Source organism: Megamonas funiformis (genome assembly GCF_010669225.1).
GTDB classification, from domain to species: domain Bacteria; phylum Bacillota; class Negativicutes; order Selenomonadales; family Selenomonadaceae; genus Megamonas; species Megamonas funiformis.
This window is the reverse complement of the sequence record NZ_CP048627.1, coordinates 1,499,458-1,614,800: the sequence shown is the minus strand read 5'-3', so window position 1 is coordinate 1,614,800 and position 115,343 is coordinate 1,499,458. Positions and strand designations below refer to the sequence as shown.

The 115,343-nt window shown below is 28.3% G+C and carries 124 protein-coding genes, 3 pseudogenes and 1 CRISPR repeat array (2 of these 128 only partly in view); of the genes and pseudogenes, 51 read left to right on the top strand and 76 right to left on the bottom strand.

Annotated elements, in window-relative coordinates; translation table 11 throughout:
* From GXM21_RS08205 to GXM21_RS08155, 11 genes are all read left to right on the top strand, one after another.
* On the top strand, positions 1-191 hold the 3' end of the coding sequence (locus GXM21_RS08205; RefSeq protein WP_008537466.1) for a TonB-dependent receptor plug domain-containing protein. It extends 1,831 nt beyond the left edge of the window; 191 of the gene's 2,022 nt are visible here — the last part of the coding sequence; its start codon lies off the left edge, out of view; it ends in the stop codon at positions 189-191.
* A 92-nt stretch (positions 192-283) separates the two neighbouring features.
* Entirely contained in the window at positions 284-1,168 is an 885-nt protein-coding gene (locus GXM21_RS08200; protein ID WP_008537467.1) for a ChaN family lipoprotein, read from the top strand.
* A 713-nt stretch (positions 1,169-1,881) separates the two neighbouring features.
* Positions 1,882-2,298: a hypothetical protein gene (locus tag GXM21_RS08195; RefSeq protein ID WP_008537469.1), complete on the top strand. Its 417-nt coding sequence runs from the start codon at positions 1,882-1,884 to the stop codon at positions 2,296-2,298.
* 363 nt (positions 2,299-2,661) lie between these two features.
* Complete coding sequence (locus GXM21_RS13250) at positions 2,662-2,730, top strand: hypothetical protein (protein WP_071987386.1); 69 nt, start codon at positions 2,662-2,664, stop codon at positions 2,728-2,730.
* Positions 2,699-3,034: a single-stranded DNA-binding protein gene (locus GXM21_RS08185; RefSeq protein WP_008537471.1), complete on the top strand. Its 336-nt coding sequence runs from the start codon at positions 2,699-2,701 to the stop codon at positions 3,032-3,034. The genes GXM21_RS13250 and GXM21_RS08185 overlap by 32 nt, the downstream gene beginning before the upstream one ends.
* A gap of 43 nt (positions 3,035-3,077) precedes the next feature.
* The gene (locus GXM21_RS08180; RefSeq protein ID WP_008537472.1) at positions 3,078-4,700 is read left to right on the top strand and encodes a PcfJ domain-containing protein; all 1,623 of its coding nucleotides are present in this window, start codon (positions 3,078-3,080) and stop codon (positions 4,698-4,700) included.
* A gap of 298 nt (positions 4,701-4,998) precedes the next feature.
* Positions 4,999-5,523 (top strand): antirestriction protein ArdA, encoded by a 525-nt coding sequence (locus GXM21_RS08175; protein ID WP_008537473.1) that lies wholly within the window; start codon positions 4,999-5,001, stop codon positions 5,521-5,523.
* A gap of 62 nt (positions 5,524-5,585) precedes the next feature.
* Positions 5,586-5,747, top strand: a complete 162-nt coding sequence (locus GXM21_RS08170) for a hypothetical protein (RefSeq protein WP_008537474.1) — start codon at positions 5,586-5,588, stop codon at positions 5,745-5,747.
* Between the two features lie 114 nt (positions 5,748-5,861).
* Positions 5,862-6,734, top strand: coding sequence for an Rpn family recombination-promoting nuclease/putative transposase (locus GXM21_RS08165; RefSeq protein WP_008537475.1), 873 nt, complete (start codon positions 5,862-5,864; stop codon positions 6,732-6,734).
* A gap of 304 nt (positions 6,735-7,038) precedes the next feature.
* Positions 7,039-7,452, top strand: coding sequence for a single-stranded DNA-binding protein (locus tag GXM21_RS08160; protein ID WP_008537476.1), 414 nt, complete (start codon positions 7,039-7,041; stop codon positions 7,450-7,452).
* Positions 7,453-7,517: 65 nt separating this feature from the next.
* Entirely contained in the window at positions 7,518-7,730 is a 213-nt protein-coding gene (locus tag GXM21_RS08155) for a hypothetical protein (protein ID WP_008537477.1), read from the top strand.
* Positions 7,731-7,772: 42 nt separating this feature from the next.
* On the opposite strand, the gene GXM21_RS08150 is transcribed toward GXM21_RS08155, so the two are convergent.
* The 5 genes from GXM21_RS08150 to GXM21_RS08130 are packed head-to-tail and all read right to left on the bottom strand — an operon-like array spanning position 7,773 to position 11,593.
* Positions 7,773-7,979 carry a hypothetical protein gene (locus GXM21_RS08150; protein WP_008537478.1) on the bottom strand — a complete coding sequence of 69 codons (207 nt, stop codon included), beginning with the start codon at positions 7,977-7,979 and terminating at the stop codon, positions 7,773-7,775.
* 23 nt (positions 7,980-8,002) lie between these two features.
* Complete coding sequence (locus GXM21_RS08145) at positions 8,003-8,752, bottom strand: PRC-barrel domain-containing protein (RefSeq protein WP_008537479.1); 750 nt, start codon at positions 8,750-8,752, stop codon at positions 8,003-8,005.
* Positions 8,749-10,890, bottom strand: a complete 2,142-nt coding sequence (locus GXM21_RS08140) for a DNA topoisomerase 3 (protein ID WP_008537480.1) — start codon at positions 10,888-10,890, stop codon at positions 8,749-8,751. The genes GXM21_RS08145 and GXM21_RS08140 overlap by 4 nt, the downstream gene beginning before the upstream one ends.
* A complete protein-coding gene (locus tag GXM21_RS08135; RefSeq protein WP_008537481.1) occupies positions 10,887-11,294 on the bottom strand; it encodes a hypothetical protein in 408 nt (135 codons plus the stop codon). Before GXM21_RS08135 ends, GXM21_RS08140 begins: the two co-directional genes overlap by 4 nt.
* The gene (locus GXM21_RS08130; RefSeq protein ID WP_008537482.1) at positions 11,288-11,593 is read right to left on the bottom strand and encodes a hypothetical protein; all 306 of its coding nucleotides are present in this window, start codon (positions 11,591-11,593) and stop codon (positions 11,288-11,290) included. The genes GXM21_RS08135 and GXM21_RS08130 overlap by 7 nt, the downstream gene beginning before the upstream one ends.
* A gap of 234 nt (positions 11,594-11,827) precedes the next feature.
* On the opposite strand from GXM21_RS08130, the gene GXM21_RS08125 reads away from it, so the two are divergent.
* From GXM21_RS08125 to GXM21_RS13245, 3 genes are all read left to right on the top strand, one after another.
* Entirely contained in the window at positions 11,828-14,116 is a 2,289-nt protein-coding gene (locus GXM21_RS08125; protein ID WP_008537483.1) for a MobA/MobL family protein, read from the top strand.
* Positions 14,117-14,152: 36 nt separating this feature from the next.
* Entirely contained in the window at positions 14,153-14,860 is a 708-nt protein-coding gene (locus GXM21_RS08120; protein WP_008537485.1) for a hypothetical protein, read from the top strand.
* Between the two features lie 76 nt (positions 14,861-14,936).
* Positions 14,937-15,044 (top strand): helix-turn-helix domain-containing protein, encoded by a 108-nt coding sequence (locus GXM21_RS13245; protein ID WP_421648074.1) that lies wholly within the window; start codon positions 14,937-14,939, stop codon positions 15,042-15,044.
* A 160-nt stretch (positions 15,045-15,204) separates the two neighbouring features.
* Here GXM21_RS13245 and GXM21_RS08110 read toward each other — a convergent pair whose 3' ends face one another.
* The 10 genes from GXM21_RS08110 to GXM21_RS08070 form a co-directional block, all read right to left on the bottom strand.
* On the bottom strand, positions 15,205-16,830 hold the full coding sequence (locus GXM21_RS08110; protein ID WP_008537487.1) for an Eco57I restriction-modification methylase domain-containing protein: 1,626 nt from the start codon (positions 16,828-16,830) through the stop codon (positions 15,205-15,207).
* A 13-nt stretch (positions 16,831-16,843) separates the two neighbouring features.
* The gene (locus tag GXM21_RS08105) at positions 16,844-19,849 is read right to left on the bottom strand and encodes an Eco57I restriction-modification methylase domain-containing protein (protein ID WP_008537488.1); all 3,006 of its coding nucleotides are present in this window, start codon (positions 19,847-19,849) and stop codon (positions 16,844-16,846) included.
* Positions 19,839-20,024 (bottom strand): helix-turn-helix domain-containing protein, encoded by a 186-nt coding sequence (locus GXM21_RS08100; protein ID WP_008537489.1) that lies wholly within the window; start codon positions 20,022-20,024, stop codon positions 19,839-19,841. The genes GXM21_RS08105 and GXM21_RS08100 overlap by 11 nt, the downstream gene beginning before the upstream one ends.
* 419 nt (positions 20,025-20,443) lie before the next feature.
* Positions 20,444-21,448: a type IV pilus twitching motility protein PilT gene (locus tag GXM21_RS08095; protein ID WP_008537490.1), complete on the bottom strand. Its 1,005-nt coding sequence runs from the start codon at positions 21,446-21,448 to the stop codon at positions 20,444-20,446.
* A gap of 11 nt (positions 21,449-21,459) precedes the next feature.
* Positions 21,460-23,226, bottom strand: coding sequence for a hypothetical protein (locus GXM21_RS08090; RefSeq protein ID WP_008537491.1), 1,767 nt, complete (start codon positions 23,224-23,226; stop codon positions 21,460-21,462).
* 32 nt (positions 23,227-23,258) lie between these two features.
* Positions 23,259-23,783: an ArdC-like ssDNA-binding domain-containing protein gene (locus GXM21_RS08085; RefSeq protein ID WP_008537492.1), complete on the bottom strand. Its 525-nt coding sequence runs from the start codon at positions 23,781-23,783 to the stop codon at positions 23,259-23,261.
* A 2-nt stretch (positions 23,784-23,785) separates the two neighbouring features.
* Positions 23,786-23,920, bottom strand: coding sequence for a hypothetical protein (locus tag GXM21_RS13140; RefSeq protein WP_008537493.1), 135 nt, complete (start codon positions 23,918-23,920; stop codon positions 23,786-23,788).
* Positions 23,921-23,929: 9 nt separating this feature from the next.
* A complete protein-coding gene (locus GXM21_RS08080) occupies positions 23,930-25,057 on the bottom strand; it encodes an ArdC-like ssDNA-binding domain-containing protein (protein WP_008537494.1) in 1,128 nt (375 codons plus the stop codon).
* Between the two features lie 13 nt (positions 25,058-25,070).
* Positions 25,071-25,922, bottom strand: coding sequence for a hypothetical protein (locus GXM21_RS08075; protein ID WP_008537495.1), 852 nt, complete (start codon positions 25,920-25,922; stop codon positions 25,071-25,073).
* 18 nt (positions 25,923-25,940) lie between these two features.
* Entirely contained in the window at positions 25,941-27,743 is a 1,803-nt protein-coding gene (locus GXM21_RS08070; protein ID WP_008537496.1) for a peptidoglycan DD-metalloendopeptidase family protein, read from the bottom strand.
* A 290-nt stretch (positions 27,744-28,033) separates the two neighbouring features.
* Here GXM21_RS08070 and GXM21_RS08065 point away from each other — a divergent pair, with 290 nt between their 5' ends.
* The 4 genes from GXM21_RS08065 (at position 28,034) to GXM21_RS08050 (ending at position 30,980) form a co-directional block, all read left to right on the top strand.
* Positions 28,034-29,530: a hypothetical protein gene (locus GXM21_RS08065; protein WP_008537498.1), complete on the top strand. Its 1,497-nt coding sequence runs from the start codon at positions 28,034-28,036 to the stop codon at positions 29,528-29,530.
* 197 nt (positions 29,531-29,727) lie between these two features.
* Positions 29,728-29,928 carry a DpnD/PcfM family protein gene (locus tag GXM21_RS08060; RefSeq protein WP_008537499.1) on the top strand — a complete coding sequence of 67 codons (201 nt, stop codon included), beginning with the start codon at positions 29,728-29,730 and terminating at the stop codon, positions 29,926-29,928.
* 49 nt (positions 29,929-29,977) lie between these two features.
* Positions 29,978-30,715: a Fic family protein gene (locus tag GXM21_RS13135; protein ID WP_008537500.1), complete on the top strand. Its 738-nt coding sequence runs from the start codon at positions 29,978-29,980 to the stop codon at positions 30,713-30,715.
* Between the two features lie 10 nt (positions 30,716-30,725).
* Positions 30,726-30,980 (top strand): hypothetical protein, encoded by a 255-nt coding sequence (locus tag GXM21_RS08050; RefSeq protein WP_008537502.1) that lies wholly within the window; start codon positions 30,726-30,728, stop codon positions 30,978-30,980.
* 1,219 nt (positions 30,981-32,199) lie between these two features.
* On the opposite strand, the gene GXM21_RS08045 is transcribed toward GXM21_RS08050, so the two are convergent.
* The 17 genes from GXM21_RS08045 to GXM21_RS07965 form a co-directional block, all read right to left on the bottom strand.
* Positions 32,200-32,592 (bottom strand): hypothetical protein, encoded by a 393-nt coding sequence (locus GXM21_RS08045; RefSeq protein WP_008537504.1) that lies wholly within the window; start codon positions 32,590-32,592, stop codon positions 32,200-32,202.
* 59 nt (positions 32,593-32,651) lie between these two features.
* Positions 32,652-34,466 carry a TrbL/VirB6 family protein gene (locus tag GXM21_RS08040; RefSeq protein WP_008537505.1) on the bottom strand — a complete coding sequence of 605 codons (1,815 nt, stop codon included), beginning with the start codon at positions 34,464-34,466 and terminating at the stop codon, positions 32,652-32,654.
* Positions 34,463-35,275 (bottom strand): TrbJ/VirB5 family protein, encoded by an 813-nt coding sequence (locus GXM21_RS08035; protein ID WP_008537506.1) that lies wholly within the window; start codon positions 35,273-35,275, stop codon positions 34,463-34,465. Before GXM21_RS08035 ends, GXM21_RS08040 begins: the two co-directional genes overlap by 4 nt.
* A complete protein-coding gene (locus tag GXM21_RS08030; RefSeq protein ID WP_008537507.1) occupies positions 35,272-35,736 on the bottom strand; it encodes a hypothetical protein in 465 nt (154 codons plus the stop codon). Before GXM21_RS08030 ends, GXM21_RS08035 begins: the two co-directional genes overlap by 4 nt.
* Before the next feature lie 13 nt (positions 35,737-35,749).
* Entirely contained in the window at positions 35,750-36,277 is a 528-nt protein-coding gene (locus tag GXM21_RS08025; RefSeq protein ID WP_008537508.1) for a lytic transglycosylase domain-containing protein, read from the bottom strand.
* Positions 36,278-38,740, bottom strand: coding sequence for a hypothetical protein (locus GXM21_RS08020; RefSeq protein ID WP_008537509.1), 2,463 nt, complete (start codon positions 38,738-38,740; stop codon positions 36,278-36,280).
* On the bottom strand, positions 38,727-41,171 hold the full coding sequence (locus GXM21_RS08015) for a TraG/VirB4 family ATPase (protein WP_008537510.1): 2,445 nt from the start codon (positions 41,169-41,171) through the stop codon (positions 38,727-38,729). The genes GXM21_RS08020 and GXM21_RS08015 overlap by 14 nt, the downstream gene beginning before the upstream one ends.
* 11 nt (positions 41,172-41,182) lie before the next feature.
* Positions 41,183-42,109: a VirB4 family type IV secretion/conjugal transfer ATPase gene (locus tag GXM21_RS08010; protein WP_008537511.1), complete on the bottom strand. Its 927-nt coding sequence runs from the start codon at positions 42,107-42,109 to the stop codon at positions 41,183-41,185.
* Positions 42,110-42,116: 7 nt separating this feature from the next.
* Positions 42,117-42,362, bottom strand: coding sequence for a VirB3 family type IV secretion system protein (locus tag GXM21_RS08005; protein ID WP_008537512.1), 246 nt, complete (start codon positions 42,360-42,362; stop codon positions 42,117-42,119).
* On the bottom strand, positions 42,362-42,709 hold the full coding sequence (locus GXM21_RS08000) for a TrbC/VirB2 family protein (RefSeq protein WP_008537513.1): 348 nt from the start codon (positions 42,707-42,709) through the stop codon (positions 42,362-42,364). Before GXM21_RS08000 ends, GXM21_RS08005 begins: the two co-directional genes overlap by 1 nt.
* A 13-nt stretch (positions 42,710-42,722) precedes the next feature.
* A complete protein-coding gene (gene trbB, locus GXM21_RS07995) occupies positions 42,723-43,655 on the bottom strand; it encodes a P-type conjugative transfer ATPase TrbB (protein WP_008537514.1) in 933 nt (310 codons plus the stop codon).
* On the bottom strand, positions 43,655-46,654 hold the full coding sequence (locus GXM21_RS07990; protein WP_008537516.1) for a type IV secretory system conjugative DNA transfer family protein: 3,000 nt from the start codon (positions 46,652-46,654) through the stop codon (positions 43,655-43,657). Before GXM21_RS07990 ends, trbB begins: the two co-directional genes overlap by 1 nt.
* 12 nt (positions 46,655-46,666) lie before the next feature.
* Entirely contained in the window at positions 46,667-47,968 is a 1,302-nt protein-coding gene (locus tag GXM21_RS07985; protein ID WP_008537517.1) for a TraB/TrbI/VirB10 family type IV secretion system protein, read from the bottom strand.
* A 1-nt stretch (position 47,969) separates the two neighbouring features.
* The gene (locus GXM21_RS07980) at positions 47,970-49,073 is read right to left on the bottom strand and encodes a TrbG/VirB9 family P-type conjugative transfer protein (protein ID WP_008537518.1); all 1,104 of its coding nucleotides are present in this window, start codon (positions 49,071-49,073) and stop codon (positions 47,970-47,972) included.
* An 11-nt stretch (positions 49,074-49,084) separates the two neighbouring features.
* Positions 49,085-49,810: a VirB8 family type IV secretion system protein gene (locus GXM21_RS07975; RefSeq protein WP_008537519.1), complete on the bottom strand. Its 726-nt coding sequence runs from the start codon at positions 49,808-49,810 to the stop codon at positions 49,085-49,087.
* A 225-nt stretch (positions 49,811-50,035) separates the two neighbouring features.
* Positions 50,036-50,647 (bottom strand): hypothetical protein, encoded by a 612-nt coding sequence (locus tag GXM21_RS07970; protein WP_008537521.1) that lies wholly within the window; start codon positions 50,645-50,647, stop codon positions 50,036-50,038.
* A gap of 3 nt (positions 50,648-50,650) precedes the next feature.
* A complete protein-coding gene (locus tag GXM21_RS07965; RefSeq protein WP_008537522.1) occupies positions 50,651-51,085 on the bottom strand; it encodes a hypothetical protein in 435 nt (144 codons plus the stop codon).
* Positions 51,086-51,579: 494 nt separating this feature from the next.
* Here GXM21_RS07965 and GXM21_RS07960 point away from each other — a divergent pair, with 494 nt between their 5' ends.
* The 14 genes and pseudogenes from GXM21_RS07960 (at position 51,580) to GXM21_RS07900 (ending at position 57,773) form a co-directional block, all read left to right on the top strand.
* Positions 51,580-51,819 carry a hypothetical protein gene (locus GXM21_RS07960; RefSeq protein ID WP_008537523.1) on the top strand — a complete coding sequence of 80 codons (240 nt, stop codon included), beginning with the start codon at positions 51,580-51,582 and terminating at the stop codon, positions 51,817-51,819.
* A 55-nt stretch (positions 51,820-51,874) separates the two neighbouring features.
* Complete coding sequence (locus GXM21_RS07955) at positions 51,875-52,306, top strand: hypothetical protein (RefSeq protein ID WP_008537524.1); 432 nt, start codon at positions 51,875-51,877, stop codon at positions 52,304-52,306.
* Between the two features lie 167 nt (positions 52,307-52,473).
* On the top strand, positions 52,474-52,680 hold the full coding sequence (locus GXM21_RS07950) for a hypothetical protein (RefSeq protein WP_008537525.1): 207 nt from the start codon (positions 52,474-52,476) through the stop codon (positions 52,678-52,680).
* A 104-nt stretch (positions 52,681-52,784) separates the two neighbouring features.
* A complete protein-coding gene (locus GXM21_RS07945) occupies positions 52,785-53,771 on the top strand; it encodes a tyrosine-type recombinase/integrase (protein WP_008537526.1) in 987 nt (328 codons plus the stop codon).
* A 119-nt stretch (positions 53,772-53,890) separates the two neighbouring features.
* Positions 53,891-54,142 carry a hypothetical protein gene (locus tag GXM21_RS07940; protein ID WP_008537527.1) on the top strand — a complete coding sequence of 84 codons (252 nt, stop codon included), beginning with the start codon at positions 53,891-53,893 and terminating at the stop codon, positions 54,140-54,142.
* Positions 54,143-54,501: 359 nt separating this feature from the next.
* Entirely contained in the window at positions 54,502-54,936 is a 435-nt protein-coding gene (locus GXM21_RS07935) for a phage tail protein (RefSeq protein WP_008537528.1), read from the top strand.
* A gap of 32 nt (positions 54,937-54,968) precedes the next feature.
* Positions 54,969-55,418 carry a phage baseplate protein gene (locus GXM21_RS07930; protein WP_154645543.1) on the top strand — a complete coding sequence of 150 codons (450 nt, stop codon included), beginning with the start codon at positions 54,969-54,971 and terminating at the stop codon, positions 55,416-55,418.
* 241 nt (positions 55,419-55,659) lie between these two features.
* Positions 55,660-55,749, top strand: a pseudogene (locus GXM21_RS13240) (hypothetical protein); the annotation flags it as partial.
* 142 nt (positions 55,750-55,891) lie between these two features.
* Positions 55,892-56,038: a hypothetical protein gene (locus GXM21_RS13050; protein WP_249068205.1), complete on the top strand. Its 147-nt coding sequence runs from the start codon at positions 55,892-55,894 to the stop codon at positions 56,036-56,038.
* Positions 56,039-56,099: 61 nt separating this feature from the next.
* Positions 56,100-56,531: a phage tail protein gene (locus GXM21_RS07920; protein ID WP_163604703.1), complete on the top strand. Its 432-nt coding sequence runs from the start codon at positions 56,100-56,102 to the stop codon at positions 56,529-56,531.
* Positions 56,528-56,878: a hypothetical protein gene (locus GXM21_RS07915; protein WP_008537532.1), complete on the top strand. Its 351-nt coding sequence runs from the start codon at positions 56,528-56,530 to the stop codon at positions 56,876-56,878. Before GXM21_RS07920 ends, GXM21_RS07915 begins: the two co-directional genes overlap by 4 nt.
* A 63-nt stretch (positions 56,879-56,941) precedes the next feature.
* On the top strand, positions 56,942-57,196 hold the full coding sequence (locus tag GXM21_RS07910) for a gp53-like domain-containing protein (protein ID WP_008537533.1): 255 nt from the start codon (positions 56,942-56,944) through the stop codon (positions 57,194-57,196).
* Positions 57,175-57,480, top strand: coding sequence for a gp53-like domain-containing protein (locus GXM21_RS07905; RefSeq protein ID WP_008537534.1), 306 nt, complete (start codon positions 57,175-57,177; stop codon positions 57,478-57,480). The genes GXM21_RS07910 and GXM21_RS07905 overlap by 22 nt, the downstream gene beginning before the upstream one ends.
* Positions 57,459-57,773 (top strand): hypothetical protein, encoded by a 315-nt coding sequence (locus tag GXM21_RS07900; RefSeq protein ID WP_039881307.1) that lies wholly within the window; start codon positions 57,459-57,461, stop codon positions 57,771-57,773. The genes GXM21_RS07905 and GXM21_RS07900 overlap by 22 nt, the downstream gene beginning before the upstream one ends.
* A gap of 28 nt (positions 57,774-57,801) precedes the next feature.
* Here GXM21_RS07900 and GXM21_RS07895 read toward each other — a convergent pair whose 3' ends face one another.
* The 14 genes from GXM21_RS07895 to lepB all read right to left on the bottom strand — a co-directional run bounded on the left by GXM21_RS07895 (position 57,802) and on the right by lepB (position 69,444).
* A complete protein-coding gene (locus GXM21_RS07895) occupies positions 57,802-58,647 on the bottom strand; it encodes a hypothetical protein (protein ID WP_008537536.1) in 846 nt (281 codons plus the stop codon).
* A 62-nt stretch (positions 58,648-58,709) separates the two neighbouring features.
* A complete protein-coding gene (locus GXM21_RS07890; RefSeq protein WP_008537537.1) occupies positions 58,710-59,147 on the bottom strand; it encodes a type II secretion system protein in 438 nt (145 codons plus the stop codon).
* 33 nt (positions 59,148-59,180) lie between these two features.
* Complete coding sequence (locus GXM21_RS07885) at positions 59,181-59,609, bottom strand: type II secretion system protein GspG (RefSeq protein ID WP_008537538.1); 429 nt, start codon at positions 59,607-59,609, stop codon at positions 59,181-59,183.
* Positions 59,610-59,613: 4 nt separating this feature from the next.
* Complete coding sequence (locus GXM21_RS07880) at positions 59,614-60,738, bottom strand: type II secretion system F family protein (RefSeq protein WP_008537539.1); 1,125 nt, start codon at positions 60,736-60,738, stop codon at positions 59,614-59,616.
* Between the two features lie 8 nt (positions 60,739-60,746).
* Positions 60,747-62,390: a GspE/PulE family protein gene (locus GXM21_RS07875; protein ID WP_008537540.1), complete on the bottom strand. Its 1,644-nt coding sequence runs from the start codon at positions 62,388-62,390 to the stop codon at positions 60,747-60,749.
* Entirely contained in the window at positions 62,390-63,913 is a 1,524-nt protein-coding gene (locus tag GXM21_RS07870; protein ID WP_008537541.1) for a type II secretion system protein GspD, read from the bottom strand. Before GXM21_RS07870 ends, GXM21_RS07875 begins: the two co-directional genes overlap by 1 nt.
* 14 nt (positions 63,914-63,927) lie before the next feature.
* Positions 63,928-64,581, bottom strand: coding sequence for a hypothetical protein (locus GXM21_RS07865; RefSeq protein ID WP_008537543.1), 654 nt, complete (start codon positions 64,579-64,581; stop codon positions 63,928-63,930).
* 9 nt (positions 64,582-64,590) lie between these two features.
* A complete protein-coding gene (locus GXM21_RS07860) occupies positions 64,591-65,145 on the bottom strand; it encodes a hypothetical protein (RefSeq protein WP_008537544.1) in 555 nt (184 codons plus the stop codon).
* Positions 65,146-66,612, bottom strand: a complete 1,467-nt coding sequence (locus GXM21_RS07855) for a hypothetical protein (protein WP_008537545.1) — start codon at positions 66,610-66,612, stop codon at positions 65,146-65,148. It abuts the gene before it with no gap.
* 10 nt (positions 66,613-66,622) lie between these two features.
* Positions 66,623-66,922, bottom strand: a complete 300-nt coding sequence (locus GXM21_RS07850; RefSeq protein WP_008537546.1) for an STAS domain-containing protein — start codon at positions 66,920-66,922, stop codon at positions 66,623-66,625.
* Between the two features lie 9 nt (positions 66,923-66,931).
* A complete protein-coding gene (locus GXM21_RS07845) occupies positions 66,932-67,987 on the bottom strand; it encodes a SpoIIE family protein phosphatase (RefSeq protein WP_008537547.1) in 1,056 nt (351 codons plus the stop codon).
* A 5-nt stretch (positions 67,988-67,992) separates the two neighbouring features.
* Entirely contained in the window at positions 67,993-68,481 is a 489-nt protein-coding gene (locus tag GXM21_RS07840) for an ATP-binding protein (protein WP_008537548.1), read from the bottom strand.
* A 7-nt stretch (positions 68,482-68,488) separates the two neighbouring features.
* The gene (locus GXM21_RS07835) at positions 68,489-68,920 is read right to left on the bottom strand and encodes a hypothetical protein (RefSeq protein WP_008537549.1); all 432 of its coding nucleotides are present in this window, start codon (positions 68,918-68,920) and stop codon (positions 68,489-68,491) included.
* Between the two features lie 5 nt (positions 68,921-68,925).
* Positions 68,926-69,444, bottom strand: coding sequence for a signal peptidase I (gene lepB, locus GXM21_RS07830; RefSeq protein WP_008537550.1), 519 nt, complete (start codon positions 69,442-69,444; stop codon positions 68,926-68,928).
* Positions 69,445-69,916: 472 nt separating this feature from the next.
* Between lepB and GXM21_RS07825 the strand changes: the two genes are divergently transcribed.
* Positions 69,917-70,138: a hypothetical protein gene (locus tag GXM21_RS07825; protein ID WP_008537551.1), complete on the top strand. Its 222-nt coding sequence runs from the start codon at positions 69,917-69,919 to the stop codon at positions 70,136-70,138.
* 516 nt (positions 70,139-70,654) lie between these two features.
* Here GXM21_RS07825 and GXM21_RS07820 read toward each other — a convergent pair.
* The 15 genes and pseudogenes from GXM21_RS07820 to GXM21_RS07750 all read right to left on the bottom strand — a co-directional run bounded on the left by GXM21_RS07820 (position 70,655) and on the right by GXM21_RS07750 (position 79,532).
* Complete coding sequence (locus GXM21_RS07820) at positions 70,655-71,380, bottom strand: RNA polymerase sigma factor sigma-70 region 4 domain-containing protein (protein WP_008537554.1); 726 nt, start codon at positions 71,378-71,380, stop codon at positions 70,655-70,657.
* Positions 71,381-71,387: 7 nt separating this feature from the next.
* Positions 71,388-71,687 (bottom strand): hypothetical protein, encoded by a 300-nt coding sequence (locus GXM21_RS07815; protein WP_008537555.1) that lies wholly within the window; start codon positions 71,685-71,687, stop codon positions 71,388-71,390.
* A gap of 12 nt (positions 71,688-71,699) precedes the next feature.
* The gene (locus GXM21_RS07810) at positions 71,700-71,891 is read right to left on the bottom strand and encodes a helix-turn-helix domain-containing protein (protein ID WP_008537556.1); all 192 of its coding nucleotides are present in this window, start codon (positions 71,889-71,891) and stop codon (positions 71,700-71,702) included.
* Entirely contained in the window at positions 71,888-72,184 is a 297-nt protein-coding gene (locus tag GXM21_RS07805) for a hypothetical protein (protein ID WP_008537557.1), read from the bottom strand. The genes GXM21_RS07810 and GXM21_RS07805 overlap by 4 nt, the downstream gene beginning before the upstream one ends.
* A gap of 187 nt (positions 72,185-72,371) precedes the next feature.
* Entirely contained in the window at positions 72,372-73,481 is a 1,110-nt protein-coding gene (locus GXM21_RS07800; RefSeq protein WP_008537559.1) for a ParB/RepB/Spo0J family partition protein, read from the bottom strand.
* Between the two features lie 63 nt (positions 73,482-73,544).
* On the bottom strand, positions 73,545-74,345 hold the full coding sequence (locus GXM21_RS07795) for a ParA family protein (RefSeq protein ID WP_008537560.1): 801 nt from the start codon (positions 74,343-74,345) through the stop codon (positions 73,545-73,547).
* 93 nt (positions 74,346-74,438) lie between these two features.
* A complete protein-coding gene (locus GXM21_RS07790) occupies positions 74,439-74,645 on the bottom strand; it encodes a hypothetical protein (RefSeq protein ID WP_008537561.1) in 207 nt (68 codons plus the stop codon).
* Between the two features lie 39 nt (positions 74,646-74,684).
* The gene (locus tag GXM21_RS07785) at positions 74,685-74,993 is read right to left on the bottom strand and encodes a hypothetical protein (RefSeq protein WP_008537563.1); all 309 of its coding nucleotides are present in this window, start codon (positions 74,991-74,993) and stop codon (positions 74,685-74,687) included.
* A gap of 20 nt (positions 74,994-75,013) precedes the next feature.
* Positions 75,014-75,417 (bottom strand): annotated as a pseudogene (locus tag GXM21_RS07780) (single-stranded DNA-binding protein).
* Complete coding sequence (locus GXM21_RS07775) at positions 75,414-75,827, bottom strand: hypothetical protein (protein ID WP_163604702.1); 414 nt, start codon at positions 75,825-75,827, stop codon at positions 75,414-75,416. Before GXM21_RS07775 ends, GXM21_RS07780 begins: the two are co-directional and overlap by 4 nt.
* 219 nt (positions 75,828-76,046) lie before the next feature.
* A complete protein-coding gene (locus GXM21_RS07770; protein WP_008537568.1) occupies positions 76,047-76,247 on the bottom strand; it encodes a hypothetical protein in 201 nt (66 codons plus the stop codon).
* A gap of 17 nt (positions 76,248-76,264) precedes the next feature.
* Positions 76,265-77,584 (bottom strand): replicative DNA helicase, encoded by a 1,320-nt coding sequence (gene dnaB, locus GXM21_RS07765; RefSeq protein WP_039881368.1) that lies wholly within the window; start codon positions 77,582-77,584, stop codon positions 76,265-76,267.
* A 63-nt stretch (positions 77,585-77,647) separates the two neighbouring features.
* Positions 77,648-78,160, bottom strand: a complete 513-nt coding sequence (locus GXM21_RS07760; protein ID WP_008537570.1) for a hypothetical protein — start codon at positions 78,158-78,160, stop codon at positions 77,648-77,650.
* A 66-nt stretch (positions 78,161-78,226) separates the two neighbouring features.
* Positions 78,227-78,967 carry a hypothetical protein gene (locus tag GXM21_RS07755; protein ID WP_008537571.1) on the bottom strand — a complete coding sequence of 247 codons (741 nt, stop codon included), beginning with the start codon at positions 78,965-78,967 and terminating at the stop codon, positions 78,227-78,229.
* Positions 78,968-79,175: 208 nt separating this feature from the next.
* Entirely contained in the window at positions 79,176-79,532 is a 357-nt protein-coding gene (locus tag GXM21_RS07750; RefSeq protein WP_008537572.1) for a helix-turn-helix domain-containing protein, read from the bottom strand.
* Between the two features lie 172 nt (positions 79,533-79,704).
* On the opposite strand from GXM21_RS07750, the gene GXM21_RS07745 reads away from it, so the two are divergent.
* From GXM21_RS07745 to GXM21_RS07735, 3 genes are all read left to right on the top strand, one after another.
* Positions 79,705-80,082 (top strand): helix-turn-helix domain-containing protein, encoded by a 378-nt coding sequence (locus tag GXM21_RS07745; RefSeq protein ID WP_008537573.1) that lies wholly within the window; start codon positions 79,705-79,707, stop codon positions 80,080-80,082.
* A 73-nt stretch (positions 80,083-80,155) separates the two neighbouring features.
* Positions 80,156-81,334 carry an exodeoxyribonuclease VII large subunit gene (locus GXM21_RS07740; RefSeq protein WP_008537574.1) on the top strand — a complete coding sequence of 393 codons (1,179 nt, stop codon included), beginning with the start codon at positions 80,156-80,158 and terminating at the stop codon, positions 81,332-81,334.
* Positions 81,335-81,728: 394 nt separating this feature from the next.
* On the top strand, positions 81,729-82,748 hold the full coding sequence (locus tag GXM21_RS07735) for a tyrosine-type recombinase/integrase (RefSeq protein ID WP_008537576.1): 1,020 nt from the start codon (positions 81,729-81,731) through the stop codon (positions 82,746-82,748).
* Between the two features lie 126 nt (positions 82,749-82,874).
* Positions 82,875-83,433: a CRISPR direct-repeat array (repeat unit 30 nt; unit sequence ATTCAAATACAACTCTTGTTAAAGTTAAAT).
* Positions 83,434-83,666: 233 nt separating this feature from the next.
* On the opposite strand, the gene sufU is transcribed toward GXM21_RS07735, so the two are convergent.
* Genes sufU through sufC form a run of 5 tightly spaced genes read right to left on the bottom strand, consistent with a single transcriptional unit; the run spans position 83,667 to position 88,597 of the window.
* A complete protein-coding gene (gene sufU / locus GXM21_RS07730; protein WP_008537577.1) occupies positions 83,667-84,104 on the bottom strand; it encodes a Fe-S cluster assembly sulfur transfer protein SufU in 438 nt (145 codons plus the stop codon).
* Positions 84,097-85,320, bottom strand: coding sequence for a cysteine desulfurase (locus GXM21_RS07725; protein WP_008537578.1), 1,224 nt, complete (start codon positions 85,318-85,320; stop codon positions 84,097-84,099). Before GXM21_RS07725 ends, sufU begins: the two co-directional genes overlap by 8 nt.
* On the bottom strand, positions 85,310-86,398 hold the full coding sequence (locus GXM21_RS07720) for a SufB/SufD family protein (protein WP_008537579.1): 1,089 nt from the start codon (positions 86,396-86,398) through the stop codon (positions 85,310-85,312). The genes GXM21_RS07725 and GXM21_RS07720 overlap by 11 nt, the downstream gene beginning before the upstream one ends.
* Positions 86,399-86,412: 14 nt before the next feature.
* A complete protein-coding gene (gene sufB / locus GXM21_RS07715; RefSeq protein WP_008537580.1) occupies positions 86,413-87,843 on the bottom strand; it encodes a Fe-S cluster assembly protein SufB in 1,431 nt (476 codons plus the stop codon).
* A gap of 4 nt (positions 87,844-87,847) precedes the next feature.
* Positions 87,848-88,597 (bottom strand): Fe-S cluster assembly ATPase SufC, encoded by a 750-nt coding sequence (gene sufC / locus GXM21_RS07710; protein WP_008537581.1) that lies wholly within the window; start codon positions 88,595-88,597, stop codon positions 87,848-87,850.
* A gap of 345 nt (positions 88,598-88,942) precedes the next feature.
* Between sufC and GXM21_RS07705 the strand changes: the two genes are divergently transcribed.
* Both GXM21_RS07705 and GXM21_RS07700 read left to right on the top strand, forming a co-directional pair.
* Complete coding sequence (locus GXM21_RS07705) at positions 88,943-89,836, top strand: fumarylacetoacetate hydrolase family protein (protein ID WP_008537582.1); 894 nt, start codon at positions 88,943-88,945, stop codon at positions 89,834-89,836.
* Between the two features lie 221 nt (positions 89,837-90,057).
* Positions 90,058-91,257, top strand: coding sequence for an MFS transporter (locus GXM21_RS07700; RefSeq protein ID WP_008537583.1), 1,200 nt, complete (start codon positions 90,058-90,060; stop codon positions 91,255-91,257).
* A 51-nt stretch (positions 91,258-91,308) separates the two neighbouring features.
* Here GXM21_RS07700 and GXM21_RS07695 read toward each other — a convergent pair whose 3' ends face one another.
* From GXM21_RS07695 to GXM21_RS07685, 3 genes are all read right to left on the bottom strand, one after another.
* Positions 91,309-92,193, bottom strand: a complete 885-nt coding sequence (locus GXM21_RS07695; protein ID WP_008537584.1) for a penicillin-binding transpeptidase domain-containing protein — start codon at positions 92,191-92,193, stop codon at positions 91,309-91,311.
* Between the two features lie 99 nt (positions 92,194-92,292).
* A complete protein-coding gene (locus GXM21_RS07690) occupies positions 92,293-94,923 on the bottom strand; it encodes a heavy metal translocating P-type ATPase (protein ID WP_249068202.1) in 2,631 nt (876 codons plus the stop codon).
* Between the two features lie 98 nt (positions 94,924-95,021).
* Complete coding sequence (locus tag GXM21_RS07685; RefSeq protein ID WP_008537587.1) at positions 95,022-95,822, bottom strand: MBL fold metallo-hydrolase; 801 nt, start codon at positions 95,820-95,822, stop codon at positions 95,022-95,024.
* Between the two features lie 128 nt (positions 95,823-95,950).
* Between GXM21_RS07685 and GXM21_RS07680 the strand changes: the two genes are divergently transcribed.
* The 10 genes from GXM21_RS07680 (at position 95,951) to GXM21_RS07635 (ending at position 103,405) form a co-directional block, all read left to right on the top strand.
* Positions 95,951-96,262, top strand: a complete 312-nt coding sequence (locus tag GXM21_RS07680; protein ID WP_008537588.1) for a winged helix-turn-helix transcriptional regulator — start codon at positions 95,951-95,953, stop codon at positions 96,260-96,262.
* 42 nt (positions 96,263-96,304) lie between these two features.
* A complete protein-coding gene (locus GXM21_RS07675) occupies positions 96,305-97,066 on the top strand; it encodes an EFR1 family ferrodoxin (RefSeq protein WP_008537589.1) in 762 nt (253 codons plus the stop codon).
* A 9-nt stretch (positions 97,067-97,075) separates the two neighbouring features.
* Positions 97,076-97,507 (top strand): rhodanese-like domain-containing protein, encoded by a 432-nt coding sequence (locus GXM21_RS07670; RefSeq protein WP_008537590.1) that lies wholly within the window; start codon positions 97,076-97,078, stop codon positions 97,505-97,507.
* Between the two features lie 36 nt (positions 97,508-97,543).
* Positions 97,544-97,975, top strand: a complete 432-nt coding sequence (locus tag GXM21_RS07665) for a thiamine pyrophosphate-dependent enzyme (protein ID WP_008537591.1) — start codon at positions 97,544-97,546, stop codon at positions 97,973-97,975.
* A 129-nt stretch (positions 97,976-98,104) separates the two neighbouring features.
* The gene (locus GXM21_RS07660) at positions 98,105-98,641 is read left to right on the top strand and encodes a flavodoxin family protein (RefSeq protein WP_008537592.1); all 537 of its coding nucleotides are present in this window, start codon (positions 98,105-98,107) and stop codon (positions 98,639-98,641) included.
* A gap of 22 nt (positions 98,642-98,663) precedes the next feature.
* A complete protein-coding gene (locus GXM21_RS07655; protein ID WP_008537593.1) occupies positions 98,664-99,956 on the top strand; it encodes a purple acid phosphatase family protein in 1,293 nt (430 codons plus the stop codon).
* A gap of 79 nt (positions 99,957-100,035) precedes the next feature.
* Positions 100,036-100,374 (top strand): hypothetical protein, encoded by a 339-nt coding sequence (locus GXM21_RS07650; RefSeq protein ID WP_008537594.1) that lies wholly within the window; start codon positions 100,036-100,038, stop codon positions 100,372-100,374.
* A gap of 173 nt (positions 100,375-100,547) precedes the next feature.
* Entirely contained in the window at positions 100,548-101,420 is an 873-nt protein-coding gene (locus GXM21_RS07645) for a ribokinase (protein ID WP_008537595.1), read from the top strand.
* Between the two features lie 58 nt (positions 101,421-101,478).
* Complete coding sequence (locus GXM21_RS07640) at positions 101,479-102,504, top strand: LacI family DNA-binding transcriptional regulator (protein ID WP_008537596.1); 1,026 nt, start codon at positions 101,479-101,481, stop codon at positions 102,502-102,504.
* Positions 102,505-102,676: 172 nt separating this feature from the next.
* Complete coding sequence (locus GXM21_RS07635; protein ID WP_008537597.1) at positions 102,677-103,405, top strand: Bax inhibitor-1/YccA family protein; 729 nt, start codon at positions 102,677-102,679, stop codon at positions 103,403-103,405.
* A gap of 93 nt (positions 103,406-103,498) precedes the next feature.
* Here the strand turns inward: GXM21_RS07635 and GXM21_RS13040 are convergent, their stop codons facing one another.
* Complete coding sequence (locus GXM21_RS13040; protein ID WP_244263866.1) at positions 103,499-103,747, bottom strand: hypothetical protein; 249 nt, start codon at positions 103,745-103,747, stop codon at positions 103,499-103,501.
* 161 nt (positions 103,748-103,908) lie between these two features.
* Positions 103,909-104,001 (bottom strand): annotated as a pseudogene (locus tag GXM21_RS13235) (helix-turn-helix domain-containing protein); the annotation flags it as partial.
* A 1,126-nt stretch (positions 104,002-105,127) separates the two neighbouring features.
* Between GXM21_RS13235 and GXM21_RS07625 the strand changes: the two are divergent.
* Positions 105,128-106,003, top strand: a complete 876-nt coding sequence (locus GXM21_RS07625; protein ID WP_163604700.1) for an IS982 family transposase — start codon at positions 105,128-105,130, stop codon at positions 106,001-106,003.
* Positions 106,004-106,076: 73 nt separating this feature from the next.
* On the opposite strand, the gene mutL is transcribed toward GXM21_RS07625, so the two are convergent.
* The 3 genes from mutL to miaB are packed head-to-tail and all read right to left on the bottom strand — an operon-like array spanning position 106,077 to position 112,098.
* Complete coding sequence (mutL, locus tag GXM21_RS07620; RefSeq protein ID WP_008537600.1) at positions 106,077-108,020, bottom strand: DNA mismatch repair endonuclease MutL; 1,944 nt, start codon at positions 108,018-108,020, stop codon at positions 106,077-106,079.
* Positions 108,021-108,024: 4 nt separating this feature from the next.
* Entirely contained in the window at positions 108,025-110,763 is a 2,739-nt protein-coding gene (gene mutS / locus GXM21_RS07615) for a DNA mismatch repair protein MutS (protein ID WP_008537601.1), read from the bottom strand.
* A gap of 3 nt (positions 110,764-110,766) precedes the next feature.
* On the bottom strand, positions 110,767-112,098 hold the full coding sequence (miaB, locus tag GXM21_RS07610) for a tRNA (N6-isopentenyl adenosine(37)-C2)-methylthiotransferase MiaB (protein WP_208854420.1): 1,332 nt from the start codon (positions 112,096-112,098) through the stop codon (positions 110,767-110,769).
* Positions 112,099-112,534: 436 nt separating this feature from the next.
* Here miaB and GXM21_RS07605 point away from each other — a divergent pair, with 436 nt between their 5' ends.
* A complete protein-coding gene (locus GXM21_RS07605) occupies positions 112,535-112,789 on the top strand; it encodes a branched-chain amino acid transport system II carrier protein (RefSeq protein ID WP_075555423.1) in 255 nt (84 codons plus the stop codon).
* Between the two features lie 9 nt (positions 112,790-112,798).
* On the opposite strand, the gene GXM21_RS07600 is transcribed toward GXM21_RS07605, so the two are convergent.
* Positions 112,799-113,914: an RNA-guided endonuclease InsQ/TnpB family protein gene (locus tag GXM21_RS07600; RefSeq protein ID WP_249068200.1), complete on the bottom strand. Its 1,116-nt coding sequence runs from the start codon at positions 113,912-113,914 to the stop codon at positions 112,799-112,801.
* 19 nt (positions 113,915-113,933) lie between these two features.
* Positions 113,934-114,329 carry an IS200/IS605 family transposase gene (gene tnpA, locus GXM21_RS07595; protein ID WP_163604696.1) on the bottom strand — a complete coding sequence of 132 codons (396 nt, stop codon included), beginning with the start codon at positions 114,327-114,329 and terminating at the stop codon, positions 113,934-113,936.
* Between the two features lie 424 nt (positions 114,330-114,753).
* Here tnpA and GXM21_RS07590 point away from each other — a divergent pair, with 424 nt between their 5' ends.
* Positions 114,754-115,343, top strand: the 5' end (the start) of a protein-coding gene (locus GXM21_RS07590) for a nicotinate phosphoribosyltransferase (RefSeq protein ID WP_008537604.1). It continues 868 nt past the right edge of the window; the window shows 590 of its 1,458 coding nt (coding positions 1-590); its start codon is at positions 114,754-114,756; the stop codon falls past the right edge of the window.

Below are 115,343 nucleotides of genomic sequence, written 5' to 3'. Positions count from 1 at the left end.
AACAATGGACTAATAAATACCATTATGATGATAATGATTATAATTTTAATACAACTAATTTTGTACTCAATAAAAAATTTGGTGAAGGAAATAGAGTTTATGCAGGTGTAGATAATATTTTTGATAAAAAAATTAGTGATATTGGTTTAGATGGTATGATTTGGCGTTTGGGTGCAGAATGGACTTTCTAAGATAATAAGATAAATTAAATAAAGTAGCAGGGTAAAATCTTGCTACTTTGTTTTAATTAATAAATAAATTTTTACTAAAAGGAGATGGTGTTTTGAAAAAGTTTTGGCAGATAATTGCTTGTAGTGGGCTAGTATTGACTAGTTGTTTGGGAGGTATGGCTCAAGCACAAAATGGAAAATCTGACGTAGAGTATTATTATCAAGGGGAAAAATTTGATTTAGATAAAGCGGTGAGCATTTCTCAAAATTATGATGTAGTATTTTTTGATGAATATCACGACCAAAAATCTATTCATGAAGCAGAATTATCATTTTTCCAAGAGATGTATAAACAAAATAAAGATATGATATTATCTATGGAAATGTTTGAAAGAGATGTTCAGCCTGTAATGGATAAATATTTGAATGATGAAATAACAGAAACAGAATTTATAAATAATTCTCGTCCATGGGAAAATTACCAAACAGATTATAAACCATTAGTAGAATTTGCTAAAGAAAAAGATATGTATGTTTTAGCATCGAATATTCCACGAAGAATAGCTAATCAATATACAAAAGTAGGTGATTTAGCTTTAATTGAAGATAAAGATAAAATTTATTTGCCGAAAAAACATTTAGTAGAATATGAAAGATATTATGATAAATTCAAAAATTATATGTCTATGGGTGATGGTCAAGGTCATATGATGATGACACCAGAAAGAATAGAAGCTTTCTATAAAGCTCAATGCTTAAAAGACGATACCATGGCGGAAAGTATTGTTGAATTTTTAAAGGAACATAAAGATACAAAAGTCCTCCATGTACAAGGAAGTTTTCATGGTGATGAACATTTAGGCGTAGTAGAAAAGGTAAATAAATTAAATCCTAGCTTAGAGACTGTAGTTATAACACCTATTGAGGCTAAAGACTATGAGAAAATGAAGCATAATTATAGTGAAGATACTATAATTATGACTTTTGTGAGAAAATAATATTCGTATATTTATTTATAAAAGTGCCTGTTTTATGCAGGTACTTTTTTATTGTTGCCATTTTGCTGCCGTTTTTATTTGATTTTTAGGATGTAGTTTATCATAAATATTTATTTGCACAATAACAAGCTTTGTATTGCAAAATCTATGTAATATATTATACTAAGTATAGACGAAGTCAAACTCATGATGACGCACAAAAGCCTTAGGAAGGGTCAGTTCCTAAGGCTTTTTTCATTGTTATACTAATGCTAGAGAGTTAATTTAAATACAACTCTTGTTAAAGTTAAATCCAGAAAAAACCCTCATTTTTAATGTTGTATTCTATTCAAATACAACTCTTGTTAAAGTTAAATTAGTATAAAAGGTATTTAAATTTCCCAAATTCCATGGATTCAAATACAACTCTTGGTAAATATATATCTTGATAAATAAGGCTATAATGATAGTTTTGTTTACTACCAGTTAGTTACTCATCAGTTTTTATAGAATATACTATATTTGTAAAATACTTATTAAATGAAAATAATATTTTAAAAATAGAACAATGATATATAGAATATATTGCTTTTCTTTCGCTTAATTATAACAATTACAAAAGCTATTACAAGGATAAACGTTGCAGCGTAAAGCTGTCCTTGTAATAGCTTTTTTCATTGTTATAAAAACGTGCGAAAAGCGACAAAAAAAGTCGCTTAGAAAGGAAGATAAATATGAAACAAGTAAATATTTTATTGAAATCTAATGGAGAATTAAAACGTATAATTACTGATAAGAAAATGTCTGTAAATGAATATACTGATATTTTAAACTGTGATTATATAGACATAAAAGGATTAAAACTAGATGAGTTAAATTTAAATATAAGTCTAGTATTTGATGATGAATTTTTATTTACAGATAAAGCTATCAATAAAAAAGCTTCAGTATTATTTGGATATAAACAGCATGAAGAAGTTTTATGTGGAGATGTATTAGTTCAAAAAGACATAGAAACACCAGAGGGAATAATTGCAGTAGGTTTTAATGAAGAAGAAGCAACAGTAATAGAAGCATATATAGAAAATTTAAAATATGAACATATTAAATTTATAAAACAAGAACCTTGTGCAAAATTTATACCATTTTAATATTAGATGTAGATATAGAAGGTATAACCTTCTATATCTACAAAAGGAGAAATAAAATAATGTTAGATATAAATACCATAGATAGTGATATTTCTAAAATTGATGTAATGCAATTACAACGAATGATTTCTATGGAAAATAAAATATTTGAAGATATGTATAGGTTAATACTTTATGATAATAGTCAACCTAATGCAGAAAATAATAATGTTGTAAAAGCATATTTGCAATCACAGATAAAAGCATTAAATCATATAGAAAAATTGATAAATAAGTATCAATCAGTTTTAGATGAATTGAATAAACCGACTAAGATAGTAGAAAAAGATAATACTAAATCTAATTGTACAAAAGAAAATAAAGATGAATTTTCATTATTTGAAGAAGTGGAGGAAAAACAATGAAAATATATGGCGTAGGACGAGTTGCTAAAGATTTTGAAATAGATTATAGCCCCAAAGGGATATGTATTTTGAAATTTCCTTTTGCTGAAAATATATTTGATAGAAAAACTAAAGAAAAGAAAGCTCAATACTATAATGTAGTAGTGTTTGGTAGGCTTGCTGAAATAATGGGAGATTTAGGTATACAAAAAGGCGATAAAATGCAGATTGAAGGGAATATCAATATCAGTGAATACACAGATAAAGAAGGTAAGAAAAAATATTATACACAAATTATCCTAAATAGTTTTGAATTGTGTTCTACAAAAAACAAACAGATTGATAAAAAATAAATGAGAGGAGTTATCTCCTCTCACTAAAAAGGTGGTATCGTATATGAAAATTATTGCAGAAACTAAAATAGGTTCAAGAGAAAAGTATTATAATTATCATAATAATGGAGTAGCTGGTATTTTTATTAATAAAGATAGTGCTGTATGTAGATATTGTAGTAGTGTATTTCAGTTTAATTCTATGTGCCATTATGAAGCTATAGAAGAAATATCTTGTCCTATATGCGGTAGACATTATAAAAAGAGTGAAATAATGTTTAGTGGTGCATATGATAGTTATTTGCCTTATGTTACAGTTTTTAAAATTTTAGAGATGAAAACTAAGATTAAATTGAAAATCTGTTATACAGCAATACAAATAAAAGATATTCAAAGCTATCCTAATGTCTATTATATAAAAGAAGTTTTTACATTTGATATAAAAAATAGTGATGTAATCTGGGAAAAGTCCAAAGATAATAAACTAATTGAGAAAAGAGAAATAGGATATATTACAGATTATGAACAGTTAAGAGAACATTCAGCGTTATGGTTCTTTCATATAAGACATAATATAAAATCTGGTTTAAGTTTAAATAGTCTTTTAAAGATACTAAGAGATACAATTCAGAAAAAAGAAAATATAATCCATAATTATACTAAAAAATCATTGTATGTTGATAATGTGGATTTAAAGCATAAACTCTTTGCTAATGTATTAAATTTAGCCCACAAGGTAAGATTTTGGGATAGTGAGAATATTATCTACAATCGTAATTTTTTACGTAATAAGAGTTTGCTTTTAGATAACTTTGTAGATGTTAATTTTGAAAAAAGTATCTATATACTAATGGTAACAAAGAATATATCTTACCATAGAGCTTGTTTTGAATATTTATCTTTGCCATATACAAAAACTGTTTTAAAGAATTTTTCCTATGATAATATATTTTTACTTAAATTGATATATAAAATTAAAAATATCAATATTGCAAATTTCTTATTTAGCTATTATAAAAGCTGGTTAAACTCATTGACTTACATGGATTTTATGTATAATTTTTCGTCTTTACCTAGAAAAATCGAAGCTATTTGTGATTTTTATAATCTATTTGTATTGAAAATTTATCCTCAATTACACCCCACAAAATTATTAGAAAATAAACAAGAATTAATTGATATAATGAATTTATGGTACAGTGCTAATAATAAGATAAAGAAAAACTTTATCAGACATAAAATTCCCTTTAGTAAGGCTCATGATTGGCTTTCTATAGAGGTTGCTAAACAAGCCGAACAAGAAATAAGATTTCATATATCAAAAAACATTATCAATAGGTTTAATATTTATATGATGAATACTAAATTTCAATGTAGTTGTATAAATAAGTATAGTAAGCTTAAATATATAGCTAAACAGATGAAAAATTGTTCGGCTGGCTACAAAGATAGAATAAATAATAGGCTTCAATTAGTGGTTATATCTGATAATAGTGGAAAGCCTAAAGTGTTGTTAGAAATTAATCAAGATAGCATTGTACAAGCTAAATTATATAGAAATGTTCCTGTGTTTAGGGATAATTTATTAAATGATTTAGTTATAGAATTTGCTCAAATAGCAAAGTTAAAAGTAGCAACAGATGACGTGTATATGAAACAAGATACAAAATTAAAGTGTATCGCCTAGATTATATCAGCAGATTATAACTTAGTTTATAGTCTGCTGTTTTTTTTATGTACATCAAGCGATAAAAAATTGCCATATGATAAAAAATAATCCTGCGGATTAAATTTAAAACAATGATAAAATAACTTTTTGTCGCTTTTCTGCTTGCACTATAATGGCATTCATTCCAAAAAGGCAAGGGTGAAATGTATAGCTTCGCTACCCTTGCTTTTTTCCCTTCTGCCATTATTTAAAGACGTGCGAAAAGCGAAAAAAATAGTTGCAAGGGAAAATACATAAATAAAGCGAGGTTTTTATCATGAAAGATTTCTATGTAAAAGTATATTTAACAAATTTAGGTAAATATGTTGAAGGTTATTTAGTTGGTAAGTGGGTAGATGTTACATCTGATACAGATTGGATTGAAGAACTTAGTAATATAGGTGTAAAAGATAATAGCGATTATGAAGAATATTTTATAACAGATGTAGATACTAATATTAATATAGAAATAGGGGAATATACATCTATTAATACATTGAAAAAAATTGCTGAACAGATTGAAGAACTTATCGATATTATAGATGTTGATACTTTCAATGCAATACTTGATTGTAACTCTGATTTTGATGAAGCTTATGAAATAGCTATTGACGGTAATTATACTTATTATGATGATGTTGATGATGAATATGATTTAGGTAATACTTTGGTTGATGAAGGATTTTTAGGTCATATAGACGATAATTTAAAGATGTATTTAGACTATGAAAAGATTGGTAGAGATTATATGATAAATGTAAATGGTTCTTTTAGTAGTAACGGTTTTGTTGCTTTATATTAATAAAATAAATAAGTCGTGCTAAATTAATCTTTAGCACGACTATATAAAAAGAGGTGTAGTAAATGATAAATACAAAAAAATTAATAAATGAACTAAATAATATAAAAATAGATTTAAAGATTTTAGAATTGATAGAAGAACAATATAAATATCAGCAAATGCAATTCCAAAAGAAAACTATAATTAAAAAGTTGCAACGATTACAGCAAAGTTTAGTCCAATGATAAAATTAGATATGATAAGCATTTAGCTTATCATATCTATAAACAATAAATAATGATATAATAAATAGAGTATGTACTTTAAAATATCTTTTAGTGCATGAAAGGAATAATATTATGAACAAAATCAAAAATTTTAGCCGTTTAAATGATTATTTTTTCAAAAATTTAATGGGAAGAGATGAGCGTAAAGGATTAGCATTAGATTTTCTAAATTCTATTGTTGAACTTGAAGATAACAAATATTTTGTTGATTTGAAGTTTTTAAATACAGAAAAAACACCAGATAAAATTGATGGTAAATTGTCAAGATTAGATATTCAAGCTCAAACTGATGACGGCACTTTTTGGGATATAGAAGTACAGGTCAGCAGAGAGGATTATATGCCTGAACGTTCATTATTTTATCTTTCTCGAATTTATGGCAATCAACTTAATTCTGGCGAAAAATACCCAGTATTAAAAAGAACCATTGGTATTAATTTATTAAATTTCAATTTAGATCAACTTAGAACCTTATCTTCATGGCACAATTATTGTTGTTTTTGTGTGCCTAATACTAATGTGGTAGTTACTCGCCATTTAGAAATGCACTTTTTAGAATTGCCTAAAATAAAAATCAGTGATATTAAAAGGTTAAAAAAAGCCGAACAATGGGGAGCGTATTTTTCTGGTAAATACACGGATAAAGATATGGAGGTGTTAGCGATGAACAACCCTGTAATAAAACAAGCTTTAGATTATGAAGCATATTTCAATAGCAATGATGAACTACGTAAAGAATATTTAGCACGTGAGGAAGCTATTCTTGATGAAAGAATACGACATGGTTATTCTCATCAACAAGGTATAGTTAAAGGTATAGAAAAAAATAAAATAGAAACAGCTACGAATGCACTAAAAGAAGGACTTAGTCCTGAACTTATAGCCAAAATTACTAATTTGAGTATTGAAGAAGTAAACCGATTACGTCAACAACTAAATAAATAATGAGATGAAATAATACTAGCAGATTATAACTTAGTTTATAGTCTGCTATTTTTTTATGTACATCAAGCGATAAAAAATTGCCATATGATAGAAAATAATCCTGCGGATTAAATTTAAAACAATGATAAAATAACTTTTTGTCGCTTTTCTGCTTGCACTATAATGGCATTCATTCCAAAAAGGCAAGGGTGAAATGTATAGCTTCGCTACCCTTGCTTTTTTCCTTTCTGTCATTATCTAAAGACGTGCGAAAAGCGAAAAAAAATAGTCGCAAGGGAAATATAAACAAAGTGAGGTTTTTATCATGAACAAAGTAATATTAGCTGGAAGACTTACCAAGGATATTGAAATGAGATACACTCAAACAGGAAAAGCAATAGCACGTTTTATTTTGTCTGTAAATCGTAGAGTTAGCAAAGATAAGGAAAAACAACAAGCAGATTTTATTCCGATTATTGTATGGAATAAATTAGCTGAAATATGTAGTAAATACTTAACAAAAGGAAGTCAAATATTAGTCGAAGGACATTTACAAATTAGAGATTATGTGGCTCAAGATGGCAAAAAACATTATATTGCAGAAGTCATTGCTCAAAAACTTGAATTTATGGGGTCGAAAGTTACAGCAGGAAATGAACAACTTCAAAATCAAGAACAAAATATAAGTCAAGAGGAAATCACTCAAGATACTGCAACAGATGAAGAAATACCTTTTTAATTAGTAACTGAAATAAAAAAGCCGTGCTAGTTAGTTCTAGCACGACTTTATAAGGAGTGTAAAAAATGTGCATGATTTTGTATATAAAAGGCAATAATCAAGAGAAAGTATATAGCTTTAAACTTGATAAAAGAAATGTAAATAGTTATTTTCACAAGGCATTGAAATTTTTATATCAAAATAATGGAATTGTTTTTGTGAAATATAAAAAACAACATACTATAAAACTTGTTTGTTTAGCTGAAGGTTATACCATTAGTATTACTGGAAGTGATTGAAATACGGGAGTTATGAGAATAGGTAGCTGCATCTACTGATTCTTATAGTTCCTCATCTTCATCTAAAAGACCATGGTCTTTTAAATCTTGAATATAAGCGTCTTGTTCTTCTTTAGTCAAAGAATTAAACCATTCATCAAATTTTTCAGCATCTTCTATTTCTTCATTAGACATAATAGCTCCACCAGAGCCATCTTCAAAAATAACATATTCATTATCTTGATATACTACTTGTTTACTTTTAGTCATTGATTATCACCTCTTAAACATAGTTACATATTAACAAATTTTCCTAAAGCATTAATTTTATTTACAGCAATTATATCATCAATCATTTGTTTTGTTAATACTGTATCTACAGGATATGTTTTATTGTTTATAGTAAGTGGTTCTTTTAAAGTTTTACCTAGAAACATTTTATAGGTCAAATTCAAATTTTTGTCATTAATATTTTTTTCATTTTTAGTATTTTGCTTTGTGCTTTGAATTACTGTAGCTTTTTGTATAGGTTCATCTTGTTTAGTTATGACATTATCTATTTTTTTAGTAGATATTACTTCGGTGTTATCAGTATTTTTCATGATTGTATAATCTTTAGCAAAAATATTGATATCTTTAACATTAACGGTTTTCTCGTAAATTATTTTGCAGTTTAAGATATTGCCTTGTTCATCAATAGTATATTCTGTTACTGTTCCGCATTTTTTACTACCACTAAGGCAAATTGTGTTTAAAATATTAATTCTATCTTGCAAGATTTTTTCAAGGTCTAGGTTGAAATCTTTGTACGAGATAATATCTTTTGATGACATAACTAAGATATTATCTTCATTGATTGAGGATATTTTTTCAAAAGGAATTACACGTAAGGCTTTATAAAAAAGTTTATCTTTAGTTATACCAAGAGCGATTACTTTTTTGTTTTCTCCATCAATGATAATATCACTAACTGTACCAAGTTCAATGCCTTCTGTGATACTTATTACTGGTTTTAATAATTGTTTGCTTTCATATGTAGTCATTTGAACAACTTCTTTCTTTTTGTATTTGTAGAGTTATTAGGCAATCCATTTTTATCAGACATAATATTTTTACATTTTGGGTAATTATCACAACCCCAAAAGATTTTATTATCCTTACTGATATTCTTTTTCATATATCCTTTTCTACATTTATTACAATGAATTAATACAGGTTTATCATCTTTATCTGAAAAAATTCCCTTTTTGCATTTACTATCTTCAGCAGTAGAAAAGTTTTTACATATCCAATATTTAAGATTGGTCTTTTTAGAAATAACTGGTCGCAATATACTATGACAATATGGACATTTTGGCATATCTATATCAAGTTTTAAAGTTTTAGTTTGCTTGATAGCTTCGTTAATGATTTTTATTTGCCCACCTAAAAATTTTTGTACATCACCCGTACCTTCAGCAATTTTACTAAGTTCATTTTCCCATATAGCCGTTATGTCTGGCGTTTTTAGAAAATGTGGTAATATTTTATAAATACTTTCTCCGTATTTAGTAGGAATAAGATTTTGTTTATCTTTTGCTATAAAATTCTTGTCTAGTAACTTTTCAATGATTGACGCTCTAGTAGCTTCAGTACCAATGCCAGATACATTTTTTAATATTGCTTTCACTTCAGGGGCTTTGACAAATTTATCAATTTTTTTCATAGCTTCAAGAAGTGTAGCTGGTGTAAATCTTTTTGGTGGTTTAGTTATTCCTTCAGTAATATTTGAATTAATAAATATTACTTTATCATCTTTATGACATATAGGAAGAATATTTTCTTCATCATTATGGTTTGCTTTATATAATTTTTTCCAGCCTAAATCTAAAATAGTTTTACCTGTAGCAGTAAAGATATAATCGTTACAATTAATTTTGATATCAGTTTTGTTGTAGATATGAGCAGGATAAAATTGAGCAATATAACAAGTGGATATTAGTTTATAAATATTTTTTTCTGTTTCAGATAAATTGTTTATATCACATTGTTTAGCTGTTGGAATAATTGCATGATGAGCTGTTATCTTTTTATCATTCCATGCTTTACTTTTTAGTTTAGGATTAGCTTCTTGTATTAATGTTTTAAAATTATCATCAATATTAGAAAGTGTATTTAAAATTTCTGTAGCATTATCAAATTGATTTTCAGGAAGATAACTACAGTCTGAACGTGGATAAGTAGTTAGTTTCTTTTCATAAAGTGATTGCACAGTATCCAGTACTAATTTGGGTTCATAATTATATTTCTTACCTGCTACAAGTTGTAATTCAGATAAAGAATAAGGTAAAAGTGGGTATTCTGTTTTCTTCTCTACAGTATAATCTGAAATAATAGCTAAAGGATTTTTCTTGAGCTTATTTTCAATATCTTCGATTAAGGTTTTATCAATTACATAATCATTTTCTTTTATTTCGTCAGGAACTTTCAACTTAGTTTGTATCTCATCTTTATTACTTTTAAATATAGCAGTCAGTGAATAATACTTAGTAGCATTAAATTGTCTGATTTCATTTTCTCTTTGAACTACCAATGAAAAAGTCGGTGTCATAACTCTACCAATATTAATGCTAGTGGTTAAGCCATTATCTTTGCCTATTAGTGTATAAGCTCTAGTTAAGTTAATCCCAATTAACCAATCTGCTCGTGTTCTAGCTTCCGCAGAGATATATAAATTATCAAATACACTATCATCTTTTAGATTATCTAGTGCATATAAAATAGATTTTTCATCAAGAGCGTTTAATAAAATTCGCTTAACAGGTTTTGTATTATTAAGATGAATTAAAGTTTCACGAATTAAGAGTTCACCTTCACGGTCTGGGTCGCCAGCGTGAATTATTTCATCGGTATTTTCTATTAATTTTTTAATAACATTAAACTGTTTGACACAATCATCTTTTATTTTGCGTTGCCAGTTTTGCGGAATTATGGGCAAGGTATCAAATGACCATTTTTCATATTGAGGATCAAGTTCACTTGCAGATTTTAATTCTAATATATGTCCAAACTGCCAAGTGACTACATCATTTCCAACACTTATAAAGCCATCAGAACGTTCTAGTGATTTATTATTTTTATTAGATAAAACTTTGGCAATTTCCATCCCCATAGAAGGTTTTTCAGCTATGAATAATCTCATAAATCTTCCTCACTTTTATCAACATTTATCGTCATGTTATCTATTGATTTGTCATCTAAGAGCAGTTCGGTATTTTCTCTATCGGGAGATACTTCATTTTCTTCTTTTAGTAAAATATCTTTCTGCTCGATTATAGTTTGAGCAACTTTATTGGCATTTAATTTTTTTATGTCAACTTTATTATTCTTTAAATTTAAAGCAAATTCCTGAGCTTCTAAAGTGAATATTTCTTCTTCGGTTTTACAAATTTCTTTGTCGACTTCTTGAAGTTTATTTCTTTTTTCTATCAGAAATTTTTGCATTCTATTAATAGACTTTATAATATCATTTTTTTTAGTATTTAATCCTATTAATCTAAATTCGCATCGTTTTTTTCTGCCTTCAAAATCAAGATTTTCTAGCACTTAGTTCGCCTCGCTTTTTGTCTAAAAAATGCTAATTGTTCATCAGTGAGTAAATTTGCTTTTAAAGATATGGCTATACCAGTGATAACATCTTTATCAATGTTTTCTGGAGTACCTACCTCAGAGAAAATTTTAGTTATAAGTTTTAGTCTTTTCTTAATCTCTTTTTGTTGCATACAATCTATTTGATATTGTAAAAACTTCTGGTTTTTCTCATTATCTTTAATTTGTGCAGTTATCTTAGCTAATTGTGTTTGCTGATTAAAGAGCCTTTGTTTAGTATCAACTTCAATATCCATATATTAATAATATGCCTTATGATAGAATACGTAAATACAAACGCAATGAAACGCAATAGAACGCAATGAAACGCAATAACACAAGAATAACAAATAATGGTACAATAAAACTAAGATTTTGAAGAATGTTCACTTTACCATTTATTTCATAAATGGACCTAAAATTTTATTAACAACTAATTTTGCCATTCGCAAGCTCATTGAACTAAAGTTATTAGAAAGGAGGTTTTATTCGTGGCTTTTTATCATTGCTCTATTAAGACACCAAAATCTGGAAAAGGAAAAATTATTCCTGGAAAAAAGCATGCCGATTATATTAATCGTGAAGGCGACTATAAAAATTTTGATAATAAACAAAAAATAGCAGCATCTCATGCAGAATATATTAATCGTCAAAATGATTTTTCTAAAGAAAATTTTATTAAACGACATGGTAGATGTGTATATAAAGCTAATAAACTTCCTAAATGGGCAAATGGCAGTGCTTCTAACTTTTTTGAAGCTTCTGATTTATATGGACGTGCAAATGGTTTATCCTATCGTGAGTTTGAATTGGCGTTGCAAGAAGAACTTACTTTGGAACAAAATATAGAAATTGTAAATACTATACTAAATAACTATGAATATTTTCAAGATAAATATTATACTGTAGCCGTTCATGATAAACAAGCAGCTTTAGATGATGGTAAACAACAAATTCATTGTCATATCATGGTTTCTGACAAAATTATTGATGAAATTGAAAAAAGTAATGAACGACCACCAGAACAATTTTTTAAAACTTATTGTCGTGTGAATACAAATAAAGGTGGAGCCAAAGTAGATAGATATTTTTCTAAAGATAGCTTTGGAAAAAATTTAACTCATTTTAGAAAATATTATTGTGATGTAACTAATGCTATCTTTAGAAAATATGGCATAGATAAGACTATCGACTACAAAAGTTTAAAAATGCAACGTGAAGAAGCTTTACGCAATGGCGATTATGTAAAAGCTGAAATTTTAAATAGACCAGCAGAAAAATATATAGGAACAGTTGCTTCTTATGATAAAAATAATCCTAAGGTAAGAAATCTTTTGCAATGTAGAAGACTTAATTCTATACATGAACAACTTCTTTTAGCAGCTGAAGAAGTGGAAAAACAGATAAAAGATTATACTTTTATAAATCAAATAAACAAGAGTATACTTGATGCTGATAAAGTTATTAATGAAAAAATAAACATTGATCCATTTAACTTCGTCCAATTTTCCAGCATCAAAAATGATATTTTATTTTTAATAGAACAAGTTCATATAAAAAGTAAAGATGTATTAACTTATGATATGGCTAAAGAATTAGCTAAATATGAATTAATGACTAAAGATGAAAAAGCTTTAACTAATAAATTATTTAACTTTAGTCAAAAATCAATGGAGTTACAAAATAAAATAGCTAGTACAGATAATATTGCAGCTAAACAAGAATTAAATATTGAATTAGAAAAAGCTAATAAAGCTATTAGTAATTTAAAAGTTCAACTTCGTCCTGCAAATAAAAAATTTACTCAGCCTTATTGGAAAGCTCAAGTTACTAAAAAAGTTAATCATTTATTAAAAGAAAATGCTCCAGCTAAAGAACAATTAGAACTATTACAAACACAGCTTAATAATAAAACTGTTCAACTTAGAAAATTTATCGTAGCTAATGTTAAAAATTTACCAGAAGCTTATTCTGCTAAAGATGTAAAAGTCATCATAGATAATCTAATTGATAATGTAAAAAATAATATTACAATAAAGCAACAAGAATATAAATCTTTATCAGCAAGAGTTATTTCACCACAACGAGCAAGGGAAATGGCATATAATGTTGCCACTAATCATAAATATAAAGAACTTAAAGAAGCAAAGCGACTTGTTGCTAAAGAAAAAATTAATTTGGAACAAGAAGCCAAACCATTAATCAATCAGTTAGAATATGTTCAAAAATTTGATGATAGTTATTCATTAAACCAAGTTAAACAACAACTTCAACCATATATAACAAAATATCACGAACTAAATGTTAAAGAGCAAGATGTTTTTACTAAGTTTAATGAGCTTGAAGTTTTTATCAATGCTCCAGAACAGCAAGAAAAAATTAATAGTATTATCGAGGGTATTTTAACTAAGAATAGTCCTATAAAATATCAGTGCGATAGCTTAAGAGGTCAAATTTCATCCTTAAAAATAGAGCTTAAAGAATTAAAAAATTTATCCGTTGGTGTTAATAATCAAGTTCGTTTAGATAAAAATACAAACTTCAAATATTCCATTAAATTACAGACAGGGACTACTTCTGTAGCTAATATTTCTGGTGGTAGTATAAGTAGTTCTGATACGATTAAACTGTTAGCTCAAGCATTTAATGGTGTTGAAGGAGCAATTCCTTTAGTTGCTAAAATAGATGAGCAAACTGATGAAGTCTTAGATTATAAACATTTAAATATTGTAGATAAACGAGCCAAAAGAAGTAATGCTATATTAAAAGAATTTTCTTAAGCTTAGTTTATTAATTTTGAAAAGGAGTTTTGTATTATGAATGAAATGGCAGAAATAGGACTATATTTAGCTTTATTTATGACAATAATGGTTATTTTGATAGGTGTTAATTTATATAGATATACTAAAGAACGTAGGTTTAAAAATAAAGCTTCATATATGCTTAGAATGATTGATACTTCATTAGATTATTATGCTAATTGTCATATTGTTGATGGTATTAAAACATATCCTGAAAGTCTTAACGACATACGGGAAGAATTAGTAAAACACAGCTTTAACTTTTATTCAGAGTTTTGTATACAAAAAGATTTTATGTTAGTATATGTTCCTACAAAAATAAATAATAAAATAGCGCAATATACATTAGCTATAATAAACACTAATTGTCAAATTTTCTATAGTAATCGAAGCACTGGTGGTGAAAATGAAATTATAAAATTTATCTCTAAAGAAGATAATAATAATTTGAAAAGATACGATGCTATTTCCAAATATTTTATAAATAGAAGAATCTTTCTGTTTTTTTATATGCTTTTTATAGCTATATTCTTTTTTATGATTTATAGCAATGTATTAATTAGCAATGAAATATATTTGATAGCTTGTTTATTATTAGTTAATCTATTATTAAGTTTTTTTTACTTTGTGTATAAAGACCTTTTTTGTAATGAAATCTTAGCTAATGAAGTAAGTCTATTTATTTCTTTCAATCAAATTAAAACAAAAGCTTCTACTAAGTAATGAATATCAAGAGGTGTTTTTTTTGTTAAAAAATATATTTGCAAAAAATTTAATAGACTTATTAAAATCGAAAAATATGACAAATCAAGATTTAGCAAATTATTTAAATGTTACTCGTCAATCAGTGTCACGATTTACAAAAGGAAATATACTTCCTTCTACTTTTGGTTATAAAAATATATGATGAACATTATTATGAATTTCGTTTAAATGTTGATTTATTAGTTATGGCTGCTAGTAAATTGATATTATTAGAAGAAAAATATATTAATTCTAACCAAGAATTAAGTTTAATAAAAAAGGAAAGCTTTTTATAAGCTTTCCTTTTTTATTAAATATTTTTATTAGCTTCGTCTTAGCCTTCTTTGTTGTAATTTTTTCCAAATATTTCTACATGTACAACAAATATCTTTATCAATATTTAATAACTCCACAAGAATTTTATTATCCACTAAATCTAATACTTTTTCAATATTATCGTTATTTCTGATAAGATTATCGATCTCTTTTAGAAGTTTTTTTCTAAATATAGGATTAATGTATTCAATTTTAGGAAGTAAGATATTACTCATTTCGCCTGGAAGAATTTCAAGAACACCACCGCCGTAACTTCTACCACAAATTTCAGTAAATGCAAAAGAAATACTATTATAATAAGAAAGTAAAACATTTTCTGGCTCTACATCATCATTAAATTTTATTCTGTGCATAGTATCTGTTGACACTGAATCACAAGCATTTAGCACAAATTTTGGATAAAGATTACTTCTTCGTAGAAAAAAAGCATCTGGAATCCAAACAGAAGGAACAATATACCATCTATCACGAATTGAGCATTTATAACCTTTATGCTCATTATTACTTTCACCAGCTAAAATATAATTTTTGTATTCTTGAGGATAGTTCTCATATGGAATGTTAGGAAAATAAACTAAACGAGCAGATTTACCTGTAGTTTTATTTAAATTCCAATCCTCCTTAGTAAAATAAATTCCACGTGTATGAGAACTACGTCCAATTAAAGGTAATGTTGCATTTTTTAGTTTATAATGATTTGTTGTTTCTTCTGTGATAGAAAAATAATTATTATTTCCTGTTGTAATTCCTACATTAATACGTCCATATTCAGAAAATCTGGCAAAACGATTATCTAATTTTAATTGTTGAATTAGTTTTATTTCACGATTATTAATAAAGTATTTTGTCCATTTTTCTTTGACGTGTTGCACTGGTTGAAAATCATTGGCATCTAATTTTAAAGTATCAAATTCATTTAAGTTATCCATTTCAATAATACGGATACCATTTTCAGTATTTCCTTTTTCCCCTATAAAGACAATGATTTCTTGCTCAATATTAGGAAAAACAAGTTGCTTGAATGTGATGAGTGTAATCTTAGATAAATGATTTGTTAAATAAAGGCGAAGATCTTCCGCATAAGCCACTTGTAGAATTTCAGCAGGAATTACAAATGCAATTTTTCCCTTTTTTGATAGTAATTGTACACATGATACCATAAATGCTACCCAAACATTAATTAACTTATTAGATTTCATTCCATGTGAAGTTAATATCTGAGCTTGGCAATCTCTTTGACTTTTCTTTAAGTACTGATAACGAATATAAGGAGGATTTCCTATAATTAAATCATAAGTTTTTTTATTTAAATTCTCTTTATAAAAATCAAAGAAATCTTGATTTAACACTTTTACTTGTGATATATCTTTATATTTTTCAGATACTTTCATGGCTTCTGATGTTTCGATTTCAACTGCTTCGAGTTCATTAATATTATTAAGTAATCCAATATTTTTCAAACTATCTAAAAAAACACCATCTCCACAACTAGGTTCTAATACTGTTTTTATGTTTTTAGATGCAAAAAACTGTACCATAGCATTTGCTAATTTATTTGGTGTATAATATGCACCTCTTATTTTTTGTTTTGAACTGTTCTCTTTAAGTTTCATTAAATTAACCTCACTAAAATTCAAGACGATAAACTCTTTCAATTAAGTCTTGAATTTTTTTTATAAGAATAGTCTTTTCATCTTGTAATATTGTAGTAACATGTTTCGATGGATTATGCTTAAGTTCTGCATTTATACTATAAATTTTACGACTAGCAACAACTACATTATCATGAATTTCTTTTTGTTTTTTATTACTAAAATCTAATTCTACAAATGGTAAAGTTGAGAGTGTAAAAGTGCCTCTTGCTGTGAAACCATTTTCAAAATCACTTCCAATGATTTTTAGGATTTTTTCAGTAATTGGATTTGATAACCATGCTTGGATATATTCTAAAGCATAAGGACTATTCTTCTTTTTAGAAACTGCACAATATCCAGCAGTTCCACCAGAGGCAATCAAAATATCATTAGTATCTAAAATATACATTGGTTCTTTACTCAATATCCCTACAATCAACTTAGGTGTATTAATAAAAGATGTTAACGCTTGTGTTCTTCCATACTGATACCAAGTGTTAGCATTAGCGTGTGGAACATCTCTAACACCCTTATTAGATACACATTTTGGAACCAAGCGGTCGTAACAATCTTCTAAATATGCAAATGTTCCTGGAAAATATGTTTTCATATACTCAATATCAAATAATTGCCCCTGTTGGTCATAAGGAAAAATAATCTGTTTATCAGTTGTTAAAATACTATATGTGTTTAATCCCTTTTCTATTTTTTTTGTAGGCTTAAAATATGGACGTAGGATTTTCCGTTCAATTTGATAGTGTTTTTCATTTCGACAAATTTCAACTGTAACATCATTTTCCTTTATAATTTCATTTGTTGAAAACCAATAGATAGGAACAGGTCGTTCGGCACTGGTTTGAATTCCATTAAAAATTTCAACATATTTTGTAATTGGAACAGAAACCTGATCTAGATGTTGAAGCATTGTTAAAAATTTAAAATCAGTTGTAAGTCTCCAGGGAAGTTTATTTAAAATAGAAAAATCAAATTCTACAGAATTAATCTTTTCACCAAGCCACAATTTATTAACAGAATCTACACATGTATAATAAAAATTTTTTTGTGGAGTTTTAGATAAAAGAAGAATAGAGCTATAGATCGTTTTATCTTCAAATAATTGTATATCACCAAAGTCATCTAGATTTATTAAATATTGACCTTGTGCAATTAAGTCTCGTAACTTTTCTCCTGCTTTAATTTTAAAAAATTTGTTTGGCACAATGTAGCAAATATAACCTGAATATTTTATCTTTCTTATTGCCTGTTCGATAAAAATAAAATATTTATCAAATTGTTGATATGATGTTTTATATTTTTTTTTATAAATTTCAAATTCACTAGTAGGAAGAAGAGCGTGCATTTCCTCTGTACTAACATAAGGAGGATTACCAATTATTACATCAAAACCTTCTCCATTATTAATTTTTCCCCAATTAAATGGAACAAGTTCAAATCTTTGTTTATCTACTCCAGTGATTCCTTTTAATTCTCTTTCACTAACCAAAGCATTTCCAAAAAAAATATTTGTATTCAGATTTGGTAAAATAGGAATAATCTCTTCAACAGAAGGCGTGGTTTCATTTTCAATCAATTTAATAAGAAGCGAAAATTTTGCTACTTCTACTGCATGAATATCAATATCAATGCCATAAATACAAGAACATAAAAGTGCTTTCTTTTCCTTTAAAGGTAATTTATACAAATTAACACCGATTTCCTCTAAATGATTTTGTTGTCCATTATTTAAATACCATTGAATACAATAATTTTGCAAATATGAAAAAGCTTCTTCAAGGAACACTCCTGAACCACAGGCAATATCAGCAATTTTAAGCTTTAATAACTCTTTAGGTGTTTTATTTTCACAAACTTTACTTAATGTTTTTTCAATCATATATTTAACAATTTCTGTAGGAGTTGTTACTACAGAACGATTAAGGCATTCTTTTTTTTGTTTTAAACCGATAGTTTTATTTTCTAATAAAACTAATTGTTCTGTTAAAAATAATTCATAAATTTTACCTAATAAATGAGGCTCAATAATATTAAAAAGATAAGGACTTTGAGGATAATATAATCCTTTAATTATATCTACAATGATATCACAAGAAAGATCAAAAATAATATCTTCTCCTGAAAATATTCCCGAATTATATCTTCGATCAGCATTTTTAAATAATTGTTCTAAGCTTTCTTGTAATTGAGTTTTATCTGTAATAGTTTCTTTTAATTTATGATACAAAGGTAAATTTTTATCCTCACAAATTCTAAGAAAAACAATTTGATTAATAAATTCTTGTACAACATCATTTAAAACTTCTAATGAAGAATATCGCCCACCTTTAGCATATAATTCATTACTCAATGCAATACGCCAACTATTAATTTGTGATAAAAATAATTCATCAACTTGTTTTGTTTGATTACTAGATTTTAGAATGTTTTCCTCTGTATATTGATCAAACATACCAGAATATACAGCATCTTTAGAAATCAAATTATGGATTTCTTCTAATTTATCTACATATTCAGTGTAATGATAAAGACGATACCGTGCAACCGTACAATTATCGTTTTCTTGTGGAAAATAACAAGTATCATATATTGCTAAAAACTCAAAATTAGTTAAAATTGCTATTTTATGTTTTGCATTCCAACCATATTTTCTTGTTTGAATAGCAGGTGTATTAATCTTAGTAATGTCAATTGCAGGTTTTTTAGCTTCAATAAAAAACTTTGCAACACCTCTAAGTGTCATAGTATAATCTGGACGATCTGAACGAGAAGAATAATTTTCAGCTATAACTTCTCTATATTGAGGAGCAACTCCATTTTCATTAGCTACATCCCAACCTAAAATTTTAAGTAAAGGGTCAATAAATTCTATACGACAAGAATGTTCATTATATCCTTTTTGTATATTTTTATAAAAATCTATATTTTTATGAAATTGTTCAACTAATTTTTGAAGTTTAATTTTACTGGTGTTATTTATCATTTAGCTTTACCTTTCGTTTGCTTTTAGTAGGCTTTTCTATATTATTTGGAATAATCCAAATTCTACTTAGTCGAGTAGCTCCAGGAATTCTATTATTTTTACATAATATTTGTATTTGACGTGGAGATACGCCCCATTTTTCAGAAGCTTCTTGTACTGTGATATAACCATTCATTTTCTAATACCTCATTAGATAAAATATAAAAAGTATTTAAATTATATTCGTTTAAACGAAATATGTCAATTTAGAATACAATGTTGTTTTAAGTAAAAAAGGAAAGCTTTATATAAGCTTTCCTTTTTATCATATTTCTTAACGAGTAGATGATTTGGGATGTTTCCAATAAAGTTTTTTACAATGTGGACTACAAAACTTTTTTCGTTTATCTTTTATACTTTTAATTGTTACCAATACACGACATTTTTCACAATGAAATTGTCTTAATATTGGCTCATTATCCTTTAGATTAGAAATTCTTTTTGGCTTATTATAATATATTTTTTTGTAATGTACTTTTCGACAATGGACACAACAATATATTTGATAACTAAAATTTGATTCAAAGATTTTTTGACAAACAGGACAGATTTTTTTCATAACTTAATTTCTTTAGATATAATACCTTGTTCTTTTAGCGTATTAAAATGGTCTTGCATTGTCATCATTCCAGGTGTTGATTTCATAATGTTTATAAGGCTTGTATAATCTTCATTTTTTATACAATTAATAGTAGCGTCATTGCGTAATAGGATTTCTAAACAAAGAACTTTATGCTCTTTAGTGGTAATTAATTTTTGTGCTATTATAGCTTGAAATGTATTAGCCAGTAAATTTTTTAGTTTAAGTTTTTCTTCATAGTTTGTTACTCTATCTAACGCATCAATAATATTGTCTGCATGCAGTGTTGTAATTACTAAATGACCAGATTCTGCGGCAAATAAAGCTACCTTTATATCTTCAAGTGTTCTAAGTTCTCCGATCATAATTACATTGGGATTTTCACGCATACTAGCTTTTATACCTTGAGCAAAACTCGTAATATTTTTACCTAAAAGAATTTGAGAAATAATAGATTTTTTATCTTCAAAAGTATATTCAATAGGATCTTCTATTGTTATTATGTGATAATTATACTTTTGATTAATCGCATCTATAATTGAGGCAATAGTAGTGGATTTTCCAGAACCAGTTGGACCAGATACTATAATCAATCCTGATTTTATATCTGTTAATAATTTAATAGATTCGGGTAGTCCTAAAACATCTAATGAAGGAATTTTATCTGGAAGTAATCTTATAGCTATAGCCATACCTTTAAAAGTTTTATAAAAATGACATCTGCAATTAATATTAATTATATTAATAAAAAAATCTAAATCATTATCTAAATCATCTATAGTGAGTTGTTGAACTTTTTCTAAGAAAGATGTCATTTGAGAATCTTTTATAAAGTTATCCTCTAACATTTCAATTTTTCCTAAATTATTTCTGATATAAGGATACATATTTTCTCGTATAAATAAATCTGATGATTCATGTTGATAAGCTTTTATGATTAATTTAGATATTTTATCTTTGACATCTGTGATACAGTTCATAATAATTTATCCTATCTAGTTAATTTTTGTGTTTGCTTTTTGATTTTCTTTAATTCATTTTGAATGAAGTTTCTTTTCTTAGTAATTGATTTTTTATTTTGTAATTCAGGAAAATTTCTTTTTAGAGCATCTTCAATGATTTTTACTTCTGAAGTATGTTTATTTTTAAGATTTTGACTTAAAAATTCTTGTAGAGATAACTCTATTTTTCCTTGTCCTAAAGTATTCATGACTAAATTTTTAGCTTCTTCATTACTTATTTTTACAGGTGAAAACTTAGTGATTACAGGAATTATTTTATCTTGTTTAAAGCCCTTATTGATTAATTCTTTTATAACTTTGCTTTCACTATCTTTATTCCATAAAATATTGTTGTTCATATTATCTACTATTACTTTTTTGCAGGTTAGGATATATTCTTCAGCAATATTTTTTATAGCGACATCTTCAACTTTCATTTGAGCTAATTTTTCCATATTAGATAATATGTGAGCATTCTTAAGTGTTAGATTTATTTCCTCAGTTGATGGCTTAAGTGGTGAATATTTAACCATAAGAGAGGCTATTTCTTCATCCGTATGACCTTTTTCTAATAATCTACTTGCTATGATTAAATCATTATTGGATTTTTGGTATAATTCTATTTCTGCTCTATTGGATAAAATTCTATTTTGCACCTGTAATTGTCTTAATTTACTGGCTTCTTTTAGATATAAATATTTAGGATCATTACTTAGTTTTGTCATAAATTCAGGGAAATTTCTGATGCGATTAAGACGAATGAATGAATCATAAGTCGTTTGTATTTTAATAAATATGGATTTTTGTATTGCTTCATTGTTGCCTTGATTTTCATTTATAGAATTTTTTATATCGTCTTTGGTGTATAAAGATTCTGTTGCTAAATTTTTAGTTGCTAATTGTTCTTCAATATCTTGTTTTGCTTGCTTAGGATTTAAGATATTTTGTATTTCTTCAGTTTCTAGTTGTAATGGAGAATATTTTTCTACAGCAGAGAATATTTCATCAGATTTAAAGTTTTTTTCTAGTAATGTCTGTATAATATTCTTTTCTAGATTTTTGTTTATAGCATCTTTATATGGAGTATTTTCAATATCGATATGAGCAATCATATCGTGATAGGTTTCAAGATAAGCTTTTTCTACAGGAGTATATGGTTTATCTTCTATTAATACATATTGTATAGCTTCAAGACGATGAGCATATTCTTCAAAAAAAGCTTCATCTTTTTGAGCTTCTTGTTGTTTCTTTATACATATTTGTTGTAGTTTCTCATCTTGCCAATTAGTAGGTGAATTTTCTTTTATAACTTTAAATATGTCTTCCTCATTAAAATCTTTATTTAATAAGGTTTTAGCTATTTTGTAATCTATTTGAGAAAATTCAATGTTTTGTAGATTATTCTTATAAATAGCTATGGCTTTTTGATATAGAGAAAAATAAGCATTTTCAATAGGGTTTAAATCATTGCTATTAGGATTATAATAGATAATTTGTTCTAGTTTTTGGGCAAATTCGGTGGCTTCTGTTTCAGTAAGAGGTTTATTAGTATTTAAGGCAATATTTTGAGGTTTTGGTTGAATATTATTTGTTTCTTGATTAATATTTTGTGGAATGTTTTCTTTGACTTCAGCAGTTTTGACAGCTTTTTGTTTATTATCTTGAGATAAATTTTCACTATAAACATTTTCTGCTAATTCTTCTGCTGGTGGTTCAGAAGCTAATAAACTAGCCCAGTTATTATCTTGTTCATTCATAGTGTTCGCTCCTATAAATTCATTTTTAAATATTATCTAGATAAACTTTTATTTTGGCTTAACTTAGTTATATTTTTTAGTTCTTCTTTTTCTATACCTTCAACCTGAGAAGCATTAAATACTACATAATTTTTTACTATTGGATAATCTAATTTAACATAGGCAGGTACTTTTTTACCTGTTTCTTCATCAATTACATATACTTGTTCTTTTTTCTTAGTATTAGGATTTATTTCCATAATAGGTTTAGCATATTGCCAATATTCTATGTGAATTCCTTTTGCACCCTTTTGTATTTTTGCACCTAATTCTTGGGCTTGTTTAAAGGTAGTCCATCGACTATCTTCAAATCCAAAATGTTTAGCAGCTAGAATTAATCTAATATTATTAATACCATTATAATATTGGTCTTTCCCTTGCAAAGATTTTAAAAGATTTCGAGGTCGTTTACTAATATAACCGCTATCCCAAAAGAATGGTTTACCAGATTGTATATCTTTAATAACTTGTTGTACTAATTCATTTCTTTGTTGTTGAATCTTTTCTGGAAGTGCCATTGTTATTCACCTATTTCTTGTTCGTCATTTAAAATTTCTTCTATTTCTTCTTCAGTAAGTACATCATCATCAGTTGAACCACCATATGTTTTAAATTCTTTAAAACTTTCAGCTATTTTTCTTAATTTTTCATCCATTATTATTACCTACCTTTTTATTGAGTTCGTTTTCAAATTTTTCAAGTGATTATTTATAATTTGTCTCTTCTTTATATCTGGTAAATCTTTTATTTCTTTAAATTTATAAGCTATACATAAATCCTTTAGCTCTTTTTCAGAGAGTTTTCCTTGTTTTACATGATAAGCAATAAATTCTTCCAAGTTTTTAGCTCTGTAAATAGATTGTTGATTTATGTATTTCATTAAACTATAAGCGTCATTTGACATAAATACTAAATAATTAGGAAATTTAGCAATTAATGCTCCTATTTGTTTATTTTCTAAAAGCGTCATGCTAGGTTTATAGGGCAATTTTAATCCTAAGCAAATTTGCATACGACAAAGTTCAATCCTAAATCGATCTTTTATATATCTAATATTTTTAGAATCTACCCCATATCCTTCCATGCCTTTTTGATTAACTCTTCCTGGTTTAGTAGCAGCTTTTACTAAATGACGTAAAAGTTCGCTGTAATATTCTCGTTCGTCGTTAAATCTATCTTTTGTAGGCATATGAATTTCATCTTTTTTTATAGAATAAAAACCTATATTATTATGAGAATCTTCAATGATTTTCATATTCATGTTATAGGCTATATTTTTGATATATTCTATAGCATCAATTTCATTTTCTGGATAAAAGAATTGATGTTTTCCCTGTAACATTTGTTCACTAAATATATTATTTTCGTAAGTGTGCCAATTATTTGTTTTATTTTTATAAAATTTAGTATAAGTTTTATTATTAGGTGATTGTTCTTTTGCATAACCCATATCATATTTAGAGTAGTTTTCTAAAGCTATAGATTTAGAACCTTTTTTGATGTAATAGCCTTTATTTTGAGCGTCTTTATAGGTGATATATCTAAGTGGAATAAATTTATCTTCAGGTTTTTTATAAGACAGTAATTGTGTTAGATTATAACCATAGAATTTTCTACCTGTTCCTAAATCATAAGGTAGTCTAATATCCATGTCTTTTTGTGGATCAAATGGCTGTTGCCAAAAAGCTTTTCCTTCAAACATTTGTTCATAACATCTATAAGCAGTATCACCTCTTAATGTATTCTGTTTATTAGTTTCAAGTTTTTTTATTTTTGTATAAACTTTTTTCATTATTAATACCTTCTTATTTAAAATCAACAAATCCTATAGCTTTAGGTTTTGTATAATTTTCTTTATAGTAATCTGAGGGATTATATGGATCTTCAACTTGCATATTTAATATATTTTGTGTAGTGATTTTTTCTCGTAAAGTACTATCTTCAGTATCTTTTAGCTTAGCTATTTTTAATACTGTTAGCTCATAAACAAGCTGCTGACGATATTTTTCTTCAATATATCTTAAAGTGTCAATTTCTGAATTTTTTTCTTGAGCCTGCATAGTTGTCTCAATACTATTTAAGGATTGGATAGTTTTTAATAGAGCTTGTTTTCTTTCGTCATAACTATTTAAGTCATTTTTAGCATAACTAAGTGTTGTAGCATAAATCTTATTTAGGTAGTTATATTTATCTTTAAGAGAGATATTTTTTTGCTTATAAGGATTACTAGCTATAATGGTTGAACTGTTATATAACATATTATCTATATCTTGCAAATTTATATCTTCAGTGTAATTTATTCTATCTTGTATATCGCTAAATAATACAGGGATATCTTCGTTAGTATCATTAGAGTGTTTTAAATCATTGCTTTTGGTATCAAAAAGTGTAATGTTTTGTAGCATATCTATATATGTTTTTATTGTAGAAATAATATCTTTTTTACTATTAATTACATCATGCACTTTATATCCTTGAGCTGCTAAATCTTTTAGAGCAAAAGGGCTAGGAGCAGAATCTGGAATAGATACACTTGTTGGGGAATAATAATTAGGTGGGTCAAATGGTTCTGTTATACCAGGAATACCTGCAAAAGCAATCGATATACTTAGTGATAATATGGTTAATATTGTTAGTAAAAAACGAATAATTTTCATCTAGCAACTGTCCTTTCTTTAAAATCTAAATCCTGATGAACCAAACGTATTTTTTATAGCTTTAGATACTTTTCCTCCAACAAACGTCATGATTAAGATATAAGCAAATATTTCTAAGGCTTTTATTACATCAAATGTTGGTGCTGGTGCTACTTGTCCTGCTCGACGAAAGACATCATCAGCATAAGCATCACCACTGCCTATGTTGCCTTCTCCACCATGCCATGCTTCAGCTACAGAACGCCATGAACCGTATTTGTTGAAGTATTCAAGCATTTTAAATCTAGCCACGGCATCTTGTCTGTCTGGACTCCATGCAGGTTGCATAGTATCTGTATGTGGTGTCCAGTTATAATCTGGAGGTAAATTTGCTTCTTCTACCCAAGCATTCCAATTTTCAAAGTTTATTTGATATGCTCCGTATCCATAGCCATCATCAGAATATACAAAATAATCATTTGTAGACTCTTTATCTTTAATAGCTGACATAAAGATAGTTATTGCTTCAACATCTGCATTTTCTAGATTTACTGCTCCTCGATTAGAAGTAGTCATCATATCGCCAAAGTTAAATGCTGTTAACTGAACAGAGATTAAGCTGGCAAAAACTATATACCATGCCATATTAAAACCTAAAGAAATTAAACTATTTATGCTATTTCCAGCAAATGACATATGTTTTGTTTGTCTTAATGTGCCGTAAATTAAGTCAAAAATAGCAAAGATAGAAATGATATAAAATTCAATGAAAGCTTTAGCAATCATGATGCCCATTAGGAAAAATAAGATAACAATAGCTATACCTAAGATAAATACAAAGATTATTGCTGCAAGATTTGTATAAATAGCAAAAGCAGAATGAAATGTAGAAATATAATTAAAAAATGGAGCAGTTAGCTGTAGTCCTTTTTGTATTATTTGGGTGGGGTCTGTAACATTTTGTCCAGCAACTGTAGGGTCTACATTAATTATTTTAGAGCCTACAGTTACAAAGAAGTTTTTTATTGTATTAATTACTATATTTCCCCAATTTTGAATTAAGTAATAAAAAAATGTATAAGAAATTAATTTTTTTATTAGAACTTTAATAGCATCATTTAGTACATAATTATCTGAAATACTGATGATACAAAAGGTAAGCGTAATATCTATTAAGACTACAACCATAAATAGATTTAGCATATAAGGTTTTATATTTTGTATTCCTTCAGTAGATGTAGTTGCTATTTTATCTATAATATCTTTTACTGGAAGTGCAATATCTGCTATTTTTGACCAATCGAAATTGAAAAAGTGAGCATCACTACCAATAAATGATTCTTCTACAGGCATAGTACCCTCTAAAAGAGGTAATGGGTCTGTAACAATAGCTCCATTTACATGAAAATCTATATCATTTAGATGTACCTCAAAATGTAAATGTCCTCCTGTACTATCTCCAACTGGAGAGATGATACCTATTACATCACCTTGATATACTTCTTGTCCTTCATGCAGTCCTTGAATTAATCCAACATCTCCATACAAAGTTCCCATATTAAGCTTTGGATGCCATACTACAATAGCATTACCAAAACCATCTGCTGGACCATAATATCTTATAATGCCATCTGCTGCTGATTGAATAGGCGTTCCGTAATCATAACCGATATCTATACCAGCATGAAATCTTGTATTTCCAGTTATAGGGTGTACTCTATCACCAAAAGGTGAAGTGATTATCCCATCAGGTGCTGGATAAATAAATGGAGTTTGAGCAAAGACTACTATGGGTAAAAAAATGATAAATAAACATAAAGATAAGATAATTTTTATTTTCATTGATATGTCCTTTGACTTAGTTGATAATTCTATGGTAGCATGGAAGTGAATTTTAAAAGTATCGACTTTTGAAAAAATGAAAAAATTTTTAAATCCTTATGTATCAAGGGTTTGCGGACTTAAAGTAATTTTGTGTTCGATGAAAATGAGCAAAAAAAGCTGAACTTTTTGTCAGTAAATAAAAAAAACGTGTTCGAATCGAACACGTTAAAAAGTAGTTATATTTGATTTTTTATTTGTGTTTATGAATAATGTGGTCGAATCGAACACATTTAAGTGAGGAATAGATTATGAATAAATATATTTTAATGAATAAAAATATAGCATTAGCTCAAATTATATTATCTGATGATGGTAAAATTTATGATTTATTAGAAATATATAACATAAAAGCTTTTCCTGTAGGTATAATTTGTAATGATATAAAAATGTCTAATAAAGATATACAAAATAACTTAGCAGAGTGGTGGCAAGGTAGGGCAATTCCTGCTAGTAGACAGGGTCTTTTTTCAGTATTACAAGAATTTAATATTGAAAGAAGTTCTATTTTAGCCATGAAATGTTTTGGTCTTAGTTTATCTGACCAATATTGGATAAAACCGATTAATTCTAAGCTAACGTGGGATAAAATCAACTTTTTTAACAATAAGTTTTCTAATGATATTGGAGAAGCCTTTTTTAATCCTAATTTTGTAAAGGAGAGTAATGAAATAGATTTTATAACTCCAGATAATACATCTGATGGTTGGCTTAGAAAAAAATGGATAATCAAAAATGAAAAAAGATGTCTTATTAAAAGTGGTAGTGATCCTTATAGACAAGAACCTTTTAATGAAGTGATTGCATCACTTATAATGAAAAATTTAAATGTATATCCATATGTTAAGTATGATTTTTTTGTAGACGAAGGACAGGGTATCTGTTCTATATGTGATAATTTTATAACAGAAAATACTGAATTAATTTCAGGTTATGCCTTAGCAAAAACGTATATTAGAGATAAAAACACTTCTATTTATAATCATTATTTAGACATAGCAGACAAAAATAATATTTCTAATATTAAGGATTTTTTTGATAGTATGATTGTTTTAGATTATATTATTGCAAACACGGATAGACATCATAATAACTTTGGCTTTATTAGAGATGTTAATACTTTAGAGTATTTAAGCCCAGCACCTATATTTGATAGTGGTACGAGTCTTTGGCATAAATACAGTGTACTTTCAAATAAAATAGGTACTCCTGTAATAGCTCAGCCTTTTTATAATACACATGAAATGCAATTATCTTTAGTAAAAAATTGGGATAGGTTTGATTTTAGTAAATTAAGAAATATAACAGAAGAAATATACGATTTATTAAATAAAAATCCATTAATTGATAAAAAAAGAAATAATATTATTTGTGCTGCTCTTAAAGAAAGGATACAATCTATTAAATTATATCAGGAAAGAATGGTAAATAAATATTCTATACCTTTACAGAGTGATGATACTGATATATTAACAAAATTTAAGCAGTTAAAATTTAATTTACAACCAGTATATTTTTATTATAAGAATAAATTTGTACCTAATAATAAAATAAAATACAATCCTAGTATAGATAAAAAAATATTAAAGCAAGCACTAATAGATGGTTTTTCAAGGGAACAAGTAAAAAAAATTTTAATAAACAGTCCAAATATTAAAAGTGAACAAATGATAGATTTTATGTATCGTTCATTTAGTCATGATAAGGATTTAAAAAATATAATCCTTGAAAGAACTATACATTTATAAAATTATGTTCGAATCGAACAAAAATGATAAAATAATTTTTTATTACTTTTTTTGTTTGCATCATAATGTCATTCATTTCAAAAAGCAAGGGTAAATATAACAACTACGTTGCCCTTGCTTTTTTCATTTCTGACATTATTTAAAATCATGCAAAAAGCAATAAATAAGAATCGTAAGATAAGAAAGGATACTGAAAAATGAAAAAAATATATACTATAACTATTGAGGAAACTGTATCAGACGTATTTTATTTAGAAGCTAATTCTTTAGAAGAAGCTAAAGAATTAGCTATTGCAAATTACAATAACGGTGTTTTTGTACTAGAACCTGGAAATTTAATAGAAACAAATCTACTGGTTGGAAATGATAATGAAAGTAGTGATTGGTTTGAATTATAAAAAATGATATAATTAATACTAAATATTATGAAGAATTGAAGGTAATAATATGGATAATATTTTAAAACGTATAAAACGTATTGATGACAAGAAAAAAGAATTAGATAAATGTAGACCATTAACAGCGGGAGAATTAGAACGATTAGCTGAAAACTTTATAGTAGAATATACGTATAATTCAAATGCTATTGAAGGTAATACTTTAACGCTTAGAGAAACAGCTATGGTTTTACGTGGTTTAACTATAGATAAAAAACCTTTAAAAGACCATATGGAAGCAATAGGACATAGAGATGCTTTTAGATTTGTAAATGATTTAGTAAAGGACAAATTACCATTATCAGAAAGTCTCATTAAGCAAATACATTATTTGGTATTAGCTGATAAAGCTGAAGATAGAGGTATATATCGAAAAGTTCCTGTTATGATTATGGGAGCAAAAACTTTACCTGTACAACCATATTTAATTCAACCTAAAATGGAAAATTTATTAAACGAATATAAAAACAGTACATCACATATTATTACTAAATTAGCATGGTTTCACATTGAATTTGAAAGTATTCATCCTTTTATTGATGGTAATGGTAGAACAGGAAGATTACTTATTAATTTAGAATTGATGAAAGCAGGATATCCACCAATAGATATAAAATTTACTGATAGATTAGCTTATTATAACGCTTTTGATGATTATAATGTTAATAAAGATTTATCTAAAATGGAAAATTTGTTTGCAAAATATTTAGATGAACGATTAGATTTCTATTTAAATATATTAAAATAGGAGAGTATATATGAAATATAGAGTATATAATTATGAAGAATTTAAAAAATTAAACACTGAAATTATTTTAACTGATGACTATGCAGATTATAATTATTATGCTGTATATTTACCTAATAGAAAAAAACCTGCAATATATTTTAAACATCCATATAACGGAAATTATTACCATATTGATGATTGTTTAGAAGTTATGGGAAATGACTTAAACCCATGTCATGATATTTATATTACTAATGTCTTAAATGAACTTAATAAAGAATAAATGAAAAGCACTTGTCATTATTCTAATTGACAAGTGCTTTTTTATAGATAGATTTTTATGATATAATAACAATCGCTGTTAATTCAGCAAAGAAGAGAAAACTTGATGTGTCAGACTCTCCTCATCAGAGGAGGTGGTAATTATGACAGAATACGAATTAATGTCCCTTATAGTGGGAGTCGTAACTATGACATTTACCATTCTTATGTATTTTAAGAAGTAAATTTTTAAATTAATTACTTTATAAATAAAAAGAAGTCATGACATAACGTCTGACTTCTTTCTCAACCCATTCTGAGAAGAGGCTGACGGTTGCAACATCAGTTTTCTCTTCTTTTTTATACTCTTATTATACTACATAGATTATGATTTTGCAAAATAAATGTGTTCGAATCGAACACATTTGTTATATAATACATAAAATTTAGCTTTTTGGTGGAAAATTTTTGTGATATAATAACAATCGCTGTTAATTCAGCAAAGAAGAGAAAATTTGATGTGTCAGCTTTCCTCATTAGAGGAGGTGGTAATATGACAACTTATGAATTAATGATATTAATTCTAACAATAATAAATGTTATATTTACCATTCTTAGCTATTTTAAATAAAGGCTAATTAATATATTAATTTTTATAAGAAATAGAAAAGAGCTAGACAAGTCCAGCTCTTTCTATTTCACACACTTATAGAAGAGAGCTGACGAAGCGACATCAGTTTTCTCTTCTTTTTATACTCTTATTATACTACATAGTTTATGATTTTGCAAAATAAATGTGTTCGAATCGAACACATTTTCTATATAATATATAAAATTTAGCTTTTTAGTGAAAAATTTTTGTGATATAATAACAATCGCTGTTAATTCAGCAAAGAAGAGATAAATTGATGTGTCAGACTCTCCTCATCAGAGGAGGTGGTAATTATGACAGAATACGAATTAATATCCCTTATAGTGGGAGTCGTAACTATGACATTTACCATTCTTATGTATTTTAAAAAGTAAATTTTTAAATTAATTACTTTATAAATAAAAAGAAGTCATGACATAACGTCTGACTTCTTCTTTTCGAATTCTTTGAGAAGAGGCTGACGGTGCAAACATCAGTTTTCTCTTCTTTTTTCATATTTATTATACTACATAGTTTATGATTTTGCAAAATAAATGTGTTCGAATCGAACACAAATTATTAGATAAATTATATCGTCTAATTTATATTCTTACCATAAGCTTTCGCCCTTTTTTCTTAATTCTTTTAAATATCGATCTTCTTCCAATCTATTAAAAAATGCAATCTCTTCTTCATTAACACCTACGCTAGCTTGCTGTTTTTCTTCTGCAATTTCAGCAGGCGTTTTATGTGCCTCATGATATTCTTCACCAAAACAAGGACATTTCATAAATATATTTTTAAAGCAAGTCATTGGCTTAGTTACAAACATTATTGGATGAAATAATATATAAAATGGTGCAATTATTATGAATACAATTACGTCTAATAAAAGACGAAACATATCAGTAACTATGGCTAAAGCAATACCAATGACAAATAATGACAAAATACCAATAGCAATATATTTTAAAAATCCTAATATATCCATAAAAATATCCATAATAACACTCCCTCGTAAACTATTTTCTAATATAATTATACTTTTTTATCATATTAAATTCAATCTGTATTATCATTGTTAGTGTCATTATCTACATTATTATCGTTATCACTGTTATTGTAACGAGGATAATTATTAGAAGTATTATTTATATCATCATGGTTATTATCATTATAATAGCCACGAAAAGTATTTGTTTTTAAAGGTTTTGGAAGTTCGTCTTGTTGCATTTTTTGTTCAGCCTTTTTTAATGCATACTCATAATTAGCATTAGGACTCATATTATTTTTTATTTCTCTTCTAATATATTCATTTTGAGCATTTTCTTTTTCATTTGGGCTAGTATTATGTTTTAAATTGCCAGCCTTTTTTTGTGTATCCATTCGAACTTTAAGTTCTCTGGCATTTTTAGTATCTCTTTGAGCTTCATAATAAGATTTTAATAGCCCACTTTCTATACCCATTTGTGCTAGGTTTTTTGCTGTTCCTAGTGTTCCTTTGCCATAGTTTAAAGCTGTTTTTCCTGCTCCTTTGAGGTCTCCTCTTCCTGCTTGCATTCCTATGCTTTTCATATTAGATAAAAAGCCTGCTGCTCCTCTAGCGGAATTTCCTCCTGGCATTCTTGAAGCTACGTCCCAAGCACCTTTCATTCTCATAGCTTTAGTAGGCATTGCTTTTAATTGATTGGATAAATCATTACCATTTAAAGCTGGTTGTCCAGAAGATATTGCTTGTGCTAAGTTTGGTAGCTTATAGACAAGCATACACATTATACCAAGTGAAAAGGCAAGTTGCATAAAGGTTAAGAAGTTTTTCTGTAAATCAAGTGATTCTCCACCTGAAACAAAATTTTCTACAGCACTTGTTAGCATTGGTTCAAGTATCGCTGTTACAAAAGCTACAATACTTACTTTGGTGGCATAATGTATAAGTGAACTTATAGCTCTTTCAAATAAAAATTTTGTTGGTTTAAACATTCCTATAGACATGGTTAACATAGTAAATATAGCCATTACCCAAAATTCTACTCTTACTACCATTATTTGAGCTGAAATTACTAATATGCAGGCTACAATTACTAAAAATATCACTACAGCTAATATTAGAGCAAATGGGCTTGTGGTAAAGGATATTTGAGAAAAACTATTCCATGTATTTTCAATAATTTTAAAGGCATTGCCCATTATATCATCAGGCATAAGTATGCTATTTTCGCCACCACCTGCGATATAGCCTATTCTTTCAAAACTAGCAAAAACAGCATGAGCAATTCCCATACCTAAAATCCAATTTGTTATTAAAAATAGATACATTGCCATTTTTAAGGCGTTAGATATCATGTATTTTATGATATCGTCTTCTATTTTTAGCATTAAGGTTATTGCTACATCAATAGCCCAAGCACAAGCGAGAATTTTCACACAAATGGGATATAAAAATTCAGCACCTTTTTGACATTTATAGATAAAACTCATCATCATTTGTCCTAAAAAATTAGCAGAGTTGGGGTCGGGTTTAGGTTCGGCAATGCTGATAAAAGAGCTATCTGGAACAATGAACATATATCCAAAATATATTCCTAAATTGATAATTACTGTCATAGATAAAATCATACGTAAAAAAGTAGTAGTGGTAGCAGATAATTCTCCAAATGCTAGCATTCCAGCAGAGCCAACTATTAGGCAAGTCACAATTATTCTAGGTACTTTATCGGTTAAGATAGCTCCATCAGTATCTAATGAACCATTATCATAAGTACCGATAAATTTTTCAAATATATCGTCCCAAGCAAGTTCTGGTGTTTGAGCAAAGCAGATAGATGAAAGTAATAATAATATTCCTATAGTCAGTAGTATAATCTTTGTTTTTTTCATAATCCATAACCTACTAATTTTTTATAGTCTTCAATATTTTGTTGTTTGTTCATTTCTATATCAGATAAAACTTTTTGTGAGTTGTTTTTTACATCTATTGCCATATTTTCATTTATCTTCATACCTGCTTGTTTTTGAGCATTTTCTTGTAATTGTTCGGTAGCTGTAACAGATAAAAGAGTAGATAATAAAGCGTTTGTTTTTGCTGTTTCCATAGTATTTTGACTAGCTATTTGTCCGCTTGCCTGCATGGCTTCTTTTGTTCCTTGTGCTTTAGATAGATTTTGCAGGGAAGTTTCTAATTGATTAATGCTATTTTCTACTTCTTGTTGACGTCTACCTATAGATAAAGCAGAATAATAGGTTTCATCAGCTACATGGTAAAGTTTTTTTATATTTTGTGTATATGAATTTAAATCTACTGGTTTAGTATAACCACCTGTATAAATATCTATGCCCATTCGTTCACTTAAAATACTATCTGTAGAAGTATCTTTATCTAATGTACCTATTTGAGAGTCTAAGTCGTTCATAAGATTTTTATATTCTTTATCTAATCCTGTATAATGAGCGATTAGGGCTTTAGGATCCATAGATGTTAAATCTTGTATCATCAGTGATACTTGTTTAGCTGTATTTATAGCATTTGTATAGGTATTTATAGCTGTTTTAGCATTCTCAGCTATATTTTTTATATCTTCTACATAGATAGCAGCTGTAGCTGTTTGTTTAGGTACAGTTAAACAAAATCCTACTGCTATTCCCATAAAAATAGTTGGTATTAGATATCTTTTTTTCATTTGTATCATAACGTATCACCTCTAAACAGTATAATTAATAATTTACCTAGTGGAATTATTAATCCACTTACTATTACATATATAAAAACCATACACACTTGTATCATAAGTATCGCAAATATTATTCCTACAAATCTTTCAAAAGCATAGTTTGATTTAATAAGAGTTTTTATGAGTATTGAGATATCCATTATCATAGATGCTGGAAAAGGATATCTAGTTATTAAAAAATGTTTAAACCATGAAATAATGCTATCATAGCTTCTAATATTATTGATAATGTCAATCATTGAATCTATAAATAAGCAAAATAAAATTAGAAAAAATATTAGCATATCTATAACTAATAAAAATTCTACTTCTCTAGCTATACTTTTGCCAAAAATAATGGAAATTATAACTGAAGCAATAACCAAGGATAGACAATTTCTTTTTATTTTAGAACTAATAATAGAGATTTTATCTAACATAAAAGCCTCTTTTCTATCTATAGCTATTTAATCGATTGAAGATATCTGAAATGCTATAGATATATTCAATCGTTTCTTTATATGGTGGTACTCCATTATATTCATAAATGGCATTTGCTCCAGCATTGTAGGCAGCTAAGGCATAAGTTATATTATATTGTCCAGCATACGTAAAATTATCTATTTGTGTACGCAGATAACTTGCACCACCTAGGATATTTTCTAAAGGGTTATATGGATCAACACCTATCATACTAGCAGTACCTGGCATTAGTTGAGCGATTCCAATAGCTCCAGCACCTGACATGGCATTTAGATTAAAATGAGATTCTTGCTCAAGTAGTGCTGTAAGTAATAGTGGATCAAGGCTATAGGTACTGCTAGCATAAAGTATAGCGTTGGTTATCCAGTCTGTTTGCTCTTGATTATACATGGATACTTCAGAATAAATTATATTGTAGTAATTGTTCCCTTGAGCATGCACTATAGGTGTGATGAAAAAAGATGTAATTAGCAATATATTTATGATGAATTTCTGCAATTAATTAGCCTCCTGTTCATTAGTTAAGGTTAAGGTATGTGCTAAATTATGTTTTTGAACTTTAGTATCATTTAATGTATTTGTAAGTTTATTTAAAATTATTTCTATTTGTTGACCATATTTTGAAATATTTTCATTGGATATATTAGTTAAATTAGGAGATTGACTAGCAATTGCATCTAAGGTATCTTTTAATTTAAAACCAGCTTTTAGTATATTAGCTGCAATTATAGTATCTGCTATCATATCAAAAGGAAGGTCTATATTTTCTTTATAATCGCTGTAGTATTTGCTATATAAGTTATTAATATCTTTATCTACTAGAGTTTTCTTGGCAAATTCTCGTCTTTTTTCTAATTCTACAGTTAGTTTTTGTTGAGCATTATATATAATCGCTTTATTTATATAACTTAAAGATGAATGATTAGGTTCTACTGCATGAGGTGAATATTTAGTGAGAGTAAGAGCAATATCTTCTTTTTTGATGTCTTTGTATAGCATATACATAGCTGCATTGATTTCCATATCTTGATTGAATAAATTAGTTTTTTGATATAGTTCTTTCATATGCGTTTTGTACATATTTTCGACAGTAGGTCTGTTATTTTTAGTATCTAAGACATTTATAATATTTAATTGCCGAGTATTTATTTTTTTAGCAATACTTGTAATATATTCGGCATATTTAAAGTTTTCTAAAGCGTCTTTATTATTTCTAGTGCTTTGTTCTTCAGCGATGATATTTTTAATATCATTTTCTTCAATGCCTTTTTTAATAAAGCTAAGAGCTGCCCTATAATCACATTTTATATATTCTTCATCATTGTCTGTATTATTGATAGTAGCATCGTTTATAGCTACTTCTAATTGATAATCTTCTTTAAGTTCTTTTTTTTGTTCTTCTTGCGTTTTGTTATAATGAAATACTTCAGCTAATTTTTTAGCTGCTTTTTCAATTACAAGTTTGGGATAATCTTGAGGAATTTCTGGAAGTTGCATTCTGGCTGAAGTTTCTCTTATGATATGAGCAAGTTCATTTTTATTGATACCAGGATATCTGTTTAATAGTTTTATACTGGCATCAATATCTATATATTCATCAGATAGATTTAATTTAGTATTAGGGTAAGAAAGTATTCGCTCTTTAATGGCATATTTATAGACATCTTTTAATGAAATATGTTTATTGTTTATTTGTTCAAGAGTCATATTTGAAAGGTTATCTGGACAGATAAATTCTGTTATTTCTCTTTCTGCTTTAATATTATTTTGGGCAGATTTCACTATATAATATGCTGTTTTATCTTTAGATGAATAAATTTTTTCATTAAAAATTTTTACTACATATTCTGGATAACAACCTGCCAAAATCATTTCCTTAGCTAAAAGGGCATAAGCTAAATTATCTGGATTTTGTGGTAGCTGCTTTATCTTTTCTTTAAAGATATTTTCAACTTTTGTTAAATGCTCTTTGGCTTTTAAAATATCTTCACTGGCTAAATTGACAATGGTATCTGCATAGTTTTTCTTTCTACCTATTTCACGAACTACTGGAGAAAATGCTTTTATTACGTTTAATACTTCAGTATTATCTGCTCCTTCAGATAAAAGACGTTTTATAATCTGTTTTTCCCCTAATGGAGTGAGGCTTTTCGTTAAAGTATTTTTTAGATATTCATTTAGATATTTAATATATTTTTCTTTAGTATTTTGTGGCTTAATTATGTTGGTATTAGTTAATTGATGGTATAAGTGTGTATGTTCTTTTACAAAGTTTATAATAGCATTGGTGTATTCTGGTTGTTTGGCATGGGAATTTTGGGTGTATTTAGCAAGTAATTCTTCTATGGTAGATAAGTCATAGTTCTTCTCATAATACATAGAAAAAGCTATTTTGGCATCGTAATATAGATTTAACTTAAAATTGGTATGTCGTAATTTTAAGTTGTTGAGTTCAATCATATATATTTCTTTAGCTTTATTTATATCAGTTATCTTTTTAGTGTAATTAATATTGAGTTTACTAAAATATGTTAGTTTTTCAGATAAATTTATATCTATATCTTTTAAAAGAGGTGTATTTTCTACGATAATATCTTTTATATCAGTCAATTTGTAGCCTTTTTGCTGTAAAATCTGCATGATTTTTGTTTCTTTTTGTACATAAAAATCAAAAATTCGTGGCATGTATTTTTGTTTATAATCATTGTAATCTCTAGTAGTAGGTTTAGTTTCGGAAGGTTGTATATCATGCTCAAAAGAATCTATATATTTTTTTATTGCTATAAAAGATTTTCCCTTGCAAAGGCTACTATTATCTCTAATGGATTTTTTTACTTCATCTAGTGGTATATTATTTTTTAGCATAGTTTTCATTATGCTAGAGTCTAATTTTTTTAGTAGATACAATCTTTCATCTTCAAAGGTAGCCCACTGATTTAAATAGTCTTTAAGTAAAGTCATAATTATCTACTCCTTTATATTTTTGCCATTCATCATTGAATTCTTCTCTTGGATAATTTTTTAGTATTTCATCACATTTATTTTGGTCAGCTTTATTTATGCCTACATAAGCTAAGGCAAATTTGCCAAGTGATAAATCATAAAGTCGTGAGCCTTTGACGGAGGTGTAATAATAATCTCTTGTTGCTATTGCTTGAGCAATGATTTGAATTTGTCTATCATTAAGACCAAAACTCTTATATAATTTTTTATTAGCTTCTTCTATAGCTGTGGGATTAGCTAAAAAGATTTTGGATTGACAAGCATCTAATACAGTGTGAAAAATATTAGAATTTGTAACATCAACCAAAGATTGAGTGGCAAAGATAACGGATACATTCATTTTTCTAAGTACTTTTAACCATTCTCGGATTTTTTGCGAAAATGCTTCATTATCTAGGAAAACCCATGCTTCATCTAAGATAATAATACTAGGTGAGCCGTCTAAAACTTCCTCTAAACGATGAAAAATATATAATAGTGTTGGTGCTATTATAGTTTTCATTTGCATTAGTTTTTCCATTTCAAAGGTTTGAAAATCTGTAAAAGATAGACTATCTTTATTAGCATCAAAAACTTTATATGAACCATTTATGGTAAGTTGTTTAAATGTTTCAATAAGCGTTTCATCGGTTAGTGAAGATACAAAAGTACTCATCGTTAATTGATTTTTTGGATAAGTAGTAGCTATTAATGATAGAGTGTGCCAAATAGTATCTTTTATATTAGGGGTTACAACTACATTTTCTTGCACTAAGAAGGAACAAAGCCACTCTAAAGCCCATGAGCGTTCTTTTTCATTTTGTATATTACTAAGTGGTTGAAATGCTACATCATTATTTCCTAAATCAAAGAAATTGCCACCAACGCCCAGTGTTAAAATTCTTGAAGAAGCCCCTTTATCAAAGATAAATACTTTAGCATTTTTATATTTTCTAAATTGAGCAGCTATCATACAAAGATGAACAGATTTACCACTGCCTGGTGGACCAATTAAAATTGTATGGCCAACATCTTTAACATGGATATTTAGGCGAAATAATGTATTCCCTTTGGTTTTAGTGTATAAAAGCGAAGGTGCATTTAAATGGTAGTTTTTTTCATCACCTGCCCAAACATCAGTAATCGGAGCTAAATGTATTAAATTACCTGTATTTATTAAATAACGACGAGGATTGTTATACACATTTCCTGGAACAGAAGAAAGCCAAGCTTCTACAGCGTTTAAATCTTCGCTTTTATATTTAAGTCCCAAGGTAGAAAAAATATCTCCAATAGTATCTATATAATCTTCAGCAAGTTCTTCATTTTTATCTGTTACGATAATCATAGTTGTATAAAAGCCATAGTTTATCTCAGATTTTTCAATCGATATGCGAGCGTTTTCCACTTCATTGACTTTTTCTACAGCATTAGCATCAAAGTCATCATCTGCCCTTTCCACGTGGAAAGCTTCTCGTACATAAGTCCAATAACTTTTTAAATTACCTCGCCAATCTCGAGAACGAGAGGATAACTCACTTAAAGCATCGCTTTTAGATAAAAAATAAAATCTAGTTACAAAGCGATAAGAGAAATTTAGATACGTAAGCTCATCAAAAAAACCAAAATGCGTTTCGCTTGGAAAAGATAGTGGCGTAATAACTCTTAGATGCTGCTCCCCTAACATAGGCTTTAAACTAGCATTAAGTGAGCAATCGTAAAGTAAATTATCTAGGTGTATAGGATTTTTAACTAAAGCAATATTATTATCTTTAATTTTTTGATTTTCTCTATCTGGTAAGTGAATATTCATTTTATTAGTTGATACACAACTGTGAAGATATGTTGCCAGCTCGTCAGGAGTGAGCATTTTAACTAACGGTAATTTCAATTGAATAAACATTCGATATATTTTATCGATATTAGCTTTAAATATGGATAAATAATTGTTTAAATCCTTTAGCTTAGTTTTAGTTTCTAAGACAAAAGATTTAATTTTTTGCTCATTATCTGTTGGTGGCATATAATAAACTGTTAAAAAATATCTTGATTCAAAGTTTTTATGCAGATTTTTAAATTGATATCGTCGTTCTAAATCTATTTTTTTAGTTACTTCATCAGGAAAATAGTTTTTCGTAGGGTAATCTAAAGAGGGTGTTCGTTGCATTTCAAAATAAAATATAAAACCTGTATCAAGTGTCATAAATAGACTATTTAGCTGGCTGGTTAAAATAGCAAGTATTTCTTCAACAGAGCTATCTAAATCTGGTCCGCGATATTCTATCGTTGCCATAAGTGAACCATCTTTATTAATAACTATACCTATATCTTCATAGCGAATTATTTTTCCTAAATTCATTTGTGCATATAATGGATTTTTCTTAATACGTAAACGTTTTAAATTGTACATAGTAATCTTCCTCAAATAAAAAACATATTTTTACTTTCATCTATTTCCATAAGTGGAGATACTAGATTAGAGCGAAACATTCCCGAAATAGTGCTATACCAAATATCACCCATATTGGATTTATCTATTACTGTGGGTACTCCATAGTGATTTAAAAATTTAGTAACATTTGTTATATCTTCAACTAATTTTTGTATATCCTTGTTATAAATAACTAATATGTTATTGTAGTAAGCACAAAGAGAATTATCTTCATAGGTTAATACTTTTAAAAATTCTTTATGGCTTTTGCTCCAATTTTTAGTATATCTTTGAATTTCTTTTTGTTTATCCTTATCTGATAGAAAAATTAAGCGTTTATTGTAGCGAAATTGTATATTGTTATGCTCAAGATAAAGGATAAGGCTTTTAGTTAAAAATTCTGGATATCCTAGTAATTTCACACACTGAAGATAATATTCATCGATCACTAAATATTCTTTAAGATATTTTTTATAACTGTGATTTTTAGTTAATTTGTAATCTAAATAAATAGGATTATTCATCATAGAAATGGTTTTATCTATGGTAATAATTTTGTATAAACTGTTAATTAATGTTGTATTTTTAAGTGAACATAGACGAAAATTATGTTCTATTTCCAAGATAAATTCACTAAATTTTTCTATAGATGAATTTATTTTTTTTAAATCTGCATTATAAAGTAGTGGATTATAGACAATGTATAAAGTTTTTTGTTTATCTACATAATCTATCCATAGAGAAATATTAGATACTGCTATTTGTTTTAAAATAGCAGTATCTATATCTTCGTAAATAAAAGCACATAATAGTGAGCCATCTTTATTTCTAATAATGTTATCTTTAACTAAATATAGCCATGGCAAATAACTTGCTAAAATATTAGTTTTTTCATCGTATCTTTTAAACAAGTACATATTTACCTCACACATCATAAAATTTTTTCTTGTGTAAAAATTTAAGTAAACAAATAAAAAACCTGTCATCAAATTTATTCACGTAAATACTGAAGAAATGAATTATAAGATTAAATGGTATTATCCATAAAGTATTAAACATAGTCCAAATAATAAGTGCTAATACTGCATTTAATAAGACTATTTCTTTTGGACCACCAAGTAGTGTGGCTCTTTCGGTTAATGCTTTAAATACAGGAATGGTGTATTTCATTAAAAACACGCTCCAGAAGATCCATCTAAGAAGAAATATGCTACTATACTACCAGCAAAACAAGCAGCTATAGCACCTAAAAATAATTTAGATATTTTTCCTGTAATCTGTGATTCCCCCATAGCGATGGTAAAACCTGCTAAAACAGTAGCAATTAAAATAAATACTTTAGGCAAATTATCTACAATTATAGTTTTCAGTTTATTAATAGGTTCATCGAATGGCGAGGATGTATTCATCGCAAAATCCGAAGCAAACGCTGTTTGATTCATAGCTATAATTCCTAAAAATGTTAACTGTAAGATAAATAATTTATTTTCCATAATGAATTTAATAATTTTTTGCATGATAAAATCTCCTTTAAGCTAATTTTTCTGTTATATATTCTTCTTTTTTCTTGTCATAAGTGATTACTTTTCTTATTTCTTCTATTACTCTACCTGTTGGCGTTTTTTTGATATAAATTATTACATCTATGGCATCTACAATAATAGAAGGTTGCACCTTATCTGTACCAAAACCTACTAAGGTTTCAATTCTTGTTAAAGTATGAAAAGCACTATTAGAATGTACGGTAGAGATACCACCTTTATGTCCCGTTGACCAGGCATTTATAAGTGTGAAAGCTTCACTACCTCGAACTTCTCCCACGATAATTCTATCTGGGCGAGAACGAAGCGTTGCTCTTAATAAATCTTCCATTGATGTAGTTTTAGTAGAAATTAAAGCCAGCTTATTTTCGGCATCACATTTTAACTCTTTGGTATCTTCAATAATTATTATTCTGTTATTTAATTTAGCTATTTCAAAAAGCAAGGCATTTACTAAGGTCGTTTTGCCGCTACCTGTGCCACCTGCTACTATGATATTTTTTCTATTATAAATAGCCTGTATAATAATTTCTTTTTGATATTTAGTCATGGTTTTGTTTTGTACATAATCATCAAGGTTAAAGATTTTTTTTGCGTGTTTTCTAATACAAAAGCTTGAATTTTTAACTATATCTGGCGATAAAAAGCCTTGAAAACGCATATTTAAAATCTCGGCTTCAAGTAGTGGATTATCCTTATTGCAAATCTTATGTGAGTGGTTTGCAATTTGTACAATAATATTACTTACGATATCATTTGTGAGGATTTTTCCTGTATAGATAAGCCCTTTTGAAAATGTATCTACCCATACTTTGGAATCATCATTAACCATAATTTCACAGACATCGTCATCTATCAAATAAGGCTTTATATCTTGAAAAAGGAAATCTAATCTTTCAGTAAATCTAGTATTATCTTTCATTAGCTAGCCTCTAATTCATCATAAATAGCAGCAAACTCATCAAGTTCTTGTTGATATCTAGCTATTTTTTCTTGAATTTCATCTATAGATAAAGTGCAATTATCTAAATAAAAATTGAGTTCTTCAATATTTGCAATTCCTAAATTATGTAGATATGAAAGCATTTTCATATCTACTTCAGAAGGAGATTTTCTTTTGATAAGTTTTCTTTGAATAATTGTTTTTTTAGATTTTGTTGTAGGTTTTGGTTCATTTGTTGAAGTTTCAGTGGATGTTTGTTCAGTTACTACATTTACTTGGTTAGTTTTATTATCTTCAGCTTTTGAATTTATTTCTTTAGTTTCACTTCCTTCATCAGATTTTACATGTTCTATCTCTGTATTTTTAGTTTCATCATTATTGTTATTAACAGTTTCTGTATAGTTATCTTTAGCTTGATTAATGTCATCATCTTCAAAGGTATCTGTAAATGTAGCTTCATTTTCTGTTGTTTTAGTTGTATTTTGTTTAGTTATTAAATCACCCATTCCTGGTATTTGTTCATCAGTTTTAGTTTCTAACATATTCATATTATCCTCACTTTCATTTTGTATAGGTTCTAATTCTTCAATTTGTTGTATATCTTCTATAGCTGTTACAGGGACTTCTTCAGCTGAAGTAATAGCTGAAGTAATAGATGTCTTGGTTTTAGGTTTTTGCAGTTCATTTATACTGTCTTTGACCACAAAATTGGGCTGTGATATTTTTTCTGGTTGCTGTTTTTTCTTAGCTAATAAGGTTTTTATTTTATTTTTGATTGTTAATATATACAAACTGATAACGCTTAATTTACTATTAATTTTTTTAGTATTCTTTTTTAGCGTTATGTTATTGCTTAATGAATTTAATTTTCCTTTTTCTACAGCTTTGGGTAATAACTTAGTATAACTATCCACGATAGTACAATAATCTGATTTTAAAAGTGGTGGGTACTTAGGATTAAGTACATTGTTATCTTCTTTTTGCCATATAGATACCCTATTTAAAAAGAAAGGGATTTTGTAATATAAAAGCTTTTTAGCCAAAATAGGGCGTTTACCATTGATAAAAACAATCTCTTGACTTTCAGGAAGATTTAATACTTCATCGACTGTCATTAAATCTCTAGCAGCAGATTGCCATGATTTGTTTTTCTTTAATAAATTATTGGTTTCAGATTTAGAGGTTACGGTTATAGTTTCTTTACCCAACATGTTTGATATTACTTTTGGTGTATTATCATCGTTGGGCGTGTAAAATACCCTTACGGCACAGTTCGAGATAATCGAGGTGTCTTTGCCATAGATGCTGTATAGCTGACTTAAATTCTGAATAATGATTAAAGAACGAAGTTGATAGCCTGCCATAGTAGCTATAGCCATTTCAAATTGGTCAATTTTACCTATTTGAGGGAACTCATCTAATAATAGTAGGCATTTATGCTTTTTTCGTTCAGTTAAATTTTTCATATTGCGTCGTAAAAAGAAATCTAGCATCAAGCGAAATATTGGTTGTAAAATTGCTCTATCTGCTGATGAAGCTACAAGATACAGTGATACAGCTTTTTCATAGTTCATTACATCATCAAGTTTAAAATCACTTACAGCCGTATTTTTAGAAATTACAGGGTCTTGATAAAGCTGAAATCCTGTAGCTGCTGTAGATAATACAGAAGACTGTTCTTCTTCGGCTCGAGATGCCATTTTATAAGCTCCAGAGGCAACTCTTGGGTGAGTTAATAAAAAACAATAAGGTTTCATTTCAAAATCTAGATTTTGATAATCATCTTTAAAATATGCTTTAATTTCACTAAAATTTAAGAACTTGCTGTAATCGTTATAATATGAGTTTTTATCTAAATCATCTTCTGAAATATTTAAAATATCAGAGCGTATTTTTCTGAGTTTTAGACTATCAGTTTCTTCAGTTTCTAAAAAACTATCATTAAAAGCATTAATTTCTACATAATCTCCATAAATTTTTTGAAAGATATTATCATCTGAAAATGCTTCTTCTGGTGTGATATGCTGATAATACATCATTTCAGTTATAGCCTCATCGAAAGACCGTGATGATGAAGAAATAAATCTAGTTACATCTCCCATATTAGGTACAGGTTTATGTTCTTTATCATGGACATATAATAAGTGCATAATAACAGCTTCAATTAATGCTGATGCTGTGAGTACCCAGTGCTTGCTTTTAGGGTCATTTGCCATTTTTCCTGTAGGGTCTGCTATCATATTGGCTATGGTCATAACATCAGCGTATTCCCTATCTGTTCTATACTGGACTTCAGCAATAGGATTCCAACGAGCAGTTATTCCCTTTGTATCTAAAGGATTAAAATTTAGTACTTTTTGCTTTAAACCTTTGCGTCTAAAGCTAGCTGTGTAATCCCAGTTTTCACCATCTTTGATATCTAGAACAAAAACGGATTCTTTCCATGTTAATAGTGTAGGAATAATAACGCCTACACCTTTTCCTGTACGAGTAGGGGCAACAATAAGTGTATGAGATTTTTCATTGATGTCATATTGCAGCAGATATGTTTGTTTATAGATTAAGTTTTTTGTATAAGTAAAAGGGTTAATTCCTAAAATTACACCTTCTTTAGCTTTTAAATGGGCTTTTTTTATATCTCTTTTACCTCCCCAAGTGGCTGAGCCATGAGAGGTATTTGGAGATTTTCGCCTTATGATAAATAGTGATATACTCATACCTAGTAATATACAAATATAGATGCTGTTTTCAGCGTTATGAATAATTGTAGGAATTATATCTGAAGCGTGTATATACCAGATAATAAACATCCATGGTTTATATAAAACAATATTATTTGTAATTTGAAACCCTTGTCCTAAAGCACTATCATATTCGCAGTGATAAGCTACTTGTTGAGTAGCTACAAATATTCCTATAAAGGTAAATAAAACGGTTATTGATAGAAAGGTTATAAATCTATTAATTGGATTTTGCATAACAAACCTCCATTAAAAAACCAGATTAGTAATTGTCATGATATTAATTGATGTTCCTGGATTAACAGTTATTTCTGGCTCGATATTCATTTGCTTTTCAAATAGCTTAGATGCTGTATTTATAAGACTTGTAGCTGCTCCTTGAGCTGCTAAATCGCCACTATTTCTCCAGCCATATTCACTGTAATTATTACCAGTAGCTATGTTTCCTAAAGCTCCAATAGCACTAGCTAATATACCAGCTCCTATTTGTTTTCCCGTGTGATTATTGACATCTCCTTTTATACCTGCATAACCTTGAGCATCTACTGATTTAAACATATTTTCAACATTATAGGTATCTCCATTAGGAAAAATAAGTGTATTCCAAGATATATCTACTCTTGATTGTCCTTGCTTAATGGCACTTTCATATTGACCTATAATTTTGCTACCAGCAGGAATTAATAAATTATTTCCATATAAAGAGTCATAGATATTATTATTAATTTGAGCCATTATTTGCCCACCGATTTGACTGTTAATGCCTGATAAAAGAGTAGCATTGATTAAGGTTCCTGCTAAAATAGTATTTTCGTTTATATTATTAACTTGAGGATAGGAAAATGTATTATTAGTAGGATTTTCAGTAGTTACTGTTTCACTTGTATTTTCATCTTGGTTATCTTGGTTAAATGACATAAATTTTATAGCTGCTGCAAATATATTTTTTTCATCTTGTTTTTGTTCATTATTTGTATTTGATGAATTTATAGAAGTAGTATTGGCTGTATTAGATGTTTGTTGCTTAGGTATATAACTAGGAGGCTGGCTTTGTAATATTGGTACAGGTCTTGAATAGTGAACTTCATTATTATTTTCTGGATAATAATTAGTATTATTACTTGAATTAGTTGCTGGTCTTTTTTGTACATATTGAGCTTGATTTTGATTATTAATATTTTTAGATTGTTGCTCATGTTTGGCTAGAGAATCATAATTATCTGGAATTGTATCTACGCTACCTGTTTTGGCTACATTATAATCATTTTGAGTATCTGCAACTTCAACCTTGGGTTTATTTTCTTTTTTCTCATCGGAAGAATCATCTGAACTAAAAATAAATACGGTTACAGCTACAGTCATAAAGAATAAAAATAATCCTATAACTACTTTTTTATTAACAGTTGATGTTTGTGTAGTGGTTTGTAGATTATCTATGTCTTCTTCATCTTTTTTCAGTGCTTCACCTAAGGTTTCAGCAGGCTGATTATCTTTTATATTGTTTGTTAAATAAGTTGTGTCTTTATGACGAACCTTGTCTAATATATTCATATCAATCTTTCCTTGTAATAGTTACTTCTTCATCAGCTGATTTTAAAATGGCTTCATCAAATATCGTTTCTACAATAAAAGTATTATTAGAAGTTTTATAGTTGGCTAAGATTAATTTTTTATCTTTGTCTTTAATAAATAAAACAGGTAATGTATCTAATTCTTTAAATTTAATATATGTTTTTCGTTTATCATTAAATACAACTGTTGGCATAAAATCTATATTTTTATTGCCTTTAATTTTGTAATTAAAACTTATATTTTCTGGCTTAATATTATCTTTTTCAATATAGGCATTATCCATAGATTGTTTTATTTGTTTTTGAATGTCATCTTCATTTCCATAACTCCAGCTAACCATAGGGTTAAACCAATCGCCAGAATTTAATAGTATTTGATAAATATGACCTGTATCCGTATTTACAATTACATTTGTAGATATATTATTAGCTATAGGTTTCACATACAAATGAGATGTGTTTTCTACTGTAGCGTGGTCTATTAACCATTGAGCAGTATCTCCACCACCCACATAAGTTATTTTTTCATTATCTTTAAATTTAATATCTGTTAGATAGCCTATTTTGCAGTAAATCTTATATACTTGTTCTGGTCCATAAGAAAATACCATACGAGCATAGCCCTGAGCATTTTTGCCATCTTGAATATAGTTATTAGCTCTTGAAGAATTAGGTGGCAAAATTACATAATCTTTAGTAGTTTGTTTTGGTGCATCATAAGTTAATTTTGGTAATTCATTTACTTTATTTTCTGGAGGATTTTGCTTAAGGTCATTTAAATATTCTTTTACGGATTGCTTTTCTTTAGTGATATTATCTAGTTTTGTTTGTAAATCAGTTATTTTAGCGTCTTTATCTTTGGTGGCAAGGTCTACTTCAACTTCTAATTTAGCTTCTAAATCACTTATTTTTTCATAAAGCTTGGCTACAGCTTGTTCTACATCATAGTTTTTATTATCTTTGTGTTCATTAAGCTTTGTTATATCTTGTTTTATTTCATTTACTGTGGTGTTTTCATTTGCGTTTGCTATTTGATAACTATTTATCATTAATACCGCTAAAATTGCAGCTATTTTTCTATTCATAATTATCTCTCCTATTTTTTATTTTTATCTTGTTTTACAGCCTCTTTATCCCATGAAAAATCTGTTATATATATACCGAGTGGATTTTTTAATGCCATTTCTTCATTCTCTGGTGGTTTTACAGCAATGGTAAAAACTCCAGACATTTCTACAGTTTCTTTATTTCCTGTATCTAAACTATATCTTGTTTCTATCCAGCGTACTTGATAGGAATTATTGCTCTCTGTAAGTGGCAAGATAACATTTATTTCTACTTGCACTGTCTTATGACCTAAAGCTTTAGCGATATCTTCAGATTGTAGATAATGATTTAATTTTCCCATAGCATCTCTACTTAAAAAGGCATAAGATGAGTTAATATTCCTTTTATATAGCACAGGGTCTAAAGGTATTTCTCGCATTTTTTTGATAAAATCTGTTATAAAATATTTTTTAGCTACCTCTTGTGGTTCATATTTTTGTTCTTGTAGATAGCCTGCATTTCTAACTATTCCCGTTTGTGTATCTACTTCTACAATATATGGCTTTATTTCAGATTTTGTAGCAAAATAAATTAAGGAAATTGTCATTATAACTATGACAAAAGCTAAAATTGCGACTAATCGTAAAAGGTTAAATCTATCATTGGTTAACTTAGATAATTCAACATCATAATCATTTTTTGCTCTGTCAGAGGGATTTATGGGGTTTGTGTTATTAATGTATGGTGCTGGTTTTAAAAAGTCTTTAATACTCATTTCATTCTCCTAAATTTATAAAAATATATTTATGGTAATCTATTTTGTTTTTAGTACAATAATTAATAATAGCATTTAATAACTTTATGCCACCTTTATTTTTAGTATCATAAATTACAGCGTGCAGATAACTATTAGATAAGGATAATTCTATTGCACATTTTGTTATATTGCCATTAAATTTATTGTTAATAATGTCTTTTATAAAATTGACTCGGTTAAATCCTAGCTGCATAAAAATCTCCTTGTTGTGTAAATTAAAATGAATGTGATATTAGCTAAAAATATTATGATAAAAAATTCACCTAAAGGTATAAAGCCAACTATCCCCATCATTGCCCAAATATCTCCATCTCCCATGCTGGTTATTATTTGCTTATTTGATTTAAAATAGCATCTTAAAATTTGCATAAATATTACTAAACACGCTATAATGCACAGTGGTAATGCTAAAAAATCCATACTAATTTGAAATGTTGTTAAATAGTTAGCAAATATATCATTAAAATTCAAGATTTTGTATATTACATAACCTAAAAATATTATTGGTAAATACGAAAGTCCTTTATCTAGGTGATTTTCCTCATTAGCAAAAGTGATATGGATATTATTGCAATTTTTTAGTTTGATTGATGAAACATAGATAAACACCAAAAATAATGTTCCAGATAATAAATTGTTTAGATAACATACAATATTAAAATTAGAGAATATAGCATATGTGGTACTTAACATAAATAGACTGATACAATAATAGATACTAACTGTCTTTGTGCGAAAATCTTCAATGATTAAATATAAAATATTAATAGCAATAAGTATTTTCATTAATAACATTTCTTAGTCTTCCTTTGCTATATATTCACTTCGTTTACTACCTTCGCTTATATAATAAGAGTTAGATAACGGCTTTTTTATCTTTAGTTCATAGTAAATATAATAGTTGTCTTTTTTATATGGTTTATATTCAAAGTCATCTATATTTTCAATATGGTTTATATACCCTAAATCTATTAGTTCATCTAATTTTTCAGGATATGTTTTTTGTTTTTTATCTACAATATTATTTTCGTTATCCATATATACATCTTTTATCATTAAATGGTCTGTGCTATATCTTTCTAATGCTACATCTAAATTGTTCATTTGTTCTTTTTGTATATCAAACTTAGCCATAGCATAATTTGTAAAAGAAAATATCCCTACAAGACAAAGTATTAACATGATAGATGAATATAAAATCAACTCCCATTCTAAAAATGCTTTTTTGTTCATTTGAACGCCTCCTAAATCCCTGTTAAAACTATGGTATCATGGAAGTGAATTTTAAAAGTATCGACTTTTGAAAAAATGAAAAAAATTTTTTATCCTTATATATCAAGGGTTTGTGAGTTTAAAATGGTTTTGTGTTCGATGAAAATAGGCAAAAAAAGCTGAACTTTTTGTCAGTAACTAAAAAATGTGTTCGAATCGAACACATTTTTAAATAGTTATATTTGATTTTTAGAATGTACTTTTAACCAAATTGTGTTCGAATCGAACACAAAATAAATGTAATAAATGATAAAAATAATCCTGCGGATTAAATTTAAAATAATGATAAAATAACTTTTTGTCGCTTTTCTGCTCGCACTATAATGGCATTCATTCCAAAAAAACAAGGGTGAAATGAATAACTTCGCTACCCTTGTTTTTTTCCCTTCTGCCATTATCTCAAGACGTGCGAAAATCAACAAAAAACAGTCGCATAGGTAGAAAGGAAGATATACATGACTAAATTAAACAACAAAATAATTAATGAGATTAAAGCCTTAAAACTAAAAATGATGAATACAACTAATTTATTAGCTACTTTTGAAAGTTATGGCTTTATTTTGAATGATATCGATATAGATAGTTCTTTAGTAATATTTAAACATAAATTTGACTATGAAATCATTTTAAAACTAAAATTAATCAGTAAAGATATCTTCTGTATTGAAGATATTAAAATAAATCATAATAATTAGTATTTATTTAGTAATATGCTACAATTAAGATAAAACAAATGAAAGAGATGATATTATGATAAAAGACACAATATTGCAAAATCAAAGTTTAGATATAAAAATAAGTGATATAGCTTTTGAAATTACTCACAAGTTATTATTAGACCCAAAATATGAAAATCCACCAACATATTTAATTGAAGATACAGAAGACTATAATGCAGTGGGAAATATTGTATCTGAAGATAAATCAGAAACATTATTTCTTAGAAAAGAATTACAATCATTAACCCATGATAATTTTAGAGATGTATATACTTTTTACACATATGGTAATTTAGTATCTATAATGGATGATTTAGTTTGGTATTTAGAAACAAAAATAGAAAAAAATAATATTATACTTGAACAGGAAGTTGCAACTAACATTGCATATAATATGTTAATGAATAACAAAAATAAAGAATATATTTCTGAAATGACAAGTATACCAGTATCTAAACTATAGTAAAAAATGGAAATGATATTTTAAAATATCCTATAAAATTATTAGATTATTATGATATAGATGAAAAAGGAAATATTGTATCAAAAGAAAATAATCAAACGTTATATTTAGAAAAAATTTTTCAAACTTTAAAGCATAGTGAAGTAAATGAACTTTTTTATGATTATATGTCATGTTTTACTGAGGCTTTAGGTAGATTAATAGATTATCTTGAAGAAAATATAAAGAACTTAGATATTGAATTTACTAAAAAAGTAGCTCAAAAAATTGCTATGAGAATGATAGCTAATAGAGATGATTGGCAATATATATCCGAAGTAACTAATATATCAATAAATGAATTAGAAATATATAATTGGTTTATTAATCGTTAGAATAATTCAAAAGATACAATATATAAGCAATAAAAAGTTGTCCGGTTCGGACAAGAAACACTTCTTTATTTATAATTAAGAAAAAAATAAAGGAGTGTTTTTTTATGAAAAACAAAAATATCACGTTTGGTAATTATATGTATAACTGGTATATGATATACAAATATCCTAAACATGAAATCACTACAAGAAATGTATGTTTGACCTACATTAATATTCATGTAAAACCTTCTAATATAGGTAGAAAATTTATCCAAAATCTTTCAACTAGAGATGTACAAGAATTTTTATCTAATTTATTACAATATGGAAATAAATCTATTTTACGTATGAAGAAAAAAGGCTTATCTAATTGGACAGTTAATAAAATACGTTCACTTATAATATCTTGTTTAAATCAGGCTGTTAGAGAAAATATTGTAAAAGAAAATGTAGCCTCATATACAGAGAATATTAGGATTATTAATGTACCTAAAAATATTTTTACTAAAGAACAACAAGTATTGTTTTTGAATAATTCTAAAAATTATAGATATCATCTGGCATATGAATTATTATTTTTTACAGGAACTAGACGAAGTGAGATTTTAGGACTTAGTTGGGACAAAGTTAATTTTCATAATAATACTATATTTATAAGCCAAGTTTTAGTTGTCATCAATAATAAACCTAAGCTAAAAGCTATTCCTAAAAATAAATCTTCGATTAGAGTTATACCACTACCACAAGAATTGATGAATAAGTTATTAATACTAAAAAAAGAACAAGAAGAATATTTTTCTAAGCATAAATATACTAATATGTATAATCTTGTATTTTGTACTAAAAAAGGCGATGTTTACAATCCTAATAATCTCTTACAAAACATGAAAAAAAGATTGAAGCGTTTAGGGTTACCAAAGGACTTGCATATTCATAGTACAAGACATACTTTTGCTACAAATCTTATTCACAATAAAGTGGCTATCGTAGATATTCAAAAATTAGGTGGTTGGGCAAATCCAGATATATTATTAAATTTGTATGCCCATACTTTACAAGAAAGTCAAATAAAAGCGATAGATGAATTATATGCAAATTTCAAAAAATAAAACTCATTTGATTATGGATATGTTGTTATAGAATATTAATAATTTCTTTAGGAAGTAATATTGGAAAATTAGAATCAAACGAATATGGTTATTATTGGAAATTACCTAATGGAATAATCATGCAATTTATAACAGGTAAATCTGATGCTTCAGGATTTGATAAAATTCAAAAAATTAAATATCCTATTCCTTTTAAGAATAAGATTATTGGTATTAGCATATCAACTTGGGCTAATGGTTCAAGACCAGCAGCTGCAGATATAATATATCAAGAAATAACACATACGCTTACTGATATAACGGTTTTAAGGAATCAAAGAGAAGATATATTTGAAAGTGTAGCACCTAGAATAATATTAATAGGTTATTAATTTCTTTAGGAAATAATAATAACTTTCATGTACCTGATTTTAATAATTTTATCCATATTACAAGTAGTGGTTTTGTATGTCCTAATAATGGCTATATAAATGTTTTCGAGTCAGCTTGGAATTATGGAGCTAGAGTATATATTAATAATATTTTGGTCCCTATAGAATGGTTTAGGTATGATGAAGCCTATAATCGCCATGAATGGAGAGCGAATATTATTCCAGTATTAAAAGGAGATATAATTACTTTTAGTGGTATATCAATAATAGGTCAAAATTCTATTTATGGAATAACGTTTATACCTTGTAGAAAATAAATAAATTCTTTAGGAAATAATACTGATGGCTTAGAAATAGGAATGGTAGTAGCTTGGACCTTATCTGTTAATCCTTCAGATAACTATTTAGAATGTAATGGTCAGGTCGTAGATAGTACTAAATACCCTAAGCTCTATGCTTTAATGCATAATACTCCAGACTATAGAGGTGTTTTTCTTCGCGGTTTAGGTTCAGTTACTAGCAATCATTATGGAACAGTTACTCATACTTCATCTAATCTAGGAGAATTACAGGGAGATGCTATTCGTAATATAACAGGTACTACTCCAGCAGCTGCTGAAGAATCAGGAGGTTCTTTCAGTGGTGTATTCTACTCTAATGGTTTAGGCAGTGGTACAGGGGAATGGAGTCATACAGATCATAGAATAGGATTTAATGCCAGTAGAGTAGTTCCAGTAGCAGTAGAAAATAGACCTATCAATAAAGCAGTTCGTTATTTTATTAAAGCCAAATGACTTCTTTAGGAAGTGGTAACTTCTTAAAAGGAATGATAATTCCTTTTTATGGTGAATTAAAAAATATTCCAGAGGGTTGGCTTTTATGTGATGGTACAAACGGAACTCCTGATTTAAGAGGAAAAACTCTTATTGGTACAGGAACTATTTCTGATGAATGGGGAACTGTTACCTATAAAGTTAAAGAAAGTGGTGGCGAAAGATTGCATAAACTTACTATAAAGGAAATGCCATCACATAATCATACTGGAACAACTAATAATTCTGGTCTTCATAATCATGGATTACCTACTACTGGAAATTATAATGGTGGAGGTACAGGATATGACGACGGTGGAGGAAATAACCCTAACTATACAAGATGTTTTTCTGCAACAAATGGATTACACAATCATAATTTAATTATTAATAATACAGGTAGTGATAATCCTCATAATTTAATGCAACCATATCTAGTAGTAAATTATATTATAAAAATTTAAATAAATAATAAAAGCAGCTATTATTAGCTGCTTATTTTATATTTATTATCGTGATAAAGTTTGCTCTTTCAAGTGCAGGCGATATTCAGTAAAATCAATCATTCTATTGCTCCCTTATCCAAAATATCAAAAAATAATATTTTCTTAAATAATCTGCTTCATCAGAACTAATTGCGCCATCGAATTTTGATAGAAAATTATATATAAAAATATATTTTTTTAATAATTTAAATAGGTATTAATTTCTTTAGAAAATAATCTTTTACCTATAGGAGCTATATGTCAATGGCCAAATAATGCTAGAATACCTGATGATTTTTTAGAATGTAATGGTAATAATTTTGATGTAAATAAATATCCTAAATTATATAAAGTACTTAATTCTAATAAATTACCTAATATAAATGATAGTTTAAATGTTAATATAAATGGATATTATGCTATAGGTGTATATAGAGATAGAAATGTAGATCATGGTAACAGTTCTCATTATTGGTCTTGGGGTGGCTATGAAAAAACCAAATATTCTTTTAGTCTTGGTAAAAGTTCAAGTGGAACAACAAATTATACATTATATTTTAAACCTTTTAACGAAGGATTTAAATTTAATTGGCATTTAAAATTAATTATTAAAGCTAAATAAATTCTTTAGGAAATAGTACTGATGGATTAGAAATAGGAATGGTAGTAGCTTGGACATTATCCGCTAATCCTTCAGATAACTATTTAGAATGTAATGGGCAAGCAGTAGATAGTACTAAATACCCTAAGCTTTATGCTTTAATGCATAATGTACCAGATTATAGAGGTATGTTTCTCCGTGGACTAGGTGGTAATTCTGCTAATTTAGGTATCTTTCAAGGTGATGCTATTCGTAATATTGTAGGACAAATTGGTGGACCAGGATTAGGCAGAATTACTATACAAGGAGATCATCGACCACAATTATATGCTACAGGTCCATTTACAACAAAACAATTAGGAGATGGTGATGAAGGTCATTATGGTGGCGAAGGATATCAAATAAATTTTGATGCTTCACGTATAGTTCCTACAGCTGAAGAAAATAGACCTATTAATAAAGCAGTTCGTTATTTTATTAAAGCCAAATGACTTCTTTAGGAAATATTTCATCTTTTAATGTTCCAGATTTTTCACATTACATTGATATATTACCATATCCAGCAAATTTACCAGATTATTCAAGTAATAAATATTATTTTACTGCTCCTGATAATGGTTTTTTATGTATGTATACTCACCCATGGGGAAATGGAAGATTATCTTGTGATATAAGGATAAATAATATATTGATTCCTAGAACTTGGTTTTATACTGTTGTTGGTGGTGATGATTGGTATGGAAAAACATATCCTATTTTATTAAAAAAAGATGATTATGTTGTTATTAGTAATCTTCATAGAATACAACAAATCACTTTTTATTATTGTAGAAAATAAATAAATTCTTTAGGAAGTAATCTAGGCGAGTTTAGCTCTAATAACAGGGGTTATTATTGGAAATTGCCTAATGGATTAATATATCAATGGGGCGATTATGAAAATAGAGGTTTTGGACATTGGCAAAGAATAGATTTTCCTATAGAATTTCCTAATAAAATTATTTCTATATCTGCTATTTCTAAAAGAAATGGAGTAGGAGCTGCTGGCGTAAATTATAGAGAAGATTTTACTAATTCATATTGTTACTTTATGCCTAATGGAGAAGGTCAATCAGATTATTCAACACATTTTTATTGGTCTGTTATAGGTTATTAATTTCTTTAGGAAATAGTAAATTAAACGAAATTAAATATAATAAATATGGTTATTATTGTGAATTTCCTAATGGATTATTAATTCAATGGGGTAGAGGTAAATGTTATGAATATCAAAGATATCCTATACCATTTACAACAGCAGTAAGTCCAGTAGTTTCTGGTGGAGGTAAAGGAGCTTCTATGGTAGATATAGGTAGTTTTAGTGCAAATGGATTTTCTGCTCATTTATCTGATGGTTATGGTCAGCACGACAGTTTTTATTGGATAGCAATAGGATATTAATTTCTTTAGGAAGTAAGATATCCTATTTTAATACACCAGATTTTACCAAAGTTCAACGTATAAGTAGTGGATTTGTATGTCCTAATAATGGTTGGATAAATATTTATAGAGGAATATATAATTATGGTATGCGATTATATATTAATAATATTTTAGTTTCTACAGCATGGTTATATTGGGATTGTGCTTATAATAGAGATGAACAAAATTATAATATTGTACCTGTATCTAAGGATGATGTTATCACCTTTAGTGGTGGTAATAATGGAGTTTATTTCACACCATGTAAATAAAATAAAAAGCAGTTCAATGAACTGCTTTTTATTTTATACGCATAACCCAATATAAAGCCATATATGGTGGCTTATTTTCTATTGGTTGTCCAAAAGAATTACTAGTTCCTGGAATAGTAGCAAAGGCATTTTTGAAATAACCATGTGTATTTCCTTCATTTTTTTGAAAATACTCCCATGACCAAGCTCTAATTGGTAAATTACTAACTAAATTATTAGAACCATTAACTTGATTATTTCCTTGAACCGCAATAGTTTTATTAAGAAAGTCTGCTAAATTAGGTAATTGATTTAGTGCAAGTATATTTGTACTTGTACCACCAATAGTATTAAGATTGTAAGAACTACCTGCACCAACAATAAAACGATCTCTTAAGTCTGGTGTACCATCTGTTCCATCACATAAATGGTAGTTTAATGGCAAAGCATTTAGAGCGCCTGTATAAGCAATAATACCGCCTATTGGCACAGAAAAACTGCTACCTAAAGAAGATAGCGGTATTTCTGTACTATATCTTGGACTATTTTCATCATCTTTATAAATTTTTATACTTGCTACTTTAAATACGTTTCCGTTATCATCTTCTGTTTCATTTTCTATTTCATAAGTATAAAACCAATCATCATCACTATCATTACCAGTTATTTCACTTAATTTTGTTTTTGTTGTTACTTCTTCTGCATCTGTACCTTCAAGTTTTATTTTTTCAGATACTATATCAGAATATGCTTGTGCTTGTGTTGCTGTCTTAGCTGCAGTTAAGGTTGTAAAACTATTTCCCCATAAATTCATAAAACAATTTGCTATTATTATAAATATAATAGTTGCCAGCATTGCTGAAACTACCATATTAGCAGGTCTTTTTTTATTCATCTTATCCTCCTATTATAAAGGCAGATTAGAATATCTAATCTGCCTTTCATCTTTTTATTATATTACCATGAAAGTGTTACTTCACTTTCAAGCCCACCTACAGATACTGCATTAGAAGTAGTGATACTACCACTACCATCTGTACTTGTTTCAATTAAATATTCACCACCCCAAGGATCATTTAGATCTGCATCTTCTGGTAAAATATTCTGATGTGATAGACCATCTACAGATTCTTCTGCAGTAAGTCCTGTTTTTAGATCGTCCATTGTTATACTATCACTTGGATTAATTGCCATCATTTGATATGTTGTTACAGCTGTTTTTATAGTATCCATTTCTTGTTTTGCTGTAATAACTTTTGCCTGATTAATTAAGAATGGTAATCCTAAAAATAATACACCTACAAGAAAAAGTACAACAATCATGTATACCATGAGTTCTGAAATTGAAAAAGCTTTTCTTTGTTTTTGATTATTAATTGATGTTAATACAAACATTATTATATTTCCCCTTTATAATTTATTAGTTTTTTATTTACCTATTAAACCTATTGCACCATTTTTAAATTCTTCATTTGAATATGTTCCCTTATTATCTGCTCCTTTAGAGTAAATCACAAAACCATTGTCTTTACTTCCTTTTTTTATTTTTTGATAAATAAAATCTTGATTCCAAGCATCTTTTTCAAGTTTATTTATCCATGGACCAAAATGTGATGCATCATTACCTTCAGCATCTTTGTTACCACTTTTGGTTAGTGTTGTCAATTCATCTGGATATTCCCCCATTTCAAATCTATATTGACTAACAGCTGTAGCATATTTAGCTAAAGTTGATTTAGTATCAGCTATTTTGGCAGTGGTTATATATTCATTGGCACCATAAAAGGCTATACTTGTTAGTATTATAACTGCAGCTGTATATATAACTAATGTTGCTAAGTTAAATGCAGGTCTCATATAATTACCTCATTCCTATGCCTTGTACACTTTGTGTAAGTGTAATCATTGGAATATAAATAGATACATATATTGTTATTACGATTACACTAGCAAAACCTATTATTGGTGTAGATATTTTATCTGGCAAGGTTACAAGCAGAGCTAAAAGTTGTTCTTTATAATCTTCAGAAAGCTCATCAAAGGTGTCTGCTGCAATACCTGTTTGCTCAATAGAACGAATTACAAAAATAAAATCATTATCTAATAGTTTATAATATGCATCTACTTCCTCAACGGCATCTGAAAGAGTATATGCATTATTCACTTTTTCAGCAATATCAAGTAGCTCATTTCTATATTTGCTATTATCTATTGCCATAGCTGTATATTGTAAAGCTTTATATGTTGTTATGCCATTTCTTAATAGAATAGCAAGTATTTTACATGTATAATAATGTGTTGTTAGTTTTAAAATATCTTTATATATAGGTACTTTTAATAATAAAATGTCAATTTTTTCTTTATAAATTTTAATTATATATTTGAAAAATATTATTAGACCAATGATTATAAATGGTAATAGCCAAATATAATATATGGCAAAATCGCCTAATCCTAATAATAATTTTGTTACTACTGGTAAGTCTGCATTAAGACTATCAAAAATTTTTTTCATTCTACCGAGCATATAGATTGCTACAATAATTAAAATAACTAATCCTACAAACATTACTTTTACAGTAAACATATTAGATTTTATTTTTCGTGCTATATCTGTTTTTTGCTTCAGATAATATACAATTTCATCTAAAATTGTATTCATATTAGATGTTTCACCAATTCTAAGCATTTCTGCAATAAAATTTGGCATGATTTTTTGTTTTATTATTGCTTCAGAAAAACTATTACCAGAATTCAATTCAGCGATTACATTTTTTAGATAAGGCTTCATTATCTCATGATTAGATTCTAAGTATTCTTCTAATGCTTTATCCATAGGAATACCTGCCTTTTGATAACGCCTTAATACTCTAAAAAACTTTAATAAATCAATATCATTTGGCACTGTACGTTTTTTTATGTGCAAAAATATTAGTATAGAGTTTACTATTTCATAAATTATTTGTTTAAATAGTAATTCGTCCATATATCCTCCTATAAATTATTAATGAGATTATTGATAGCATCTTTATTACCAATTTGATTATAAAGTTCAATTAGACTAGTTTTTCCTGCTACTACATAATCTAAACCTTTCTCCCACATAGAGATAAATTTATTTTTCTTTAAGGCTTCTTTAATTTCTTTCATTGAACTTGTATGATACAAGATGTCTTTTAAATCATCATTAAATAAAACATATTCAACAATAGCTATTCGATTAATATAGCCAGTATGATTACAATGAGGACAATTATTTCTTTGTTCTACTGTTCCTATTTGTTTTAAATCTATTGTTGAAAGTCGATTATATTCTTCTTCAGATAATAAAATTTTGTCCGATTCAGATAATTTGTATTCTCTTTGACAATGAGGACAAAGTATACCAATAAGTCTTTGAGAACTGATTAAATTTACTTGGTTTAACAAAGATACTTTAGACACGCCTAAATCAAGAAGCCTTGAAATTGCCGTTATACAGTCATTAGCATGTAGTGTCGTAAATACCTGATGTCCTGTTGCTCCAGCTTGAATTACAGTTTCAGCGTCTGTTTTATTTCTGATTTCATTGTAGAGAATAATTTCTGGGTCTTGTCTTAAAATTACCTGTAATGCTTTTTGTGAACTAAAGTTAGTAGCATTGTCTTCTGTTTCGTGGATCTGAACCTGACAGTAATTAGGATTATATATTTCTACAGGGTCTTCAATAGTTACTACTATTTTTTCATAATCTGCATTTTTTACTACTTCACCAATCTGCGCATGAAGTGTGGTGGTTTTACCGCTTCCTGTAGGTCCTGTTATAATAAACAATCCTGTTGGGCAAATTTTAAGTTGATTTTTGATAATATCAATATCTTTAGATAGATAACCTATATCATATAAAGTCTTTTGCTTACTCAAAAATTGCTGAAGGCGAAGTACTACTTTTTCCATACCAGATACCATAGGCATGGTAGAAATACGCACATCAACATCATTTCCTAATTTATCTTTTGTTAGAAAAGAGCCTTTATTTGGCATATTTTTTCTAAGCATATCGGAACTAGCTGAAGTATCTAAGCGTTTAATTGCCATAGATATTCTAGGTATTTCATTTTCTGTAAAATCATAATCTGCACTATGATTTACGTTTTTACCATTTATGCGATATAAAATTTTTATAGAATAGCGATTATTAAATTTATAAGGTAAAAAATGTATATCTGACGCTCCAAATTCTATGGCATCAGCTATGATATTTTTGACTTTATTTAAGATAGGAGCATTATCTTCTATATTTTCTTGTACTTCATGAGCCATACTTTGAGTATTTAAGTCTACTTTGTAGTAGTATTTTAGAGCTTCTTTTAGATTGTAATTGTCAGTTAAAACTAATTTAATTGTTGCATTTAACTTTGTAGAAAAAATATCTTCAATTTCATCTTGCTCAAGCAATGCATCTTCATTACAAACAATATATAAAGTTTGATGTTCTTCATCGTAATTAAAGGGAAGAATCTTATATTTTTGAGCAATGTTTTTATCTACTAAAGCGACAATATTTGCAGGTATATTTAATTTTACAAGTGAGGCATCTATATATTTACCTTTATCTATCATCTTTTGTTTTAGTGATTCATCTGTAATAAATTCCATTAATTCACCTTCTTTATTTGTTGATTTTCTTGATTATCTGTAGTTGAAGTTAATTCATTTAATACTTGGTTTTCTTTTTTTATCTGTGGTAATAGATTTTCAGGTATATCATCGTTGATAATATATGGCGTTATGGTGATGAATACTTCTGTGTTAGATTTATTTTTCGTATGATATTCAAATAATTTGCCTAAAAGAGGGAGTTTTCTTAAAAGTGGAATACCAGATATTGTATCAAAGTCTTCTTTACTCATAAGTCCACCAATAACAAATGTTTGACCAGATTTTAAATGAGCAATGGTGTTTGCTTCACGAGATGCAATCTGTGGAGCTTGCATGCCACCTTGCTCTATATATTTTGTAATATTTTTTATCTGTGTATCGATATCTAAACTCACTATTCCTGAAGCTTTATCTATAGTAGGTTTAATATTTAAGGTACTGCCTATATCTTGGTAATCAAAAGTAATATTAGTTGAACCGTCTGCTGTATTTTGCTGAGGAATTGGCACGCTATCGCCCATAAAAAGTTTTGCTTCATATCCATTTTCTGTTAAAATTACAGGTCTACTCATCACTTTTCCTTTAGATATTGCTTCATTAAGCTGACTGGTTACACCAAAAGTTAATTTTGTTCCCCAATTCTGATGAGATATAGGGTCATCAACGTTGTGCGTGTAACTTGGCATTGTATAGTTAAAGCCAACATCTAAATCTTTGGTGTGAGATGTTTCGATTAATTGTGCTACAATCAAGCATTGACTTACTGGTTTATCTATGGATTTTATAAGCCTTCCTGCCTGAGTTAATTCGTAGCTATTTCCTGTAACGGTAATTGTAGAATATTGGTCATTAGCCACTATATTTGCTTCATCGATACCTAGTCCTTTAAGCTCGTTTATTAATTTTTCTTTATCTGCATATCTTACATTAAAGCGTTCAGAACTTAGCATAGTATCTTCATCTTTAGAAATTCTATAAGTCCCATTAGAGTTAGACCAGTTTAAGTTGTAGGTAGCTGTTAAATAAGATACTACTTCATCTAAAGTTACATTTTTAAGTGTGGCATATACCTTAACGTCATTTAAGTCATCACTATCTACTACTAAGATATTGCTTCCAGAAATTTTTCCTAGTAAGTAAAATACACTAGTAAGTGGTGCACCTTGCCAATCAAAATTATATTTAGGACCATCATATACAGGTTCATCTTCTAACGTTACAATATCATTTTCTGTGGGAATATATTCATAATCTGTAGGAATTCCCTCACCATATATATTTAGTGGTGTTGGTGTTTCATTAATAGTGGTTATTTCTACATTTGTATTTTTAACATTATCCTTATTTTCGGCATATTTATTAAGTACATCTTCAACTGTTAGTTTAGGTTTAAGTGGTTCTTTTTTGAATTGAGCTGCAAATGCTTGTGCTTCTTGACTTGGATTTGCATGAGCAAATGAAGTTAAAGTTATACTTAAGGGAATAGTAAGCATAATTGTCTTATTTAAAATTTTTTGCATAAATTATCCCGTCCTTATTGTGCTATATTATAAGATATTTGATTACCATTACTGAAAGTAATACCATTGTTATTTATCTTAGATATAGTATTACCATGTAAAGTATCACCTTCTTTTACCACTTGACCGTCTACAATAGCAATATTTTCTCCATATTCATTAGAAGAAATTCCTTGAATTTGAGATGTTGGTGTTGTATTTATAGCTGGGACTTGTGGTAAATTGTTTTGATTAAATGAAGGAATTGGTGGTAAATTACCATTTTGATTGTAATTAGGTATAGCAGGTAAATTAGTATTTTGAATTTTATTTTTGACCATTTTTTCTGGATTATTTGCTAGATAAATAGGACTATCTTTATTGACAAAAGGATTTTCTAAGCTAGCTAAATCTATATAGTTATTATTATTTGCTTGTTTATTTTTAGCTATTGCATTGGTATTTATATTAGGCTTAGTTGTAGTGTTTTTTTTATTATTATTACTATCATAATTAAAGAAAAATAATGTTGCTGTAACACTACCTATAAATACTAATAAAATAAGAGAAATAATAACTTTTAGTTTTGGCTTGGTTTTAATCGTAAGATTATTCACTAATTCGTCATCATAGCTTATATCTTTATTTTTTTTAGGTTTCAGTTGAATATTTTTAAAAAAGCTTTTCATTTTGTCCTCCTATTTTATGTAAATTCTATATACCATATCGACCTTTACATTATTAGTTTGATTAGTATTTATTTTATCTTTAGATTTAGTGTTATTAGTTTCATCACTAGAGATTTGTATTTTTTCTATGGTTATTAGGGCATCACTTGTGTTAGTAAAATTTGTAACTACAGTTATAGCTTTTGACCAATCTCCTACAAAAGAGATATCATATTCTCTAAAGGATATTTTTGTATCTTTTTTATTCGTTTTTTTAGCTTCTTTTTCTGAGAACTTTTCTAAAAGTAATTGATTTTTAGCTAGATTATTTAAAATTTCTGTTTGTACAGTATCTAATTGCTCTTTATCTACAGGTCTATATGTTTCTTCATTTATTTTAATAGCTAAATTATTGTATTCATCTATCGTTTTTTGCATATTAGCCATATTAGCTTTAGTTATATTTGCCTCCTGGTAACTCACACTCAACTCAAAAAATAAACCTAATATGATTAAAAATACAATAGAAGTTATACCTATATATTTAAAAGCTCCTTTAATTTTAGATAATTCTTTGATTTTCATTTATTCATTTTTCTCCTTTTTTATATTTTTATTCTTTTTAGGAGTATTTTTAATTACTTTTAATATAGAGATTTCAGCAGAATTAATTCCATCAACAGTATTATCTATCTTAGTTAACATTATGTTTTTAAATCTATCGCTATTTAAATTAGAACTAAATTCTTGTATTTTCATTGGTTCATTAGCTACTAAATCTATTTTTATCCAATCATTATTTTTATCATCCTGACTATTATTAATGGAAAGTTTTGTAAAGCCTAAAGTATTATTGTCTGGCTTATTAGCTAAAATATCACTTAAGATTGGTTGTATAGGTTCTGTTTGTTTTTTCACATTTTGAATAATCTCGTTTTCTTTTTTTAACGATATTATTTGTTTATTAGCGTAGTCAAAATTAGACTTTAAACTATCTGGTATAGTAATAGTACTTAAATAATATAAAGATACTGTTTGTATACCAATGATGAAAGTAAATAATAACAATGCTACTTTACTGGCTTTCTTGATGTTTTGCTCTAATTCAATAAGTTTAGTACTTTCTTTAACTATTTCAGGTAAAATATTGGCTGAATTGATTTTGACGTATTTTAACCTAGCTGCTTCAAGTTCTTGTAGTAAACTACCAATACCTATATAGTAAGCATCAATTTCTGTTTGATTATATTTTTTTATTGTTAGATTAGAATTTGGTCGCATTTTATAAATACGAGCGTTTTCATCAGTAGAAGCAAAAGTTAATTTTGAAATATTTTCCTTGGTAGAAAGGATATGAATATCTGCATTACCTGTTATGGCTTTGAATTTATTTTTAGCTACAGCATTTGCTTGAAGCAGTGCATCAGATAACAATATTTGACTATTTTGGTTTTTAAGGTTATCTAAGATATATTCTTTGGCTAAATTCATCTTAAATAAACCCGCTATTGGCGAATACATAATTATATTTGCACTATGTTTATATATTTCAAAAATGTAGGCTTCTTGCTCAAATGTATTTTTATATCTAATAGCACAAAAACTTAATGGTTCTATAGATTTAATCAATAGATTTACATTTTTACTAGCTTGTAATAGGGTATCAATATATGTTTTTTCAATGCTATATACTGTTTTCCATGAAAAGGCGGCACTTTTTAGATTAAAAGGCAAACTATAATAATATTTATCGGTGTCTATATTATTAGTTTGTAAAAATTTATCTATATCTTTTTGTTTTTCACTATTTGTTGGATAGTAAAAATAATTAATATTAAATACTGCATCAGGTAAAATAAAATATATATCTGTTTTACATTTAGTTAGTGATACTATTTCATCGAAATACATAGTTAGTGAATTTACATCTTTATTTATATAAGCTTCATATATGGATTTATATGAAATTAGTGACTTTATTTCTAATTTATTTTTTATTTTTTTTCCTACGACAATTTGTGTAGTATCTTCAAAAATGGTAATGGCAAGCATAAAATCCTCCTTAATCTTCACTTTGTTGTAAAATATATAGTAAATTTACTGCTCTAAGTGAAGCTGTAACCATTTTATTGGCTTTAATAGCTTTAATTTTTCGTATTTTGGTATTTTTTATAATATCAATAATAAAACTTATACCTACACTATCTATAAGGTTAGTATCTGAAAAATCCATTATTACTTCAGTACAACCATTACTAATAGCTTCTTTAAAGTCGTCTGTAAGTTCTAAATATATGGGAAGTGTCATATCTCCTTTAACTTTTATAATTGCTATAGTATTATTCATTATTATATATTTCATATTTATCCCTCATTTTGTGTTCGATTCGAACACATTTTTTAGTTTTATAAAAATTGCAGTGATATCATCTTTTTTATTTTGTATATTGCCTAATGTCAATAAATCAGACAGACCATCTGTACAAAATACTATTTCCTCTACATTACTTACATCTAAAACTTCTTCTTGGTAATTATCCGTGCTAAAGCCTAATAAATTACTACAAAGTGCGATTTCTCTATACGCTAATTTATCTTTTAGTAATATGTTAGGCATACCAGCAGGAATGTAATATAATTTTTTATTTTGTATGTCCAGTTTAAAAATAATAGCCACTACATAAGCACTAGTGTCTGAATCGGTGTCCATTTGAAATAGTATTTCTTCGTTAATATTATTCATAACTTCAGTTAGTGATTTAAAAACTTTCTTGTCATAAAATCTAAACGCATAATTGAAAATAGTCTTTATCTTCGCTGTTTGTCTCCAAGCAATTAAATCATGACCTGTACAATCAAACAGGTAGCCATATAAAATATTTTGTTCTTCATCAAGCCAATATTTAAATAAATCTCCAGATAGATTTAAATATGGACTATAGATGTAATCTACTGCTAAATCATCTTTATCAATAAAGTCTGGTAAAGTTTCTGCTTGGTTTATTTGTGCTTTTTTTACAGTTTCTTCTAATGTAGTGCTAAAACCTAATTTGAAATTATTAAAAAAAGTGGCAATTTGTAATGTAAATAAGTCTTTATCTATTGGTGTAGCTATAAAATAATTGATGTTTAAGTCTTTAAGTTTAGTATTATTCATATTTTGTTTAGATAAAAACATAAATATAGTTAAATCTTTGTATGAAATACTATCTTTAATCATTAACTCTTTTAAGATTTGACAAAAAACTATGCCGTTTATTTTGTCTAAGTCATCATCAATGAATAAGACTGATGGTTTTAATGTATTATATAAGCTTAATCCTGTTATGGGATTGTCTGTTGTAAGTATTTGATGGTTATTTCCTATTTGTGATATCAATATTTTTTTTATGATATCTTTTTCCTTTGAGATAATTAATATATCCATATACTTTATATTTCCAAAACACCAATATCTAATTTATTTAGTAATTTTTTATTGGATAGTTTTCTTATTTTATAAGGAAGATATACCACCAAATGTACTGTTTGCATATCAGGCTCTAAGATTACACGGTCACAAGATTGGAGCATTAACCATATTCCCCTACCAGAAGATTTATCTTGTATAATTTCATGCCAACAAGCATTATTATTTTTAGTTAATTTAAATAAATTATCCTTTATCATCTTTGCTTTGGTTTTATAAGTATCTGCTTTTATAGACACAATTAAACTTTTATTTATATATTTTATTGTTATATCTATTTTTGCTCTATCATAAGACTTTTTATTATATCTACAAGCATTACAAATAGCTTCTGTTATAGCTACCATAAAAAATGCAGCTTTCTCGTTATCCTTAAAATACATATAAAAGAAATCAAATAGCACTTGATGAGGATAATTTTGATAGCCAATAAAATTAAATTTATATTCCATTTTGCACCTATTTACTTTGTGTATTATTACTGTTATTATTTTGTAATTCTTCTAAATCTGCCTGTATTTCATTAAAAATGCTTTCATCACTAGGTAGTGAAATACTTACATTGTCATCATAATTAGATACTACATAAGGCATAGTTAAATTATTATAATAATCCCGTAAAGTCTTAGCTAAAGCTATATCACCTATCTTAGTTGCTTCATCTATTTGTATTAATAATTCTTGCTTTAACGCATCATTGCTATTTAACGCATTTTCAGCCATAAAATTATATCCTTGAATTTCATTGTCTAAGATATTCTCTGTATAATCTTGGCTGTTAAATTCATTGATAGCTATATTGACTTCACTATCATTAGTAGCAGCTTCACTACTATTAATTAAGTATGAATTTACAGCTACTAGACCTATTAAAATAAGTTCTTTTTTCAAATCAATCACTTTCCTGTAAATATTATTAATGGTATAACTTTGTTTTTAATATTTTTTATGGGAACTTCTCCAAAATATCTACCATCATAAGAATTTTTATTATTTAATCCGATAGGGAGAAAATAACCCTTATTAACATGATGTTTTCCATATTGAGGAATAATACTTCTACCTAGAGAATCTCTAGTAGATATATCGCCTACATATTCATCATTAACATAAATAGCTTTATTATCTACATAATAGGTATCACCTTCTAAAGCTTGTATTTGTTTTAGTAAATAAGTGTTTTTGTCTATATACTCTCTTTGTGTCATAAATTGTTTTATTTTTGCTGGTACTTCAAATAAAACCATATCACCTTTTTGATAATCTGCTTGAAGAATTTTAGGAATGACAAAATATATTCCACAAGGTACAGATGGTGATAAATTTATAGTGAAAGGAGTATATTCAAAGAAATTGAATACCAATAATAAAAGAAGAAGTAATATACAAATCAAGTTTGCTTTAAATTTGCCCATAAATCTATTCTAATATAAAAGTGGATTTTAAAAGTATCGACTTTTGAAAAAATGAAAAAAATTTTTTATCCTTATGTATCAAGGGATTGCGGGTTTAAAATGGTTTTGTGTTCGATGAAAGTGGGCAAAAAAAGCTGAACTTTTTGTCAGTAACTAAAAAATGTGTTCGATTCGAACACATTTTTTTAGTAATTATATTTAATTTTTAGAATGTACTTTTAACCAAATTGTGTTCGATTCGAACACAAAATAAATATAGTAAATGATAAAAATAATCCTGCGGATTTAAATTTAAAACAATGATAAAATAACTTTTTGTCGCTTTTCTGCTCGCACTATAATGGCATTCATTCCAAAAAACAAGGGTGAAATGAATAGCTTCGCTACCCTTGTTTTTTTCCCTTCTGCCATTATCTAAAGACGTGCGAAAATCAACAAAAAAACAGTCGCATGAGTAGAAAGGAAGATAGTTGTGATTAGAGTTAATAAAAATATTGCAAGAAATCAATATAATCAAGGAAAAATTATAAGATTAATTCCTGCTAAATTAAATTTTGATACAAAAGTTTTTCAAGATGTTTATTTGGGAAAATATGCAACTACAGATTTTGATGAATTAGTAGATATATTCAAATTTGTATATTGTAAAGGGAAAAGGGGATATTATCCTAATTTTTACATTGAAAGGATTTAGTTTAGTTATAAGATTAGATATGATAAGCATTTAGCTTATCATATCTATAAACAATAAATAATGATATAATAAATAAGAGGTGCAGACAATGAAAAGAAGAACACTAAACAGATTGAATGATTATTTCTTTAAGAGGTTAATGGGAGATGATAAAAGAAGTGATTTAACTCTAAGATTTTTAAATCTTATATTATCGAGAAGAAACAACTAAATTCAATAGAGTTAAACGAGAAGCTAAAGCTGAAGAAAAATTAGAAACTGCAATCAAATTTTTAAAATTAGGTGTAGATGTAAATACAGTTGCTAGTGGAACAGGATTAAGTTTAGATAAAGTAATAGAGATTAATCGTCAACTAAATAAATAAAATTTTATAAAAGAGTAGGTTGTATAGATATGCAATCTACTCTTTTATCTTTTATAATGACAAATGTGTTCGATTCGAACACAAATATAGTAAATGATAAAAATAATTGGATTATACTCTTTTTTGAAAAACGTGTTCGATTCGAACACATTTAATCAGCTAAATCTAAAACTTTAGCTATGACCTTTTGTCTAAAAGAATAAAGTATCTTTTTTATTTTGTGAAGAGGAATATGGTATTTTTCAGCGATTAGATTGAGATTAATAAATGGATTTTGCTTTTTATCAAATATTATTTGCTGTTCTAATTCACTCATTGAACTTATCTCTTGGAGAATTATATTGTTTATTTTTATTAGTAATTTTTCTTTTTGATATAAAATTTTTAGATAATCATAGCTAATATCCACATATATATTATTTCTAAGCAAAAAAGAAATTTCTTCTTTGAGTTTGTACCTTAAAGAAGAAAGCATATTTAAAAGTGTCATAAACATCTCATAGGTTAGTTTTTCCATAAATAATTGTTTTATGTCATAAAATATTATATTCATCAAGAAGTTAATCATCTTTCTATTTATTTCGATTATACCGGATTTACTGATGTTTAATGACAAGGAAATTTTAGCTAAAGTATATCCTTGCTCATAGCGTAGTTTTAAAAACTCTTGATATTTAGCTGGCATTTTTTGCAAAAATTGATTTATTAAGTAAAAATCAAGATATAAGCATAATTGCCTATACCGTATCTTATAAATCAAGGGATTTTTCTTATGTGTTTGTATATATTCTTCTTGTTTGGTATTAATTCTGTTATAAGTATTTGTGTCAAAAAATAAAATCAATCTATCTTTTAGTATTTCTTTTTTTAAAAACAATATCTTATCACCTTATATGCTTTTCTAGTTTTAATAATAATTCTTGAATATTTTCTGTTGAAGAAGTCATATTTTCTAAGAATTGTTGTAAATTTTTTATATTATTTATTTCATTCATATAATCACTAATTTTACCTTCAGCTTTTTTCATTTGCATTATTAATTCTAATTTTTCTATGTTTAGCAGTTTATTTATACTGCTTTTTATAACATAGAATTTGTTATTATCTATATTTTCATCATCAAGAATGGTACGTAATTTATCTATTTCTGCTAAATATTTATCCTGTAATTTTGTTATTGTCATTTCAATTAACCTCTATTCATAAAAAAATTTCTTATCAATTTTGAAATATCTACAGATTTTAATTATGTTTGCCTCTCTAGGTATCATTGTTCCGCTTTCCCATCTATGAATAGTAGATGGATTCACTAATAAGATATCTGCAAATTCTTCTCTCGTTAAGAGTTTTTGTTCTCTTAACCATTTTATTTTTTCGCCAATACTCATAATAATTCTTTAAGTTGTTTGGTAGAAGTCTCTAAAACTTCTATTAAATCAATTAAATTTTGCCTATTTTTCTTGCTATATTTGCAAGTATTGAACTCAAAAGCTATAGCTTTACATTTAGTGCCTAAATATACCTTACAACTAGTAACCATATTTTCCAAATCGTTAAAATTTCCTTCAGATACTAGTTTTTTTAGCACATCATTTTCTTTTTGTAAATTTGCTATTGATACTTTTAGTTGATGATAGTCTTTAGGTGGAACAATTTCTTTGACTTTAATTACTTTTTCCATATTAATTCACCTCAAACTTCTTCAAAATAATGATAGACTTTTAAAGTAGATATCATAATTTCTACTTTATGGAATTTTTTCTTGTTATCATAACCATAAATAAAGGGTCTGGCTTTTATCATTTTGATAAAAGCCAGACCCTTTTACATAAATAGGATTACTATTCATTTTGTTAATTGCTTTCGCTTTAAATATCACCCTCTCTATTATTTTCATTGATATTTCCTCTTTCTAATTTTATATCTAAGTCTTTTTCACACTTAGCAATAAGTTTATCTAAATAATCTATAGTTGCTAACATTTTTAATCCTTTATCGTCGTCTTTTATAGTATTTAACAAGGTATCCAATTCATTTTTCTTAGTATTTAAAACACTTAAACAGGTTTCTATAGCACTGAGTTCAATATCTTCATTATCATTTTCAATGCTATTCTCTATAGTTTTTATTTTAGGGTTTGTAACTGTGTTAGGAATATTATCTTGATTAGTTGATTTTGACAATTTATCATTTTTAGGCTTTGGTGTATCTTTTTTTCCGTCCTCTTGTTTAGGACTGTAGTCTTCATTTAAATCTTCAACATTATATCCTTCTTTAATAGATTTTTTTAAATTTCTAAGTTCCCTAGTAGATATATCATCTTTTTGTTTAATTATCTCTAAAGCTTTTTGTTGTTCTTCTTCACTTAACCCTCTAAGTTCAGCAGCTTTAGAAAAAGTAAGTGTAGAATTTTCATCTTCAACAGCTTCTCTTATTTCTGGACAAAATTTATTATAATCCCAGTATCTTTGCAATTCGGCTTCAGAAATACCTATTCTATCAGCAATATTCTTTCTAAAGCGTCCTTTTTCATTTTGGACTTCTTTGGATAATATTTCTGTTAATATAGTTATTTCATTAAATCTGGTTTTAAAATCTTTTTCCCTTTGGGTATTTCTACCAATAATAGCCATTTTTTCATCATCAAGACTTTTGATAGTGTCGTTTATGAAATATGGTACTTTTTTAGAAGATAATTTGCCTTCATTAAAAGCTTGTAACGTTGCTAATTGTCTTCTATGACCAGAGATAATTATAAGTTTTTCGTCTTTTTTTATTACTTCTATAGGATTTTTGACACCTCCACTTCTAATGATTTCAGCTTTTAAATCATCAATGTTTAGTTTTCCATAAATAATTTCATTTTCTGGATTTACTTCTAGTTCATCGGCATCAATATAATCACAAACCAGTCTTAAGGATTGTTTAGTATTTGCCGATGAAAATACTTTTGCCATGTTTATATTTTTTATTGCCATAAAAACACCTCATTATGTTGAGATGAAAAGTTGTCCGAATCAGACAACTTTTCTATTTGATTTTTATTCATCATATAATAATTCATCTACAAATTTATTCATTTGTCTTGCAAATAATGAACGTGGAGATAATTCAATCATACTTTTTCTCAAGTTTATAGCTTCAAATAAACGTTTATTTGAAGCATAGTTATTGACTAGATTTATGTTAGTTTTGAAAAATTTGTATTTAGACTGAGCTTTGCTATATGTGTTTGTGATGTATTTATTCATCAACGCACCTCGTAAAATAAAGTTATTTTGAGGGTCATGTTCATTATAACTTTCATCGTATAGTTGTCTATCTTTTAATACGTTTTGAAATTGTATATCCATTTCATTTAATCCACTATTTGCATAATCGTCGGGATTAGTTACAATGATTACTTGATTAGTGGCAATTAGTGCATTATATACTGTAAAATTAATATCTGGAGCATTGTCTATTATGCAAAAGTCATATTTATCTTCTACAGATTTTAAAGCATTTTTCAAAATAAAAGTTTTATCTTCAGCATCAATTTCTGTATGCTTCATATTTAGCGGTAACAAAGTCATATTGCTAGGTAGTATATCTATAAGACCTTCTTGTATTTTTCTAGCTGGATAAATTGCCTTTTGTATATCTAAATCAAGATTTAAAAATACATCGGCTAATGTTATTTCTTTATCTTTAGCATTAAAGAAATAACTTGCATTTCCTTGTTTATCATTATCAATAAATAAAACTTTTGCTCCAGCACTGGCTAATATATATGCTGTATTTATGGAAATAGTAGTTTTTCCTACTCCACCTTTTAAATTTATAAAACTATATGTTATCATAGAAATACCTTCCTTAATTTATAAAAATATGCTAAAATAATAGTATTATATATTGTTATTTTAGTAGTTAACAATAGGAGAAAGTCATGAGCTTTATTCATGGCTTTCTTTTTTATTTTTAAAAGCTCTTTTACAATCTTTAAACCACAAACAAACATTATTATTACAAGCTTGTTTAGCATAACAAGCTTGATTTCCTTCATTTCGTTGAATGCTATGAATTAATACTTCTTTGGTGGCTTTGATTGGCAAAGTAAATCCTTTTTCCTTAGCAAATGTTCTAATTTCTTTGATGGTCATAAAAATACCTCACTTTTAGTTGTCCGATTCGGACAAGATTTATATTTGACAACGTTTGTAAATATTAATATCACAAACATTTTCTCCTCGTGTAATGATATCTTGTGTTGTTTTACAAAAAACATCAACATCCATATCTAAATGAGTTGCTAAAATTTTAGTCAAAGTAAAATACATAGTTAATATATCTTTTTCATTTCCATCAAAGAGTACACCAATATCAGATTGACTCTTATTTGTATCATTATCTTTAAATAAAAACATTGTAATATACGATTTCAATTCTTTATTTTTCTTATTCTCTAAGATGTTTATAATTTGACTAATTACTGTATTTTTGTTGAGCATTGTATCGCTTCCTTTTATGTTTAAAATGGTATTTCTTCATCTTCTGGTACTTCACTACCAAAACTTTGAGCTTGTGTAGAAAGTGGTTTATTTTCTGTAGTTACGGCTGTTTTGTTCCCATAAACTCAAGTTCTTGAGCTATAACTTCTGTAACGTAACGTTTACTTCCATCTTGAGCCTCGTAGTTGCGAACTTGCATACGACCTTCAATTAGAACTTGACTGCCCTTAAATAAATGTTTACTACATACTTCAGCTAATTTATCCCAAACAATTATAGGAATAAAATCAGCTGTTTGTTGCTCGTTATTATGACTAAATCTACGGTTTACAGCTAAAGTAAAGCTTGCCACCGCTTTTCCTGTCTGTGTATAACGTAGTTCTGGATCACGCACAAGGCGTCCTGATAATATTACTTTGTTCATGAATTAAGGTCCTCACTTTTATAATTTTTTTTTGTAATAAAATTACAGTTGATATCATATATTTTTACCGTAAAATTAATGATTTTTCCTTGTTCACTAATAACAGGGATATATTCGATTAAATGGTCTGTATCTTTGTTATATATATACATATCGCCATTTATAGTAACTAAATTTTCTTTGTCTAATTGATTAATATCTGTAGGATAAGTGTTATTTTTTTGATAATACTCAGTTATATTTTGTTTTGAAAAATTAAAATCTAAATAACTCTCATATATATCAATAATAGATGAATAAAATATATAAACAATTAAACAAATTATTATACATTTACCTAGAAAACAAATAAAAAAACATTCATCTTCTTCAGATATAAAATTTAGTATAATTCTTTTAATTTTATTCATAAAAATTTCCTCATTTTGGATACTTTTTCCATTATAATAAACCTTGTTTTCTTAATTTCTCTTTGTATTTTCCATAACTCATATTATGTTTATCGGCGTCTTCCTTAATTTTATTCAATAATGCCATTCTTTCTTCAACTTCCTATTGTCTCTTTTTTGCTGCCAATGAATAGTAGTTTGGATTAGGATTAATACGATTTGTCATAGTAAAAACCTCACTTATAAATCTTCTTCTTTTATACCCGCATAATCGCATAACTTTTTAGGCGATATGTGATAGGTATAAGTTGTTTTACCTGGCATCTGCATAGCTACTCCAAATGGTAAGATATTTCTTTGTAGTCCGATTCGAACAAATTGCTGTGATTTACCTAATATTTCTGCTGCACGTTTTACAGTCACTTTTGCTTTTTTACACATATAATCTACTCTCCTTATTAATCTTTTGCTAAGTCTTGAAATCTTACGTATTCTTTATGGAAATATACTGGAATAGTTCCTGTTGGTCCATTTCTATTTTTAGCTATAATTACATCAGTTATATTTTTATTTTCAGTTTCAGGATTGTAATAATCTTCACGATAGAGAAACATTACAATATCAGCATCTTGCTCCAATGAACCAGATTCGCGTAAATCACTCAACATAGGTTTTTTTACTTGTCTTGATTCTACACTACGAGATAATTGTGATAAAGCAATTATAGGAATATCTAATTCTTTAGCAAGAATTTTCAAGCTTCTAGATATTTCAGATATCTCTAGATTTCTATTCTCACGACGAGTACCTTCCAGTAGTTGAAGATAATCTATTATAATAAGCTTAATATCATTTTCTCGTTTTAATTTTCTTGCTATTGAGCGCAAACTCATTAAATTCGATATTTCATCGTTTATTATTAGTTTTGATTGGGAGAGTTTGTTGGATACTTTTATTAATTTTTGTGTATGTGCATCATCTAAATTTCCTGATTTTAAATTAAACAGAGGAATTAATCCATAACTAGAAAAAATTCTATGAATCAATTGATTAGATGACATTTCTAATGAAAAAAATGCTACAGGTGTATCTTTTTTTATGGATAGATAACTAGCTATATTTAAAGCAAATGCTGTTTTTCCCATACTTGGTCGAGCAGCTAAAATCATAAAATCAGAATTTTTTAAACCCTGTAAAAAACTATCTAGATCCTGTAAACCCGTTTCTAATCCTAACAATTCTCCTTTATGATTAATAATATTTTCAATATCTACATATGCGTTTAAAGTTTGTTCTTTAATATTATTTACTTTGGTTGTAACAAGTTTTTTTGTTAATTTAGATAGTAGTTGTTCAGCTTTATCTAAAACCGTTTCTGGAGTATCTATACTCTCACTATCGTAGCCCATATTTTCCATATATTCCGCAATATGAACTATATTTCTAAGCATAGATTTTTCTTTTACAATATTTATATAGTGCTTTAAATTAGCTGTAGATGGCACTTTATTAGCTAAAGATGTTATAAAAGCTATACCACCAACTTCTTCAAGTTTACTAATATGTGTTAGGTAATCTGTTAATGTAATAATATCTATAGCTTTTTTTGTGGTATTTAGGTCAAGCATTACTTTAAATATCGTTCTATGACTTTTTCTATAAAAATCTTCAATATCTAATAATTCAGAAACTCCATATATTGTTTCTTGATTTATTAAAATAGACCCTAAAACAGCTTCTTCCGCCTCAATGTTGTTAGGAATTTCTCTTTTTATAATTGTATACACTCCTTTCTTGGTATATACTTATATTAGAACTATTTTTATTTATGCTCGTTTTGATTATTTATCAAAACGGGCTTTTTTTATTCTCTTTACTAAATCAAGATTAAACTTAATATCTAACTCCATGAATAAATTCAAAGAAATATTGTCTCTTTCTATCATGGCATCTATAGATTGTAAGAGAATTTTTTTGTCTGATTCAGATAAATCTTTATTACTATTCTTATTAAAAAGTAATTCAGGGAGTTTATTCATTGCTTCATCAGCCTTTTTGTCATAGATTTTCAGCTCTAAAATCCGAGCTTGGATATGTCTATCCGTCTTACGATATCTAAACAGTCTATTTAAGCCTGTTGCCTGCATAGCCATGCTTGCTGCTGCTATAAAATTGTTTTCAGCAAATTTTCTCATTTTCTTTGCAGGCAAAGTCCTTTTGCCATGTAATGCCTGATATATTGCACTTATAGAGCAATTTAACTCTAAAGCTACAGCTTTAGGTGGCTTATTAATCGACATAATAGCCAGTTGTATCATATAAGGTAAATCGTTAATAAGATTAGGTTCAATCATAAAATACTGCTCCTATTTGTGTAAATAATACACATTTTTTATACCAAAAATAGTGCTATATTAATTTTAATCTATTTCATTTTCTAACAATTTTAGCTGTTTTTCTAATTGCTTTTGAGATTTATTATTATTTTCTTCGTGTTTTTCGTTGGATAAATTTTTATATTCTTGTGTTTTTAAGGGATAATTTCTATCACAGGCTACAAAAAGCCATGCAGATATATTTTCTATCTTAATACCTCGTTTTATCTCTATCTCTAAATTTTTTAACTGCTTAAAAATTAAATCATCATCAAATTTCTTTTGAAATATTCTTAATGTGTTTTCATCAATACTATATTTCTTAAAAAGATTTAATATTTTATTTAAAATATTTTCTTCTTGATTTTTAATGATAATCTCATTTTCAAGTTCAGGTGAGTCTACATTATGCTGTTCTAATTTTGGTATTCTATCCGTTCGTGGTTTTTTCTCTACCATTTTTACATCTGGTAAAATTTTTAATAACAAATCCTTATATACACTATTTGTTTTCCGATCAGCTCGTATGGTGTTATGTAAAAGCCAATCATTAACATAGACCACTTTATTTTCAGGATCTAACATTGTTATAAAATTTTTATATATTAACAAATTTAAATCATCATCAGCTCCTTTTGTTAATCTTAGAACTGTACCTGCTTCTACAACACCATCATCATCCGCGTGTAATATCAGATAAGTATATAAATCTCTTGCAGATACAGACATTTTTAAAAATCTTTCACTATCGTAGATTAATTTGCTGACCATTCGTCTTGTTTTCAAATAAAAACACCTCACCTCACTTTGATTTTGTCAAACACTAAAATACTAATTTGGCAATTAAACCAAATGCTTTAGTGTCTACAATTTGTTAACTAAGCTAGCTATTATATTAATTTAGTTTATATTAGCTTTAGCTTAGCTTGTGCCGTCCCATAAAAGTGCAACTATTTGTTAACTTTTTATAATGCTATCTTATGGGACAGTCCCATTAAAAATTAAGGATAGTTTTTAATAAATTCAATTCATCTTTTGTAGGTGTTTCTAATCCATTTTCTACAGCAATATATCTGTTTTTATCAATTTGTGTAAGTATACAAATATCATCGACGGAGAGTTCTTTTAATTGTCGTTGCTCTTTTAGTTTTATACTAAAATCAGTATCAATATTATTAAAAATATCTTCCCAAGGGATATTTAATACAGTAGCAATTTTTTTTGCTACTTTAATAGACGGTATTCTTTTTCCGGTTTCTATCATTGAATAATATCCATCTGAAATTCCGACTAATTTAGCTATATCCACTTGTGTAAATTTAGATTTCTTTCTTATTTTAATTAAATTCATTCCTACACCTCCTTACTATAAGTTATATTATTTCATTTTACTAACTATTTGTTAGAAAATTATATTAGTATTATATCTTACATATAGTTAGAAGTCGATATTTTTTCTAACTAATTGTAAGGATTGTTAAATTTAACTATATGTTAGATTATAATATATATGAGGTGATACGATGTTAGGTGATAGACTAAAGGAATTACGTCTTAATAATGGATTAAAACAATCGGATCTGTTAAAAAAATTTAATTTATCTTCTGCTCGATATAGTCAATATGAAAATGATAAAAGAGTACCTGATTATGAATTATTAATAAAATTTGCTGATTTTTACAATGTAAGTATTGATTATTTATTAGGTAGAACAAATGTTATAAAGCCAGAAAATATTGATGAGAATGATTTATTAGCTAAATTAAATACAGCAGATTCTGAAACCAAAGCATCTGTGGAACAGTTTTTAAATTATTTACTGTATGAAAAAGAACGTAAAAATAAAGAAAAAGAAGATAATAGCACAAAAAAAAATACAGACAACGAGATAGCAATTTAAAAATTTTTATCTCCGTCTGTACATGAATGGATTAGAAAACATTATTTCGAGTTATTTAGTAGGGATGAAGAAGATGATTAGATATACTTCAGATAGAAAATATGCAAATGTAATAAAAGACTTAAACAGAAAATATAATGAAAGATTTTTCAATCTTAATAATAGAAATGTTGCAGGTTATGATGTTGCTAATAAAGTATGGTTTTTTGATGAGAATATTGTAGATTATAATGATTATTTAAGATATGCAAGATTTACTCCTGAACAATTAAAATACTTAAGACATTTTTCTACAAATTTAACAAACTTATTTCAAGAAATAGATTCTAAAATTGATTTTCAAAACTTTAATACTAGATATAAATTTGAAGGTGATGTTTATTCTGTATACAAGTCAGATACTACTACTGTTATATATTTGACTGATTCTGTAAAAGGAACAGAAAAACTAAGAGTAGTATATTATAAGGCATTTCATGATGATTTAGAAAATACTAGAATTTTGGTAACAGGTAGTTTATCTATATATAAAGGACATGGAGAAATTCAATTATTAGCTGATGCAATCTATGTTACAAGGAAAAAAACCAAGTATCAGCAACAAATTGATACCTGGTATGATGAAATTTATAAAATGGATATATCACCAGAATATGAGCAATATTCTTTTTCAGATATTCGATATATGGGAGTTATTTCCAATAATAAAACAGGAAAAGGATATCATGATTTTAAATCAATACTAAAAAATACAAATTATATAATAAAAGAACGTTTTACAACACTTACTGCGGAGAATATTGCTAAAGAAATAAAAGAGCTTTATGAAACGGAATCTGTTGATTGTATTTGTATTATTCGTGGTGGCGGAAATAAATATGATTTATTGGATTTCAACAATCCTTTATTAATAAAAACTATGTATGATTCAGGTTTGTTTATTTTTACAGCAATCGGTCATACCAGTGATAATCTAATTTGTAATAAATTTGCTCACTATAATGCTAGTACACCAACTGCATTAGCGATGCACTTTAAAAGATTACAATATGCTGAAGTAAATAAACAAAAAGAAAATGAATTATTATTAGCAAAGAATGATAATAATAAATTACAAGAAATAATCCAAACTTTACATTTAGAAAATGAGAGATTAAAAAGAAAAATTAATGACCTTATTGATGAAAATGAAAACTTAAATGAACAATTAAAGAAATCTAAAAAAGGGTTCTTTAGTAAGTTATTTGGTTGATATTACTTAAATTGATTAATATAATTTATTCTTTATTTCGTGCATAAAAAAAGACAAGCTTTTCGCTTGTCCTTATGGTACAATATGAAACGGAGAATAAATTGATGTGTCGGTTCTCTCTCTAACGAGGGAGGTGGTAAATATGACAACTTATGAAGTTTTATCATTGATAATTTCTTTATTAAGTCTGATATTTACTATTCTTTCTTATCTCAATTAAATTTGAAATAAAAAAGAAGCCGTCATAACGGACAGCCTCTTCTTCACTTTACGAATTTTCCAGAAGAGGGCTGACGTGGCGAAACATCAGTTTATTCTCTTCTTTTAGTTAATCATATCATAAGTAATAAAATTAATCAAATAAATTCTAAAATAATAAAAGGTGGAATTTATTATGAAATTACCAAATGGATATGGTTCTGTATCCAAGCTTTCTGGCAAAAGACGTAAACCCTGGATTGTTAAAGTTACGAAAGGTTGGACAGACGATGGAAAGCAAATCCGTATGGTTTTAGGAACATTTAAAACTAAGAGTGAAGGACTAATTGCTTTAGCAGAATATAATAAAGATCCCTATGATATTATAGAACGAAGATATACACTAGAAGATTTATATAATATGTTAGCTGAACAAAGATTAAAAAATAATCAGAAAATGCCATTAGCTGCGTATAAACACTGTTCTAAATTACATAAAATGCAATTTAGAGACATAAAAACTGCACATATCCAGGAAATAATAGATAATTTATCTCTTGGATATGCTAGTAAAAAATCTATAAAAAATTTATTTAGTTTGTTATATAAATATGCTATGTCTTTTAATTTAGTTGACAGAAATTACGCTAAATTTATTAAACTTCCATCAGAAATAAAGAGTGATATACACAAACCTTTTAGCGAAGAAGAATTAGAAATTCTATGGAAAAATACTGAAGATTATATTGTTAAAATTGCTTTAATATTAACATACACAGGTCTAAGACCAAGTGAATTATTAGACATTAAGCTAAGTAATGTTTTTTTAGATAAAAAATATATTATTGGTGGAGCAAAAACAAGTATGGGGATAAATAGACGTATTCCTATAGCAGAAAAAATTTATCCATTTATAAAATATTTTTTTGATATGGCTAATGAATTTAATAATCCATACCTAATTACAGGTGATATAAAAAGAAAAAAATTGCCGTATGCTACTTTAGCTTATAAATGGCGTAAATCAGAAAATTCAGCTATAAAAAACCATCTTCCACATGATGGACGACATACTTGTAATACATTACTAGATAATGCAGATGTAAAAGAAAATATAAAAAATCTAATATTAGGACATGTAGGGAAAACCATTAATGAAAAAGTTTATACACATAAAACTATTGAACAATTAAAAGAAGCTATTGATTTAATCTAAAATATGTGATGAATGTTGTCTATTTGTTGACTACTATTTAATTTTTAAAGAGTTTTATGTGTTTTTTAGAGATTTTTTATAAAAAGAAAGCCTTTAAATACTTATATTTAAAGGCTTTCTTTTATTACTTAATTTAAACTCTTGTTAAAGTTAAATGATAAAAGGTAAATTTATAGTGGAAAAAGCTACAGAATTCAAATACAACTCTTGTTAAAGTTAAATGATAAAAGGTAAATTTATAGTGGAAAAAGCTACAGAATTCAAATACAACTCTTGTTAAAGTTAAATTGCCACATAGTACGGACCACAGTATTTCCAATATATATTCAAATACAACTCTTGTTAAAGTTAAATAAATATAATTTTTCTCAACAAGTTTATCTAATACATATTCAAATACAACTCTTGTTAAAGTTAAATATGGAGATTTAACAACAGAGGTGAATATATAAAAAAATTCAAATACAACTCTTGTTAAAGTTAAATAGATGGCGGTGCTAAATTTGCTGGTAGAAAATACAGATTCAAATACAACTCTTGTTAAAGTTAAATTCGGATACTTTATTATCCTCATCTTCAAAAATAACTCATTCAAATACAACTCTTGTTAAAGTTAAATTTAAAATCAGATAAACTACCATGAACTACTTTCTCTATTCAAATACAACTCTTGTTAAAGTTAAATGCTAGAAAAATTAATCTTTATGATTTTATTGTACTATTAAAAGTGTTGATAAACAAGGATTTTACTTATTTTTTACCAGCAATAATGAGATTTGAAGGGATTTAGTGAAAATGTTTATTTATCAAGGATTAGCGAGATTTTTCTTGATTTTGGTTGGTAAATTTTAGATAAAATAAAAAAGTATCATCTTAATTTTAGTTTTGAACTATTTAAATCAAGATGATACTTTTTATTTATTGAGAGCTTTGGAGGGCTTTGTCTAGGATTGTTTCCATAGTATGCCAGCTAAGTACGGCACATTTTACACGAGCTGGCATTTTGGATATATTTTTAAAGGTAAGAGCTTCATCTAAAGGGGCAAGCTCTTTTTCATCAGTGATTGTGCCTTGAACCATGCCAATAAATAAACGACATAATTCTTTAGCTTTGTCGATTGGTTGATCAAGCATTAAATCAATCATGATATCTGTGGAAGCTTGGGAAATAGCACAACCTGAACCTTGGAAACTAGCATCTTCAATAATATTGTTATTGAGTTTTAAGGAGAGCGTGATTTCATCACCGCAATTAGGATTGATACCGTGTTGGTGATGTGTAGCATCTGCTAGTGAACATTTATTATTAGGGTGAAGGTTGTGTTCAGTTAAGATTTCATTATAGAGATTAAACATCGTATCCTAAATAACTCCTTACTTTTTTTATTTGTTCAATGAATTGATAAACATCTTCTTTTGTATTATAGAAATAAAAGCTTATGCGATTTGTTGATTGTGCATTTAGATATTTTAATAATGGATGAGCACAATGATTGCCTGCACGAAGGGCTATATTCCCATGATAATCGACAAGTGAAGATACGTCATGAGGGTGAATATCTTGAATATTAAAGCTCAATACACCTTTATGCTTTTTATAATCTGGTGAGCCATAAATGGTGATATAAGGCAATTTAGATAATTCTTCCATGGCGATTTTCATTAATTTTTCTTCTTGTTGTTCAATATAGGAAAATCCTACTTGATTTATATATTCGATAGCGGCTTTTAATGCTATTGCTCCAGATACGTTAGGTGTACCAGCTTCAAATTTTTCTGGAAGTGGGGCAAATGTAGCATCTTGTTCGGATACTGTTTCGATCATTTCGCCACCGCGTAAGAATGGAGGCATTTGTTCAAGTATGGATTTTTTTCCATATAAGATGCCAATTCCCATAGGTGCTAACATTTTATGACCGGAGAATGCGTAAAAATCACAATCTAAATCTTGGACGTCTGTTGCCATATGAGGAGCACCTTGAGCACCATCAACAATGGCGATAGCACCTACTTCATGAGCTTTTTTTATTATAGCTTTTAAGGGAGTGGCAATGCCTAAGACATTTGAAACTTGAGTGATAGAAACTATTTTTGTTTTAGGTGTGATTTTTGTTTGAATTTCTTCATCAGAAATAATACCTTCATCATTTATATACATATATTTTAATGTAGCTTTTTTTAATTTTGCTATCATTTGCCATGGAAGTATATTGCTATGATGTTCAAGAATGGAGATTACGATTTCATCGCCTTCTTGGATATTTTCCATGCCGTAAGTGTAAGCGATGAGATTTAAAGATTCAGTAGTATTTCTAGTGAAGATAATCTCACAATCTTCATTGGCATTGATGAATTGTGCTACGCTGTGGCGAGCTTGTTCGTATTCACTTGTAGCAGTAGCACTCAATTTATAAAGACCACGAAGGGGATTTGCGTTTTGAGATGTGTAATAATTTTCTAGGGATTTTATCACACTTAGTGGTTTTTGCGTAGTAGCAGCACTATCTAAATAAACGACAGGGTTTGCTTCATCATTTAATATAGGGAAATCTTGGCGAAAATTAGTTTTCATGATAGAAAGCCTCCTGTTGATAAGTGGAAATATAAGCATGAAGTTCTTCAGGTAAATTTGTTGTGATTAATTGAAGTTTGGAGTCAATTTGCATTTGGCGAATTTGTCTTTCATTTAAGCCACGAGTTTGAAGATAAAATAATTGTTCCTTATCCATTTCACCGATAGCAGCGGAGTGATTGCCTTCGATATCATCTTCACCGCAGAGAATTAGAGGAATTGATTTATTGTGGATATCTTCATCAAGTAATAATACATTTTCTGCTTCTGTACCTATAGAACCTTTGCAACCTTGTTTAAAATCTAAAGTTGCACGATGTGTTTTTTGAGCGTTATGCATTAAGATACCATTTGTCGTTAAATTAGTTTTAGTCTTTTGACCTAGGATATTGACAATATAGTTCATATCGAGCATTTGATTTTTAGTAGTTAAATAATCTGTTTGGAAATTTAGTTGTGCATTATTTTGTAGTAAATCAATATTTGCACCTAGATAATTTTTATTTGCACCTAAAGCAATTTGTTGAATGGATATACGAGCATTTTCTTGAGCAAGTGTGCCGATATCATCAAAGTTAAAATAGTCTTTGCCGAGTGTTTGGAGTTGAATTATTTTAACTTGAGCATTTTTTTCAGCAAAAATTTTTGTACTGCTCGCATGAAAACCTTGATTATGATAAGGTGAATTGTAAACGATAATTATAGTGGCTTGGCTATTTTCTTGAGCGTAAATATAATTATCATCAATTAAATCAAGATTATCGGTTAAATCATAAATAAAGATTAAGGGTTTTTGGGTAATTGTATTTGCTTTGATAGTGAAATAGTTTTTGTTACTAGCATTATTTACTACAAAATTATCAGCATCTGAGCCGATACCAGTAGTGATGTGAGGAAAGTTGGCAAAAGTTATATCTTTTTGTGAAGCTAGGGAAATATTTTCCGTGGAATTGATGATTTGAGGTTTGAGGGGAGTTAATTTATCTATATTATCATAAGATATAGTTGTATCATTTAATTTTAACCAACGCCATGTTGGCATTGGTAAACTATTTGCATGTTCAAATTTTATATTCATAGTCATATCTCCTTTTAGCCAATGGCACCTTCCATTTCTAATTGAATTAAATGATTCATTTCTACAGCATATTCTACTGGTAATTCTTTGGATATTGGATTAGCAAATCCGTTTACAATCATAGCACGAGCAGCGGCTTCACTTAGACCTCTACTCATGAGATAAAATACAGCTTGATCACTAATGCGACCAATTTTGGCTTCGTGCCCGACACTGGCTTTATTTGTACGCACGTCCATTGCTGGAATGGTATCTGAACGAGAAATATTATCGAGCATTAAAGATTGGCAAGAAACTAGGGCTTTACTGTGCTGGGCTTGTTTGGCTACAACGACAGAACTTCTAAATGTGCTAGCACCACCATCTTTAGAAATAGATTTTGTGTTGATTAAAGAAGATGTATGAGGGGCATTATGCACCATCTTAGCTCCTGTATCGAGATTTTGCCCTTTACCTGCAAATGTAATTCCTGTAAATTCTGCTTTGGCATTTTCACCTGCAAGAATTGTCATTGGATAAAGGTAAGAGATATGAGAGCCGAATGAGCCAGAAATCCATTCCATAGTAGCATTTTTGCCTACTTTTGCTCTTTTTGTATTGAGATTATACATATTTTTTGACCAGTTTTCAATTGTGGAGTAACGCAATTTTGCATCATCAGCGACGAATAATTCTACACAGCCAGCATGTAAATTAGCTACATTATATTTAGGAGCAGAACAGCCTTCGATGAAGTGAAGGTCAGCTCCTTTATCTACGATAATCAAAGTATGTTCAAATTGCCCTGCACCTGCTGCATTTAGGCGGAAATAAGATTGAAGTGGAATGTCCACTTTTACTCCAGGTGGTACATATACGAAAGAGCCACCAGACCAAACTGCACCATGTAAGGCTGCAAATTTATGATCGCGAGGTGTTACAAGTTTCATAAAATGTTCACGTATCATAGGTTCATAAGGGCCTTTGAGAGCAGTTTCGATATCTGTATAAATTACACCTAGTTTGGCAACTTCTTCTTTGAGATTGTGATAAACGACCTCAGAGTCGTATTGGGCACCGACACCAGCTAGGGATTTTTGTTCAGCTTGAGGAATACCTAATTTATCGAAAGTGTCTTTGATATCTTCAGGTACATTTTTCCATGAACCTTGCATATCAGTATTTGGTTTTACATAAGTTACGATATTGTCGATATTTAAATCATCAATAGATGGTCCCCATGGTGGTACATCTAAGCTGTGGTAGATTTCTAAAGAACGCAAGCGAAATTCACGCATCCACTCAGGGTCATTTTTTTTAGCAGATAATTCTTCTACGATTTTTGGCGTGAGACCTTTTTTGAGACGATAAGCATCTTTTTCTGCTTTTTTAAAATCATAACGATTTTCTACACGTTCAGCAGTTTGATTTATATATTCATTTTGTCTTTTTTCTGCTTCATTCATGATTTTATTCTCCTTGTCCAGTGATAAGAGGTTCATAGCCTTGTTCGTTGATGATTTTTATTAAAGAAGCATCTCCTGTTTTGATGATTTTTCCATTGATTAAGATATGAACATAATCAATATGGAGATATTCAAGGATTTTGCTGTTGTGAGTGATGATTAATAAAGATTTTTGGTCATCTTGTTGGAATGTCTGTATACCGCGAGAAACAGTTTTTACAGCGTCAACATCAAGACCAGAGTCTGTTTCATCTAAGATAGCTAATTTAGGATTTAGCATTAATAATTGAAGCATTTCAATTTTTTTGCGTTCGCCACCAGAAAATCCTACATTTAATTCACGATTAATCCATTGTTCATTGATACCGAGTGTCTTAGTAACAGTTTTTAATTTATCGCGAAAAGCTTTTAGGCGGATTTTTTCTTTTGTTTCCATAGCAGTACGGATAAATTGAGAGATAGAAACACCAGGAATTTCTATAGGGCTTTGGAAAGATAAGAATAATCCTTTTTGAGCACGTTCATCAGTTCTAGTAGAAGTAATATCTTCATCTTTGAAAAATATACTTCCACGGTCTACTTTATATTGAGAATTACCCATAATGACATTGCCTAATGTAGATTTTCCTGCACCATTAGGGCCCATTAAAATATGAGTTTCACCTTTATTTATATTTAAATTTAAATTTTGTAAAATTGTTTTATCTTCAGCACTAGCGTATAAGTCCGTAATATTTAAAAGAGATTTAGTCATGAAATATATCCTCCTATCCTACTTTTATAGTAGGTTTAAAGTTTATGAAAATATGATAATTACTTGTTTATATATAGATTTAAAATATATTTATAAATTAAAAGAATAAAAGAAATTTATATCTTATTTACTATTATTTTAGTATGAATAGTATATAATGTCAAGATGAATATAAAATAATTTATTAGAGCAAATACAATAATAAATTTAGATTGGTGAAATAATTATATAAATTTATTTTCATTAAAACCTATTTGTTGAATAGGATTATAAAATAGAAGGATTTTGGATTGAAAATGTATAATATATATTTTAGTTAGTAAGTAAGGAAAGGAATGAAGGATAATGAAGTTTGTAAATTTTAAAATAGAAGATAAGAAATTGATAGGTGTTTTAGCAAATGATGAAGATAAGATAATAGCACTTAATGATTTATATGCAGATAAAACTTTTTGCTGTATGCAAGATGTGATTGAACAATTAAATGAAGATGATATAAAAGATATACAGACAAAATTAGATGATGAAAATAATGATTTTAAGAGCTATAAATTGAGTGAAGTTAAATTATTATCACCAATAGAGAGACCAATACATGACATTTTATGTGTGGGTGTAAATTATCAAGCTCATTTAGAAGAAGCTAGTGAACGTGCAAAAAATTTTAAGAAAACAAGTAATGATGCAGTTTATTTTGGCAAGCGTGCGATTAAAATAATCGGTACAAATGAAGATGTACAGGCTTGTTTGGATATAGATAATGCTTTAGATTATGAAGTGGAATTGGCGGTAATCATAGGTAAAACTGGCAAAAATATACCTGTGGATAAAGTAGAAGATTATATTTTTGGTTATAGCATTTTTAATGATTTTTCTTCACGTAGATTGCAATTAAAACATATGCAATGGTTTAAGGGAAAATCTCTAGATACTTATAGTGCTATGGGCCCTGTTATTTTGCATAAATCAGCTTTGCCATTTCCTGTAGAAGTGGATATAAAATGCAGTGTAAATGGGGAACTTCGTCAAAATTCAAATACAAAATTATTTTTAAATGATATACCAAAAGTAGTATCAGAATTATCACAAGGAATGACTTTAGAAGCAGGAGATATCATTGCTACAGGTACGCCATCAGGTGTGGGCATGGGATATAAACCAGGAAAATGGTTAAAATCTGGAGATGAAGTAGTTTGTGAAATTCCTCCAATCGGTAAATTAATAAATAAAATTAAATGATTTTGAGAAAAAGAGTAGATTTTAAAATCTGCTCTTTTAATTTTGTGTTTATTGTGTAAAAAAGAAAAGACATTTAGCAATGTTTTTAATATATGAAAGCATAGTATTTATAAAAAAAAATATATATAATAGTAAACGTTTAACGAGTTAAATTACTTATTATTACTAATAATAAGTACAGGGAATATAAATAAAAAAATAGTAAAGGAGATCATAACATTATGTTTAATATCAGAGTAATCATGTTGATTATGCTTAGTTTTGTATTGGGTACTTGTGAATATGTGGTTATTGGTATTTTGCCGAATATTGCAGAAGATTTGAATGTATCAATCACGCAAACAGGTTTATTGATTTCTGCATTTGCCATAGTTTATTCAGTGGGTGCACCTTTGATTACGGCATATCTATCAAGATTTCCTAGATATCGTACGGTTTTAAGCTTAATGTTTTTATTTACACTAGGTAATGTGGCTTGTATGTTAGCACCTAATTATCCAGTTATGTTGGCTTCACGAATATTTTTGGCAGCTGTGTCTAGTGCTTTAATTTCAATGTCAATGACATTTGCTCCAGATGTTGCCCCAAGAAAATACACTTCTTCGGTAATATCTTGGATTTTTGCTGGCTTTAATATTGCTTCAGTATTTGGTGTTCCATTTAGTATGTTTATCGTACAATTTGCAAGTTGGCGTGTAGCATTTGCTTTTATCGTTGTTGTTAGTATTCTATTGTTATTATTAATGATTAAATTTTTACCAACGAAAAACTTACCACCAACTAATAATATTATGGAACAATTAGTATTATTAAAAGATAGACGAATTATTATGGCAGTAAGTGCAATGATTTTAAGTGGTTCTTCTGCATATTGTTTCTATACTTATTTATCTCCAATTTTATTAGATAAAATGGGCTTATCTGCTAATTTATTGACTTTAGCATTTGTTATTTTTGGTGTAGCGGCAATGATTAGTAATTTGTTATCTCCTATGCTCAATTATTGGGGCGGTATGCGTATTTTATGGATGATATTTGCAGGACAAGCAATATTTTCTATTTTATTAACATTTACTATGGAATCATTTATTTTAGGCAGTGTGGTTATCTGCTGTTTAGGTGTATTGATGTATTTATTAAACACACCAACACAGATGTATTATTTACAAGTGTCCAAGAAATTTTATCCAGGAACTTTAGCATTAGCAGGTTCACTTACATCATCTTCTTATAATGTAGGTATTGCTGTAGGTTCCTTTGCTGGTTCGTTATCTGTTGATTTAGCAGGATTAAACAGCGTAGGTATCACAGGTGGGGTATTTGCTATTTTGGCTACAATCATAAGTTATTTATTAGCAAGTAGAATAAAAAGAGAGTATAAAGAAGTAATTGTAAGAGCAATGCGTATGTTAAATAAATAATAAAGAAGGCTTTTCTTAGTAGAGAAAAATGATACTAAGAAAAGCCTTTTGTCATTTGTTTAGATTTTTAATGATATTAATAGCGATTTCTTTGGCAGTGGAGCTTAATGCTTGAGGATTTTTAGGGTCATCTAAACGTACAGAATAATATGTTCGTTGATTATTTATTTCATAAAAACCAGTGAACCAAGCATCAATATTTTCACCGTTTACTTTACCAAAACCAGTTTTGCCATAAATTTTTAGACCAGTGTTATTATCTTCATAAACTAACATTAATTCTTTTAGTTTAGCTAAAGCCATAGGATTTTCATTGGCAGAAAATAGGCGATTTAATAATTGTACTTGTTCTAATGGTGAAATCTTCAAAGAAGTTCCCAACCAAAATCCTTTTAAATCTCTAGGGTCATCATCTAAATCTGTTTTTCCGTCCCAATCAGAAATATCTTTATTGCCATAATCGAACTTATCGATATATTTTTGCATAGTATCTTGTCCGATTTCATCAATGACTTGGCGATAATACCAAACACAAGATGTTTTAAATGCTGTATCTAAATCAATATCTTTATTCCATGCATCATACCAGTAAATAGTGCCATTCCATTTTCGAAGAGAATTATTAGCGTCAATAGTCTTATTGTCTAAAGCTACATAAGTGGAAAAAATTTTGAAGGTGGAGCAAGGAGAAGATTGCTTGGTGCTTAATTCATCATTGTAAATATTATATGTATTTGTATCAGGTGTATAAAATACAGCCGTACCATTAATATTTTCAAAATAAGAAGATAAATCAATGGAATTTTTTGTTGTTTGAGTTGTTTGCATGGAAGTGTTTTGATTGCTTGATGAAGTTGAATTTTCAGCAGAGGTGCAATTTGTAGTGAATAAACAAATTGTTATAACGCAAATGATTTTTGCAAGTATTTTAAACATAAAAAAATCCTTTCTATAAAATATGATTTTTAATATTATAACATAGACTTAAAATTTTTCAATAGATTATAGAAAGGATTTTTAATTATTTTATATTATTTATTTTATAGCAGTAACTTCATAGCCTGCTTCAACAATGGCATTAGTTATTTGTTCATCTGTAACATTTTGATTTACATGGATAACAGCATTTTTATTTTCAAGACTTACTTTTACATCACTGACACCATCTATTTTTTCTAGTGCTTCTGTGGCATGTCTTACACAGTGTTGGCACATTATACCTTCAATAGATATGATTTTTTCAGTTTGTTTTTCACTATTTTTGTGGAATAAATTATTTAATAATCCCATATTATCGTCTCCTTTTGATGTATTTAAATCTATTGCTTGAATATTTATGGCAGTAGATGAATTATCTTTATTTATGGATGAAGTTTGATAATTATTTTGGAAAAAACGCAAACGAAGAGCATTAGTTACGACAAAAACGGAGCTAAAACTCATGGCTAGAGCACCAATCATAGGATTTAGTTTTAAACCAAAAGCAGTATAAAATAAGCCCATGGCAATAGGAATACCTATGATATTATAGATAAATGCCCAGAAGAGATTTTCACGGATATTTTTGATAACGGCTTTACTTAATTTTATAGCAGTTACTACATCTAGTAAATTGTTTTTCATTAAAATAATATCAGCGGAGTCAATAGCAATATCTGTACCGGCACCGATAGCAATACCAACATCAGCACGAGCAAGTGCAGGTGCGTCATTTATGCCATCACCTACCATAGCTACTTTTTGCTCTTGATTTTGGAGTTGACGAATTTTAGCTTCTTTATCTTGAGGTAATACATCAGAAATTATATTATTTTCTTCAAGATTTATTTGCTTAGCTATCTGTTTTGCTGTGAGTTGATTATCACCAGTCAACATATAGATATTGATACCGAGATTTTTTAATTCTTGAATAGCTTGAGGACTTGTTGCTTTAATTGTATCGGCGATAGCTATTAAGCCAAGAATTGTATCGTCTTTAGTGAAGTATAAAGGTGTTTTTCCTTGTTGGGCTAATTTATTACCTAGGGAAAATAGCTGTTCATTTTCAATATCATGAGCGATTAATAATTTTTGATTACCTGCAAGACAAATGGAATTGTCAATAATACCGGATAATCCTTGCCCTGCTATTTGTTTAAATTTTTCTACAGCTAAAGTTGATATATTGTGTTTATCTGCTACTTGAAGAATGGCTTCACCTAAAGGGTGTTCAGATAATTTTTCTAATGAAGAGGCAACGGTCAATAATTGTTGAAGTGTTACTTCTTTTGAAGTATAAATATCTGTTACTTGAGGTTTGCCTTGAGTTATTGTGCCTGTTTTATCGAGAACAACTGTATTGATATTGTGAAGAGTTTCTAAAGCTTGGGCTGATTTAGATAAAATACCTAAACTTGCACCTTTACCTGTGCCTACCATAATAGCTGTAGGTGTAGCAAGTCCTAAAGCACAAGGACAAGAAATAACCAATACACAGATACCAATAGATAAAGCAAATTCTAAACTTTCGCCTTTAAATAGCCAGATGATAGTGGCAATAATAGCAAGTGTTATTACAATAGGAACAAAGATGGCACTGATTTTATCAGCGATTTTGGCAATAGGTGCTTTGGAACTAGTGGCATCATCTACTAAATTTATGATTTGAGCTAAAGTAGTATTTTCGCCAATTTTAGTAACACGCATTTTAAAATAGCCAGATTTATTGATTGTGCCACCAATTACAGTTTGGTCAATGGTTTTATCACAAGGAATAGGTTCACCAGTGAGTGAAGATTCATCAATAACGCCATGACCTTCAATAATAATACCATCTGTAGGAATACTTGCACCTGCTTTGACGATTAGAATGTCATTTAATTTTACATCATCAATAGAAATTTCTTGTTCTTGATTATTTTCTAAGCGAAGAGCTGTTTTCGGTGCTAAATTCATCAATTTGGTGATAGCATCAGATGTTTTATTTTTAGCTCTACTTTCGAGAAATTTTCCTAAGGTGATCAAGGTCAAAATCATACCTGCTGATTCAAAATATAAATCCATACTGAAATGATGAGCTGTAGATAAATCTCCATGACCTAAGGCAAAACTTATTTTATAAATGGCATAAATACCATAGATAATGGCAGCACTTGAACCAAGGGCAATCAAAGAATTCATATTAGGCGAAAGTTGAAATAATGTTTTGAAGCCTACGCTATAATATTTGAAATTGACAAATACTATAGGAATTAATAATAAAAATTGAGTAAAAGCAAACGAAAGAGCATTTTCTGTACCTAGAAGTAAAGAGGGCATAGGTAAGGAAAACATATGTCCCATAGAAATATAAAATAGAGGTAACATGAAAATAATAGAGATAAATAAACGTTTTTTCATTTGTGTATGAATATCTTCTGCTTTATTTTCAATTTTTGTAGGACTTTGTTTGCCCAAAGACTGATTATGATGCAATGAAGCACCATAACCAGCTTTTTCTACAGCTTGAATAATTTCATTTATGGATAATAATTTTTCATCAAATTCCACAACCATAGAATTTTTTAGCAAATTCACCGAGTGATTGATTATACCAGGTAATTTACCGACAGCTTTTTCTACTCTACTAGAGCAAGCCGAACATGTCATACCTGTGATATCAAAATGTTCTTTTTGCAAGAATATCACTTCTTTTCTTTAGGATATATAATTTATATATCAAGTATAATAAAAATGATAATTAATTTCAATATTTAAAGGGATTTTTCTGATAAATGTATTTTCGTTTAGATTATTTCTCCGTCTTTTGGTACGAAGATATAATCGGTTAATTTATGTTGAGTGATAAATTCGCTTAATTGTTGACGGTTTAAAGTGGCATGACCTACAGTATCTAAATGACTAGCTATTATTTTTAAATTAGGAGCATATTGATGAAGTTTTAAAATATCATCAGTTCCCATGATGATAGAGCCACTATGTTCAAATTGAGCATCTGCACAGTTGATGATAATTTTAGCAGGTGCATATTGAGCAATAGCATTTTTAACAAAATCACAAAATATAGTGTCGCCAGCTAGATATAAAGTTTCTTCATCTTTATGTTGGAAAATAACCCCCATAGCTTCATAGCGTACACTCATGTTAAAATAATTACTCGTAAATTCAAAATATGGCACTGTTAGAGCTTTTATACCATGTTGACAATCAACTTTATAGAGTTTGATATCATCAAATGAATTGCCTTCTTTTGTTAAAACTTCGATATTAGTAAAGTCATGATTTATCAATAATTGTTTATCAATATCATCTTGAACGTAGATTTTTAAGCTTTTAGGTAGTGCCTGAACTGCAAATTCATCAAAATGGTCGATATGATAATGTGTTAAAATTACAGCATCAATATTATCAATGATTTTGGAAATGGCAAAGGGTAAATCTACAAGCGGCCATTTAGTATTGGGATTAAAACATTTTGGTATTGGTGGATAAAAATCTTTAGGTGCAAACATCGGATCAATTAGAAATCTTTTATTTGCATACGTTATGATTAAAGTAGCGTTGCGTATTTGTTGAATTTTCATCATAAAAATCCTTTCTGATATAGATTTGTAAATTTGTTATAATAATATCATGGATAAAAATGTTTATGAAGAAGGTACTTTAAAGTATTATAGTTTCTTCAAAGATAGTAAAGAAATGGAAGAGGAGCAATATGGAAAAAGAATTATTACCTTGTGATGTAGCTGTATCTTTACAAATTTTTGGGACAAAGATAAAAATATTAGTAGTTAAAGAATTGTTAAAAGGAACAAAAAGATTTTCAGAATTAAATAGAGCTATTCCTTGTACACAAAAAGTATTAACATCTAATTTACGTGAATTGGAAAAAGATAAAATCATATCTCGCAAAGTCTACGCTGTAGTTCCACCTAAAGTGGAATATTCCTTGACGGAAATAGGCAAAACAATAGAGCCTATAATAAACTTGATGAATAAATGGGGAGCGTATTATAGGAATTTATAAAATCTATTTAAGGAATAAAAGAAATGGAGAATTTAATAAGTAATGATATATTATTTTTCAGGAACTGGAAATTCGTATCAAGTAGCGAAATTATTGGCATATTTAACACAAGATAAAATGCAAGATATCAGCACTTTAAAAGATTATAAGCATGATGATAGTGTAATGGGATTTGTTTTTCCTGTACATTGTTATGATGTTTTAGATTTAATGCAGGATTTTATAAAAAAATTAGAGATAAAAAGCGATAAGAAAATATATTGTTATGCTGTAGTTACTTGTGGCGGTAAAGTAGGAAATAGTTTTATAACAATGCAAGATTTATTAAAAGCTAAAAATATAGATTTAGCATATAGAAATGAGGTATATTTACCAGATAATATCTTAAGTTTTTGGGGTAAAAAATACGATTATAGCTCATTGAATACGTATAAAGATAAAGTATTGCAAATTGCAGAAGAATTAAATCAACGTAAGACTAACAATAATGTTTTAGTGAAAAAATCATGGTGGTATGTAATAAAGAAATATTTTTCATGGTTATTTATAAAGAAATGTTTACAAAAGAAGACAGTCAAAAAGAATTGTATTCATTGCAAGCGATGTGTAAAACTTTGCCCTACAAACAATATCATTGAAGAAGCAGGAAAAATAAAGTTTAAGTCAAATAATAATTGTATATACTGTTTAGCATGTATTCAGTGGTGTCCAATGCAGGCGATTAATTTTGGCAGTTATAATTTAAAGGATAAACAATATCATCATCCAGAAGTAGTAGAAAATGAATTGTTTAAACGTTGGTGAGGTGTAATTATGTTTAAATATGTGAAGTATATATTAGTAGTTATGGTATTAGGTATGGGTTTAATAGCTTTTAATCAAATAGCAAAAGCTGATAATGAAGTTGTAGATGTAGGTGAAAATATCAGCTTTCGACAAATTGATCCTGAACAAGCAAAACAGTTTATGGACAGTGAAGAAAATTATGTGATTTTAGATGTAAGAACTAAACCAGAATATGAAGATGGTCATATTAAGAATGCTATATCTTTGCCAAATGAAGAAATTAGCCCTGATAATAAACTATTACAAGAATTATTATCTGATAAAGAACAAATGATATTAGTTTATTGTAGAAGTGGTAGAAGAGCTACAGACGCTTCAATTAAATTAGCTAAGATGGGTTATGTAAATGTTTATAATTTTGGTGGTATTGTAAATTGGCCATATGAAATTGTGAAATAGATATAAAACTATTGATGAAGAGAGGAGTTATATATAATGAATAATAGAGCTGAAGCATTTAAAAAATTTTTAGAGGAAAAAAATATTAATAGTTTTCAAGTAAATGAATTTGAAAATAATGAATTTAATACAGTAGTTTTTCGTTCAAATCTTGATATTAAAGGACAAAAATTGCCTGTACTTGTTATTTTAGATGATAGTATTTATGGCATGATAAGGGTTTTTGTAGCAGCTAAGGCTTTAAATAAAGATAATGAAACAGAACTAAGAATAGGGATAAATGAATTAAATAAAACATATAAATCATTTAAATATTATTTTGACAATGAAGATAATTTAATTTTAGATTGCGGTATTCTTCTCAACGAAATAGAAAAAGAAGGTAACTTGATTTATACTATGTTTGATGTGATTATAAAACATTTGAATAATGAGTATAAAAATTTAATGCAGTTAATTTGGAAATAAGAGATACAATGCTTAAGTATTTATTATGAATTAATAAATATTTAAGCATTTTTTTATTGACATGAAGTTTACTCTAAGGTTTATAGTATAAATAACAAAAGAAATGTATTATTTAGAGGAGAGATTACAATGAAAAAGAATGTTGTTATATTGTCAGCTAGTCCAAGAAGAAATGGAAATTCTGATATTTTATGTGATGAATTTATGAAAGGTGCTACTGAAGCTGGTCATGATGTAGAAAAAATTTTTTTAGCAGATAAAAATATTAAATATTGTACAGGTTGTGGTGTTTGCAATACTACACATGAATGTGTGCAAAAAGATGATATGAAAGAGATTTTAGTTAAATTACTCAAAGCTGATGTTATCGTCATGGCTAGTCCTGTTTATTTTTATACAATTAATGCTCAGATGAAGACTTTAATTGATAGAATTGTGCCTCAATATACAAATTTAAGTAATAAAGAATTTTATTTTATAATCACAGCAGCAGAGACTGATTTAAATATGATGGAAAAAAGTATTGAATGCTTTAGAGGCTTATTAGATTGTTTAGAAAATCCAAATGAAAAAGGCGTTATTTATGGTGTGGGTGCTTGGCAAAAAGGAGAAATAAAAGGCACTAAAGCTATGAAAGAAGCATATGAAATGGGGAAAAATGTTTGATAAAAAAATATGAGGTGATTTAATGAAAAAAAGAATAATTATTAGTGTATTGTTATTAATAATTATCTGTACAGTAGGAATAATGTCATATTCACCACTTAGAAATAAAATAGAACAGATATTTTTTGCTACAAAAGTATATAATTTACTAAATAGTGAAGAATATATGAATTTACATCAAGTAATTACAAAAGATAGTGTTAATAGTAGAACTATTATGTGGCAATCTTTGAATGATAGAGAAGATTTTATTTTAGAGTATAAGCAAGAAAATGAAGATGAAATTTTACAAGCTAAACCACAGAAAAGTGTTTTAGATATTGATAATAAGAAGATTTATATTTATGCTGTAACTTTAGAAAATTTAAAAGATGATATGGTCTATGATTATAGATTAGGCTTTGAAAATAATCGCAGTAATTGGTATAAATTAAAAACAGCCAAAGAAAACAATAATAAATTCAAGGTTTTGATTTTCCCTGACTCTCAGTCAAATGATTATACTGAATGGAAATCATTGGCAATGAATGCATGGCAAAATAATCAAGATAGTGATTTCTTTATAAATATGGGTGATTTAGTAGATAATGGATATGATTTAGTGCAGTGGAATGGCTGGTTTGATGGTGTAGAACCAATGGTAAATAATATACCAGTAGCACCAGTGCAGGGAAATCATGAAACTTATACTACTGATTGGCAAGTAGCTATGCCAAATGTGTATTTAGAAATGTTTAAATTACCAACAAATGGCAATGATAAATATCAAAATCAATATTATTCATTTGATTATGGTGATGTTCATTTTATTGTGATTAATACTCAAGATGATGAAATGGCAGAATTTGAGCCAGATTTATTGAATGAACAGATTAAATGGCTAGAAAATGATTTAGCTACTACAGATAAAAAATGGAAAGTTGTATTAATGCATAGAGATATTCTAAATTATGGCAGAGATGCAAAACCATTAGGTGATGAAATAAGCTTTTCCAGACATGGTGAAATCTATATGCTGATATTTGATAAATATGATGTTGATGCAGTATTAACAGCACATTTACACACTTATAGACGTAGAGCTTTAATCAGAGATTTTGCACAAAATGAGCAGGGAACGTTGTATATACTCACAGGCGTGGCAGGTAATGTACGTTATCCAAGTTTATGGCATAAAAATCCACTTGATGAATATGTACCACCACAGCCAGAAACTAATAATTATTTAGTTTTAGAAGCTGATGAAAATAGTTTAACTTTTAATTGTTATTTGCCAGATAATACACAGATAGATACAGTTACTTTGACAAAATAATAATATATTAACAATAGAATTTATGGTATAATGAAAAACATTGATATTTAGTATAATACATAAATAGCGAGGTTTTAAAATGTTACCATTAAATTCTCAAAAGGCTTTATTTTCTGGAGAAGAAGCAAATGTAATAAGATTTGCTTTAAGTATTTTTTTACAGACTGACTTTGCTGGATTGACTTCTAAAAAAGAAGAAGAAAAAGCAAAAGATTTAGCACATTTATCTTTAGATAAATTTACTAATCATGTAAATGATTTTACATTTAAAGAACTTTGTGTAATGGCTGGTGCTGTGGATAATTTAATCGCTTTGATTGAAGATGGCGAAACTTTTGGTATCAGTGAAACACAGATGAGAAACTGTAAATTCTTTTTACCAGCAGTAAAACAAAAATTAATAGAGCTTGTAAAATAAAAAAGGCTTTCTACAAGATTTTTTATCTATGTAGAAAGCTTTTTTCTTATAAATAATTTTTTATTTTTAGATAATATTGACTAATTGAAAAAATGATTGTACTATAATTATAGTTTTTAAAAATTAAGTAAAACGTTTTATTAAAATAGATAAAAATAAAGGAGAAGTTATTTATGAAGATTTTAAATTTCGGTTCGTTAAATATTGATAAGGTTTATGCTGTTGAAGAAATTGTAAAAGGCGGAGAAACTATCGACTCCGTAAGTTTTAGTGAAAGTGTAGGCGGTAAAGGTTTAAATCAGTCAATTGCGGTAGCTAAAGCTGGCGGAAATATCATGTATGCTGGTTGTGTTGGTAAAGATGGAGAGATTTTATTACAAGCTTTAAAAGATAATAATGTAGATACATCTTTGATTAAAACAGTAGAGACAGCAAGCGGACAGGCTATTATTCAAGTTGATAAACATGGACAGAATTGCATTATTTTATTTCATGGAGCTAATTATGAAGTGGATAAAGCTTATATTGATGAAGCGATGCAAGATTTTGCACAAGGTGATATTTTAATTTTACAAAATGAAATTTCCAATATTGATTATATTATTGAAGTAGCAAAAGCTAAACAAATGAAAATTTATCTAAATCCTTCACCAATCAATGAAAATCTTAACAAATATAATATGCAGGCAATAGATGGAATTTTTGTCAATGAACATGAAGGGGCATATTTAGCTGATAAAGAAAAAGTTGAAGATATATTAGATAGTTTAGCTAGCAAATATCCTGAATTAGAAATTATTTTAACTTTTGGTGATAAAGGTGCATATTATCGTCATAAAGATATAAATATTTTCCAACCTGCATATAAAGTTGATGCTGTAGATACGACAGCTGCTGGAGATACTTTTACAGGGTATTTCATTGCTTTAAGACAACAAGGTAAATCCATTGAAGAAAGTTTACAAAAAGCAAGTAAAGCGTCTTCAATTACAGTATCAAGAAAAGGAGCAAGCATTTCTATTCCTAAAATTGCAGAAGTGGATTGAACTGAAAAAACATTTTTTCTATAATATTTATAAATAAATAATAAAGGTTTGAATAAATATGAAGTCACGTGTTACTATCAAGGATATAGCACAAAAAACAGGTTTTTCAGTTACAACAATTTCTTTGGTATTAAATGATAAAGCAAATCATATTCCTCGAGAAACAAAATTAATCATTGCTAAAGCTGTAAAAGAAATGGGATATAGACCAAATAAGATGGCTGTAGGCTTAGTAAAAAAGCAAAGCAATATCATTGGTTTTGTATTACCGGATATTAGAAATCAGTTTTTTTCATATACAGCTAAAGTTTTAGAAGATGAATGTCATAAATATGACTGGAATTTATTGATTTGTAATTCAGATAATAATCATAAACAAGAATTAAAGCATTTAAAAATGCTCTGTGATTATATGGTCGATGGTATCTTTTTGAGTATGGCAGCTAATAGCACGGAAAAAGAAGTTGAAGAAAGCATAAATTTTTTAGAGGATAATAAGATACCATATTGTCTAATTGACCGTGATATGTTTGATATTGGCAAATATAAAATCAGTGTTGACCATTTGCAAGGTGCATATTTAGCGACAGAACATTTGATAAAATTAGGGCATAAAAAAATAGGCTGTATAACTGGACCTTTAATTTTAGATGATGCACGACAAAGACTAGCAGGCTATAAACAAGCATTGAAGGATAATGGTATAAAAATAGATGAAAATCTAATTTTTGAAGGTGATTATTCTTTTGAAAAAGGGAAAATAGGCTGTGATAATTTATTAGCGAAAAATATAACAGCAATATTTGCAGCAAATGATTTCTCAGCTATGGGGGCATTAGCTAGTATTAAAGAACATAATTTAATAGTACCTAGAGATATTTCTATTGTGGGTTATGATGATATTGCTTTTGCGTCATTATTAGAAGTTCCTTTGACAACAGTTCGTCAACCGATAGATGCAATTGGGCAAAAGGCAACAGAAGTAATTAATCAATTAGTAAATAGTGAAGAAAATATAGATAGTAAAATCATTATTTTAGAACCTAAATTGATTGTTAGAAGTAGTACAAAAACTATAAGTTAAAATTTTGAGTATATCTAAAGATACTTAACTAATATATAATTTTCCTGAATAGATATGCATGAATTTTTGATTTAAATTTAATATAGATTTAATAAATCTTACCTATTCTACTATAAAATAGTATGATATAATAAAAAGAAAGAATTTATGTATGTTTAAGGAGAGGATTTTAATGGCAAATCCAGCTATGAAAATAATAGGCAAGGCGTCTACGGAATATGTAGATTCTCCTGCCACTTTGAAAGGCACGATTACAAAGGCATTTGGTTTGACACTTGTTACTATTGCATCAGCAATTGCTTCAGGTGTATTTTTAGCCAATAGCCCAGCTGCTTATGGTGTATTGATATTAGGTATGATTGTGGGTGTAGTTTTAACGCTTGTTACTTGCTTTAAACCACATTTAGCACCAATGACAACACCTGGCTATGCTGTTTTTGAAGGTGCAGTGCTTGGTATTATTTCTGCTCAATTTGAAAGAATGTATTTTGGTATTTCTGCTATTGCAGTAGGAATTACTTTGGCTACAATGATTTTAATGCTTGTTTTATGGAAAACACGTATTATAAAAGTTACAGAAACAGTACGTTCTGTGATTATTTCCATGACAGGTGCTGTAGCGATTTTCTATTTCGTGAATATCATTGCAAGTTTATTCGGTTTCCATATGATGCCAACAAGTGGTATTTTTGGTATAGCGATTGGCTTTATTATCGCAGGTGTAGCAGCATTTAATTTGCTCTTAGACTTTGATAATATTGAACAAGCTGTAGCTTATGGGGCTCCGAAGTACTATGAATACTTCTGTGCTTTTGGTTTACTCTTAACTCTTGTATGGCTCTATATTGAGATTTTAAGACTTTTACAGATGATTATGGCTATGTTTGGCAATGATGACTGATAAATAAAATGATTAAAGATTAATAAAAAAGCTATTTGAGATTATCCTAAAAAATGGATATATGCTCAAATAGCTTTTTTTATTTATTAATTATTAAATATGAAAGAATGTAAATACTAAAAATCCGATACAACTTGCAATAATACCTGCACAAGAAGGCATGAAATATCTTGTTCTAACTAAGCAATAAAAAAGGCTGATGGTAAAAATAGGAATGAAGATAAAAGGTATACATAAACCTAAAATCATAGCTATGGTTTTGTTAGCTAGAGCAATTACAATTAAAGGTACGATATTAAATAAATGTCTAAATTTTCTTAGCTTGAGACTATATTTATACATTAAGAAGATACCTAGTGGATAAAATAAAAGCCATGTAATGATGATAAATGAATCTTTTTTGTAAAATTTATCTTGTTTTATATTAGCAAGATATAAATCTGTTTGTTCCTTGTGAGCATCACCGAAATTGATTAATTTTTTAGTTAAAAAGTTTGGTGCTGCAAAAATTTAGCAATAAAACGAGTAGAATAACCTAATATAGAAAGAACCTCTATACGAATACGTTCAGATATGGTAAGATGATGATAGCTCATTATGAATTTTCCTTTCGTGTAGGTTTTGTGTGGTAACTTTATTTTACACGAAAATTCATAATGAGTTTTTTATTTTTCTAGGTGTCGCACTTCATTATACAATCTATCATATAATATAGATACTAAAGATAATATTAGATTAGTCCATAGGAGACAAAAAACGAGGCTCATAATGTTGCAGCATCATGAACCTCTTGCAATAAATTTATATACCGCTAACGCCAAAGCGGTTAGGATTATTGCTATTTATGTTGTCTATCAATCCATTTGCTTAGGTAATTACCGATTACGTTGCCGGTATGGAGATAGCAACGTATATATTATATAGACAGTTATTATATTTTGTTAAAACTGTATGAAAATATTTTCATTATCTATTAGCCGAAAAATAAGAAGTTGAAAATATCAAAGCTGGTATAGTTACAGAGCAACCCAATTTATAGAACACCTAAAATGCCACATTTTTAGACGATTTATAAAAAAAAACGCTATACTATAGCGAAAAATTTCTGTATTCTAATGAGGATGTCGCACATAGGCATAACGTTAGTATGAATTGTGTTCAACATTTATCAGCAGAAAATGGATTGTCCAGAAGAAAAAAAGATGTTTAATCTATTGAAAAACTAATATAAAATGATATAATATAAATACAAAGATACTAATAGATGTATTTCCATCTGGAACAAAAATACTGTGAAGCGGCAACTTCACGGTATTTTTTTATAAAAAAACGAGGCTTTATGATGCGGCAACATCATAAAGCCTCTTGCGATAAATTTTATATACCGCTAACGCCAAAGCGGTCAGGATTATTGCTATTTGCGTCCGTCAATCCATTTACAAATGTAATACGAAGCGACACTTGCCATAACAGACACCATGAAAGATACTAATAAATTTTCCATCTGAAACACCTCCTCCCGTTGCCGGTCTGGAGATAGCAACGTATCTAGTATATATACTACAAATAATAATTGTCAAAATGAATTTGATTTTAGTTATTACAGCAGGTACTAAACCATAATATATAATAATACGTATTGTGCTAGTTAAAATTTTTACTTGCAAAAAAAGTTCAACAAGAGTACATTTCTAAGTATTTCATCACAAAGAAGTGTATCTAATGTTGAACCAATCTCATTGTAAGCTAAATACTTTAAAATTTCAATCCCATTTATTAAATTGGTACAAATTTATTCAACCTTTATACCAAAAATATGTTCCTTCTTCTATTCGCCATCGCAGAAATATTCAGCACTGTAAATTAGATGATGTCCTTGTTATTTCTTTACTTTGTTGGCAAGTTGAGCTTAAAATTACTACTCAGCTTCGTTTTTATTACTTTTTGCAAAATAATATTTTTCCTAAATCTTCTCTTCCTGAGCGTTCACGTTTTAATCGTATTTGCAATAATGCTTTTTGTTTTTTGCAATGGATACGTATTGGTATATTAAAACAACATTCAAATAATCCTAAATACACAATTATTGACAGTTTACCACTACCATTATGTCAACCTATTCGTAATAAAAGATGTAAAGTACTTACAGATTATGCAGATATTGGCTATAATGCCACTAAAAAGCAATATTATTATGGATTGAAAGGTAGCTTTGAAGTAGGAAGTGATGGACACATTTGGGCATATACATTGAGTAAAGCATCTAAACATGATATAAAAATGGTAGAAGATTTGTTAAGACAATATAGATGTCAATATATTTTAGCAGACCAAGGATATCTAAGTAATAAATTAAAAAAGAAATTGGAAAAAGAAGGAATATGGTTTTGGACACCATCAAGAAAAAATATGAAAGAAAAGAAACAAGAAAATAGTAAATTTCTAAAAAAGAAAAGGAAATATATAGAGACAGTATTTTCTAAATTAGTAAATTTATTTGATATAGAAAGAATAAGAGTACAATCTATTTTAGAATTTCGATTAAGATTGGAACAATGTTTATTAGTTTATACAATAAAAAATGAACTAGCACAATGAGTATATTATATGTAGTATATAAATATTATTAGAGAAAAAGATAGACAAATTTGCCTATCTTTTTCTTTTTTTATTATTGTACTCGTTTAAACATCTTTTCCAAATCATAAGTACTAAATTTTATAATAGTTGGTCTGCCGTGTGGGCAAGTGTATGGTAAAGTTGTTTGAGCAAGTTCATTTAAGATTATCTTCATCTGTGTGATATTTAAGACATCGCCTGCTTTGATAGCTGCTTTGCAAGCTGTCATAGCTAAGCAAGAATGACGGATTTCTTGAGGAGTAGGTGTGTGCAACTGAGAAAGTGAAATTAAAATTTCGCGGAAAATATCTTCACTTTCTTGCGGTTTTATATCAGCGGGAACTTCTTTTAAACGGATTTGATTTTGTCCTGCTAATTCCACGTTAAAGCCTAAATCATATAAAATTTGTTGATTTTCTTCGATTAGAGTTAATTCACTATTATTTACATCTAAAAATAAATGCATTAATAATGGTTGAACAGGGATTCGCTCAGTTTGTTTAGCAAATTTATCGTATAAAATGCGTTCATGTGCTGCATGTTGGTCAATGATGTACATTCCTCCATTAGGGCCTTGAGCAACAATGAAGCAATCATCAATTTGCCCAATTGGAGTTAGGTTGACAGCTTCTTTTAATAGTTGAGTAGAATTTTGACAATTTGTTAAGTTTTCTTTAGATGAAATATTTATATCTGTTTGAGGCTTTGTGGTAGTATTTGTTTGGTAATCTTGAATGGCGGTTTCTTGAATAGTATTGCTGTGATGATTAGATAAATTAGGGTGAAGTGTTTCTCTTGCTTGGCGAAATTTATTTAAATCTGTTGTTGAAGGAGTTGTATTATTTTTTAATGATGATATATGGTTAATTGAATTTTGTTTAAATGAATTTGCAGAAGTAGATGGCATATTTTCTGATAAATCCATATTGATTTGTTCAGGCACTGTTTTTTCAATATGCAATGCTTTATCTGTTACCGGAATAGCAAAATCACTTAAAGCTTGATTATCATTAGGTTTTACAGCTTCTAAGACGGCATGGTATATAGTCTTGAATAATAAGGATTCATCTTCAAATTTTATTTCCGCTTTTTGAGGATGTACATTGATATCAATGGTTCGTTTATTGATTTCGATATTTAAAATAACAAATGGATATCCAGATTTTGGCAGTAATGAATGGTAAGCATTGTCGATTGCTTTGGAAATAATTCTACTATTGACCACGCGACCATTGATGACGAATGTTTGCCAAGAGCGAGAACTGCGGATAATAGCAGGTTTAGAAATGAAGCCTGTTACTTTGATATCGTCAGTTATCGCTTCGATGGGCAATAATTCTTCGCTGACTTTAGTACCATAGATACATTCAATAGCATCATATAGAGAGCCATTGCCTGGGGTAGTGATAGCTATTTTATTATTATTAATCAATTTAAAAGCAATATTAGGTTTAGATAAAGCTAATTTTATGATAAAATCATTTATTTTATTTGCTTCTGTGGTAGTGGTTTTGAGAAATTTTTTACGAGCAGGTACATTGAAAAATAAATCTTCTACTTTGATAGTAGTACCGATATTACAACCCATATCTTCAATTTCATCAATGTGACCACCTGTTAATTTTATAGTAGTGCCTAAATCATCTTGAGGGCGACGTGTAATCAAATTAAATCTTGATACAGCAGCGATAGATGGCAAGGCTTCTCCACGGAAACCTAAAGTATCTATAGACATCAAGTCATCTACTTGTTTGATTTTACTAGTAGCATGACGCAAGATAGCTAATCTAGCATTTTGATTATCCATGCCATCGCCATTATCTGTAACTCGCATAAAAGATGTTCCACCAGCTAAGATTTCTACTTCGATTTTATCCGCATGAGCATCTATGGAATTTTCTACAAGTTCTTTAATTACAGAAGCTGGTCGCTCGACAACTTCACCAGCTGCTATTTTATCGACAGTGATATCATCTAAAATATGAATAGAGGTCATAATATCACTCCTCTTGTTTTGCCTGTTGTTGCAATTCGTATAATTTATTCATGGCGTCTAGTGGTGTCATACTCATTAAATCTAATTCTTTTAATTGAGTGCTTATGCTTACGCCGAATAAAGTTGGCATTTCTGCTACTTGCATGAATTTCAATTTTTTAGTTGGACTAGCAGTTAAAGTTGGTGTTTTTTCTTGATAATCAGCTATTTCAGTATCATCTTGATTATCTTGAAGATAATTTACTTCTTGGGAAGTGTCATTTGTGATAGCTGTATCTTGTTTTAGTGTAGTATCTATATTGTTTTCGTCAGAAATTTCTTTAGAAATAATAGTTTTTTCTTTAGTCGGAGCTGTATTTTCTAAATCAATGAGAATTGTTTCCGCACGTTTGACGACTTCTTGAGGTAATCCAGCTAATTTAGCAACATGAATACCATATGATTTATCAGCACTACCGCGAATAATGCGACGTAAGAAGGTTACATCAGAGCCTTTTTCTTTTACGGCAATACAATAATTTTTTACATGAACATCATCTTCTAAGTCAGTTAGTTCATGGTAATGCGTAGCAAATAGAGTTTTAGCTCCAATATGGTCGCGTATATGTTCAATAACAGCACGAGCAATACTCATACCATCGTACGTACTTGTACCGCGTCCAATTTCATCTAAAATGACAAGACTTTTATTTGTAGCGTATTTTAGAATATGAGATACTTCATTCATTTCTACCATGAAAGTACTTTGTCCGCTGACTAAATCGTCGCTAGCACCTATACGTGTAAAAATTTTATCCACAGGGGAAATGGAAGCTTCACGAGCAGGTATGAAAGAACCTACTTGTGTCATCAATGTGAGTAGAGCAGATTGTCGCATATATGTTGATTTACCAGCCATGTTAGGGCCAGTGATAATCATGATTTCATTTTGAGCATTATCCAAATGGGTATCATTTGGCACGAATAAATCTCGATTTAAAATGCGTTCAACAAGAGGATGTCTTCCATCTTTGATATGGATAGTGCCATCATCTAATAATTTTGGACGAATGTAATTATATTCATCACCTGCTTGAGCTAAGCTTACTAAAACGTCTAAAATAGCTATTTCATGAGCAGTATTTTGAATAGAGCTTATTTGGGTTTTTAAGATATCGCGAAGTTCTGTAAAGAGGTTATATTCTAATTGAACAATTTTTTCTTGTGCACCGAGAATTTTAGTTTCAAATTCTTTGAGTTCTGGTGTGATATAGCGTTCAGCATTGGCTAAAGTCTGTTTACGAATATAATTTTCAGGTACCATCTCTGTGGAGCTATGGCGGACTTCGATATAATAGCCAAATACTTTGTTATAACCGATTTTTAAAGATTTGATACCAGTTTTATTTTTTTCGTCTTCTTCCATTTGCTGTAAAAGACGTTTACTGTTTTTAGCGATATTGCGATATTCATCTAATTCTTGATTGTAACCATCTTTGATGAAGCCACCTTCACGGATAGAAAAGCTAGGGTCTTCAACAATTGCTTTATCGATTAAAACTACTAAATCATCATAAGTAGAAATCTTTTGATGAATGTTTGCTAATAATTTAGCAGTGGCTTTAGATAAGGATTTTTTTATGGCAGGCAATACATATAATGAAGATTTTAGGGCATTCATATCGCGGGCATTAGCTGTGCCGACTTCCATACGAGTCAATAATCTTTCAAAGTCATAGATTTCTTTTAATTGTTCACGAAGATTATTACGCAAGGAAAAATTAGATACAAGATTAGCTACAGCATCTAAGCGGTCATTTATCTTTTTAGGGCTAAGTAATGGATATTCTAGCCATTTACGTAAAAGACGGCTACCCATAGCTGTTTTGGTGAAGTCTAAAACATCATATAATGTATCTTTTTTGCCACCATCGCGAAGATTGCGAGTTATTTCTAAGTTGCGCAAAGTATACGTATCAATAAATAGAGATTTTGAAGAGTCTAAATAAGTTAATTTATTTAGATGAGTTAAATCTGTTTTTACTGTTTCATGTAAATATTCAAGTAAAGTAGCGATTGCCTTGTGAGCGATTTTATTATCTGGGCGATTATGCACATCAAAATGTTGTAGCATGAGGTCTTCGACTTGTGATGTGATTTCAGTTAATTCATTAACTAAGCAATTATTTAAACGGAGAGATAAGAAATTTTTTAATTCACCTTCATAAGAAAAAGGCTTAATTAATAATAATTCTGGCATCATCAAGCGATAAAGTTCGTCAAATAATAATTGGCAACGGTCAGGGCCATCATAAATACTATAAAAACATTCTCCAGTGGAGATATCAGCACCAGCTAGATAAATAGCATGATTTTCTTCATAGATTAAAGTTATATAATTATTTTTACTGCTAGTTAAGGCTGATTCGTTCATCACTGTACCAGGAGTGATGATTTTGATGACTTCACGTTTTGTAAGTCCCTTTGCTTTAGGGTCGCCGATTTGTTCACAAATAGCTACTTTATAGCCTTTATTTACTAATTTATTGATATAAGATTCAGCAGCATGATAAGGCACTCCACACATAGGAATGCCATCACCTGCTGTACTTCTTTTAGTTAATGTGAGTTCTAATTCTTTGGAAACGAGTATAGCATCGTCCAAAAACATTTCATAAAAATCACCTAGACGAAAGAATAATATTTGGTCTGGGTGTGCATTTTTTACAGCTTGATACTGTTGCATCATTGGAGTGAGTTTCAAAATTTACGCCTCCAATTCACCTTTTAATACCCATGTCTGTGGATGTGTGATTTTTACTTGTACTAAATCGCCGATTTGTTCATCTTTATGATCCCAAAGTATAATTTTATTTGTACGAGTATGACCTGTATAGACATTAGGATCTGTTTTACTAGGGCCTTCAACCATAACTTCTACTGTTTTATTTAATAAAGATTGATTTATTTCTAAGCTGATTTCATTTTGAGCGTCCATTAATTTATGGAGACGTTCTTTTTTGAGTCCTTGAGGAACTTGATTTTCCATAGTAGCTGCTGGTGTACCAGAACGTTTGGAATACAAGAATGTATAAGCTGCGTCATAGCGAATTTCTTTTAAGAATTCGAGCATTTGAGCGAAATCTTCATCTGTTTCTCCAGGGAAACCTACGATTAAATCAGTAGTGAAACTAGCTTCAGGGAATTGATTGCGGATTTTAGCTACAAGTTCTTTATAATAAGCTGTAGTATAACCACGATTCATAGCTTTGAGCATTTTGTCAGTACCATATTGAACTGGTAAATGGAAATGTTCACAAATATGCTTGCTATTTTTTATAGTTTCGATAACTTTATCTGTTAAATCACGAGGATGAGAAGTCATATAGCGAATACGTTCAATGCCTTCGATTTTATCTACCATCGCAAGTAAATCGGCAAAGTCAGCATCATCTCTATCTTTTCCGTAGGAATTAACATTTTGACCGAGTAAAGTAACTTCTTTTACACCATTTTGAGCGAGTTTTGTTATTTCTGCAACGATTTCTTGCGGTGCACGACTGCGTTCACGACCGCGAACGTAAGGAACGATACAATAAGTACAGAAATTATTGCAACCATACATAATAGGCACGAAAGCAAATAAAGAGTTGTTTTCTGCTGGTTCTACATTTGGTGGCATATCATAATCGCCAGCTAATTTGACAATATGACCACGAGAAGCAAAAATTTCTTCTAATACAGCAGGTAAATCATACATTTTATTTGTGCCAAGGACAAAATCTACATGAGAAGCTTTTTTGAAGATGGCATCACCATCTTTTTGTGCCATACAACCAGTGATACCTAAGATTAAATCTGGTTTTTGTTGTTTTAAATGTTTGATTTCGCCAATTTTGCCGTAAATTTTCTTTTCGGCACTTTCACGAACACAGCAAGTATTGATGATGATAATATCAGCGTTTTCTAATTTTTCGGCAGGTTTATAGCCCATGCGTTCTAACTGACCTGCGAAGCGTTCACCATCAGAAAAATTCATCTGACAGCCATAAGGTAAAATTTTATATAATAATTGTTTATGATTTAACAAAAGATACATCCTTTCTAAAAATAAATTGAATTGTAATTAAATAACTAAGATAAGAATAGCCACCAGCTAATTAATACTGGTGGCTATATCCACAATAAAATAATTATATCATTTTCTAAAATGGACTTCAATACTTAGTGATTTTGAAGACGGCAAGTATAATTTTGCAGATAAGATGTATTAGTATGATGAACTTTAACATAAATTTTTATTTTAGATTTTTGATGATTGAAAAAAATGATTTTGGTTTTTGTTTTAAAATCTTGATTTTGTTATGAAAAATGAAATTTTAAATACAAATATATATTACAAAAAGAAAAAATATAGAGTATTTATTATATTAAGTGTATCATTGACAATATAAATAACTTTGGTATAATTATACGATAAAGATGTAAGATAAATGCAATTAATTAATAAAATTTAAAAGAGGAGTGGTCGATAGATGAAGAAAAATATGAAAAAAGATATTTTAGTTATGGGTTTTGCGATGTTTGCCATCTTTTTTGGTTCAGGTAATTTGATTTTTCCACCAATTATAGGTTTAGTATCAGGTGAACAAGTTGGCTGGGCAATTATTGGTTTAGCACTTACAGGAATTTTATTTCCTATGATGGCTTTAGCTTCTGTAGTTGACATACTCCCCATGCCTAAAGGCAGGGGATTCTTGGATACAAACGATACTTGCCTACTAAAATAGCAGGTCTTACTATATCTCTCCAAAGAAGGTTGATGCCCCAACCTTCCATATATTTATAGCAGCATTTCTATCTCTATCGTGGCTGGTTTTGCACTTTGCGCAAATCCACTCACGAACTGCCAAATTTTTAGTTTCAGGATTTTTTGTACCACAAACATGGCAAATTTGCGAACTTGGATAGTATCTATCTATCTTTTGCACTATTGAGCCAATTTCTCTCGCTTTATATTCAAGAATTTTTATAAATTCACTAAATCCATAGTCAGATATTTTTCTACCCCAACGTTTTTGCATTCCTTTTATATTCAAATCTTCTATGCAGATTAAAGCATATTCACTACAAATTTTATTTGCTAATTTAAAATGAAAATCTTTACGTTGATTAGATATTTTCTTATACAATCTAGCAAGAGCTATTTTTGCTAATCTACGATGATTTGAAACTTTCTTTTTTCTAGATAAAATTCTATTAGCTTTTTTTATATCATTAGCATTTTGCTTAAAAAATAAAGGTGCTTTTATATCTTCATTATCTGAAGCTGTTAAAAACTGTTTTAGTCCAAAGTCATAGCCGACGCTTTTTCCTGTTCTTGCTAAAACTTTATTCTCGTTAGTTTCACAAACAAAATAAAGATATATATCACCTAAAGTATCACGTTTAATTGTTATTGTTTTAACTATTCCTTCAATATCTCTACTTTTAAAATATTTGTATTTTTGTTTATTAATTTCTATAATATTACTCTTTAAAAGCTTCCAACCAGCTTGTTTGAGCGTGAATGATTTATATTTTCGTATCTTTTTAAAAGATGGTGGTGCTGTACGAATTTTATGTTTTAAATTTCTAAAAAACAATTTATAAGCACGGTCTATTCTTTGAGTTATGTCTTGAATAGCTTGCGAACCTACTTCTTTAAAATAGCTAAATTTACCTATTTTCTTAAGTTTAGTTAAATGTTTTTGAAGCTTATAGATATTAAGAGATTTTTTAAATAAACGATAATATCTTTTATGCAAAGCAATACAGTGATTGTAGATAATTCCAGCTATATTAATAACTTTATGAAGTTTTCTATTTCTTTTTGCCTTATACAGTTTAAAACAATATGTTTTCACTACAATCATCTGCCTTTTTATCATTTATTTATTCTGAACGCTTTTGACTTTCTATATACTGTTTAATAATTGACATTGATGCTCCACCAACTGTAGATACAAAATATGAATTTGTCCACAATGTTGGTAGCCTTGATTTTAACCATGAAAATTCTTCTCGAAGTATTCTTGAAGATATTCCTTTTATTCGTTTAACAACTTTATGTATACCAAATTGTGGATCAACTTCTAAAATCAAATGAACATGGTCTGGCATTACTTCCATCTCGATTAAATCGACGTGAAGCTCCTGACAAATATTATTAATCAACTCCTTTAATCGTTCATCAACACCATTGTTCAACACTTTTCTACGATATTTAGGACAAAATACTACATGATATTTACAAGAATATACTATATTATTATTTGATTTATATTTCATAAAAGTATTATATAACTATTAAAAATATAATACAATAAAAAACAATGATATCGAATCATTGTTTTTTAGCGAGCTTATATCCCCATAAATAAATTTAGGGGCTTTACGCTCGCATTTGGTAAAAGTTAATAAAACTTATATTAATGGCAAATGTGTTTTTGCTAGATAAGCTAAAAATATTAAATAATATTTAATAAATATGAGAAAATAAGAGAGAATTCTATAATATTACGGAATTCTTTTTTATTTATATTGATGTATTTGTAAAAATCAGATTATTTTTATTTAAAGAGTAGAAAATAAATACAGCTTGCTATATAATATTAAGGAATATAACTTTTATTTTTGTAAAAAGAAATGAAGTATATTAATAATAGAGAGGGATTTATAATATTTTTGTTATAAATTTGAAAGGAAGTTCTTTATGAATTCAAAAAATGAAAATTTAGCCATGTTATGTGATTTTTATGAATTTACAATGGGAAATGGCTATCTAAAAAATAATTTACATAAAAAAAATGTGTATTTTGATGTATTTTTCCGTAATATTCCTGATGATGGTGGTTTTGCTATAGCAGCTGGCTTACAACAAGTAATAGAATATATAAAAGATTTACATTTTGATAAAGGAGATATTGAATATTTTCGTTCTAAAAATATGTTCAGTGAAGATTTCTTAGAATATCTAGCTGACTTTAAATTTACAGGGGATATTTATGCTGTTCCTGAAGGAACTTGTATTTTCCCTCGTGAACCAATTATGACTATCAAAGCTCCTGCTATTGAAGCACAGATTTTAGAAACTTTTATTTTATTGACTTTAAATCATCAATCTCTTATTGCTACAAAAGCAAATCGCATAGTAAGAGCTGCTCAAGGTAGACCTGTATTAGAATTTGGTTCTCGTCGTGCTCAAGGTGCAGATGGTGCGGTAAAAGGTGCTAGAGCTGCATATATCGGCGGTTGTGCTGGAACAGCTTGCACACTTACTGATGAACTTTATCAAGTGCCAGC

Coding starts and splice junctions, on each gene's coding strand:
- GXM21_RS08195 (WP_008537469.1), top strand. CDS start 1,882: ATGAAACAAGTAAATATTTTATTGAAATCTAATGGAGAATTAAAACGT.
- GXM21_RS08185 (WP_008537471.1), top strand. CDS start 2,699: ATGAAAATATATGGCGTAGGACGAGTTGCTAAAGATTTTGAAATAGAT.
- GXM21_RS08180 (WP_008537472.1), top strand. CDS start 3,078: ATGAAAATTATTGCAGAAACTAAAATAGGTTCAAGAGAAAAGTATTAT.
- GXM21_RS08175 (WP_008537473.1), top strand. CDS start 4,999: ATGAAAGATTTCTATGTAAAAGTATATTTAACAAATTTAGGTAAATAT.
- GXM21_RS08170 (WP_008537474.1), top strand. CDS start 5,586: ATGATAAATACAAAAAAATTAATAAATGAACTAAATAATATAAAAATA.
- GXM21_RS08165 (WP_008537475.1), top strand. CDS start 5,862: ATGAACAAAATCAAAAATTTTAGCCGTTTAAATGATTATTTTTTCAAA.
- GXM21_RS08160 (WP_008537476.1), top strand. CDS start 7,039: ATGAACAAAGTAATATTAGCTGGAAGACTTACCAAGGATATTGAAATG.
- GXM21_RS08155 (WP_008537477.1), top strand. CDS start 7,518: ATGTGCATGATTTTGTATATAAAAGGCAATAATCAAGAGAAAGTATAT.
- GXM21_RS08150 (WP_008537478.1), bottom strand. CDS start 7,979: ATGACTAAAAGTAAACAAGTAGTATATCAAGATAATGAATATGTTATT.
- GXM21_RS08145 (WP_008537479.1), bottom strand. CDS start 8,752: ATGACTACATATGAAAGCAAACAATTATTAAAACCAGTAATAAGTATC.
- GXM21_RS08140 (WP_008537480.1), bottom strand. CDS start 10,890: ATGAGATTATTCATAGCTGAAAAACCTTCTATGGGGATGGAAATTGCC.
- GXM21_RS08130 (WP_008537482.1), bottom strand. CDS start 11,593: ATGGATATTGAAGTTGATACTAAACAAAGGCTCTTTAATCAGCAAACA.
- GXM21_RS08120 (WP_008537485.1), top strand. CDS start 14,153: ATGAATGAAATGGCAGAAATAGGACTATATTTAGCTTTATTTATGACA.
- GXM21_RS13245 (WP_421648074.1), top strand. CDS start 14,937: ATGACAAATCAAGATTTAGCAAATTATTTAAATGTTACTCGTCAATCA.
- GXM21_RS08110 (WP_008537487.1), bottom strand. CDS start 16,830: ATGAAACTTAAAGAGAACAGTTCAAAACAAAAAATAAGAGGTGCATAT.
- GXM21_RS08105 (WP_008537488.1), bottom strand. CDS start 19,849: ATGATAAATAACACCAGTAAAATTAAACTTCAAAAATTAGTTGAACAA.
- GXM21_RS08100 (WP_008537489.1), bottom strand. CDS start 20,024: ATGAATGGTTATATCACAGTACAAGAAGCTTCTGAAAAATGGGGCGTA.
- GXM21_RS08095 (WP_008537490.1), bottom strand. CDS start 21,448: ATGAACTGTATCACAGATGTCAAAGATAAAATATCTAAATTAATCATA.
- GXM21_RS08090 (WP_008537491.1), bottom strand. CDS start 23,226: ATGAATGAACAAGATAATAACTGGGCTAGTTTATTAGCTTCTGAACCA.
- GXM21_RS08085 (WP_008537492.1), bottom strand. CDS start 23,783: ATGGCACTTCCAGAAAAGATTCAACAACAAAGAAATGAATTAGTACAA.
- GXM21_RS13140 (WP_008537493.1), bottom strand. CDS start 23,920: ATGGATGAAAAATTAAGAAAAATAGCTGAAAGTTTTAAAGAATTTAAA.
- GXM21_RS08080 (WP_008537494.1), bottom strand. CDS start 25,057: ATGAAAAAAGTTTATACAAAAATAAAAAAACTTGAAACTAATAAACAG.
- GXM21_RS08075 (WP_008537495.1), bottom strand. CDS start 25,922: ATGAAAATTATTCGTTTTTTACTAACAATATTAACCATATTATCACTA.
- GXM21_RS08070 (WP_008537496.1), bottom strand. CDS start 27,743: ATGAAAATAAAAATTATCTTATCTTTATGTTTATTTATCATTTTTTTA.
- GXM21_RS08065 (WP_008537498.1), top strand. CDS start 28,034: ATGAATAAATATATTTTAATGAATAAAAATATAGCATTAGCTCAAATT.
- GXM21_RS08060 (WP_008537499.1), top strand. CDS start 29,728: ATGAAAAAAATATATACTATAACTATTGAGGAAACTGTATCAGACGTA.
- GXM21_RS13135 (WP_008537500.1), top strand. CDS start 29,978: ATGGATAATATTTTAAAACGTATAAAACGTATTGATGACAAGAAAAAA.
- GXM21_RS08050 (WP_008537502.1), top strand. CDS start 30,726: ATGAAATATAGAGTATATAATTATGAAGAATTTAAAAAATTAAACACT.
- GXM21_RS08045 (WP_008537504.1), bottom strand. CDS start 32,592: ATGGATATTTTTATGGATATATTAGGATTTTTAAAATATATTGCTATT.
- GXM21_RS08040 (WP_008537505.1), bottom strand. CDS start 34,466: ATGAAAAAAACAAAGATTATACTACTGACTATAGGAATATTATTATTA.
- GXM21_RS08035 (WP_008537506.1), bottom strand. CDS start 35,275: ATGATACAAATGAAAAAAAGATATCTAATACCAACTATTTTTATGGGA.
- GXM21_RS08030 (WP_008537507.1), bottom strand. CDS start 35,736: ATGTTAGATAAAATCTCTATTATTAGTTCTAAAATAAAAAGAAATTGT.
- GXM21_RS08020 (WP_008537509.1), bottom strand. CDS start 38,740: ATGACTTTACTTAAAGACTATTTAAATCAGTGGGCTACCTTTGAAGAT.
- GXM21_RS08015 (WP_008537510.1), bottom strand. CDS start 41,171: ATGTACAATTTAAAACGTTTACGTATTAAGAAAAATCCATTATATGCA.
- GXM21_RS08010 (WP_008537511.1), bottom strand. CDS start 42,109: ATGTACTTGTTTAAAAGATACGATGAAAAAACTAATATTTTAGCAAGT.
- GXM21_RS08005 (WP_008537512.1), bottom strand. CDS start 42,362: ATGAAATACACCATTCCTGTATTTAAAGCATTAACCGAAAGAGCCACA.
- GXM21_RS08000 (WP_008537513.1), bottom strand. CDS start 42,709: ATGCAAAAAATTATTAAATTCATTATGGAAAATAAATTATTTATCTTA.
- trbB (WP_008537514.1), bottom strand. CDS start 43,655: ATGAAAGATAATACTAGATTTACTGAAAGATTAGATTTCCTTTTTCAA.
- GXM21_RS07990 (WP_008537516.1), bottom strand. CDS start 46,654: ATGCAAAATCCAATTAATAGATTTATAACCTTTCTATCAATAACCGTT.
- GXM21_RS07985 (WP_008537517.1), bottom strand. CDS start 47,968: ATGAATATATTAGACAAGGTTCGTCATAAAGACACAACTTATTTAACA.
- GXM21_RS07980 (WP_008537518.1), bottom strand. CDS start 49,073: ATGAATAGAAAAATAGCTGCAATTTTAGCGGTATTAATGATAAATAGT.
- GXM21_RS07975 (WP_008537519.1), bottom strand. CDS start 49,810: ATGAGTATTAAAGACTTTTTAAAACCAGCACCATACATTAATAACACA.
- GXM21_RS07970 (WP_008537521.1), bottom strand. CDS start 50,647: ATGTTATTAATGAAAATACTTATTGCTATTAATATTTTATATTTAATC.
- GXM21_RS07965 (WP_008537522.1), bottom strand. CDS start 51,085: ATGAACAAAAAAGCATTTTTAGAATGGGAGTTGATTTTATATTCATCT.
- GXM21_RS07960 (WP_008537523.1), top strand. CDS start 51,580: ATGACTAAATTAAACAACAAAATAATTAATGAGATTAAAGCCTTAAAA.
- GXM21_RS07955 (WP_008537524.1), top strand. CDS start 51,875: ATGATAAAAGACACAATATTGCAAAATCAAAGTTTAGATATAAAAATA.
- GXM21_RS07950 (WP_008537525.1), top strand. CDS start 52,474: ATGTCATGTTTTACTGAGGCTTTAGGTAGATTAATAGATTATCTTGAA.
- GXM21_RS07945 (WP_008537526.1), top strand. CDS start 52,785: ATGAAAAACAAAAATATCACGTTTGGTAATTATATGTATAACTGGTAT.
- GXM21_RS07940 (WP_008537527.1), top strand. CDS start 53,891: ATGCAATTTATAACAGGTAAATCTGATGCTTCAGGATTTGATAAAATT.
- GXM21_RS07935 (WP_008537528.1), top strand. CDS start 54,502: ATGGTAGTAGCTTGGACCTTATCTGTTAATCCTTCAGATAACTATTTA.
- GXM21_RS07930 (WP_154645543.1), top strand. CDS start 54,969: ATGATAATTCCTTTTTATGGTGAATTAAAAAATATTCCAGAGGGTTGG.
- GXM21_RS13050 (WP_249068205.1), top strand. CDS start 55,892: ATGGTAACAGTTCTCATTATTGGTCTTGGGGTGGCTATGAAAAAACCA.
- GXM21_RS07920 (WP_163604703.1), top strand. CDS start 56,100: ATGGTAGTAGCTTGGACATTATCCGCTAATCCTTCAGATAACTATTTA.
- GXM21_RS07915 (WP_008537532.1), top strand. CDS start 56,528: ATGACTTCTTTAGGAAATATTTCATCTTTTAATGTTCCAGATTTTTCA.
- GXM21_RS07895 (WP_008537536.1), bottom strand. CDS start 58,647: ATGAATAAAAAAAGACCTGCTAATATGGTAGTTTCAGCAATGCTGGCA.
- GXM21_RS07890 (WP_008537537.1), bottom strand. CDS start 59,147: ATGTTTGTATTAACATCAATTAATAATCAAAAACAAAGAAAAGCTTTT.
- GXM21_RS07885 (WP_008537538.1), bottom strand. CDS start 59,609: ATGAGACCTGCATTTAACTTAGCAACATTAGTTATATATACAGCTGCA.
- GXM21_RS07880 (WP_008537539.1), bottom strand. CDS start 60,738: ATGGACGAATTACTATTTAAACAAATAATTTATGAAATAGTAAACTCT.
- GXM21_RS07875 (WP_008537540.1), bottom strand. CDS start 62,390: ATGGAATTTATTACAGATGAATCACTAAAACAAAAGATGATAGATAAA.
- GXM21_RS07870 (WP_008537541.1), bottom strand. CDS start 63,913: ATGCAAAAAATTTTAAATAAGACAATTATGCTTACTATTCCCTTAAGT.
- GXM21_RS07865 (WP_008537543.1), bottom strand. CDS start 64,581: ATGAAAAGCTTTTTTAAAAATATTCAACTGAAACCTAAAAAAAATAAA.
- GXM21_RS07860 (WP_008537544.1), bottom strand. CDS start 65,145: ATGAAAATCAAAGAATTATCTAAAATTAAAGGAGCTTTTAAATATATA.
- GXM21_RS07855 (WP_008537545.1), bottom strand. CDS start 66,612: ATGCTTGCCATTACCATTTTTGAAGATACTACACAAATTGTCGTAGGA.
- GXM21_RS07850 (WP_008537546.1), bottom strand. CDS start 66,922: ATGAAATATATAATAATGAATAATACTATAGCAATTATAAAAGTTAAA.
- GXM21_RS07845 (WP_008537547.1), bottom strand. CDS start 67,987: ATGGATATATTAATTATCTCAAAGGAAAAAGATATCATAAAAAAAATA.
- GXM21_RS07840 (WP_008537548.1), bottom strand. CDS start 68,481: ATGGAATATAAATTTAATTTTATTGGCTATCAAAATTATCCTCATCAA.
- lepB (WP_008537550.1), bottom strand. CDS start 69,444: ATGGGCAAATTTAAAGCAAACTTGATTTGTATATTACTTCTTCTTTTA.
- GXM21_RS07815 (WP_008537555.1), bottom strand. CDS start 71,687: ATGACAATAACAAAATTACAGGATAAATATTTAGCAGAAATAGATAAA.
- GXM21_RS07810 (WP_008537556.1), bottom strand. CDS start 71,891: ATGAGTATTGGCGAAAAAATAAAATGGTTAAGAGAACAAAAACTCTTA.
- GXM21_RS07805 (WP_008537557.1), bottom strand. CDS start 72,184: ATGGAAAAAGTAATTAAAGTCAAAGAAATTGTTCCACCTAAAGACTAT.
- GXM21_RS07800 (WP_008537559.1), bottom strand. CDS start 73,481: ATGGCAATAAAAAATATAAACATGGCAAAAGTATTTTCATCGGCAAAT.
- GXM21_RS07795 (WP_008537560.1), bottom strand. CDS start 74,345: ATGATAACATATAGTTTTATAAATTTAAAAGGTGGAGTAGGAAAAACT.
- GXM21_RS07790 (WP_008537561.1), bottom strand. CDS start 74,645: ATGACCATCAAAGAAATTAGAACATTTGCTAAGGAAAAAGGATTTACT.
- GXM21_RS07785 (WP_008537563.1), bottom strand. CDS start 74,993: ATGCTCAACAAAAATACAGTAATTAGTCAAATTATAAACATCTTAGAG.
- GXM21_RS07775 (WP_163604702.1), bottom strand. CDS start 75,827: ATGAATAAAATTAAAAGAATTATACTAAATTTTATATCTGAAGAAGAT.
- GXM21_RS07770 (WP_008537568.1), bottom strand. CDS start 76,247: ATGTGTAAAAAAGCAAAAGTGACTGTAAAACGTGCAGCAGAAATATTA.
- GXM21_RS07760 (WP_008537570.1), bottom strand. CDS start 78,160: ATGATTGAACCTAATCTTATTAACGATTTACCTTATATGATACAACTG.
- GXM21_RS07750 (WP_008537572.1), bottom strand. CDS start 79,532: ATGAATTTAATTAAAATAAGAAAGAAATCTAAATTTACACAAGTGGAT.
- GXM21_RS07745 (WP_008537573.1), top strand. CDS start 79,705: ATGTTAGGTGATAGACTAAAGGAATTACGTCTTAATAATGGATTAAAA.
- GXM21_RS07740 (WP_008537574.1), top strand. CDS start 80,156: ATGATTAGATATACTTCAGATAGAAAATATGCAAATGTAATAAAAGAC.
- GXM21_RS07735 (WP_008537576.1), top strand. CDS start 81,729: ATGAAATTACCAAATGGATATGGTTCTGTATCCAAGCTTTCTGGCAAA.
- sufU (WP_008537577.1), bottom strand. CDS start 84,104: ATGTTTAATCTCTATAATGAAATCTTAACTGAACACAACCTTCACCCT.
- GXM21_RS07725 (WP_008537578.1), bottom strand. CDS start 85,320: ATGAAAACTAATTTTCGCCAAGATTTCCCTATATTAAATGATGAAGCA.
- GXM21_RS07720 (WP_008537579.1), bottom strand. CDS start 86,398: ATGAATATAAAATTTGAACATGCAAATAGTTTACCAATGCCAACATGG.
- sufB (WP_008537580.1), bottom strand. CDS start 87,843: ATGAATGAAGCAGAAAAAAGACAAAATGAATATATAAATCAAACTGCT.
- sufC (WP_008537581.1), bottom strand. CDS start 88,597: ATGACTAAATCTCTTTTAAATATTACGGACTTATACGCTAGTGCTGAA.
- GXM21_RS07705 (WP_008537582.1), top strand. CDS start 88,943: ATGAAGTTTGTAAATTTTAAAATAGAAGATAAGAAATTGATAGGTGTT.
- GXM21_RS07700 (WP_008537583.1), top strand. CDS start 90,058: ATGTTTAATATCAGAGTAATCATGTTGATTATGCTTAGTTTTGTATTG.
- GXM21_RS07695 (WP_008537584.1), bottom strand. CDS start 92,193: ATGTTTAAAATACTTGCAAAAATCATTTGCGTTATAACAATTTGTTTA.
- GXM21_RS07685 (WP_008537587.1), bottom strand. CDS start 95,822: ATGATGAAAATTCAACAAATACGCAACGCTACTTTAATCATAACGTAT.
- GXM21_RS07680 (WP_008537588.1), top strand. CDS start 95,951: ATGGAAAAAGAATTATTACCTTGTGATGTAGCTGTATCTTTACAAATT.
- GXM21_RS07675 (WP_008537589.1), top strand. CDS start 96,305: ATGATATATTATTTTTCAGGAACTGGAAATTCGTATCAAGTAGCGAAA.
- GXM21_RS07670 (WP_008537590.1), top strand. CDS start 97,076: ATGTTTAAATATGTGAAGTATATATTAGTAGTTATGGTATTAGGTATG.
- GXM21_RS07665 (WP_008537591.1), top strand. CDS start 97,544: ATGAATAATAGAGCTGAAGCATTTAAAAAATTTTTAGAGGAAAAAAAT.
- GXM21_RS07660 (WP_008537592.1), top strand. CDS start 98,105: ATGAAAAAGAATGTTGTTATATTGTCAGCTAGTCCAAGAAGAAATGGA.
- GXM21_RS07655 (WP_008537593.1), top strand. CDS start 98,664: ATGAAAAAAAGAATAATTATTAGTGTATTGTTATTAATAATTATCTGT.
- GXM21_RS07650 (WP_008537594.1), top strand. CDS start 100,036: ATGTTACCATTAAATTCTCAAAAGGCTTTATTTTCTGGAGAAGAAGCA.
- GXM21_RS07645 (WP_008537595.1), top strand. CDS start 100,548: ATGAAGATTTTAAATTTCGGTTCGTTAAATATTGATAAGGTTTATGCT.
- GXM21_RS07640 (WP_008537596.1), top strand. CDS start 101,479: ATGAAGTCACGTGTTACTATCAAGGATATAGCACAAAAAACAGGTTTT.
- GXM21_RS07635 (WP_008537597.1), top strand. CDS start 102,677: ATGGCAAATCCAGCTATGAAAATAATAGGCAAGGCGTCTACGGAATAT.
- GXM21_RS13040 (WP_244263866.1), bottom strand. CDS start 103,747: ATGTATAAATATAGTCTCAAGCTAAGAAAATTTAGACATTTATTTAAT.
- GXM21_RS07625 (WP_163604700.1), top strand. CDS start 105,128: ATGTTGAACCAATCTCATTGTAAGCTAAATACTTTAAAATTTCAATCC.
- mutL (WP_008537600.1), bottom strand. CDS start 108,020: ATGACCTCTATTCATATTTTAGATGATATCACTGTCGATAAAATAGCA.
- miaB (WP_208854420.1), bottom strand. CDS start 112,098: ATGTATCTTTTGTTAAATCATAAACAATTATTATATAAAATTTTACCT.
- GXM21_RS07605 (WP_075555423.1), top strand. CDS start 112,535: ATGAAGAAAAATATGAAAAAAGATATTTTAGTTATGGGTTTTGCGATG.
- GXM21_RS07600 (WP_249068200.1), bottom strand. CDS start 113,914: ATGATTGTAGTGAAAACATATTGTTTTAAACTGTATAAGGCAAAAAGA.
- tnpA (WP_163604696.1), bottom strand. CDS start 114,329: ATGAAATATAAATCAAATAATAATATAGTATATTCTTGTAAATATCAT.